Source organism: Arthrobacter sp. 05L44, assembly GCF_056397605.1.
Genome location: NZ_JBFTNS010000001.1, coordinates 1 through 114,284, shown reverse-complemented (window position 1 = coordinate 114,284; position 114,284 = coordinate 1). Strand labels below are relative to the sequence as shown.

The following is a 114,284-nucleotide window of genomic DNA, read 5'->3' as shown; positions in this document are numbered from 1 at the left end:
GCTGCCTGGGCGCCGGGCGGGAGGGATACGCCGGGCCCCTGGGCCTGGCCCTGGCTGTGGTGCCGGTGGTGCTGCTGCTGATCTGCGCCGACGGCATGCGGCAGGGCAGGCGGCTGGCGCTGCGGATCGCGGTCCTGGTCCAGCTGGGCGTGACTGCGCTGGCAGCGGTGTACCTGGCCCTGTTTGCCCGGATCCCGCACTACGCCGCGCGTCCGCCCTCAGCAGTCATGGGTTCTCCGGTGGTGCACATCCTGCCGCTGGCGGTGGTCCCGCTGGCCCTCGCGCTGCTGCTGGTCGCCAATCGGCGCCTTTTCCGCGTCGAAACCAGCACCCGGGCACGCCGTATCCTCGGCCTGACCGTGGCGGGAACGTTCGTGGTGCTCGCCGGCGGCTATTCGGCCATATGGTTTGCCGCCGGCGGCCTGGCCCGCGACGGCGGCTGGCTGGGGCTCGCGGCCGAGCTCGCCCGGCAGTACCTGCCGCTGCCCATCCCGGGGATCTACGGCCGGGTCTTCCAGCAGCGCAACCCGGTGGAGGCCTTCCTGTTCGCCGGCTCCGGCATCATCTTCTGGGCGGTGGCACTGACAGGGGTGTGGCTGGTGCTCCTTCGGCGGCACCACGGTACTGACGCGGGATCAGCGGACCGCGGGGTGGCGCGCGGCCTCATCCGGCTGGGCGGCGACTCGCTGTCCTGGATGGCCCTGTGGGAACCTAACAAGTACTGGTTCGCACCCGAATCCCGCGGCGGCGTGGCCTACCAGCGGCACGGCAACGTGGCACTGACCGTGGCCGGCCCCTTCGGACCGGCCCGGAACCGTGACAGCACCGCCGCCAGCTTCCTGGATTTCTGTGGCGAGCACGCGCTGATTCCGTGCTTCTACTCCTGCACCGACGGGCTCTGGCCCCTGCTGGAGGGCAAGGGCTTCCGCCGGGTGGCCGTGGCGGTGGAAACCCGGCTGGCGGTCCGCGACCTGGAGTTCAAGGGCAAGGAGTGGCAGAACGTCCGGACCGCGCTGAACCGCGCGGCCAAGACCGGCGTCGGCGCGGTGTGGGGCCGCTACCGTGACTTCACGCCCGCGCAGCGGGCCCAGCTCAACGAAGTCTCCGAGGAATGGGCAGCGGGCAAGCAGGTCCCCGAAATGGGATTCACGCTGGGCAGCCTGGACGAGCTCGAGGACGACGACGTGCTGTGCTGCCTCGCTGTGGACGGGGATGGCCGGGTGCACGGCGTCACGAGCTGGCTGCCGGTCTTCGACGGTGGCGAGCTGGTGAGCTGGACGCTGGACGTGATGCGCCGGCGCGGCGACGCCTTCCCCGGTGTGATGGAATTCCTGATCGCCTCTGCGGTGCGGGAGCTGCGGGAATCCGTGGCCGTCATTTCGCTCTCCGGTTCACCGCTCGCGGGTGAGGCCGGAACTGCGCCCGTCGGAACTGCGCCCGGCGGGACGGGATCCGGGACAAGTGAGGCGAGTCCCCGCGGGAGCGACGGGCTCGCCGGAATCCTCGACGTCGTGGGCAGGGCCCTTGAACCGGTTTACGGATTCCGGTCACTGGCCACGTTCAAATCACGATTCAAGCCGGAATACCGCACCCTGTACCTGTACTACCAGGACCCGCTGCAGCTGCCGGCGATAGGGCGCGCCCTGAGCCGGGCTTACCTCCCGGACCTCTCCGTCCGCCAAAGTGCACGACTGCTCCGGACGCTGGTGCGCTAATTCGATTGCCGCCGCCAAATACAGGCACGGGATAAAGGGATTCCTGCCGGCAAAGAATGCAGCCAGCCGGGCAATATAGCAAAAAAAATGATCCCCGGCCATAATGCCGGGGATCATTTTCGGGACCGGGCTGCCAATGGTTGCCCTGCCGGGGGAGACTAGACCAGCGTCACGCCGGTTGCCTGGGGGCCCTTGGCGCCCTGGCCGATCTCGAACTGAACGCGCTGGTTCTCGTCGAGGGTCTTGAATCCGCCGGTCTGGATCTCGGAGTAGTGAACGAAGACATCGCCATCGGAGTCATCCGGGGTGATGAAGCCGAAGCCCTTTTCAGCGTTGAACCACTTGACGGTTCCCTGTGCCATTTAATTCTCCTCATTTTGGATCTAGAAGCAGCCCGGCGCACTTTGCACCGGGCCGGGTCACTCTGCGAGAAGAACCTTGGCTTCGGTCCGGTTTGAGACCGGACCTGGCGGCAGGAGCTTCACGCTCGCAACACGTCTTGCGAGCATGAAAAACACCTACACAAAGACTTGTCTAAGAATTTCATGGCACCTCCGTGAGGTCAACGGGGCCGGGACATAATTCCAGAAATTTTATCTAAAGAGTTCGTGAACTACTTCCCGGCACTGGAAACAAACCCTGGAGAGCGCCGGCGCCGCAAAGACGGATTAGGAAAGCGGGGCCAGCCATTCCCCGCGGCGCATTACCCGGGAAAGGTGAAGTCCGGAATTTACGACGACGGCGTCCGCCCTCAGTCCGCGGCGTAATGAGCCGAGCTCGGCCGCCAGGCCGAGGACCGCGGCGGGAACCGCTGTGGCCGAGGTGACGGCATCTGCCAGGGGTACGCCGGCAGCCACGGTGCGCCGCACGACCTCGAGCAGTGTGGCGGTCCCGCCGGCGAGGGCGTCGCCCCGGTCCAGGCGGGCGCTTCCGCCGGTAACGGTAACTGCGGCCCTGCCCAGGCTGTAGTGGCCGTCGGGCAGGCCCGCGGCGGCCATGGAATCGGTCACCAGGGCGATGTTCGCCGCGCCGGCCAGCTGGAATACGGTGGCCACCACGGCGGGGTCCAGATGCACGCCGTCGGCAATCAGTTCGAGTACCGCCCCGCCCGAGGCCGCACTCCGCAGGCACGCCGCCACCGGCCCCGGCGCCCGGTGGTGCAGGGGCGGCATGCCGTTAAAGAGGTGGGTGACAGTGGGCCTCGTGCCGCGGGACCCTTCCCGCCTGCCCCGGGATTCCAGGGCGACACCTGCCGCGTGGAGGGCCGCCGTGGCTGTCGCGTCGTCGCAGTCCGTGTGCCCGAGAGAGGGAACCACGGCATGCGAGGCCAGCGTTGCCACCAGGTCCTCCGCCCCCGGGAGTTCCGGCGCAAAAGTCATCGAGGCTAGTGTGCCGCGGGCGGCCTGCAGCAGCCCGGCGAGGAGCTCCGGATCGGGCTCGCGGAGGTGGGCCGGATCCTGTGCCCCGCAGCGGGCCGCGGCGAGGAACGGGCCTTCAAGGTGGATTCCGGCCAGCAGGCCCCCTTCCGTCAGTGCGGCGTGCAGCGCCAGTCCCCGCAACAAGGAGCCGGGTGCGGCGGTGACCAGGCTTGCCAGGAGCGTGGTGGTCCCGGACCGGTGCAGGAAGTCGATGGCCTGCCGCGCCTGGTCCTCGGTGCCGGCCGGGAAGTCACCGCCGTGCGCGCCGTGGCAGTGCAGGTCAACCAGTCCGGGAAGAATGAAGTCTCCGGGACCGAGACGGAATTCAGGCGCGTCACCGAAGCCGGCGGCGGCGCCGTCGAACCCCGAAGCCGGTCCGGCGTAAGCGATCCTGTCGGCCTCCACGGCGACGGCGGCGTCGGAGAGCACGGCACCGTCGCTGACCATGGTGCCGAACAGGAGCTGCCGGCCGGCCGGAACATGGTTCATGGTCAGAGTCTAAGGTGCACCCGGCTGCAGGGTCAGCGGGCCTAGAAGAGCCGGGACTCGCTGTCGTCCACGCCGCGCATGGCGTCGTAGTCCAGGGTCACGCAGTCGATGCCCCGGTCATTGGCCAGCACTTTGGCCTGGGGCTTGATCTGCTGGGCGGCGAAAATGCCGCGCACGGGGGCCAGCAGGGGATCGCGGTTCAGCAGTTCGAGGTAGCGGGTGAGCTGCTCGACGCCGTCGATATCACCGCGGCGCTTGAGCTCGATGGCAACAGTGGCGCCGGTGGCGTCGCGGGCCAGGATGTCCACCGGGCCGATGGCCGTGAAGTACTCGCGGCGGATCAGCGAGAAGCCTGCGCCGAGGGTCTCGATCTGCTCGGCCAACAGCCGCTGCAGGTCTGCCTCAACGCCGTCCTTGATCAGGCCGGGATCCAGGCCAAGTTCATGGGACGTGTCGTGCAGCTGCTCGTGGATGTTGATGATGAGCCGGTCGTCGGTCTTCGCGGACTGCACAGTCCACTGCTCGACGACGCCGACCTCGACGTCCACCTCGTCCGGCGTGGACACCCGCAGGTTCGCCGGGGGACTCATCCAGTTCAGCGGCTTGTAGGAACCGCCGTCAGAGTGGACTAGGACCGAGCCGTCGGCCTTGACCACCAGGAGCCGGGTGGCCAGGGGGAGATGGGCTTTGAGCCGGCCGACATAATCAACGGAGCAACGGGCTATGACTAAACGCACCCGGTCAACACTACCGTCTGTTGCCCCGCATGCGGGTGCCTGCGGGCCCGTTGCCCGGCGGGCACGGCTCTGGGGCAGAATGGAGCTATGCCCCGTTCCAACCGACCCCGCCGAGCCGTGTCCGGGAAAGCTGCCTCCGGGAGGGGCGCCGCAAAGGCCGGCAAGCACGCCGCGGGTCCGGCGCCGGAACTGGATCTGGAACGCGCCCGCACCGGGATAGCCCGGCGGGAGAGCGCCCCGGACGGGGAATGGATGGTCCGCTCGATCTCGGCCGGGCGGGCGGAAAAGACCTATATCTGCCCGGGATGTTCCACGGCCGTGCTGCCGGGCATCGCGCACCTTGTGGTCTGGTCCGAGGACCATATCTTTGGTGCCGCGGCCGGCCTGGCCGAACGCCGGCACTGGCATTCGAACTGCTGGACCTCGCGCAGCTACAAGTACCGCTGAGCGGCTTCGCTAAGCTGGAGGGCATGACTTTCGACCCCGCGTCCTACGTGTTCAGCCAGCCTTCCGCGCCCACCGCAATCCGTGCCTCCACCGTGCTTCCGGCGCGCCGCGAGAATGTTGAACTCCGCACCGCGGACGGGCACCGGCTGGTCGGCGAACTCGCTGTGCCGGAGTCGGGGGAGATCAAGGCAACGCTGATCACCCTGCACCCGCTGCCCACGCATGGCGGATTCATGGATTCGCACGTCTACCGCAAGGCCTCCTACCGGCTCCCGGCGCTGGCCGGCATTGCAGTCCTCCGGTTCAACACCCGCGGAACCTCCTCGCCGCGCGGAACCAGCCAGGGGCAGTTCGAGGAAGGCATCGGCGAACGGCTGGACGTCGAGGCTGCGGTCCGTTTCGCCGTCGACCGCGGCCTGCCCAACCGCTGGCTGGTGGGGTGGTCGTTCGGGACCGAGCTCGCCCTGATGTACGGCGCCGCGGAACCAGTGGCCGCCGAAATTGAGGGCGCCATCCTGCTCTCGCCCCCGCTGCACCGGGCTACCGACGTCCACCTTAAGGAGTGGGCAGCCTTTGGCAAGCCGCTGAAGGTGCTGGTCCCCGAGCACGACGACTATCTGCAGCCGGATGCCGCGGCGCAGCGCTTCGCCCTGGTGCCGCATGCCGACGTCGTGGGCGTCGACGGCGCCAAACACCTCTGGGTAGGCGAGAAGTACGCCGGCCGGGTGCTCAACGAGATCGTGGACCGGGTGCTACCCGGGGGAGCGGCGACGGCGCTGCCCGAGGAATGGGACGGCCCGGTCGCCACCGCCCACGCCTGAGCGGGGTTAGTGCTTGTCCTGCCGGACGATGAAGATCTCCTTGACCAGCAGCATGATCGCTGCGGCCGTGGGAATGGCGATCAGGGCACCGAGCACGCCGAGCAGGCTGCCACCGGCGATGACCGAGATGACGGCGACTGCGCCGGGCACGGCAACGGCCTTCTGCATAATGCGCGGGGAGATGAAGTACGCCTCGAACTGCAGGTAGGCGAAGTAGCAGATCGCGTAGACCACGGCCGTCTGCCAGCCCGCCGTGAGGGCAATCAGGGTGACCAGGACACCGGCGATCATGCCGCCGACCAGCGGGATAAAGGCCAGTAGGGCCACAACGAAGGCCAGCAGGACCGCAAACGGAACGCCAACGATGGACATCACGATGAAAGCGAAGGTCGCATTCAGCAGGGCGACACAGACCTGGCCGATGACGTAGTTGCCGACCGAGCCGGTGATTTCCTCCGACAGCGCCTCCACCCTGGCCCGGCGGGACCGCGGAGCCAGCCGGTAGCCCCACTTCTTCATGGACGGCATGGCCGAAAGGAAGTAAAGGCTGAGGACCAGCACGATCAGGGCACCGAACAGGCCGTTGGCCACTGTGGAACCGAAGCCGACCACTCCGCCGAAGATCCCGCCCATGGCCTCCGGGTTGTTGACGAACTTTTCGAGCTCCTGCGAGATCCGGTCCCGGACGCCGAACTGGCTGTCGAGGGAGCGGAAGAAGTCCGAGTCGATGAAGTCCTGGATCCAGTGCGGCGCCTGCTGCACAATCTGGGTCACCTGCTGGACGATCGTGGGGATCAGCGTGGCAAAGAACCCGGCGACGGCCAGGGCCAGGACGGCGACGGAGATCAGGATTCCGACCGGCCGCGGGACCTTCTTGCTTTCCAGCCAGCGCACCACGGGGTCCAGGCCGAGCGAAATGAACAGCGCGGTGACAATCCAGAGGAGCAGTTGCGTGGTGTTGGAACCGATCCAGTAGACCAGCAGTGCCGCGCCGACGCCGACGGTGCCCATGAACCCGACGTACAGGGGGTGCTGGGCCGACAGTCGGGGCCCCGGATCACCAAAGCGGGCCGTAGATTCCATGTCCGACCCGGCCAGCACGTCTTCGTCCTGCTCCGGCGGCATCTCGAACCGCAGCCGGGGCTGTGCGCCGGGCAGCGGCTGGCGCAGGCGGCGGGCCATCGACATCAGGATGCCTGCAGCGGCCGCCCGGGGGCTGGAAAGCGTGGGAGTGGGCTCAAGCGGCGCCTGTGGCTGGCTGCCGGATTCCTGGCCTTCGGTGTGTCCGGCGGGGGACGACCCGGTGGATTCAGTCACTGCGTTGAATGCCCTTTTTGTCGGTAAATTCCCTGCAAAACCGCGGTTGCGGGCCGGGTGTGATGATCACCGCAAACACTATCAGCAGCCTTGCGAACTCGCGGGTTTCGGGCGCCCGGCGACGCGGGACCGGGGCTTGACAACGCCGCCGATCTGACTCGCAGGTAACAAAACGGTTACTCTTAAATCTACGTGTCCGCTGATGATAGGTAATATTTTGCGTTTCAAGACTGCAGTTGCACTTGTGCTGCTCGGCCTCCTGACACTGCTGGCCGGAATAGGCCAGAAGACGGTGTGGGCTCCGGCCGACACTTTCACCGCCACCGCGCCGACGGACGGCAAGGCCGCTCCGTTGACCGTCTTCGACCAGAAGCTGCGCACCCTGCACGGCGGCACGGTGAAGATCCATGTCAAGGGCGAAGGCAACTTTATGCTTGCCGCCGGCCGGCCGGATGACGTCGATGCGTGGGTCGGCAAGACCGCGCACAACACTGTCTCGGGAGTCTCCAGCGACGGCAAGTCGCTGCAGCTTGACCACACCGACGGCGACGCCGCCGCGCCCTCGCCGGCCGGCTCAGACCTGTGGGTGACCACGGAGAACGCCAGCGGCGACCTCGATTACACCTGGACGGCCCCGGCCGACGGTGACTGGTCCCTCCTGCTGGCCGCGGACGGCAAGAAGCCGGCTCCCGCCTCGGTCTCCATGACGTTCCCCAATGACACCTCCACACCGTGGGCCATCCCGCTGATGGTCCTCGGCGGGCTCCTGATCATCGCCGGCGGGGCGCTGCTGGTGCTCAAGCCGGGGCAGCGCAAGTCCGACGACGGCGGGTCCGCCACCGGCGGCCGCCGCAAGGAAAGCCTCTTCGCACGCCGGGCCCGGGCGCAGGCTGAGGCCCGTGCCGGGGCACGCGACGCCGGTGCGACCCCCGGTGAGACTTCCGCGCCCAAGGGCGCCGTGGAACGCGTAGCGGCCGGCGCCCCGGCCCGCCGCCGGTCAGCCGCGGCGGTAGCCCTGCTCACCGCCGCGGCCGTGGCGGGAACGGGCGTTGCCGCGCAGGCCAGCCAGACTCCGTCTCCGGCACCAAGCAGCTCCTCCTCCGCGTCCGCCGCGGCTCCCGATGCACCGGTCCTGCTGGACGCGCAGTTCCGCCGCATCCTGGAGCAGGTCTCCAGCGCCGTGGATGCCGGCGACGCCGCGAAGGACGCCGACAAGCTCGCCTCGCGGGTTGGGGCTACCGAACTTGAGGTGCGCAAACAGAACTACAAGATCCGCTCCAAGGTGGGCAGCTACGAATCGCGTATGCCGGTGCGGGCCACCAAGCTTCTCACCACCGTGGTCAGCAACAAGCGTGACTGGCCGCGTTCCGTCCTGGCTGTCACGCAGGGCGACGGCAACGTGGTCCCGCAGCTGCTGACCCTCGTGCAGGCCTCGCCACGGGAGAACTACAAGCTGGTCGGCGCGACCCCGCTGCAGCCCGGCACCACGTTCCCGGGCATCAACCGCGGGGGTACCGAAACGCTGGCCGCATCGGACAAGTCCGGCCTGCTGTACAGCGGTCAGGAAGCCCTGTCCGGCCTGGGCGACCGGCTGACCAAGGCCGACTCGGCGTTCAAGGACAAGCTCTCCGAGGGCCAGTCGTCGCCGTACATCGCGGACACGCTGGCGTACCAGAAGGACGTGGTGAAGTCCGGCGCCAACGGCAACTTCTCCTTCAGCCACAAGGTGGTGCCCGAGGACACCGTGGTGTTCCGGACGGCCGACGGCGGTGCCCTGGTCCTGGGGCGGTTGGACTTCGCCTTCGACGGCACGCCGAAGAACTCCGGTGACAAGCTGACGATCGGGAACGACGCGGCAGCCCTGGCCGGCGGCAAGGAAACCAGCACCGGAATGGTCCTGAACTTCGCCGAAGCCGTGGCCGTCTACGTGCCGCCGACCGGCTCGAAGGATTCGATGAAGCTGGTCGCCGCCACCCGCGGCCTGGTGGGCGCGAAATTCAAGTAGTCCCCACAGGGACCTGACTGCCCGGCACCACCAGCCGGCAAACCACCCAGCAACGACCGGGCCGCCTCCGCGGCCCGGTCGTTGCTGCATGGGGCGGAGTGGATAGAGTGGAGCCATGACTTCGCCAGCTTCCCGTCCGGTCCCGCCGGCGGCCGCCAGCCCGCTCAACCTGCGGGGCGCCGTCGACCTCTCCTCCCTCAAACAGCGCCCCGCGCCGCCCGCGGGTGGCCGCCCGCCGGCCACCGGAAGCGGGGCAACCGGTGCGGACACCGCGGAGGGCGGTGGTCCGGCCGGAGCGCCGCTTCGCGTGGACGTCACGGAGACCAACTTCCAGGAACTCGTGGACCTTTCCGCGCAGGTTCCCGTGGTGATTGCGCTGTGGGCTGCCTACTCGCCGGGCTCATCGCAGGTTGTGGACGTGCTGGAGCAGATCGTCGAAAGCTACGAGGGCCGGCTGGTCCTCGGCGCCGCAGACATCGAGGCGTTTCCCCAGCTTGCGCAGGCCTTCCAGGTGCAGGCCGTTCCGACCGCCGTCGCCGTGGTCAAGGGCCAGCCCGTGCCGTTGTTCCAGGGCGGTGCCGAGGAACAGCAGGTGCGCAGTCTCTTCGACGAACTGCTTAAGGTTGCGGCCGCCAACGGGGTGACCGGCAGGATCGGCGCCGGCGGCCCCGGGGCCGCCGAGGCGGAGGCGCCGCCGCTGCCCCCGCTGCACCAGAAAGCGTTTGATGCCATCGAGGCCGGTGACTACGACGGCGCCGCCGCCGCGTACCGGCAGGCGCTGACGGAGATGCCGGCCGACGCCGAGGCGAAGGCCGGGCTGGCCCAGGTGGAGCTGATGGGCCGCCTGCAGGCGCTCTCCGCGGACGAAACGGACGCGCTGCGCGGCCGCGCCGCCACGGAGCCGGACAACCTGCAGTCCCAGCTCGCCGTCGCGGACCTCGACATCGCCGGGGGTCACGTTGAGGACGGCCTCGGCAGGATTGTGGCGTTCATCGGCCGGAACTTCGGGCCGGAACGCGAGACTGCCCGGGTGCGCCTGCTGGAGCTCTTCGACGTCGTGGGAACCACCGACGAACGGGTCGCCAAGGCCCGGCAGAACCTCGCGCGGGTGCTGTTCTGATGGGGTCCGCACTCTTCACCCCGCTGGACCTGCGCTCCCTGCGCCTGGAACACCGCGGCTGGGTCTCGCCGATGTGCCAGTACAGCTGCGACCCGGACACCGGCGAGGGCGTGCCCAACGACTGGCACCTGATGCACCTGGGGTCCTTCGCCACCGGCGGGGCCGCCCTCATCTTGACGGAGGCGGCCGCCGTGAACGCCGCCGGCCGGATCAGTCCCCGCGACGCGGGACTCTACAACGATGCCCAGGCCGAGGGCTGGGAACGGATTGTGGCCTTTGTGCACAGGAACGGCTCCGCCAACGCCAAGATCGGCACGCAGCTGGCGCACGCAGGCCGCAAGGCGTCCAGCTACTGGCCGTTCTCGGGGAAGGCCGGCACGGTCCCGGCTTCTGAGGGCGGCTGGGACACCGTGGGGCCCGGCACCGGCGCCTTCGACGGCTACGCCCCGCCGTCGGCCATGACAACCGAAGAGATCGACGGCGTGATCGCCGACTTCACCGCCGCCGCGGTCCGCGCCGTAGACGCCGGCTTCGACACCATCGAACTGCACGGCGCCCACGGTTACCTGCTGCACCAGTTCCAAAGCCCGCTGGTCAACGACCGGACGGACCACTGGGGCGGCGACGAGGACGGCCGCAACCGCCTCACCCTCGCCGTGGTCGATGCCGTGCGGGCGGTCATCCCTGACTCCATGCCGTTGCTCCTCCGGATCTCCGCGTCCGACTGGGCGGAGGGCGGCATCGACGCCGAAGCGTCGGTGCGGCTGGCCCGCGCCGCCGGGGAACACGGCGTCGACCTTGTGGACGTCTCCAGCGGCGGCGCCGTCGCCCATCAGTCCATCCCGGTAGGCCCCGGCTACCAGACCGGATTCAGCGCCCGGATCCGGCGCGAAGCAGGGGTCCGCACAGGCACCGTGGGGCTCCTGACCTCCGCGGGCCAGGCCGAACACGCCGTCGCGACCGGGCAGGCGGACGGGGTGTTCATCGCCCGGGCCGCGCTGCGGGATCCGCACTGGTGGCTGCGCGCCGCGTTCGAACTGGGCCACGACCTTGCCTGGCCGCCGCAGTACGAGCGGGCCATCCCGCGGCACTCTTTCTAGGCCCGCCCGGACCCCGTCAGGCTGCCCGCGCCGCCCCAGCATTCCGGCGCGGGTAGTCCGAAGGGATGAGCCTGCGAAGTACTACTTCCGGAGGACCCGCGGCGGCGGCGCCGGCGGTTAGTCTAACGACATGACTTTCCAGACGCCGCCCGTCCCGGCGCTGGCCCTGCGCGGGCTGGCCAAACGCTTCGGCACGAAGATCGCCGTCGACGGCATCAGCCTCGACGTTCCGGCCGGCTCCTTCTACGGCATTGTGGGCCCCAACGGCGCCGGGAAAACCACCACACTGTCAATGGCCACCGGCCTGCTCCGCCCGGACTTCGGTACCGCGCTGGTGCACGGCACGGATGTCTGGCAGCACCCGCACGCGGCAAAGAAGCTGATGGGGGTGCTTCCGGACGGGGTCCGGCTCTTTGACCGCCTGACCGGCGAACAACTGGTGACCTATGCCGGACTGCTGCGCGGTATGCCGCGGGACGTGGTGGCTTCCCGTGTGGCGGACCTGCTGGCCGCGCTGGACCTGGAACAGGACGGGCGCACCCTCGTCGTGGACTATTCCGCCGGTATGACTAAAAAAATCGCCCTCGCCTCCGCCCTGGTCCACGCGCCGAGGCTCCTGGTGCTGGACGAGCCGTTCGAATCGGTGGACCCTGTTTCCGCCGCCAACATCCGTGACATCCTGGACCGCTATGTCGCATCCGGCGGCACGGTGATCGTCTCCAGCCACGTGATGGACCTTGTGCAGCGGATGTGCGACCACGTCGCCGTCGTGGCCGGCGGGCGGGTACTGGCCGCCGGCACCACCGAGGAGGTGCGGGCCGGGCAATCACTGGAGGACCGCTTCGTGCAGCTGGTCGGCGGCCGCAGCCGGACGGAGGGACTCGAGTGGTTGCGCACCTTCTAAGGCTCAAACTCACCCTGCTGCGCAACGGACTGCGGCGCAGCCCGTGGCAGCTGGTGGGGCTTGGTATCGGGGTGCTCTACGCCCTGGGCATCGTCGCGCTGGGCGTCACCGGCCTGCTGCTCCTGCGCGGGGCCGACGCCGGGACCGCCCAGACGGTGGTGGTGCTTGGCGGTGCCGCCGCGGTGCTGGGCTGGGGCATCATTCCCATCGTGGCGTCGGCGGCGGACATGACGCTGGACCCGGCCAGGTTCACCACGTTCGCTGTGCCAATGCCGCAATTGCTGGCCGGACTGGCAGTTGCGGGCCTGATCGGCATCCCGGGCGCGGCCACGACGCTGGTGGCCCTGGCCACCGTAGGCACCTGGTCCCGCAGCGTCCCGGCTGCCGCCGGTGCCCTTGCCGGTGCGGTCCTCGGTGTGCTGACGTGCGTGGTGCTCTCCAAGGTGGTCACCGCCGCCACGGCCGGCCTGGCCAGTTCGCGGCGCTTCAAGGATGTCAGCGCGATCGCTTTCCTCATCCCGCTGGTGCTGATGGGGCCGATCGTGGCCGGCATCGCCCGGGGGATCGCGGGCTCCGCCGGCTTTATGGCCGAGCTCGCGGCGTTCGTGGCGTGGACCCCGGCCGGGGCAGCCTGGGCCGTGGGCGGCGAGTTCGCCGCCGGAAACACCGGGGCGGCCGTCCTCAAGCTGCTGATCGCAGTGCTCTCCCTGGCCGTCCTGGCCCTGTGCTGGAAGGCGCTGCTGCAGCGGGCCCTTGTCACGCCGCCCTACGCTGGCACCGCCAAGAAGAAAGCGTCCGGGACCGGTCTCTTCGCCCTGGTGCCGGCTACCCCCACCGGGGCTATCGTGGCACGCTCGCTCAGTTACTGGCTGCGCGACCCCCGGTACGCCGGATCCATGGTGGTGGTGCCGCTCCTGCCGGTGCTGCTCTGGTTCCAGGCCAGCCAGACCGGGGTGTACGGCATGTTCCAGCTCGTGGGGCCGCTGACGGCATTCCTGCTGGCCTGGGCCATCTCCTCGGATGTTTCCTACGACAGCACCGCCTTTGCCCTCCACGTCTCCGCCGGAGTGCGCGGACTGCACGACAGGCTGGGCCGGGCTATGGCGTGCCTGGTGTTTGCCTTGCCCGTGGTGCTGGTGTTCAGTGTCCTGCCGATGTTTGTGACCGGCGCGTGGGCCCTGCTGCCCGGGATCCTCGGCCTCGCGCTGGGTGTGCTCTTCACCGGGCTGGGGCTCTCCTCGGTGGTCTCGGCACGGTACACCGTGCCCGTGCCACTTCCCGGGGACAGCCCCTTTAAGAAGCCGCCGGGCAACGTGGCGCAAACCCTCGCGGTGCAGTTTGGCGGCATGGCCGTCCTCCTGCTGCTGGTGAGCCCGGAGGTTGTGCTGGTGGTCCTGCAGTTCACCGCAGGAAGCACGCTCCCCGGCTGGATTTGCCTTGCCCTTGGGCCGGCCCTGGGCCTCGCGCTGTTCGCTGCCGGGGTGCGGCTGGGCGGCCGGTGGTTCGATTACCGGGCCCCGGAACTGCTTGCGCAAGTGTCCGTTGACCGCTGAGGGGAAGCTAAGATGGATGACATGACGAGCATGACGGATCCCATCAAGAGTGCCTTGGACGATGACCCGATGCGTGAGCTCTCCGGAGCCGGGACGTCGACGGCCACCATTGAGCGCGAGGAACTGCGCCAGGAAGTCGAGCCCGGCGACCGGGAACGCTTCTCGCACTACGTGCGCAAGGAAAAAATCATGGAGTCCGCTCTCTCGGGTGAACCCGTCATCGCGCTCTGCGGTAAAGTCTGGACCCCGGGCCGGGACCCGAAAAAGTTCCCGGTCTGCCCCGAGTGCAAAGAGGTCTACGAAGGCCTGCGCCCGGGCGGCGACGGCGGCGACTCCGGGAAGTAGGGCTACGACAGAAGGCCTCCGCGCGGCGGCTTCACAGCGCCGTGGGACGGGCCGCTGCCGCGTGCCCCCCGCGGCCGGATAGGCGTTCCGTTGCCGTCCTGATATCCGGTTCATCCGAAAAAAGATTGGTGTTTTTGTGCTTACTTGGGTTTCTCCGGAACCGGCTGCCGTGCGCGGACGGGAGGGCTCCTAAGTGACGGAGACACTCTTCGGCGGACCCGTGCTGCCGCCCGCGTATCCCGAGCGGGCCGCGTGGGGTACCGCCCCGAAACTGCGTGCCTGGCAGCAGGAGGCACTGGACAGCTACTTCGGCGCCAGCCCCAAGGACTTCCTGGCAGTCGCTACCCCCGGTGCCGGTAAGACAACTTTCGCCCTCCGTGTGGCCTCGATGCTCATCGAGGCCGGTGTGGTTAACCGGGTGACGATCGTGGCCCCGACGGACCACCTGAAACGCCAGTGGGCAGATGCCGCCGCGAAGGTTGGCATCGCCATTGACCCGAACTTCAAAAACGCCGACGGCCAGCACGGCCGCGGCTTCATCGGCGTCGCCGTCACCTATGCTCAGGTCGCCAGCAAGCCGATGCTGCACCGGGCCAAAACCGAGGCCGCGCGCACGCTGGTGATCCTCGACGAAATCCACCACGGCGGTGAGGCGCTCTCCTGGGGCGATGGCCTGCGCGAGGCCTTCGACCCGGCCGCCCGGCGCCTGTCCCTGACCGGTACCCCGTTCCGCTCCGACACGTCGCCCATCCCGTTTGTCGAGTACACCGAGGACCGCGACGGCATCCGCCGCTCCAAAGCCGATTACACCTACGGCTACGGCAAAGCCCTGCGGGACCACGTGGTCCGGCCGGTGATGTTTATGGCGTACTCCGGCCAGATGCGCTGGCGGACCAGCGCCGGCGACGAAATGGCCGCCTCGCTCGGTGAGTCGGCGGTGACCAAGGACATCACCTCCCAGGCCTGGCGGACGGCGCTCAACCCCGCCGGCGAATGGATCCCCGCGGTCCTCGCCGGAGCGGACAAACGCCTCAGCGAGGTGCGCCGCACCGTGCCCGACGCCGGCGGCCTGGTCATTGCCACCGATCACGACGACGCGCGTGCGTACGCCGGCCAGCTGAAGCGGATCACCGGGGAGTCGCCCACCGTCATCCTCTCCGACGACGCCAAGGCCTCGAACAAGATCGAGGAATTCTCCGCCGGCGACAAGCGCTGGATGGTCGCGGTCCGTATGGTTTCCGAAGGTGTTGACGTGCCGCGGCTGTCCGTAGGTGTCTATGCGACTTCGACGTCCACACCGCTGTTCTTCGCCCAGGCCGTGGGCCGTTTTGTGCGTGCGCGCAAGCGCGGCGAAACGGCGTCGGTCTTCCTGCCGTCCGTGCCGCAGCTGATGGCGCTGGCGAACTCCATGGAGGCCGAGCGCGACCACGCACTGGACCGGCCCGAGAAGGAAGACGGCGACGGGCTCTTCAACCCCGAAGATTCGCTGATGGACGAGGCCAACCGCGAGGAAAAGGCCTCGGACACGCTGATGAAGGGCAAATTCGAGGCCCTCGACTCGCAGGCGTCCTTTGACCGGGTGCTGTTCGACGGCGGCGAATTCGGGACCGGCGGCGAGGTGGGCTCCGAAGACGAGCTGGACTTCCTGGGCATCCCCGGCCTGCTCGATGCAGAGCAGGTGGGCACCCTGCTCCGCCAGCGCCAGCACGATCAACTCAACCGCAAGAACAAGCGCGCCCCGCAGCCGGAGGCGGCCCGCGAGGCACCAGCCCTCCCGGACCACAGGATGCTGATGGACCTGCGCACCGAGCTGGCCAAGAACGTCGCGGCCTGGTCCGCGCGGACCGGGACACCGCACGGGGTCATCCACACCAAACTGCGGACGGTGTGCGGCGGCCCGGCCGTGGCCCAGGCCAACGAGGAGCAGTTGCAGACCCGGCTCCGGAAGCTCCAGGACTGGTTCATCGGCCGCAAGTAGGTCCCCCCGGCGGGACTGTGCAGCCGGACGGTGGTGCGGGCACGAAAAAGGGACCGGGGGACCGGTCCCTTTTTCGTGCAGTGTTGGCGCTGGTGATGGCGCCGCGGCTCCGGCTACTGGCCCGCGCCGCAAACCTTGCTGTAGGCCTGGCCGGCGGCCGAGTAGTCGGCCTTCATGGTGTCCAGTTTGGCGGTGTCCGGCGTCGGCTTCGCCGCTTCGTCGAAGTATTCGATGATGGTCTGCAGCGGATCCCGCAGGTCATCGGAGGCCGCCGCCTCGATGGGCCGGAGCTGGTTCGCGACCTTGTTCATGCCGGCCTTGTCCGACGAGGCGGACTGGGCGGAGACGACGGTCTTGACCCGGGCGCAGGTTTCTTGGTTGGTCAGCTGCGGGGAGGCCGTGCAGGCGGCTGCGCCGAGCAGGGTCCCGGCAGCGATCAGGACGGTCAGGGTCTTCTTCATGGTGTACTCCGGGATTTTACGGTCCGACGTTACTGGCAAGGATTCCGAGTCTACTGTGCGGCCGGGGCCGCTGCGATCTCAGCTAAGGTCCACGCCGCCGAGCTCCATTTCGGCGAACGCGTCATCGAGGTCATCGGCGATCCCGACGGTGAGCCCGCGAAGGACGGTGACTGAGTAGCCGGCCTGCACGGCGTCCAGGGCGGTGGCCTTCACACAATGGTCGGTGGCGATCCCCACGACCACCACCTCCTCGACATCGTGGCTCTGCAGCCAGTCATCCAGGCCTATGGCGTCCTCATCCGCCGCGAAAGTGTCCGCATCAACGGCGCCGGCCACGGGCAGGGAGCCGGGGGTGCGGTCGCCGGTGGGGACGGCGTCGTCCGGCGCGAGGAGCCCCTCAAAGCCCGAGTAGGCCGCGGTGAACTGTCCCTTACGGAAATAGGCCTCGACGTACTCGGTGTCCAGGTCCGGATGCAGCTCGGCGCCACGGGTGCCCGCGACGCAATGCGGCGGCCAGCTGCCGAGGAAATCGGGCTGCTCGGAGAAATGGGCCCCCGGCTCGATGTGCCAGTCCTGGGTGGCGACGACGTGGTCGAACTGCCCGTGGTGGGCGTCAACGTATTCGCTGATCTCCGCGGCCAGGGCCGCCCCGCCGTCCACCGGCAGTGTCCCGCCCTCGCAGAAATCGTTCTGGACGTCAACGATGATCAGGGCGCGGGACATTCAGTCCTCCTCGTAGATGGTGGGGATGGCGGCGTCGCCGCGCTGCAGGCGGTTGACCACGGCCGGCAGCTCCTTCATGCTGTCGGCGTGCCGCTGACGGGCGCGGACCACCCCGTCGGGGCCCGTCCAGCCAGGCAGGAGCTCGCCGTTCTTGATGAACTGCTGCAGCAGTTGCCGGTCGTTGCCGTCGTCGTCCGGCCGGTGCCCGATGCCGACGATCTCCTGGGTGGCGGTGCCACGGTCGTTCAGGCGGCGCAGCGCATACTTGCGGCCGCCCTTGCTGGTTTTGTTCTTGGCGGCCTTCGCAACGGGCACAAACGTGCCGTCGTCGTCTGTGCGGCTGACCAGCTTGTAGACCATGCTCGCCGTCGGCGCACCGGAGCCGGTGACCAGCGAGGTGCCGACGCCGTAGGAGTCCACGGGGGCGGACTGGAGCGCGGCGATGGCGAACTCGTCGAGGTCCGAGGTGACGATGATCCTGGTGTTTTCGTTGCCGAGCCCGTCAAGCAGCTGCCGGACCCACTGGGCCTGCGCCACGAGGTCGCCGGAGTCCAGCCGGACAGCGCCGAGTTTGTCGCCTGCGAGTTCGACGGCGGTACGGACCGCGGTTTCGACGTCGTACGTATCCACCAGCAGCGCCGTCCCGGCGCCCATCGAGGCAAGCTGGGCTTCAAACGCCTCGCGTTCGGTGTCGTGCAGCAGGGTGAAGGAGTGCGCTGCGGTGCCCACCGTCTTGATCCCGTAGCGCCGCCCGGCCTCGAGGTTGGAGGTGCTGTCAAAGCCGGCGATCACTGCCGCGCGGGCGGCCGCGACGGCGGACTCCTCCTGGGTCCGCCGGGAGCCCATCTCGACGCAGGGGCGGGATCCCGCGGCCGTGATCATGCGGGAGGCTGCCGACGCGATCGCGCTGTCATGGTTGAGGATCGAGAGGATGTACGTCTCGAGGATGCAGGCCTCGGCGAAGGTGGACTCGACGATCAGGATGGGGGAGTTGGGGAAGTAGGCCTCACCTTCCGCGTAGCCCCAGATGTCGCCGGAAAAGGAGAAGTTTGCCAGGTACTCGAGGGTTTCCTCGTTGACCACCTTGGTGCGGCGCAGGTAGTCGATCTCGGCATCGCCGAAGCGGAATCCGGCGATCCCCTCCAGCAGCCGTCCGGTGCCGGCCACAATGCCGTAGCGCCGGCCGTCCGGCAGCCGCCGGGCAAACGCCTCGAACACGGACTTGCGGTGCGCGGCTCCCGAATGCAGTGCGGCCTGCAGCATGGTCAGCTCGTAGTGGTCGGTGTACAGAGACGTGCGGGGATGGTCCCAGCCAGCTGAGGTACTCACAAAATTACTCTAGTCCCCACCGGCTCCCTCGTCTCGCTCCGCTTCGCCGCGGGGCCCTCGCCGGTGTGGGCCCACCCACCGGCTCCCTCGTCTCGCTCCGCTTCGCCGTGGGGCCCTAGCCGGTGTGGGCCCACCCACCGGCTCCCTCGTCTCGCTCCGCTTCGCCGTGGGGCCCTAGCCGGTGTGGGCCCACCCACCGGCTCCCTCGTCTCGCTCCGCTTCGCCGCGGGGCCCTCGCCGGTGTGGGCCCACCAGTATGGTCCCCATAGAATGGACAGATGACCCTCAGCGTTGCGCTCGGCCCTGACACCAAGGAGAGCACCCAGACCGGAACAGCGACGTCGACAGACGTCCTGACCGCTCCGGACATCCCTTGGAACCTCGTGATCTGGAATGATCCGGTAAACCTGATGAGCTATGTGAGCTATGTCTTCCGCAGCTATTTCGGCTACTCCGAGGCCAAGGCCAACAAACTCATGCTGGAGGTCCACAAGAAGGGCCGCTCCATCGTGGCGCACGGCAGCAAGGAACAAGTCGAACAGCACGCGGTGGCCATGCACGGCTACGGCCTGTGGGCCACCGTGGAGAAGGCGGCCGGGCACGGCGGGGGCACCGGATCAGGCAAGGGCAAAGGAAAACGTGGCTAAGGCATTCAAGTACGGGCTCAAGGGCATCACCGGTTACCTCGAGCCGGCCGAACGCGACCTGCTGCGCAGCCTCTTTGACGACGTCATCTCCATGCTGGAACCGGAGGAACGGGCCAACCAGGATCCGCTCGCGGCCCTGGTCGGGCTGGACACGGAGGCCCGCGAGCCCTCCGACCGGGCTCTCCGCCGCCTCCTGCCCAACGTCACCAAGGACGACGACCAGGCCTCCCTGGAGTTCCGCCGCTACACCGAGCGTTCCCTGCGGGAGGCCAAGATCGGTGCCCTGAAGGCTGCCGCCCTGGGCCTGGACAAAGACGAACTGGTGCTGACCGGGGCCGACGCACGGCACTGGTCCACGGCCCTGAACGATGTCCGGCTGGTGCTTGCCGAGCGCCTCGATATCCGCGACGACGCCGACGCCGAGCACGTCCACCGGATGCAGGACTGGTCGCAGGCCGAGGACGTGGAGAGCTACCTGGCACTGGTTTACAACTTCACCACCTGGCTGCAGGAATCCCTGGTCCAGGCGATGCTGGCCTCGCTCGAGGCGTAGCCGCGGCCGGTACCCCTGCGCGGTGCGGGGTGTGACCTATCAGACACGAGTTGCTGGACACAATGTGATGGCCGCACTTGTAGCGAAGCCCTATCCTCGAATAATCATGACTTCAGCATCGAGCACGGATCAGGCGGCGGGCGCTGCGGCGCAGACCGCAGCGGGCAGCGCCGGGAAATCCCTGCCGGGGGAGCGCCCCATCGGCGTTTTCGACTCCGGCGTCGGCGGCCTTACCGTGGCGCGGTCCATCATTGACCAGCTGCCCAATGAGTCCATCCTCTACGTCGGCGACACCGCCAACGGCCCGTACGGCCCGTTGCCCATCGCCGAGGTGCGCGCCAACGCGTTGGGGGTCATGGACGAACTGGTCGATTCCGGCGTCAAGCTGCTCACCATCGCCTGCAACTCCGCGTCCGCTGCTGTGCTCCGCGACGCCCGGGAACGGTACACCGCGCGGTACGGCATCCCCGTCATCGAGGTGATCCAGCCGGCCGTGCGCCGCGCCGTCGCCGCCACCCGCAACGGCAGGGTCGGCGTCATCGGCACCTCCGCGACCGTCGGCTCCCGCGCCTACGAGGACACCTTCGCCGCCGCGCCGGACCTGGAAATCACCTCCGCCGCCTGCCCGGCCTTCGTCCCGTACGTCGAGGCAGGGATCACCACCGGCCCCGAGCTGCTCGCCGTCGCCCGTGAATACCTGGCCCCGCTCACGGCGGCCGGCGTGGACACCGTGGTCCTCGGCTGCACCCACTACCCGCTGCTGACCGGGGTGATCTCCTTCGTCCTGGGCGAGGACGTCACCCTCGTCTCCAGCGCCGAGGAAACGGCGAAGGACGTCTACCGGGCCCTCGCCTCGCGCGGACTTGAACGGACCGGAACCACCGCCCCGGAGCACAACTTCATCGCCACAGGTGATGCCGCCCAGTTCGAGCACCTCGCGCGCAGGTTCCTCGGCCCCGAGGTCCTCAGCGTCCGGCACGTGGACCACGTCGCCGCTCAGTACCCCACCGGCAGCCTGGCCCGGATCACGCCGGAAATGATCGCCGCCGCCCAGGCGGGCGCCGACCGGCCACGGATCTCCAACTTTGTTTCCGCCGATGCCCCGCAGCTGGCGGACCTGCGGAGGTCCGGCCGGTGAAACTGACCATCGTGGGCTGTACCGGATCTTTCCCGGGGCCCGGCTCACCGGCGTCGTGCTACCTGCTGACCGCGCACGACGGCGAGCGGAGCTGGAAGATCGTGCTCGACCTCGGCAGCGGCGCGCTGGGAGCGATCCAGCGCTACACCGACCTCGAGGATATCGACGCGATCTTCCTGACCCACCTGCACCCGGACCACTGCATGGACCTGTGCGGGCTCCACGTTGCCGTCCGCTGGAAGCCGGGCGGCTGGGGACGCGGCCGGATCCCGGTCTGGGGTCCCGCCGCCACGGCCGACCGGATGGCCACCGCCTATGGCCTGGACCTGGACCCGGGGATGCACGAGGAATTCGACTTCAGCAACTGGTCCGAGCGCAAGCCGGTGACGGTGGGCCCGTTCACGGTCACCCCCTTCGCGGTGAACCATCCCGTGGAGGAGGCCTACGCCCTGCGGGTGGAGGTCACGGAACCGGACAAGGACGGCACTCCGGTGACCCGGGTGCTGGGGTACTCGGGCGACACGGACTCCTGCGCCGGGCTCGAGGACGCGGCCCGGGACGCTGACCTGTTCCTGTGCGAAGCCGCGTTCGAGGAAGGCCGCGACGACGACATCAAGGACGTGCACCTGACCGGCAAACGTGCCGGCGAGGCGGCCGTGGCCGCCGGGGCGCGGCGGCTCCTGCTCACGCACATCCCCGTCTGGACTTCCCAGACCACCGTCACCGCCGAGGCCAAAGCGGTCTTCGGCCAGCACGTGGCCGTCGCCGTCGCGGGCGTGCACTACACCGTCTGAGCACACCGCCGGGCGGAGGGCCGGCGCCGAGTCGATATGCTGGAGGGCATGACTTCCGAAGCGCTCACCACCCCCGTCATCCGCGCCGATGGCCGCACCCCCGACCAGCTCCGCCCGATCAGCATCACCCGCGGCTGGTCCAAGCAGGCCGAGGGCTCGGCCCTGATCGAGTTCGGCAACACCCGGGTGCTGTGCACGGCGTCGCTGACCGAGGGCGTGCCGCGCTGGCTGAAGGGTGAAGGCCGCGGCTGGGTCACCGCCGAATACGCCATGCTGCCGCGGGCCACCAACACCCGCTCCGCCCGCGAGTCCGTCAAGGGCAAGATTGGCGGCCGTACCCACGAGATCTCCCGGCTGATCGGCCGTTCGCTGCGTTCGATCATCGACACCAAGGCCCTGGGCGAAAACACGATCGTGCTGGACTGCGATGTCCTGCAGGCCGACGGCGGCACCCGGACGGCTGCCATCACCGGCGCCTACGTCGCCCTTGCCGAGGCGATCCGGTTCGCGCGGGAAAACAAGCTGATCGCCCGCAACGCCCAGCCGCTGGTGGACACCATCGCCGCTGTTTCGGTCGGGATCATCGACGGCGTTCCGATGCTGGACCTGCCCTACGTCGAAGACGTCCGCGCCGAGACGGACATGAACGTTGTGGTGACCGGTTCGGGCAAGTTCGTCGAGGTCCAGGGCACCGCCGAGGGAGCGCCGTTCGACCGCGACGAACTCAACAAGCTGCTGGACCTGGCCCTGCTGGGCACCGAGCAGCTCGCCGCGATCCAGCGCGAAACCCTGGCCGAGGCTCCGTGAGCGGCGCTGTCCCCGAGTCCCCGGCCACTCCGGTCCTGGTGCTGGCGACCCACAACCAGGGCAAGCTGCGGGAACTGCGGGAGCTGCTGCGCGGGCAGCTGCCGGGAATCGACGTCGACACGCAGGTGGTGGACGCGGGCGCCGTCGGTGCCCCCGACGTCGCCGAAACCGGTGTGACCTTCGCGGAGAACTCGCTGCTCAAGGCCCGGGCCGTGGCGGAAGCCACGGGCTTGGTCGCCATCGCCGACGACTCCGGCCTGGCCGTGGACGTCCTGGGCGGGGCGCCGGGCATCTTCTCGGCGCGCTGGGCCGGGCGGCACGGGGACGACGCCGCCAACCTCCAGCTGCTGCTGAACCAGCTTTCCGACGTCCCGGACGGGCACCGCGGCGCGGCGTTTGTCTGCGCAGCGGCCCTGGCCGTACCGGAGGGGTCGTCCGGGGGTGCGCGAGAAGTGGTGGAGTACGGCCAGCTCGAAGGCACGCTGCTGCGGGAGCCGCGCGGGGCCGGGGGCTTTGGCTACGACCCGGTGCTGCAGCCGAGCGGCCTGGACCGCAGCTGCGCCGAACTCAGCGCGGAGGAGAAAAACGCCATAAGCCACCGCGGCCACGCCTTCCGGGCGCTGCTGCCGGCCATCGTCGAGGCGCTGGCGGGCAGGTAGCCGGGCTGGCGTGGCCGCTGGTCACTGCAGGGTTAGGGCTAGGGCGTCTTGCGCTCGTCTTCGGGCTCGTGCTCCTCGATGAATTCCTCGACCACGCCGGTGCCGTACTTCTCGGCCTGGCGCTTGGCGATGAGGCCGCGGATGACCTCGATGCCGATCGGGATGACGGAGAGCAGCACGATCACGATGAAGATGATGTCCAGGTTGTTCCGGACCCACGGCACCGTGTCGCCGAGCAGGAAGCCCAGCAGCGTGACGCCGCCGCCCCAGAGCACGGCGCCGATGACGTTGAAGATGAAGAATTTCCGCTTGCTCATCTGCGCCACGCCGACAATCACCGGGACAAAGGTCCGGATGATGGGGACGAAGCGGGCCAGGATGAGCGCCTTGCCGCCGTGCTTCTCGAAGAAGGCGTGCGCGCTTTCGACGTTTTCGCGTTTGAACAGCTTGGAGTCAGGCTTGTTGAAGATCGCCGGGCCGGCCTTGGACCCGATGAGGTAGCCGGTCTGGTTGCCGATGATCGCGGAGACGATGATCAGCGCCGCAAGGGCCCAGATGTTGAACTTGATCGTGTCAGTGGCGACCAGCAGCCCGGCGGTGAACAGCATGGAGTCGCCCGGCAGGAAGAAACCGACCAGCAACCCGGTTTCGGCGAAGATGATCCCGCAGACCAGCACCACTACCCACGGTGCGAGGGCCGGGTCGGCGAGGAAGATCTGGGGGTTCAACCAGTCGGGCAGGAACGAGGCCATCTGCGGCTGGACCGGTCCGGCGCCTCCGAGGGTGGTCACGGCGAAGTGCAGGGTATTTGGGTTCACCTATCTAGGGTACTTGACCGGGTAGGGCCGGATCCGGCGCTAAAGTTGGACCGTGGGTTTGGACTTTACGGCGATCGACTTCGAGACCGCGAACGGCTTCCGCGGCTCGCCGTGCGCCGTCGGCCTCACCAAGGTCCGTGGCGGCGTCGTCGTCGAGGAAGCGTCGTGGCTGATGCGGCCGCCGGCGAACCATGACGCCTTTGACCACAACAACGTCCGTATCCACGGCATCCGGCCCGAGCAGGTGGCCGGGCTGCCCCGCTTCGGTGACCTGTTTCCCGAGATCGGCGCCTTCATTGGCGGTGACGTGATCGCCGCCCACAACGCCGCCTTCGACCTCGGTGTGATCCGTTCCGGCCTGGAAGTCTCCGGGCTGCCCGGGCCCGCCTACGACTTCGTCTGCACGGTGATGCTTTCCCGGCGCTGCTACTCCCTGGTGTCCAACTCGCTGCCCTACGCCGCGGAGGAGGCCGGTGTCCCGCTGGTCAACCACCACGACGCGGCCGAGGACGCCCGGGCCTGCGCCGGCATCCTGATCGATATCGCGGCCCGCAACGGCGCCGCCAGCATCGCCGAACTGTACCTCTCACTGGGGCTGATGGTATCCCGCCAGCCCGCGTTCGACCCCCGGACCGACCCGTTGTCCAAGGCGACGAGGTCCGCGCTCGAAGCGCTGGCTGCCGGGGCAGGCGCGGCGTCGGCCGCGCGGGCGTTCCGGCCTGGTTGGCCGGAGGAGGGTGCCAACCCCGTGCCGAACGCCGGGGCAGAACCGGGCCACCCCCTTTTCGGCCAGACCGTGGTGTTCACCGGCGAACTCGCCATTCCGCGGCCCGAGGCCAAGCTGCGTTCCGCCGAGCTGGGTGCGCGGCCGGAAAGCCGGGTCACGGCCCGCACAACTGTCCTGGTGGTGGGGGACGGCTTCGTCGCGGCTGACCTTCGCTCAGGCCGCCTGACGGGCAAGGCGCGCCGCGTCCTGGAACTGCACGACCGCGGCCAACGGATCGAAGTTCTTTCCGAGGGCGAGTTCCTCCAGATGGTCGGCGGACACTACGCGCCCTGAGGCGTTCGGGCGGCTGCGCCCAGGTCATACGACGCAATAAACATTTCGCCCGGCCATGGCCCGCTCCTAGCCTTGAATGATGAGCAAACTCATCCAGCCACCTGTCCGGGCGGACCAGGCACCCGCGGCCGACGCACCGGGCGGCATCGATTGGGGCAAGGTTTTCGCGTTCCCCAACCCGGTCAACGAGTACTCCGCACGGATCACGGCGGCGCTGGTGGTGCTGCTTTCACTCGCGACGCTTGTGACGGGGTCGGGCTGGGGACTGGCGGTGATCGCCATCGGGTTCTGGCTCCGGGTGTTGTTCGGTCCGCGGATCTCGCCGTTCGGCGTCCTTTCAGTCAAGGTCCTGACACCGCTGCTGGGCAAAAAGCGGCTGGTCCCCGGGCCGCCGAAGCGCTTTGCGCAGGGGATCGGGGCGGCGCTGTCGACGACGGCGGCTATCCTCTTCGCCGCCGGCCTGGCGCCCGCTGCCTGGATCCTGCTCGCAGCGCTGATCGCCGCTGCCTCCCTTGAGGCCTTCGCCGGTTTCTGCCTCGGCTGCGCGGTCTTCGGATTGCTGCAGCGCCGCGGACTCATCCCGGAGGACGTCTGCGAAGCCTGCAACAACATCTCGCTCAGGCGCCCGTAACCGCCGCCAGCCGTTCGGCCATACCCCGGATAACCTCCGGCGCCTCGAGGGCGGCGAGCCAATCCGCCGGCAGGCAGTCGATGCCGTAGTGCGCGCCCAGGATGTTGCCTGCGATGGAGGCGGTTGAGTCGCTGTCCCCGCTGTGGTTGACGGCCACCGCAATGGCCGCGCGGAAGTGCCCGGCCGGGCCTGCCGAGTCCGCCGTCGACGATGGTTCGGTCGCCAGCACCGCGTAGAGCGCGACGGCGAGTGCCTCCTCGGCCACCCAGCCTTCGCCCAGTTCCTGCACCAGTTCCTCGGCCGCCAGGACGCTCCCGCCGCCGGCGGCCGCGGCGAGGCAGAGGGATGCCGTGAGCCGCTCAACGAGCGCGGGATCGGGTTCCTCGCCCTTCGGCAGCCTGCCTTCCTGCAGGTGCGCCAGCGCGAAACCCGCGGCCTCTTGCAGGCTTCGGCCGCCAATCAGTGCGTGGATCAGCAGGCTGAACACCCCGGCGCTCTGCCGGGCCGACGGGTGCCCGTGTGTCAGGGTGGCCGCGTCCGCGCTGAGTTTGTAGACAGCGTCGGCCTCGACGAAGGGGAGTAGCCCGAACGGCGCCGAGCGCATCACTGTCCCGCAGCCCTTCGAATCCGGGTTGACCGGCCGGTACACGGTTCCCATTTCGCCGGTGGCGAGGCCGCTGAGGCAGGCGTTGCCGGGCGCCCGGCGGTGCCGCAGGACCTCGTGGCTGTCGATCCAGCGCGGCGGCTGGAAAGGCGCGGACTCCGGCACTGCCACGCCCTGCGTCCCGAGCCAGCGCAGGTAGGCCAGCCAGATGCAGGCGTTGGTGTCCGCGGCAACACCGTCGTTGGCCCACTCCAGCGCCTCCAGCAGGCCGTCGGCGGTATAGAGGGTCATCTGCGTGTCGTCCGAGAAATGGCTGCCGGTGTGGAGGTCGGCGAAGTCCCGCAGGCCCGCGGGGCCGTATTCGGCACGGATCGCATCGATGGTGGCGAATTCCACCGCGTAGCCCAGCGAATCGCCCAGGGCGCCGCCGAGCAGGCAGCCGTGGATACGGGAGTTGTGGGACGGCGGGGACGCCGCCGCGGAGGCACTGCCGGGATCGATGCTCATGCCTTCAAATTTACCCCGGCCGGGGGACCCGCCGGGATCGGCCGCCCGGCCCCGGTAGGGTGCTGTTGGCGCCGAATTCGTCCTGGTGCCGCTGAAACTGACAGGGAGAATCATGCGCGAACCAGCGTGGCGGAAGACGGGCAGCACCCCGGACTACAGGTTTTCGCTGGCCAACGAACGGACCTTCCTGGCCTGGATCAGGACTTCGCTGGCGCTGATTGCCGGCGCCCTGGCCATCGACCAGCTTGCCCCCAACATTGCGCCGGGTCCCGTCCGCATCTCCCTGTGTGTGATCCTGGCGCTGATCGGCGCGGGGCTGGCGGTCCTGTCCTACCACCGGTGGGGCCGGATGGAGGCGGCCATGCGGAACAACCGTGAACTGCCGTTCTCCGGCGTGCTGCTGGTCATGACGGTGGGCGTGGCCGCCGCGGCCTTTGTCCTTGCCGGGCTGCTCCTGGTGGCACGGTGACTCCTGCGGTGCACCGGGACCCCGGGCTCCAGCCCGAGCGCACCTCGCTGGCCTGGCGGCGCACCTTGCTGGCCCTCGTCGTCGTCGATTTGCTGATCTGGCGCGGCTGGTTGCGCGCCGGAGCCTCCGGCGCCTCTGCCGCCGTCGACGCCCAGGGGCTCAGCGTCCTGATGGCCATGGCGGCCACCGTGGTCCTGGCCGGATGCGTGCTGATGCGCGGGCGGGAGTTGCGGCGCGGCCCGGGGGCTCCACCGGCGCCCCTGCTGCGGAACGCCGCGGCTGCCGTGATCGGCCTGGCGGCCTGCACCGTCGCCGCCCTGGCGCTCGGCCGCTAAGCTCGGACCCAGTTAACTTCCAGACTGCGCTGGCAGACTGCTCGCGGCACCGGACCCCAACCGAAGGAACCCCAGACCATGACGAACCCCGTCCCAGCAGGCTCAGCACCGGGCGCCGCATCCAACCCCGCGCCGGAAGCCGGGCAGCCGTCCGGGGCCGCCGGGGACGTCCAGCCCCGCCTCCTCGCCAGGCTCTCCGCCGAAGCCCTGGGAACCCTGTTCGTTGTGGTGGTGGGCCTCGGTGTGCCGTTATTCGCGGTGCCGCAGTACAACCCCATGTCTGCGTCGCTCGCAGCGGGGCTGGCCCTGACCGCGTCCATGCTGGCCTTCGGCTACCTGTCCGGCGGCCACTTCAACCCGACGGTCACGGTCGGGAACGCGATCGCGGGCCGGATCGGTCTGGTGGAGGCTGCCGCATACCTCGGGGCGCAGCTGGTGGGTGCCCTGCTGGGGGCGCTGACCCTCTTCGGCGTACTGCGGACAGTCCCGAAGCTGGAAGGCACGCGGACCGCCTTCGATACCGTCACGGCAGGCTACGACGCGCACTCCGTCATCCAGGCGCCCATGGCGGGCGTGCTGTTAGTTGAGGTGCTCGGCGCCGCCCTGCTGGTAGCCGTGTACCTGGGGACCACCGCCCGCCGCAACCCGGCCCGGGCCGCCGCACCGTTCGCCGTCGGCCTCAGCATGGCCGTTCTCCTGCAATTGGGCCAGAGCATCGGCAACGCCCCGTTCAACCCGGCCCGCGCCACCGCGTCCGCACTCTTCAGCAGCCCCGATGCCCTGGGCCAGCTGTGGCTCTTCTGGGTGGCCCCGTTGGTCGGCGCCGCCCTTGCGGGACTGGTGTTCCGTGGCTTTGCCTACACCTCGGTCAGGTCCGGCGCGCCGGATCGTCCAGTGGCCGGCGGATCCGACGACGTCGACGGGTACGACGCTGACGACGTGGACGGTGACCGTCGCGCTGGCACCGACGGTATTGGCCGCCCGGCCGCCGCACCGGCTCCGGCACCTGCACCCGCCGACGCGCGGAACCATGACGCGCGGACCGATGAAGCCCGCGACTTCTTCGACAAGCGCACCCAGTAGTTCCCGCTGCGGCCCTCGCCGGGGCCTTGCGCAATAGTGTCGGTGGCAGCCGATAGCGTAGTGGCATGCGGTTATTGCACACCTCGGACTGGCATTTGGGCCGGTCGTTCCACGGCGTCGGGATGCTCGACGCGCAGCGGGCCTTCATCGATCAGCTGGTCGGCGTCGTCCGCGACGAGTCGGTGGACGTCGTCCTGATCGCGGGCGATGTCTACGACCGTGCCCTGCCCGGCGTTGACGTCGTCGGCCTGCTGGACGACGCCCTGGTGCGGCTCAGCGGCGCGGGCGCGAAGGTGGTGCTGACCAGCGGGAACCACGATTCCGCTATCCGGCTCGGATTCGCGTCCCGGCTGCTTGAACGCGGCGGAGTGCATCTGCGCACCCGACTGGAGGAACTGGATACGCCCGTGCTGCTGCCGCTTGCGGACGGAGCAGGGGAGGAAGGCGACGCCGGGGACGCCGGGGACACGGGTCCCGTGCTCGCGATCTACGGCATCCCGTGGCTGGAGCCGCGGCTGGTGGCCGGCCAGCTCGGCGTTGAAACCGCCAGCCACTTCGAGGTCACCCGCGCCGCCACATGCCGCGTCCGGGCCGACCTCGCCGAACGGTCGGCCCGCCGGACGGTCCATTCCGTCGTCCTGGCCCACACCTTCGCCAGTGGCGGAATCAGCTCGGACAGCGAACGGGACCTGAGCATCGGCGGGGTCGGTGCTGTGCCGCTGGATCTCTTCGACGGCTTCAGCTACACGGCCCTCGGCCACCTGCACGGCCGGCAGTCGCTGTCACCGGCTGTCCGTTATTCCGGCTCCCCGCTGGCCTACTCCTTTTCCGAAGCCAAGCACCACAAGGGCGGCTGGCTGATCGACGTAGACACCAGCGGCATCACCGCCGTGACCGAGATACTCTGGGACGCCCCGCGCGCCCTCGCGGTGCTCCGGGGCACACTGGACGAACTGCTCGCCGGGGCCGACTTTGCGTGGGCCGAGGAGGCGTACTGCCAGATCACACTGACGGACGCACAACGGCCCACCCAGGCCATGGAACGGCTGCGCGCCCGCTTCCCCGACACCCTGGTCCTCGGTTTTGACCCCGAAGGTGCCGAAGCGGCCGCGAAAACCAGCTACAGCAGCCGGCTCGCGCAGTCAGGGGACGATCTCTCGATCTGCTGCGGCTTCCTGGAGCATGTCCGGGGCCGCAGCGTCGACGACGCCGAATCCGGCGTCCTCGCAGAGGCCCTCGAAGCCGTACGTCTGGAAGGGGTGTCCCGGTGAGGATCCATCGCCTGGAGATCTCCGCGTTCGGCCCGTTCGCCGGAACGGAGAGCATCGATTTCGACCGGCTCAGCGTCCACGGGCTTTTCCTGCTCAACGGCGCCACCGGGGCTGGAAAAACCAGCGTCCTGGATGCCATCTGCTTCGCCCTCTACGGCTCCGTGCCCGGGGCGCGGCAGGAAGGCAAACGGCTGCGCAGCGACCACGCCGCTCCGGCGGCCGAGCCCCGCGTCACCTGCGAGTTCTCGGCGCAGGGACGGCATTTTGAAGTGTCCAGGATGCCGGCCTGGAACAAGCCCAGTGCCCGGGGCAAGAACGGGTTCACCGAACAGAAGGCCAACACCCTGCTCCGTGAACGGGTCGACGGTGCCTGGGTCGAAAAGTCGGGCCGCAATGATGAAGCCGGCGCCGAGATCACTGCCCTGCTGGGTATGGACCGGGAACAGTTCACCCGGGTGGTGATGCTGCCGCAGGGCGACTTCGCGGCGTTCCTGCGCTCCAAGGCCGCTGACCGGCTGGTCCTGCTCCAGAGCCTCTTCGGCACCCAGCGTTTCGAGGCGGTGGAACAGGAACTGGGACGCCGCGCGGCCGCGGCCCGCACTGAGGTGGAAAGCCTCAACAACGCCCTTGCGCTGCTGCTGGCCCAGGCTGAGGCCGAATCCGCCGGACTAGGACTGGAACTGGACGAGGCGCCCGGCCGCGAGGACGCGGACCGGCTGCTCTCCTGGCTCCATGCCGGTGCCGCGGCCGCCGCCGGCGAACGGCAGGCAGCAGCCGCCGACGCCGAGAGCATCGTCGCCCACCTTGCCGAACGCCTTGAAGACGCCACTGCCCGGGCCGCGCGGCAGGCCAAACTGGCCGCCGCCGAACAGCGGAGGGCCGCGGCCGAGGCCGCCGCGCCGGAACTCCAGGAGACGGCCGAACGGCTCGCAAAACACCGGAAAGCCGAAGTGCTGGGTGGCCAGCTGCAGGCCATGGACAGTGCCTGGTTGGCGGAGGAACGCGCTGCGGCAGCGGCCGCGGCGGCGTCCGACGGGCTGCGGGCCGCGGCACCGTCCGACCCCGAACTAGCCGAACTTGGCGCCCGTCTCACCGGACCCGACGGCCCGGACGGCGGCGCAGTCGTGGAAAGCCAGGTGCTGCGCACAGAACTCAGCCGGCTCCGCTCCCTCCAGGCGGTACTGACGGAACGGCTGCCGGACGAGGACCGGCTGGCCGGCCTGCTGGCCCGCGCCGTGCACCTCCAAGGGACCCTCTCCGGGCTCGAGACCACACGCCTGTCCGCCGCAACAGCGCTGGAGGCCCTGCGCGCTGAGTCGGCCGAACTGACTGCGGGCCTGGCGTCGCTCGAGGAGCTGGCTGCGGACGTCCAGCTGCGCACCAAGGAGGCCGCGGCGGCAGACGAACTGGTTGCCATCGTTGGCCGCTACGGCACCGCGGAGGCACACTGCGCTCGCGTGGCCGAGCGGCACCGCGTGGCCCGCGACACTCACCAGGACTGCCGGCAACGCTGGCTGGACCTCCGCGAGGAGCGGCTCGCAAACGCCGCTGCGGAACTCGCGGCCCAGCTGGTCCCGGACCAGCCGTGCCCGGTGTGTGGCAGTGCCGAACATCCCGCGCCCGCCCCGGCAGCCGCGTCCGCCTTGGCCATCGCCGACGCCGAGAAATCCGCCCAGGAGGCCGCGGACGCCGCCGAAACTGTCCTTGCTGCCCTTCACCGCGAGCTGGGCGACGCGCGGCAGGACCTCGCGGTGCTGGCTGCCCAGGGCGGCGATACAGCGCCTGAACTGGCCCGCAGCGACGCCGAGCAGGCCAGGTTACTTGCGGCCGAGGCCACCCGCGCGGCCGCCGACCTCGCGGCCCGGCGGGCGCGCCGCACCGAGCTGGAAGACGGGATTTCCGCCGCTGAGCTCACCGTGGCCGACACCGTGGCCGGGATCGCGCAGGCCGAATCGGCGCTCAAGGAGGTCCGCGCGCAGGCTGGCGAACTCGAGGCCGCACTGGCGGACCTGCGCGCCGGGCACGCGACGCTGGGCGACCGGCTCGGCTCCGTCCGGCGCGCCACAGAGCTGCTGGAACGCGTTGATGCGGCCGCCGGCAGCCTCGAACAGGCCCGCGCCCGGACCGCGGAGGCCGTCGCCCGGCTCGACGAGGCCCTCCCTGCCGCCGGATTCGAGTCGGTGGCAGCCGCCCGCTCCGTCCTGCTGCCGGTGAGCGACGCCGCAGCCCTGGAAAGCGCCGTCCGGGCCGGCCAGGACGAGACTGCCCGGCTCGCGGAACTCTTCGCCGGGGAGGAACTGTCCCGGGCCGCCCGGGAATTGGCCACGGACGGCCCTGTCGACCCCGCAACGGTGGATGAGCTCCGGATCGAGTGCGCCGCGGCCGAACGCCGGGTCCGCGACGCCGTCCTGGCCTCCGGCCTGGCCACGAAATCCGTCCGGACCCTCGACAGGATCGCGGGGGAGTACGCCGGCCAGGCTGCCGCGGGCCGCGAGCCGCGGGAGCGTGCGGCGCTGTGGACCGCCGTCGCCGAGGCTGCCCGCGGCGGTGGCGACAACACTTACCGGATGAGCCTGAACAGCTACGTGCTCGCCGCCCGGCTGGAACAGGTTGCGGAGGCCGCCTCGGAGCGGCTGATCGGCATGAGCGACGGCCGCTACACCCTGCAGCACACCGATGCGAAGGCAGCGCGGGGGCAGAAATCCGGGCTTGGCCTGGAAGTGGTAGACCAGTGGACGGGCCAGCGGCGTGACACCGCCACGCTCTCCGGCGGCGAGTCCTTTATGGCTTCCCTGGCCCTGGCACTGGGGCTGGCCGACGTTGTGCAAATGGAGTCCGGCGGGGTGGACATCGAAACTCTCTTCGTGGACGAGGGCTTCGGCAGCCTGGACGAGCAGTCGCTGGAGCAGGTTATGGATGCGCTTGAGGGACTCCGGGACGGCGGCAGGGTGGTGGGGCTGGTGAGCCATGTGGCAGAGATGAAACAGCGCATCACCACGCAGCTTCAGGTGGTCAAGGGCCGCAACGGCTCCACCCTGCACGTCTCCGACGACGCCCTGGTCTAAACGCCCGGCAGGCGGCCATGTGAGGGCCGTGGCGCTCGGGTATCATTGAAGGGTTACCGGGTCGCGCGCATCGGGAGGAGGGACGATGCGCACCATTAAACGAACCCGGAATCATGAACCCTTCACCGTCTTCGACGACGACCCTTCCTGCCGACGTTCCCGCAGGTCCCGCCAGCGGCGGACGCTTCGCCAGGCTTCCCCTGCTCGCAGGACGCAGCTTTATCCCGCTGGGACTCTTCGCCCGGCTCCCACTGGCCATGCTGACCGTCGGCGCCCTGACCCTCGTCACAGCAGTCACCGACTCCTACGCAGTCGGCGGCGCCGCTGCCGGTGCCGTCGGCATCGGCTCCGCCCTGGGTGCCCCCGTCCTCGGCGCCCTCGCCGACCGGCTGGGCCAGCGCCCCGTCCTGCTCTTCTCAGCCGTCTTCAACACCGTGGCCGTCATCGCCCTGATTCTTGCCGCGTACCTGGTCCCGGGTGCCAGCGATCTCGCTGCCGCCGTCCCCGTGCTCGCCGCAGCCTTCGTGGCCGGCGCCAGCTGCCCGCAGGTCGGCCCGCTGGCCCGTGTCCGCTGGATGGCGCTGGGCTCCCGCAAGGGCGGCGCCGGCCAACCCGGCGATCTGGACACTGCGCTCTCCTACGAGAGCACCGCAGATGAACTGACGTTTGTGCTGGGCCCGGCCCTGGTGGGAATCCTCGCCAGCCTGCTTAACCCCTGGCTTCCGCTGGCCCTCGCCGCCGCACTAACCCTCACCTTGGTGCCCGCATTCGCCGTGCACCCCACGCACCGTGCGGTACCCCGAACTCCCGCGCGGAGCCGCGCCGCCGCCGCTGCCGCGCGGGAGCACCGGAAAACCCTTGCGCCGGGACAACGCGCCGCCAACACCGCGGCCGTGGCCCTGCCGGTCCTGGCCATGGTCTGCATGGGCACCTTCTTCGGAGCCACCCAGACCTCCCTGAGCTCGTTCTCCGCGAGCTTCGCGACATCCGAACTCGCCGGACTCCTGTACGCCGTCATGGGCCTGAGCTCGGCGGCCGCGGCATTGTCCGTGGCGTACTGGCCGCGGCGCTTCAGCGTCAACGCCCGCTGGCTGGCATGCGCGGCGCTGATGACGGGGCTGGCGGCGCTGCTGCTGGTGCCGACGACGGCGCTGCCGATGATCCTGGTGTTGCTGGTCCTTGGCCTTCCGGTGGGCCCGCTGATGGTCACGGTGTTCGCGATCGGCGGCGTCGTTGCCCCCGAGGGCAAACTGGGCACCGTGATGACAATGCTCGCAAGCGGCATCGTCGCCGGCACCGCCATTGGTTCGTCCATCGCCGGGCAGCTGGCCCAGACCTCCGGGTATTCGACGGCGTTCCTGGTTCCGGTCTGCGCCGCGGCGGCGCTGTTCCTGCTCGGTGCGGCTGCCGCCGTCGTGCTGCGCCGGCGCAACGCGACGGCGGCGGCCGCCTAGCTAGAGCTGCGAACCGAGCTTGAAGCCACGTTCCTCGCCGGGCTCACGGGTGTAGGCGAAGCCGTCGGCGCCGACCGTCACCGCCATCTCGCTGCTGTCGGTCCGGACAACCAGCGGCTGCGGGTTGCCGTCCAGGTCCAGGACCAGGGAGGCCTCGGTGTACCAGCTCGGGACCACGGGATTGCCCCACCAGTCGCGGCGCTGGTTGTCGTGCACGTCCCACGTCACCGTGGGGTTGTCCGGATCGCCCGTGTAGTAGTCCTGCGTGTAGATCTCTACCCGGTGGCCGTCCGGATCCAGGATGTACAGGTAGAACGCGTTGGACACGCCGTGCCGGCCGGGCCCGCGCTCGATCCGGTCCGAGATCCGCAAAGCGCCCATCTTGTCGCAGATCTGGATGATGTTGTGCTTCTCGTGGGTGGAGAACGCGATGTGGTGCAGCCGCGGGCCGTCCCCGCCGGTCAGGGCGGTGTCGTGCACGGTCTGCTTGCGGTGCATCCAGGCCGCGTACGTCACGCCGTCGGAGTCCTTGATGTCCTCGGAGACGCGGAAACCCAGGTCCTCCAGGTACTTCCGGCCCCGGGGGACATCCGGCGTGACCTGGTTGAAGTGATCCAGCCGGACCAGCTCGCCCGCGCTGTAGAGGTCGTAGCGCTGGGTGAGCCGCTCCACGTGCTCCACCTCGTAGAAGAACTCGTAGGGGAAGCCCAGCGGGTCCTCCACCCGGACCGCGTCGCCGATCCCTCGCGCGAAGCCGTCCTTGCGGCGCTCCGTGCGGCAGCCCATCTCCGCGAAGTAGGCCTCGGCTTTGTCAACGTCCCCGGGGGTGCGGACCCGGTAGGCAAATGCGGCGGCGGCGGCCACGGGGCCCTTGCGCAGGACCAGGTTGTGGTGGATGAATTCCTCGAAGGAGCGCAGGTAGATCGCGTCCTGGTCCTCGTAGGTGACGTGCAGGCCCAGCAGGTCCACGTAGAACGCGCGGGACTTCTCCAGGTCGGTGACCACCAGGTCCATGTAGGCGCAGCGGACAATATCCGGTGCGGGGGCCGTGGGGGTGATGATGTCGTTAGACATGGTGGGGACTCCTCTTTGAGTTCGCGGGTGAGTTCGCGGGTGAGTTCGCGGGTGGGGCGGCGGGGCGGGTCGGTGGAGGCGTCAGTGCGCCGCCGCGGCACCGAACTTCGGCGTGTGGACGTCGCCGAGGCTGATGTGGACGGCCTGCTGGTCGGTGTAGAAATCGATCGAGCGGTAGCCGCCCTCGTGGCCCAGTCCGGAGGCTTTGACCCCGCCGAACGGGGTCCGCAGGTCCCGGACGTTGTGGCTGTTGAGCCAGACCATCCCCGCCTCGAGGTTCTGCGAGAAGTTGTGCGCCCGCGTCAGGTCGTTGGTCCATACATAGCCGGCCAGACCGTAACGGGTGTTGTTCGCCAGGGCCAGCGCCTCGGCGTCGTCCTCGAACGGCGTAATCGCCACGACCGGTCCGAAGATCTCCTCCTGGAAGATCCGGGCATCCGGCTTCACGTCGGCGAAGACGGTGGGCGCAATGTAGTTGCCGGTGGGCAGGCCCTCCGGGCGGCCGCCGCCCGCCAGCAGGCGGCCCTCGGACTTGCCGATCTCCACGTACCGGGCGACCTTCTCGTAGTGCTCGGGATGGACCAGCGCACCCACCTCGGTCTTCGGATCGTGCGGGTCGCCCACCACGATGTTTTTGGCCCGCGCGGCGTATTTCTCGCAGAACTCCGCGTAGATGCCGCGCTGGACCAGGATCCTGGAGCCGGCGGTGCAGCGCTCGCCGTTGAGGGAGAACACCCCGAAGAGGGTGGAATCGATGGCCGCGTCGAGGTCCGCGTCGTCGAAGATGACAGCAGGGCTCTTGCCGCCGAGTTCCATCGAGAGGCCCTTGAGGTGTTCCGCGGCGTTGCGGAAGATCGTCTTGCCCGTGGTGGTTTCGCCGGTGAAGGAGATCAGGGGCACGTCCGGGTGTTTGACCAGGGCGTCGCCGGCTTCCTCGCCGAGCCCGTTGACCAGGTTGAACACCCCGTCGGGCAGGCCGGCGTCCTTGAAGATCTGCGCCCAGAGCGAGGCGGAGAGTGGCGTGAATTCGGCCGGTTTCAGCACCACGCAGTTGCCGGTGGCCAGCGCCGGGGCCAGCTTCCAGGACTCGAGCATAAACGGCGTGTTCCAGGGTGTGATCAGGCCTGCGACGCCGATCGGCTTGCGGTTGACGTAGTTGATCTGCGCGCCCGGGACCTTCATGGCGTCGTCGAACTGCGCCACGATGAGGTCCGCGAAGAAGCGGAAGTTCTCCGCTGCCCGGAGCGCCTGCCCCTTGGCCTGGGTGATCGGCAGTCCGGTGTCGAACGTCTCAAGCTGCGCGAGCCGGGTTTCCTGGGCCTCGACGGCGTCCGCGATCCTGTTCAGGACCCGGGCGCGCTCGCGCGGCTTCATCCGCGGCCACGGGCCCTCGGTGAAGGCCCTCCGTGCCGCGGCGACGGCGCGGTCAATGTCTTCCTTCTGCCCGGCAGCCGCGGTGGCGTAGGTCTCGTTGGAAACCGGGTCCAGGACGTCGAAGGTCTTGCCGCTGACGGAGTCGACGAATTCGCCGTTGATGTAGTGCTGGATGCGGGTGGGCAGCCCGTCCGGAATGTAGTGCTCGGCCATGGGGTTCAGTCCTTTGCTTCGGCGGTGAAGTGTACGGGCGGGTTACTGCGGGAGCCGGAAGCCGTCGACCGGCGTGAGGTACTCGCGGCCGGCTTCCATCAGTTCGTTGATCTTTTTCAGCCCGGCGTCGGTGGGCGTGATAAGCGGCGGGCGGACGTGGGCGGAGGAGATCAGCCCGGCCTCGGCCATCAGCCACTTGCTGGGGGCCGGGTTGGTCTCGACGAACAGGAGGTCCACCAGGGGGTGGACGCCGTAGTGGATTTTGCGGGCCGTCTCGAAGTCGCCCTCCACCCAGGCCCGGTACATGTCCGCGGAGGCCTTCGGCGCGATGTTCGCCAGCGCCGAGATGAAGCCGGCGCCGCCAATGGCCATAAGTGGCAGGCACAGCAGTTCGATGCCGGACCAGACCAGCAGGTCCTTGCCGGCGAGGTGCATCACGCGGGAGAAGTGCTCGAAGTCCTTGGTGGTTTCCTTGATTCCGACGATGTTCTCGAAATCGCGGAACAGCCGCGCCACGGTTTCGGGGGCCATGTCCACGGCGGTGCGGGAGGGCACGTTGTAGATCACGAACGGCATGTCGGGGAACTCGGTGGCGATGGTGGCGTACCAGCGGTACAGCGCCTCCTGCGTGGGCCGGGAGTAGTAGGGCGTGATGATCATCGACGCGTCCGCGCCGGCGTCGACGGCGGCCTGGGTCAGTTCCAGGGTTTCCTGCAGCTTGGCCGTGCCGGTGCCCGCCATAAAGGGGACGCGGTCGCCGATGGCCCCGGCGGTGGCGCGGATGGCGGCGGCACGTTCCTCGACGGACTGGGCGCTGGGTTCGCCGGTGGAACCGCCGATGGTGATGCCGGAGGAGCCGCTGGCGATCTGCCACTCCACCATGTTCCGCAGGCTGTCGTGGTCGACGTCTCCCGCCTCGGTGAAGGGGGTGAACATGGCGGCGAGGGAGCCTTTGAGGTGGAGCTGGGGATCGGAACGGAACTTCATTGTTTTTCCTTGTCGCTCGGGGCGGGGGCCGTAACGGCCCGCCGGGGTTCAGTGTGCGGTGGCCCGGTGGGCGAGATATGCGTCGAGGGTGGCGGCGCGGTGCGCCCTGGCGGCGCGTTCGACGTCGTCCGCCGGTGCGCCCGCTTCCAGCAGCCGCAGCAGTGCCTCATGTTCTTCCACCGACTGGCGGGCGCGGCCGGGCACGTAGCTGAAGGTGGAGGACCGCAGCGCCTGCAGCCGGTTCCAGCCGCGGTGCACCAGGTCCAGGATGTGCGGATTGGGGCAGTGTTCGAACAGCACCCCGTGGAAGTCACGGTTCAGGCTTGTGAAGCGGACGGGGTCGAAATCCGCCAGGCAGTCGCGCATGAGCTCGTTTACGGCACGGGCGCGGGCGATGTCGGCTGCGGATATCAGCGGTGCCGACAAGGCGGTTGCGGCGCCCTCCACAATCCCCAGCGTCTGCATGGTGTAGAGGTATTCGGTGGGATCGATACCGGCCACCGTGGCGCCGACGTTGCGTTCGAAGACCACCAGGTTTTCGGCTTCAAGCCGCCGGATGGCCTCCCGGACGGGCACCACGCTGAAGCCCAGGTCCTCGGCTATTTTGCCCAGCACCAGGCGGTAGCCGGGGGAGTACTCGCCGCTGAGGATGCCGGCCTTGACCGCGGCATAGGCCTGCTCGGACTTGCTGCCCGCGCCAGTTGGGGACGCTGCGCTGGCTGTGGAGGCGGCGCTGGTCATGGCGTCGGCTGCCCGTTGTCCGCGGACCACTCCCGGTACTTTTCCCGCCACTGGGCGTTCATCGGGTAGAGCCCGTCCACGCTGTGCCCGGCGGCAACCATGTGGGCGATGAAGGACTCCTCGGCCTCCTGGATGATGGCGTCGTCGGCCACTTCCCCGGCGATCGCCGGCGGGATCACGAGGATGCCGTCGGCGTCGCCCACGATGATGTCCCCGGGCTGCACGGTGGCCCCGCCGCAGGAGATGGTCAGGTCCACGTCCCACGGGATATGGCGCCGGCCCAGGACGGCCGGGTGGGCGTTTGCAAAGAAGGTGGGCATGTCCAGGGCGCCGACGGCGGTAACGTCGCGGACGCCGCCGTCGGTGATGACGGCCACGGCGCCGTTGACCTGGGCGCGCAGGGCCAGGATGTCCCCGACAGTGCCGGTGCCCTTCTCCCCGCGGGCCTCCATCACCAGGATCTCGCCCTCCCGGAGCGAATCAATGGCCCGCTTCTGGGCGTTGAAGCCCCCGCCGTGGGTCTTGAAGAGGTCCTCGCGGTTGGGCACATACCGGAGGGTCCTGGCCACCCCGACGACCGTGCGGTCCGGCCGGGTGGAGTGCAAACCATCGATGCTCACATTGTTCAGCCCGCGCTTACGGAGCTGCGAGCTCAGGGTGGCGGTCGCAACGGATTCCAGCTTGGCCTTCAGCTCGGGTGAGAGTGCCCCGGCGGGTGCGCTCTCGGCGGCGGGCGCGGATGCCTCGGCGGCGGGCGCGGGCTGGGCCGCCGGGGTGCCGTAAGCCTCGGCCCGCTGGGCTTCGTCGCTGCGCGGCTGGGCCCCGTAGCCGGCCAGCGGCACCGTCCCCTGGGCCGCCGTCGTGGTCAGCCGGCCCGTGCTGAGCCCGGACGCGGGGGCGTCCACCTCCACTTCCATCACGTCGCCGGGCTGCGCGACCGAGGCGCCGGCGGGTGTGCCGGTCAGGATGATGTCGCCCGGTTCCAGGGTGAGGAGCTGGGAGAGGTCCGCCACCAGCTGGCTGAAGGGGAACAGCAGGGTGCCGGTGGAGTCCTCCTGGACCAGCTCGCCGTTGAGCCAGGTGCGGATCCGCAGGCCGGCGGGGTCCAGGCCGGCCGCCGGGAGGAGTCCCGGGCCCACCGGGGTAAAGCCGTCGCCGCCCTTGGAGCGGAGGTTGGAGCCTTTGTCCGCGTAGCGGAGGTCGTAGACGCCGAGATCGTTCGACGCGGTCACGTGGCCAACGTACTGCCACGCCTCGTCGGGGGCGACACGGCGGGCCCGGGTGCCGATCACCAGGGCCACTTCACCCTCGAAGGCGAGCAATTCGCAGCCGGCGGGACGTTCGACGACGCCGCCGGTCAGGCTGAGCGAGGAAGAGGGCTTGAGAAAGTAGGACGGCTGGTCCGGGGTGCGGCCGCGCTGGGCGGCACGGCTGGGGTAGTTGATGTGCACCGCGATGACCTTGCCGGCGGCGGCCAGGCCGTCCTGCGACAGCTGCTCCATCGCATCCTCCTCATTGAGTATGAAATCGTATACGATACAAAGCTGCCTGAGCGGGAGCCGGTTGTCAAGGAAGCCACCTCTGCGGCCGGGGCGTTCAGCCCAGCTGGGCTTCGATGCGCGCGGCGCTCGCGGTCAGGGCGGCGGCCACCTCGTCGGGATCCTGCGCGGCGCGGATGTAGACAACCGCCAGCGCCGCGGGCCGGCCGCCGGGAACCTGGATCGGCACCGCTAGGGAGGAAACGCCGGGGATCACTTCATCGTGGCTGGCGGCATAGCCCCGCCGGCGGGCTTCGGTCGCCTCGGAGCGGTAGGGGACCCCCGGGGCGAGGCGGTGCCACTCGGGCTCGGTGAGGGCCGACTGGATCGCGATGCCGGGGGCCCCGGCGTTGATCGGGTGCCGGGATCCGGGGTGCTGCACGACGGCAGGACCCGTGTGGCGGGGGTCGACCGTCACGAGGGTGACGCAGTCCTCCCGGTCCCAGACGGCCACAAAGGCGCTCATGGTGAGGGCGTTGGCCAGCTGCGTAAGTTCTGGCAGGGCCGCGGTCTGCAGGCTGCGCGCCACCCCGCGGGCCAGGACTGCGAGTCCGGGGCCAGGCTGGACCCGGCCGCCGTCGTCGCGGACCAGCAGCGAGTGGTCCTCGAGGGTGCGCAGGATGCGGTACGCGACCGACCGGTGAACGCCAAGGGCATCGGCGAGTTCGGCAATGGTGAGCGGCTCCGCGGCATCAGCCAGGATTTCCAGGGCCCGGATGCCGCGGGAGAGCGTCTGGGACGGTGAGGCCTGGGCGCTGCCGGCGTTCGGGGTCATGCTGTCCATCCTAGGCGGGGAGCGGGCGGCCGGGCAGCAGCCCGGCGGTGGACCCTTGTGCTCGGGGTCACTCTCACGTAGCGTTCCATATAGGAACTGTCTGTTCAAATATAGAACGCGCAGGTAGCGCATGGGAAACGCGCCGCCGCCGCGGCGGGTGGTCGGGTCCCGACGCGGCGTCCGGTCATCCGGCTGGCGCGGGTCGGCGTCATTTTCGGCACAAAGCGGAGTGTTTCCGCCGGAGTGTGTGATTTATCACACGCTTCGGGGTAGTATCGCGGATACCAACTGACCGTTCGATCAGTAATTCAAGAGGCATTCACCAAGTCACAACGCACCCACCCGGGCAGTACCTCTGCCCCCAGCAACGGAGTTCCAATGACCGCAACTTCAACCGTCGATTCAGCGACGGGCCCCAGCAGCAAACATGAGGAGCGCAAGGTCCTCGCCGGGACGCTGGTCGGTACCACCATCGAGTGGTACGACTTCTTCATCTTCGCCCAACTGACAGCAACGCTGCTCTCACCGCTCTTCCTCGCTCCGCTGAACTCATCCAATCCCGGCCTGGCACAGATCCTGTCCTTCGCCCTGATCGGTATCAGTTTCCTGTTCCGGCCGCTCGGCGCCATCATCGCAGGCCACCTCGGCGACCGGCTGGGCCGCAAAGCGATGCTGGTCTTCACCCTGGTCATGATGGGTGCCGCCACTGCCCTGATCGGCATGCTGCCCACCTACGGCCAGATCGGCGTCTGGGCGCCGATCCTGCTGATCACCCTGCGCATCATCCAGGGCTTCTCCGCGGGCGGCGAATGGGGCGGAGCTGCCCTGATGGCCGTCGAACACGCCCCGCTGGGCAAGCGCGGCCTCTTCGGCGCGTACCCGCAGATCGGCGTCCCCGTCGGCATGATCCTCGCCACCGGCCTGCTGTACTTCCTCAACACCGGCATGTCCAAGGAAGACTTCGCCGCGTGGGGCTGGCGGGTGCCGTTCCTGCTCTCCATCGTGCTGATCGTCGTCGGCTACCTGATCCGCCGAGCCGTGGCCGAGAGCCCGGTCTTCAAGGAGATGCAGGACCGCAAGGAAGAAAGCAAGGCCCCGCTCGGCGAACTTATCCGCAAGCACAAGAAGGCCGTGCTGTACTCCACGATGATCTTCATCGGCAACAACGCCGCCGGTTACCTGCTGATCGCGTTCTTCATCTCTTACGCCACCAAGTCGCTGAAGATGCCCACCCCGCAGATCCTGCTGGCCACCACGCTGGCGTCGTTCGGCTGGCTCATCTTCACCCTGGTGGGCGGCTGGCTTTCGGACCGGATCGGCCGGGTCAAGACCTTCCTGATCGGCTACGGAATCGTCTTCGCCTGGATGATCCCGATGTTCGCCCTGATCGACACCAAGGACATTGTGCTCTATGGCGTCGCGCTGTTCGTACTGACCATCGGGCTCGGCCTGTCCTACGGCCCCATGTCCGCCATGTATGCCGAGATGTTCCCGGCGAACGTCCGTTACTCGGGCATCTCCATCGGCTACGCTTTCGGCGCCATCCTCGGCGGGGCCTTCGCGGCCACCATCGCCGAGGCCCTGCTGCAGGGCACGCACTGGACCGGTTCCATCGGCATCTACATCATGATCCTCTGCGTCATTTCGGCCGTCGGCGTCGTCCTGGCCAAGGAGACCCGCGGGCGCCCCTTGGGCGTCAGCAGCCACCACTAGCCCGGACAGCCCACAAACGCGGGGCCACGTGCCGCCCATCCGGAATTTCGGATGGGCCGCCCGTGGCCCCGCGGTGCTTTAACGCTGAAGAACTAGACGCCCAGGAAGCTGATGGCTCCTTGCTTGAAGGCCCGGCTGGTCACTGCGTTGGTGTGGTTCCGGCCGGGGAGGATGAGCTGTTCCACCATGGCTCCGGCTTTCGCGCCCAGGGCGGCCAGTTCCGGCATCGATGCGGCCCGCTCGTCCTTCTCGCCGGCCACCAGCAGCATCGGCATCGGCGGAACGGCCTCGGCCGGGTCGAACGGTTCGTCCTTGATCGCCTCGACCAGCGAGAGCAGCGCGAAGATGTTGTTGCTCGGCAGCAGCTGCGCCATCTTCAGGAGCCCGGCGGTGGATTCATCGGCGATCGGCGTTCCGTCGGCCAGGTAGTGCTGCGCCGCGACCAGGTCGAACTCGGCCAGCGGATCGGCGACGTTGGGGCCGCCCAGGACCAGCCGGTGGACCAGCTCATGCTGAGTGGCGCCGAATTCCCACGCCAGCCGCGATCCCAGGGAGTAGCCGATGACGTCCAGGCCGCTGGCGGGGTCCCCGTCACGCAGCGGGCGGGCGCCGGCGTCGAACGCAATCTGCAGGAGGTCCGCGCGGATTCGGCTGGGGGAGTAGGAATCGCGGTCCTCAGGGGCGCCGCTGCGGCCGTGGCCGGGCAGGTCCACCGTGATGACACGCCGGCCGGCCTCGGTCAGTGCGCCGATCCAGCCTGTGTCCTCCCAGTTGAGCTTGGCGGAGGAGGAGAAGCCGTGCAGCAGCAGGACCGGCCGGAGCCCGGCGTCGTCCTTGGGGTCGTGCACCGCCACAAACAGCTGCGGGTCGGTGCCCTCAACGGTGTGCGAATGCTGTTCGCCGGTGTGCCTGCCGCTCATGGTGTCAGTCCTCATCAAGTACGGCGCTCAGGCGGACCCGGCGCTTCGGTGCCTCTTCCTTCGGTACCCTGCCCACGATGCCGGCCGTATTGTCCGGCACCTCGAACACGATCAGCGGCTCGCCAACGTTGATTTTCTCACCCGGTTCGCCGTGAATACGCACTACCTTACCCGCCTGCGGGCTCGGCAATTCGACGGCGGACTTGGTGGTCTCAACCTCCACCAGCGGCTGGTTCCGCTCCACCTGGTCCCCGGGCGAGACGAGCCATTCGAGCACGGTCGCCTCGATCAGGCCCTCGCCGAGGTCAGGCAACGGAAAGGAAATTTCAGCCACGTTTGTACTCCAATACTCGCTGGATGCCGAAGAGGATCCGGTCTATGTTCGGGATGTATTCGTCCTCGAGGTCACCCGAGGGGTAGGGCACGTCGAAGCCGGTCACACGCTCCACGGGCGCCTTAAGGGTGTTAAAGCAGCTTTGGGTGATCAGCTGCGCCACCTCGGCGCCCAGGCCGGAGGTCAGTGGCGCCTCATGGACGACGACGGCGCGGCGCGTCTTGCCCACGGAGGCGGCCAGGGCCGCGGCGTCGATCGGCTTGAGCCAGCGCAGGTCCAGGACCTCGACGTCGATGCCGTCCTCCGCGGCCAGCTCCGCCACCTGCAGGCAGCGGGCCACCATGGCGCCCCAGGCCACCAGGGTCAGGTGCCGGCCCTCCCGCATGAGCTTGGCGCCGGTCGGAGCTCCGCCGTCGGCGTCGCCCTGGGCCAGGTCCACCTCGCCTTTTTGCCAGTAGCGGGACTTCGGTTCCATAAAGATCACCGGGTCCGGGCGCGTGGCGGCGTACTTGAGCAGGTGGTAGGCCTCGTGCGGGTTCGACGGCGAGACCACCTTGAGCCCGGGTACGTGGGCGAAGAGCGCCTCGAGGCTCTCGCCGTGGTGTTCGGGGGCGCGGATGCCGCCGAAGCTGGGGACCCGCAGGGTGATCGGCATCGGCATGGTCCCGCGGCTGCGGTAGTTCATTCTGGCAATCTGGCAGACAATCTGGTTGACGGCCGGATAGGCGAAGCCGTCGAACTGGACCTCGGGGATGGGGTGGAAGCCCGCCATGGCCAGGCCGACGGACATGCCGAGGATGCCGGACTCGGCCAGCGGTGTGTCGAAGACCCGCTCCGCACCGTGTTTGGCCTGCAGGCCGTCGGTGATCCGGAAGACGCCGCCCAGCTGGCCGCAGTCCTCGCCGAAGATGACGGCCTTCGGGTTCTCGGCCAGGACCTCGTCCAGGGCACGGTTCAGGGCCTGCTGCATGGACATCACAGTGCCGGGCGCCGGGGTGCCGGCGCTGGTGCCGCCGGCCGCGCGCGGGCTTTCAAGCATTGAGTTAGACATGTTCGGACTCCTCGCGCCAGTTGGCGGCCTGGGCCTGCAGGGCAGGGGTGGTTTCCTGGAAGACAAGGTCGAACATCTCGGCGCCGGGGCGGGAGCCCAGGGCCTGGATGCCGGCCCGGATCTGTTCCTCTTCGGCCTTGGCAGCGGCCAGGGCCTGCTCGAAAAACGCCTCATCGGCGAGGCCGTCTGCCAGCAGCCGACGCTTGAGGCGGGCCAGCGGGTCCTCGCCGGCGCCGGTCCGTTCCTCATCGAGGGACCGGTAGCGGCCGGGGTCATCGGACGTGGAGTGCGGGCCGCGGCGGTACGTCATCGCCTCGATCAGCACCGGGCCGTTCCCGGACCGGGCGTGCGCGAAGGCGCGGCGGGTGGCCTCGACGACGGCGACGACGTCGTTCCCGTCAATCTGCAGGGCCGGGATGCCATAGCCGGCGGCGCGTGCGGCGACCGAGCCGCCGGCCACCTGGCGCTCGGTGGGGACGGAGATGGCCCAGCCGTTGTTCTGGACGAAGAAGACCACCGGGGCCTTCATCACTGCGGCGAAGTTCATCGCCTCGTGGACATCACCCTGCGAGGATGCGCCGTCGCCGAAGTAGGTCAGCGCAACGCCGGTGGTGCCGTCGGCGGTAGCGGAAAGGGTCTGGCCGTGGGCCCAGCCGACGGCGTGCAGCACGGACCCGGCGACGACGGCCTGGATCGGGGCCAGCCGGGATTCCATCGGATCGTAGAGGCCCCCGTGCCAGGTGGCCTTATGGGTGGACATGTACCCCACCATGTCCACGCCCATGGTGCGGGCGACGCCCATCTCGCGGTAGGTCGGGAAGACGAAGTCGCGGGCGGTATCCACAACGTAGCCGCTGCCCACCTGGGCCGCCTCCTGGCCGAGTTCCGGGGCGTAGCCGGGGATGATGCCCTGCCGCTGCCAGGCGATGGCCGAGGTGTCGAGGTGCCGGACGGCGACCATCAGCGAATACAGCTCGCGGAGCTGGGCGGGGCTAAGCGGCCCGGCGTCGTCGCCGGGAACCGCGAGGGGGAGAGTGTCCATGCCTGTGACCCTAGTCACGGACGCCGGGCTGGGCAATCAGCTCAGGATGTATTGACCATTCTGCACAAACCTGCCCAGCCCGGCGGTATCGCGCATAGCAATTTGTTTACTACGGCGGATACCCGGGGACTAGTCGGAGGTGCGGGTCCTCGCGACGCGGGCGCCGATCCAGCAGGCGGCCGCGATCCCGGCGATCAGGGCGATGGTGCTGAAGAGCTGCCTGCTGCTCTCCGGGCTGCTGAAGCCGACGGCGAAGATCAGGGCGAGGAGGACCAGCCCGAAGATGGTCAGGCCGGGGAAGCCCTTCATCCGCAGGGGCAGTTCCGTGCCTTCCCGGTCCGCCCGGCGCCGCAGGATCAGCTGCGAAACCAGCGCAGAGCCCCAGACCACCAGGCAGGTGGAGCCCACCAGCTGGAAGAGGGCGGGCAGGACCCGGTCCGGGAACAGCAGTTCCAGGACCGCGGCCAGGAACCCGAACGCCACGGAAATGCTGACGGCAATGACCGGCACGCGCGCCTTGTTCAGCCGGGACAGGAACCGCGGTGCCTCGCCGCGCTCGGAAAGCGAGTAGGCCATCCGGGAGGCACCGTAGAGGTTGGCGTTCAGCGCGGAGAGCAGCGCGACGACGGCTACCAGGGTGATGGCCGTTCCGGCGCCGGGGATGCGTGCCAGGTCCAGGACGCCGGCGAACGGCGACTTCAGGGCGGCCGAGGTGGTGGGCAGGACGGCCGCGATGACAAAGACGGAGCCGATGTAGAACACCAGGATCCGCCAGACCACCGTGCGGATTGCGTGGCCCACGCTGCGGGCCGGGTTCTCCGTCTCGGCCGCGGCCACACTGACGATTTCCGTGCCGCCGAAGGCGAAAATCACCACGAACAGGGCCGTCGCAATGCCGCCCAGGCCGGCGGGGGCGAAGTTGGTGGTGATGTTACCCAGTCCGGGGCTGGCCACGTCCGGCAGCCAGCCGAAGAGGAGGGCGGCGCCGATGGCCAGGAACACCAGGATGGCGGCCACCTTGAGGATGGCGAACCAGAATTCGAATTCGCCGAAGTTCTTCACGCCGGCGAGGTTGATGGCCGTGAACACCGCCATAAAGACCAGGGCGAGTCCCCAAACCGGAATGGCGGGCCATACAGTGAACAGGAGGCCGGCCGCACCGAGGGCCTCGGCGGCGATGACCACCACAAGCTGGAGCCACCAGAGCCAGCCCACGGTGGCACCGGCCGTTTTTCCCATGGCCTTTTCGGCGTAGACGGAAAACGCGCCGCTGTTGGGGTTGGCGGCGGCCATCTCGCCCAGGGCCCACATGACCAGGATGATCAGTGTTCCCGCGACGAGGTAGGAGATCAGGACGGCCGGACCGGCGGCCTGGATTCCGGCCCCGGATCCGAGGAACAGGCCGGCGCCGATGGCGCTGCCGAGTCCCATCATGGTGAGCTGGCGGGGCTTCATGCTGTGGCCGAGTGTGGGGGCCGGGCGCTCCGCGGTGGACTTCATTGTCATGCTTGCGAACCTTCTTACGGTGATGGAGTTGTCCTTTTGGGACCATTTGAATTTACCGTCCCCGGGGCGTGTTTCCGGACCGCGCGCGTGAGAGCATGGTTGCAGTTTGTTGATAAACCGGCCCGAATCGTGACGATTTGTGCTGTTGATTCCCGCAGGCAAGGACCCGGATATGAATGTTGACCCGCTGGACGCGAAAATTGTCCGGTTCTTCACGGACTCGCCCCGGGCCTCGGTCCTGGAGGCGTCCCGGGTGCTCAAGGTTGCCCGCGCCACCGTGCAGTCGCGCCTGGACAGGATGCAGGACAGCGGCGTCATTGGCGCCTGGGTCCCGCAGCCGGACCCGGCGCACTTCGGATATCCGGTGGTGGCCTTCTGCTCCCTGACCATCAACCAGGACCTTGGGCATGATGCCGTCGTGGAGGCCCTGGCGCGGATCCCCGAACTCATTGAAATCCACACCGTCTCCGGCAGCTCGGACCTGATGGCGCGGATCGCGGCGCGCTCCAACCCGGACCTGCAGCGGGTTCTGGACGCCATGATCGCGACCCGTACGGTGTTGCGCTCGTCCTCGGTGATCGTCCTCAATACCCATTTCGAGGGCCGGACGCTGCCGCTGCTCGAGGCCGCTGCCCGCGGTCAGTAGTTCCCGCCGGAACCGGCTCTCCGCAATATTTGGTGCCGCGCCGGCGCCGTCGTAGAATTAGTTCTAGTCAAAGTGACTATAACTACTCCGGCGGTCAGGCCGGAACCGTCCGGGCAGCCGTTCCCACCACGGCCCGGGCCCCGGAACGCGGGGGTCGATCTCCATCTACACCTCTCCAGCCAACGTCTCCGAGCGCCAGCTCGCGCCGCCGTCGCTGGCCATCTCCACGGTGATTTTCGCCCTGCGGCCCAGCGAGCGCTCCGGCCGCCCCACCCTGTGGATCCCCCTGGTGCGCAGAATCAGGGAACCGTTCAAAGGGCTCTGGGCGCTGCCCGGCGGACCGCTGACCCATTCGGAATCGTTGCAGGACGCCGCGTCCCGCAACCTGCGTGAGACCACCGGGCTTGCCCCCAATTACCTTGAGCAGCTCTATGCGTTTGGCGGCCTGCACCGCTCACCCTCGCAGCGGGTGGTGTCGATCGTCTACTGGGCGCTCGTCCAGCCCACGGAGGCCGCCCTCGCCGACGAATCCGAAAACGTCCGCTGGTTCCGGGCAGACCGCCTCGGCGAGCTGGCGTTCGACCACAACACCATCGTCGACTACGCCCTGTGGCGGCTCCGCAACAAGATGGCCTACGGCTCCATCGCCTACCACCTGCTCGGCGAATACTTCACCCTCGGTCAGGTCCGCGAAGTCTACGAAGCCGTCCTGGACCGCGAACTGGATCCGGCCAACTTCCGCCGCCAGATCAAGGCCACACCGGAGATCGAAGAAACCGACGAATACCTGCAGGGCGGCAAACACCGGCCTCCCCGTCTTTACCGCTTTACCGGCCGCCCCGGCCTTGACCCAGACAACAGGAGCACACCATGAGCAGCGTCAACACGGCGATCCAGCTGATCACCCGCGACCAGGCCGAACGCAGCACGCCGGGCTCCACCTGCAGCCCGGCCCTGGCCCGCGGCCCCTGGGACTTCGACCTGGCTGAAGCCCTGGCCGGCGTGCCCGCCTACGGCCCGGGCGCCTCCGTGGCCGACGTCGCTCCGCCCTCGACCCCCCGGCAGGGCCAGCTCCCGGAGGAATACCGGCTTGCCGGCGACGCCGAACTCGACGCCCGGATCCGGGCCGCCAAGGCTGAGCTGGGGGACCGCGCCGTCATCCTGGGCCACTTCTACCAGCGCGACGAAGTGGTCGAATACGCCGACTTCGTGGGCGACTCCTTCCAGCTTGCCAACGCCGCCCTGACCCGGCCGGACGCGGAGGCCATCATCTTCTGCGGCGTGCACTTTATGGCCGAAACGGCGGACATCCTCTCGGCCCCGGACCAGGCCGTCATCCTGCCCAATCTCGCCGCCGGCTGCTCCATGGCCGACATGGCTGACATCGACTCGGTCACCGAATGCTGGGAACAGCTCGAGGAACTGTTCGGCACCGAGCCCGACGCCGACGGCCGGGTTCCGGTCATCCCGGTCACCTACATGAACTCATCGGCCGCGCTGAAGGGTTTCTGCGGCGAGCACGGCGGGATTGTCTGCACCTCGTCCAACGCGGCCACGGTGCTGGAATGGGCGTTCGAACGGGGCCAGCGGGTGCTGTTCTTCCCCGACCAGCACCTGGGCCGCAATACCGCCAAGGCCATGGGCGTGCCGCTGGAACAGATGCCCATGTGGAATCCGCGCGAAGACCTCGGCGGCAATACCGTGCAGGACCTTGAAGACTCCCGGGTCATCCTCTGGCACGGCTTCTGCTCGGTGCACAAGCGCTTCAACGTGGCCCAGATCGAGAAGGCCCGCGCCGACTTCCCGGGCGTGCAGGTCATCGTCCACCCGGAGTGCCCCATGGAGGTGGTCGACGCAGCCGACTCCGCAGGTTCCACCGACTTCATCCGCAAGGCCATCGCCGCCGCCACCGAGCCCACCGTGTTCGCCGTGGGCACGGAGATCAACCTGGTCAACAGGCTGGCCGCCGAGTATCCGCAGCACACCATCTTCTGCCTGGACCCGGTGATCTGCCCCTGCTCCACCATGTACCGGATCCACCCCGGCTACCTCGCCTGGGTCCTGGAAGCCCTGGTGCGCGGTGAGGTGGTCAACCGCATCACGGTGGCGGACGGCGTCGCCGCCCCCGCCCGGGTTGCCCTCGAGCGGATGCTGGCGGCGCGGCCGTGACCAGGCGGCTGGTGGTTGTCGGTTCCGGAATCGCCGGACTGTACGCCGCGCTCCTGGCCTCCGAGCCGGCCGGGGGTCCCGGCGGGGCTCCGGCCGCCGAGGTGGTACTCCTGACCAAGGGCACGCTTGAGGAAAGCAACACCTTCTACGCCCAGGGCGGCGTGGCCGCCGTGCTGTCACCGGGGGAGGCCGCGCCGGGAGACGCCGTGGCGGCGCACATCGCCGACACACTCGCCGCAGGGGCCGGGCACAACGATCCCGAGGCCGTCCGGATCCTGTGCACGGAAGCCGTGCGGGACATCGCCGGGCTGCGCCGTTTTGGCGTGGACTTCGACGTCCGGGACGACGGCGGACCGGCGCTGGGCCTTGAGGCGGCACATTCGGCCGCCCGTATCCTGCACGCCGGCGGTGACGCCACGGGAGCCCGGATAGCCCGCGGGCTGGTGGCTGCGGTCCTCGACCGCGCTGTCCAAGGCCTGCTCCGCGTCGAGACCGGTGCCTTCGTCACCGGGCTGCTGACCGGTGACCCGGGAACCGGGGACCAGGCCGGATCAGTCACCGGCGTCGCCTACCTCGCCGGCGGGCGGCCGAAACAGCTCGACGCCGACGCCGTCCTGCTCGCCACCGGCGGCGCGGGCCGGCTCTTCGCCAGGACCAGCAACCCCGCCGTTGCCACCGCCGACGGCCTGGCCCTGGCCTGGCGCGCGGGTGCGGCCGTCCGGGACCTTGAGTTCTTCCAGTTCCACCCCACCACCCTCGCCGCGGCAGAAGTCCCCGGCGGCCCGCCCGCACTGCTGATCTCCGAAGCGGTGCGGGGAGAGGGTGCCGTCCTGCTGGATCCGGCAGGCTACCGCTTTATGCCGGATTACCACCCCGACGCTGAACTGGCACCGCGCGACGTCGTCTCCCGCAGCATCGCGCTGCACCTGGCCGCCGCAGGACTGCCGGCCGACACCCCGGTGTACCTGGACGCCCGGGGCGTCGAAGCCAGCCGCGGCACCGGGTTCCTGGCCGGGCGCTTTCCCACCATCACCGCAGCCACCCGCGCCACCGGTTACGACTGGACCACCGAGCCGTTGCCCGTCTCTCCGGCGGCACACTACTGGATGGGCGGCGTGGCCACGGACCTGCACGGGCGCACCACCGTGCCCGGGCTCTACGCCGCCGGCGAGGCCGCCTGCACCGGTGCGCAGGGCGCCAACCGGCTGGCCAGCAACTCGCTGCTCGAGGGGTTGGTATTCGGGCGGCGGGCCGTGGAGGATTTCCTCAGAGTTGCAGCCCCGCGCGACGGCACTGCTCCGCGTGCTCCCCACGATCGCCCTAACCTCGCAAGCTCGGCCAGGGAACCCGGATCGTGTGGGCCCACGGCCGCTGGCGGCCTCCACTTGACGCACGCTTCCGCAGCACCGTCGCGCGACTCCTCCCGGGCAGGACCCTCCCCGGCGGTTTCCGAAGCTGGAGTGAAGTCGGTGCCTCGTCCGGGGGAGTTTTCGCGGGCGGCACTTCGGCAGCTGATGACCACCCACGCCGGGGTGCTCCGCCGTGGCGACGGGCTCACTGCCGCCGCGGAGCAGCTGGACCGGTGGGCCGCCGTCGTGCAGCCGGAGGCCCTGACCGACGCCGTCGACCCGCGGGAGCACGAGGACCGCAACCTGCTCCTGGCCGCCCGGCTCCTGGTAGGCGCGGCCGGGGCCCGGACTGTTTCCCTGGGCGCCCACTATCGCGCCGACACGGACCCGGCACCCGCCCCGACCCACTTCATGCAAAGGATCTCGCTATGATCACCCTTCAGGAATCGCCGGCGCAGACCCGCCCGGATCTCGCCGGAAGCCTTCCCGCGGCCGCCGTCGATGCTGTGTTGCGCGCCGCCCTGCTGGAAGACGCCCCGCACGGGGACATCACCTCGCAGACGCTGCTCCCGGCCGACGCCCGTGCCACCGCGGTGCTGGCTGCCCGGGTGCCCGGCGTCTTCAGCGGCGGGGACGTCTTCGCCGCGGCCATGACGCTGGCTGACCCCTCCGCCGTCGTTGATTTACTCGTGCCGGACGGCACCGTCTTCGACGCCGGCACGGCCCTGGCACGGGTGACCGGCAACGCCCGCGGGGTGCTCCTGGCCGAACGGGTGGCGCTGAACCTGGTGCAGCGGATGAGCGCTATCGCCACCCGGACAGCCGAATTTGTGGCGCTGGCGGCAGGCACCGGGGCCCGCATCACCGACACCCGGAAGACCACCCCGGGGCTGCGTGTACTGGAACGCTACGCCGTGCGCTGCGGTGGCGGCGCGAACCACCGGTTCAGCCTCTCCGACGCCGTCCTGGCCAAGGACAACCACTTGGCCGTACTCACCGGCGGCGACCCCGCGAAGCTCACCGCCGTCCTGCGCAGTGCCAGGGAACAGCTGGGGCACACCACGCACTTCGAAGTGGAAGTGGACACCATGGCCCAGATCGAGCCGGTGCTGGCCGCCGGCGTGGACACCATCATGCTGGACAACTTCTCGCTGGCCGAACTCGCCGACGGGGTCAAGCTCGTGGCCGGCCGGGCCCGGGTGGAGGCCAGCGGCAACGTCAACCTGGCCACCGTGGCCGGCATCGCAGCCACCGGCGTGGACGTCATCTCCGTCGGGGCGCTCACCCACAGCGTCACCGCCCTGGACCTTGGCCTCGACGTGGAACTCGAACCGGCCGGCTGAGGCAAGCCGTGATCTTCCTGGACGCCGCGGCCACCACACCGGTCCGCCGCGAGGTGCTCGAGGCCATGTGGCCCTATCTCAGCGGCGACTTCGGCAACCCCTCGAGCCACCATTCCCTGGGTGACACGGCGGCCGCGGCGCTGGCCGCGGCCCGGGCCACCACAGCTGAAGCGCTCGGTTGCCGCCCCGGCGAGGTTATCTTCACCTCCGGCGGGACCGAGGCGGACAACCTCGCCGTGAAGGGCATCGCACTGGCCCGGCACAGCGCGGATCCGCGACTTGACCGGGTGGCGATCAGCGCCGTCGAGCATCCCGCGGTGGAAGAGTCAGCACGCTACCTCGAACGCGTCCACGGTTTCGCGGTGGACGTGATCCCCGTTGACAGCTACGGGCAGGTCACCGACGAGGCGCTCGCGGCAACGCTCCGGCCCGAAACGGCGCTGGTCAGCGTGATGTACGCCAATAACGAGGTGGGGACGGTCCAGCCCGTGGCCCGGCTCGCGGCGATGGCCCGCGAACGTGGCATTCCCTTCCACACCGACGCCGTGCAGGGAGCGGGCTGGCTGTCCCTCGACACACGGGCACTCGGCGTTGATGCCCTGAGTATTTCCGGCCACAAGATCGGCGCCCCCAAGGGCTGCGGCGCGTTGTATGTCCGCGGCCGGACCCGGCTGGAGCCGCTGGTCCACGGCGGCGGGCAGGAACGCGGACGCCGCTCCGGGACCGAAAACGTCGCCGGAGCGGTGGCCCTGGCGACCGCATTGCGCCTCGCCGGGGCGTCCCGCCCGGAGGCCGCAGCGCGGGTCGCGGGCCTGCGGGACGGCTTTATCCGTTCGATCCTGGCGGAGGTGCCAGGGGCGGTGCTCACCGGGCATCCGGGGGAGCGGCTGCCCTCGGTCGCGTCCTTCTGTTTCCCCGGGACCAGCGGGGAATCGGTGCTGCTGGAACTTGAGCGGCAGGGTGTCATTTGTTCCAGCGGTTCGGCCTGCGCCGCGGGCGCCGACGAGCCCTCGCCGGTGCTGCTGGCGATGGGCGTCAGCGCCGAGGTGGCCCAGACCGCCGTTCGCTTCAGCTTCGACTCCAGCATTACGGAAGCCGAACTGTCCGATGCCGCGGCCGCGGTGCGCACCGCCGTCGGCAGCATCCGCTCCCTCGGCTAGCGGTGCCTGGCCCGGCGGAAGATCCAGTGCCGCAGCATGGTGAACCGTACCGCCGTGGCCAGGAAACCGGACAGCGTGGTGGTCCAGAGCTCGTCGGCCACGCTGGCGTCCGGGTTGATCCAATGCAGGATGCCGAGGCTTCCGCCGGTGATCAGCAGGGCCACCAGGATGACAATCAGCCCGTTGAGGTGATCGCGCTTCATCCGGTGGCGCTCGGTGATCTTGAAGGTCAGGCGCCGGTTCAGGGCCGTGTTCAGCAGCGAGGTGATGATCAGCGCGGCGGCGTTGGCCGGCTGCGGCCCGATCCACGGCCGCAGGAACGCATACAGCGCCAGTGAACAGAGCGTGCAGATAACTCCGACGCCGGTGAACCTCAGGAGCTGGCGGACCAGGGGATACCGAAGCAGGCCCCGGTACCGCCGGCGCGTGGCAACCCCCGACGCCGGGACACCTGGCGCGGACACACCGGGCGGGGACTGCGGGGGCGGATCTGCCTGTTGAAGCTGCGACTCCATCCGGTTAGTACAGCTCGCCGGCCGGCAGCTCCACGGCGAGGCGGTTGGAGGGCCCGGCCAGCGGGCACGCCCACGCCTCGTTGTAGGCGCAGGAAGGGTTGTACGCAAAGTTGAAGTCGAGCACGAACTCGGCACCGGATCCCGTGCCGGAGACGCCGTGGAAGGAGCCCTTGATGGTGTCCAGCAGGTAGCGGCCCGCCCCGTAGCTGCCGCCGGGCCGGCCCGCGGTGGCATCGCGGAACGGCACGAAGATTCCGCCGCCGTAACCGTTGAGCTTCCACACCGCCAGCTGCCCCATCTCCGGCAGGTCGAAGGTGCCGAGCCGGACAAACCGGACCACCCCGTCGGTTCCGGTCTCGACGTTCATCTCCCGGCCGGCGCCCTCCGGGGTGATGGGGACGTGGAAGCGGTAGATCGGATCGTAGTCCGCGGTCTTCAGGCCGCCGAAGCTGGCCTTTGCGGCGTCGGTGAGCGGCGAAGCGGGGTGCGTGCCGAACATCCGGTCCCGTTCCTGCCGCCAGTAGGAGTGGGCTTCCGCGGGATTGTCCGCCGCGATCTTCCGGACGGTTGCGTAGAGCGCAAAGGTCCGGAGCCGCCAGTCCGCGATGTCGACGGCGGACATTCGGGTGACGCTGTCCTGTTCGTCGAGGTCCGCTCCGTCAAAGTGCTCATCAGCCATCCCCCAAGCCTAGCCCCGATCCCGTGCCGGAAACGCAGCCGCTGCTGCGGACCTCCCCGGGCTGCCGGCCCGTAGACTTTCGCGCATGCACAACACCGCCGCCGCCGGGGCCGCCGCCCGCGCCGCTGTCCCCGCGGACCGCGCCCGCCGCGCCGCCGCATCCCTGGCTGAACTGGTCAGGTACCGTACCGTCTCCTCCCGGGTTTCCGCCGAGGTGGACGCCGACCAGTTCGAGGCCTTCCTGGCCGCACTCCCGGTTCTGTACCCCGCAGTCCACGCAGCGCTGGAGGTGGAACGCGTCAACGGCCATGCCCTGCTCTTCCGCTGGCCGGGGACCCGCGGAACGGACAGCACTGACAACGGAAACGGCCCGGCGGTACTGATGGCCCACTACGACGTGGTCCCCGCAGGGGACGAGCAGGCGTGGACCCACCCGCCCTTCGCCGGCCACAACGACGGTACCCATCTGTGGGGCCGCGGTACCCTCGACGACAAGGGCCAGCTGGTTGCCATCCTGGAAGCCGCAGAGGCCCTGCTCCTCGATGGCTTCGCCCCGGCACAGGACGTCTACTTTTCCTTCGGGAACAACGAGGAGACCGCCGGCGACAGTGCCGTGGCGGCGGCGGCCCTCCTCGAGGAGCGCGGGATCCGGCCCCGGCTGGTGCTCGACGAAGGCGGCGCCGTGGCCGGTGGCGCCTTTCCCGGCGTCAGCAGGCCGGCCGCCGTGGTGGGCGTTGCCGAAAAGGGGATCCTCGACGTCGAACTCCTCACTCGTGACCCCGGCGGCCACGCCTCGACGCCGCCGCGGATGGGAGCGACGGCCCGGCTGGCCAGGGCCATCACCCGGCTGGAGCGCAGCCCGTTCCCGCAGCGGCTCCCGGACGTGACCGTCGAGATGCTCCGGCGCTTCGGCCCCCATGCACCCGTCCCGCTGCGGATCGCCTTCGCCAAACTGTCCCTGCTCAGGGTCCCGATGACCTGGCTGTTCGGCCGGCTCGGCAACGAAACCAACGCCATGACCCGCACCACAGTGGCCGTCACCACCCTCGAGGGCAGCCCTGGCGCCAACGTGCTCGCGGCCACGGCACGGGCCAACGCAAACATCCGCGTCGCGGTGGGGGATACCGTAGCCGGCACCGTGGAGCGGCTGCGCAAGGTCATCCGCGATCCGAAAGTCGAGCTGCGCGTCGTGGAGGGCAACGAACCCACCCCGGTGTCCGCTTCCACCGGCCCGCAATGGGAGCTGCTGGAAGGCTGCATCGCTGCGACCTTCCCGGAGGCGATCATCACCCCGTACATCATGATGGGGGGAACGGATTCACGCAGGTTCACCGCGATCTGCGATGCCGTGTACCGCTTCGCCCCCTTCGCCATGGATGCGGCGGACCGCGGGTCCATTCACGCCGTTGACGAAAAGATCTCGCTCGAAACGCTGGGCCGTGGCGTCAGCTTTTACGAAACGCTGCTCCGGAAGCTTTGATGCCTAATGGGCCCGGCTACGCTGGCAGCATGACTGGCACGGCACCCTCCCGCGGACTCCGGATCACTGTTGCGCTGGCGCTCGCTGCGGCAGCGCTCGCCGGCTGCAGCAGCGAAAGCAAGGGTGCGCCCACCTGGACGGCGGGCACCCCCGGCGGGAGTACGACGGCGGAGTCTTCCGGCGGCGCTTCGACGCCTGCCGCAGCCGGATCGGCCGGCGGGACGGCGCCGGGGACGGCGACTGCCGGCGCGAGCTCTTCTGCCGGAGCCACCGCCGGAGCGACCGCCGCGGTATGGAAGACCTTCTACGACCCCGGCAAGACTGTCAGCTTCGACCTCCCGCAGGAGTGGATAGCACAGTCGGTCACACCGGCGCAGGGCACCCTCCCTGGCGCCCTCAGGATCGAGGTCAAGGATGCGGAGGGCCGGTACCTGGCCACCCTGCAGACCGGACTTCCGCCGCAGGCACCGGCCGCTTGCAAGTCCGGGGCCGCCAAGCCGTACGTGGTGGTCAGCAGTGTTCCCGTGGAGCTGCCACACCATGCCGGGGAAGGAACCATCGACCCGCACGTGGTGTTCCGGGTCATCCAGGGCTACAAGTACTTCGGCTCCTACGGCATCACGAACGTGGTCGGCGGTGCGGCCGGAAAGTCCTGCTCCCTGCGGAACATCGTGCGCGGCCCCGGCGGCAAGGGGGACTACGCCTTCGGCGACCTGGCCGAGCTCAAGGCGTTCGCCCCGGACCAGAAGGTGGCACCCGCCAAATCCTTTGACACCCTGGCGCAGGCCGACAAATACGTGAACGACGGCTCGGAATTCGCCAACGTCCAGCGGATGCTACTGTCGCTGAAGATCAATAACTAGCACCCTCCGGAGATTCATGGAACGCATTGTGTCCGCACGCCTGGCATTCAAAACCGTGGCTAATACCAAGGTTGCGATGGCGGTGGCCGCGGCTCTCAACCCCGGCTACAGCGGGTTCGAGGAGTCGCTGTCCGTGACCGCCGGCGGGGAGGACGTGGCGCTGACCGAACTCTCGGACCACCACGGCGGGCGCTTCCACTACATGGAGTTTGCCGAACCCACTGAAGTCCTGGTCGAATACGGTGCCACCGTCACGGGGTTCGCCGCCCCGGAGGAGCCCTCCCTCATGGAGCTGATCCGCTACGTCCGGCCGAGCCGGTATGCGGAGTCGGACCGGCTGCTTCCGACCGCCTACGCCGAATTCGGCGGGCTCGACGGTCCCGAACTGCTGTATGCCGTGCGGGACTGGGTCTTTAGCGAACTCCGGTACGTCAGCGGGTCCTCGCGCGGGACCGACGGCGCCGTCGAAACACTCCTGCACCGCCGCGGGGTGTGCCGGGACTTCGCCCACCTGGCCATCTCGCTGCTGCGGTCCAAGAACGTGCCCGCGCGGCTGGCAGCCGTGTACGCTCCGGGACTGACCCCCATGGACTTCCATGCGGTGGCGGAGGCCCACATCAACGGGGCCTGGCACGTCATCGACCCGACAGGACTGGCACCGCGGGAAAGTATGCTCAGGATTACCGCCGGCCGGGATTCTTCGGATACGGCGTTCCTGTCGACGGTGGGCGGCAGCCTCTCGCTCAGGGAGCTCAAGGTTACCGCCACCGTCACCGGCGAGCTGCCGGCCGAGGACCCCGCGGAACTGGTCGCTCTGCGCTAGTCCCGCCGCCGGTGCCGGCGCGGTCAGCGCGCCTGGACCGAAGCCCTGAGCTTGTCCGTCAGCCGGAGCAGCTCGCGTTGTTCCTCGGCGGTCAGGGCGGGTGCCACCAGCGAGGCGATGTCGCGGACGTGTTCGCGGCCAATTTCCTTTTGCAGTTCCCGCCCCGCGTCGGTCAGCCGGACCAGCACGCCGCGGCCGTCGTCGGGGGCGGGTTTGCGCTCCACGAAGCCCCGCTTCTCCAGCCGCTCCACCAACCGGCTGAGGCTGGACTGGCTCAGCAGCACGTGGTCGTTGAGCTCGTTCTGGCGCAGCCAGCCGGACGGGCAGCCGGAGAGCGTGAACAGGACGTCGTACTCGTTCACGGCCAGGGACTTGAACGCCGGTCCGGTTTGCAGCCGGCGCATCACGGCAACCTGCGCCCGGAACAGCGACTCCCAGGTCTGCGCTGCCAGCCGCACCGGCGATTCAATCCTGGCGGACATCAGGCCTCCTGCGGGGCGGCTTCACGGGCTGCCAGCGACGCGGCCACCCGGCCGGCGTGCGTCGGCGGTTCCGGAACGTGCGCCGGGGTCTTCTCGGCGTACTCCTTGCGCAGCACCGGCAGAACTTCCTCGCCGAACAGGTCCAGCTGCTCCAGGACGGTCTTCAACGGCAGCCCTGCGTGGTCGATCAGGAACAGCTGGCGCTGGTAGTCGCCAAAGTACTCGCGGAAGGTGAGGGTCTTCTCGATGACTTCCTGCGGGCTGCCGACGGTCAGCGGGGTCTGGGAGGTGAAGTCCTCCAGCGACGGGCCGTGGCCGTAGACGGGGGCGTTGTCGAAGTACGGGCGGAACTCCTTGACGGCGTCCTGAGAGTTCTTCCGCATAAAGAACTGGCCGCCGAGGCCCACAATGGCCTGGTCCGCCTTGCCGTGGCCGTAGTGCTCGTAGCGTTCGCGGTACAGGCCGATCAGCTGCTGGTAGTGCTCCTTGGGCCAGAAGATGTTGTTCGCGAAGAAGCCGTCGCCGTAGTAGGCGGCCACTTCGGCGATCTGTGGCGTGCGGATCGAGCCGTGCCAGACGAAGGGGGCCACGCCGTCGAGCGGGCGGGGGGTGGAGGTGAAGTTCTGCAGCGGCGTGCGGTGCTTGCCGGACCAGTTCACCGTGTCCTCGTCCCACAGCCGCCGCAGCAGGCTGTAGTTCTCGATCGCGAGCTCAATCCCGTCCTGGATGTTCTTGCCGAACCAGGGGTACACCGGTGCGGTATTTCCGCGGCCCAGGACCAGGTCAACGCGGCCGTCGGCCAGGTGCTGGAGCATCGCGAAGTCCTCGGCGATCTTCACGGGATCGTTGGTGGTGATCAGCGTCGTGGCCGTGGAGAGGATGATCCGCTCGGTCTGCGCCGCGATGTACGCGAGCGTTGTGGTGGGGGAGGAGGAGAAGAACGGCCGGTTGTGGTGCTCGCCGATGGCGTAGACGTCCATGCCGATTTCTTCGACCTTCTTGGCGATCGCCACGGAGGCCTTGATGCGCTCGTGCTCCGTGGGGGTACGGCCCGTGGTGGGGTCCGTGGTGATGTCGCTGACGCTGAATACGCCGATCTGCATGGTTTTCCTTTCCGGGGCCGGAGACTTCCGGTTGCTACTACTATAACCGATTTATATGCATTTGCATCTATCACCCTCTATAACGTGCGCCACGCCGGGATATTCCACGGTTCCTGCACTGGCCCGGCGGCGGCCGGACCTAGGATGCAATCAGTCGGCTGGCCGCCCGGAGCCCAGCCCGCCCGGAAGGTCGACATGCGCCGCGTTATCGCTTTTCTGTGCCTGGTGGAACTCACCAGCGGAATCCTCCAGGGGTACTACACACCCATCCTCACGGACATCGCCCGGCACCTGGGGATCCACGATGCCGACGTGAACTGGTTTGAGGCGGCCCAGCTGACCGTGAGCGCCCTGGCGGTGCCGGTGCTCGCAAAGCTTGGCGACATGTACGGCCACCGCCGGATCCTCCTCGTCTCCACGGCCCTCACCGCAGCCGCGTCGTGGGGTGTGGCGCTGGCACCGGATTTCTGGACGTTCCTCGCGGCGTGGTCGCTGCAGGGTTTCTACGTGGTCTGGCTCCCGCTGGAAATCGCCCTGGTCTTTAGCCGGGTGCACGCACTGCCCGACGGCGCTGCCCGCACCCGCCGCGCCGCCGGCGCCCTGGTAGGGGCGCTCGAGTTCGGCGTCATCGCCGGCGCCCTCGCCGCCGGTGCCCTGGTGGAAGTCTTCGCCGGAGCGCTGCAGCTGGTCCTGATGCTTCCGGCCGTGGCCGTCACCGCGTGCTGGTTCGTGGTCCGCTTCGGGGTGCCGGAGTCCACCGAACGGAGCGGTGGCCGGGTGGACACCCGCGGCTTTGCACTGCTCGCCGTCGGGCTGCTCCTGATCACCTCCGGGCTGACCTTTATGCGGCTCAACGGTCCCGGCGCCTGGTGGCCGTGGGCACTGGCAGCGGCCGGGCTGCTGGTCTTTATCCCCTTCACCCGGGTGGAGCTGGGCCGGAAGGATCCATTGGTCGACATCCGGATGCTGCGCGCGCCATCCATGTGGCCGGTGCAGCTGACGGCAGGGCTGTTCGGCGTCTCGGTGCTGGGCGCCCAGGCCCCGCTGTCCACCTTTGCCCGGACGGATCCGGCTCTGCACGGTTACGGGCTGGGCCTGCGCGCGGGGCATGTCTCCATCATTATCGGCGTCTACGTCCTTGCCCTGCTGGTGGGAGCCCTGCTCTATCCGGTGGTCACGCGAAGACTCACCCCGCGGTGGACACTGGTGGGCGCGGCGGTCTGCGTCGGACTGGGCTATCTCCTCTTCCTGCCGTTCCACGCCAGCCTGGCGGAGGCCCTGGTGAACATGGCGGTGGCCGGCCTGGGCTCCGGCGCGCTGGTGGCAGCCCTGCCCTCGGCAGCTGCTGCCGCGGCACCCCTTGACCGCACCGCCATGGCGACCGGCCTGACCAACACCACCAAGACGATCGGCGGCGCCTTCGCCTCGGCCGTGTTCGGCATCGCGCTGCTCAGCCATGTCCTGGGCGACGGCGGTGCTGCCGCCACCGCGGGATCGACGGCGGCCCCCCTGGCCGGCTACCTCACTGTGTGGAGCATCTGCGGGATCACCGGCCTGGCAGCGGCAGCGGCGCTGGTCCTCGTCCCCAAACTGGCCTTCTCTGACCCGGCCCCGGCCCGCGCCGCCGAGGCCACCGCCGTCGCTCCCCACTAGCCGTAGCAGCGCGGCAGGGCGACGCGGTCGCGGACGTCAGTTACGGAGGGCTGGGGCCTCGTCCGGCTCATCCGCCCCGGAGTCACGGTACGCCGGTGCGCTGGCCGCAGCAGGCTGGGCCAGCCGCCCGTGGGAGGCTTCGCTGCCGCCGGCCCGCTGGAGTGCTTTCCGTTCCCGACGGCCCTCCACCACCCGGTAGAGCACGGGCACCAGGATCAGCGTCAGCGCGGTCGAGGAGATGAGGCCGCCAATCACCACAATGGCCAGGGGCTGCGAGATGAACCCGCCGCCTCCGGTCAGGCCCAGCGCCATGGGTGTCAGCGCGAAAACGGTGGCCAGCGCGGTCATCAGGATCGGGCGGAGGCGCTGCCGTGCGCCGTGGGTGATTGCCTCGGCGACGCTCATCCCAGGTTCGCCGTTGCGGGGCTGGCGGTACTGGTTGATCAGGTCAATGAGCACGATCGCGTTGGTCACCACAATGCCCACCAGCATAAGCATGCCGATCAGTGACGGCAGGCCCAGCGGGACGCCGGTCAGGACCAGCAGGGCAATGGCGCCGGTGGCCGCGAAGGGAATCGACACCAGCAGGATCAGCGGCTGCACGAGCGACTTGAACGCGGCCACCATGATGACGTAGACGATCGCGATGGCGGCGAGCAGCGCCAGACCCAACTGGGCGAAGGAGTCGGCCTGCTGCGTGGTGGCGCCGCCGATTTCCGCCGTAACGCCCGGCGGGAGCTGGACCGACTTCAGCCGGGCCTGCACCTCGGTGCTCACGGCACCAAGGTTGGCGCCCGACGGCGTGACCGAAACCCGCGCGGTGCGCTGGCCGTTGCTGGCCGTGATGGAAACCGGAACATCAACCTGGGCCACCGAGGCGATCGAGGACAGCGGAACCGGACCCCGCGCCGTCGGCAGCGGGAGGTCGCGGACGGCGGCGATGCTGGTGAACCTGGTGCCCTCGCCGATCCGGACCGGGAAGTCGTTGGTGCCGATGCGGACAGTGCCGGCCGGGATCGGGCTGACGGTGGACGCCAGGATGCCTCCGACCTGCTCTTCGTTGAGGCCGGCCGCAACGGCCTTGGCGCGGTCCACCTTGACCTGTACGACCGGCTGGTTCGCGGCCAGGTTGGTGCTGACCTCGGAGGAGCCCGGGACGCCGTCCATGGCCTTGACCATGGCATCGCTGGCCGTTTTCAAATCGCTGGAGCTGGCAGCCTTCAGGGTGATGTCCACCGTCGAGGTGGTCCCGAAGCCGCCCTGTTGCGAGCCTACGGTGATCTTTCCGGCGCCGGAGATCTTGGCGAGCTCGGTGCGGACGGTGTCCTGCAGCGTGCCCTGGTTGGCTTTCTCCTCGGTCACCACCGTGAAGGTGGAGTTCGCCGCGCCGGTGGACTGCAGGGCGGAGAAGCCGGTCTGCGCGTTACCGGTGGTGACCTGGACGTCCTTGATCCCGTCGATGCCGCGCAGTGCCTTCTCGACCTTGACGGCGGCCGGGCTGCCCTCGGACAGGCTGGTGCCGGCCGGAAGGGCCTGCTTCACAGTCATACTGTTCTCGCCGGAGCGGCCCAGCAGGTCGGTCGCGAGCAGCGGCGACATAGCGGCGGTACCGCCAAGGACCAAGACTGCGGCCACCAGGGTGATCACGGGGTGCCGCTGGGTCTTGGTGAGGATCGGCAGGTAGCCGCGCTGCAGGAAGCTGCGCTGCTCCGCCTCGTGTGCCTTCGCGGCCGCTTCCCTGGCGGAGGCCGCGGTGGCCTCAACCTTGTCCGCCGGGGTCCGCAGGAACCAGTACGCCAGTACGGGGACGATGGTCAGGGACACCAGGAGCGAGGAAATCAGCGCGATAGTCACGGTCAGGGCGAAGGGCCGGAATAGCTCTCCGGCCAGACCGGCGACGAACGCGATCGGCAGGAAGACCGCCACCGTGGTGAGGGTGGAGGCCGTGATGGCGCCGGCGACTTCGCGGATAGAGGTCAGGATGGCGGTGATCTTCTGCTCGCCGTAGCTCAGGTGCCGCTTGATGTTCTCGATCACCACAATCGAGTCGTCCACGACGCGGCCGATCGCGATGGTCAGTGCGCCGAGGGTCAGGATGTTCAGCGAGTAGCCCGTCGCCGAGAGCCCGATGAAGGTGATCAGCAGGGACAGCGGGATGGACACGGCCGTGACCAGGGTCGAGCGGATGGAGAGCAGGAAGACCAGGATGACGGCGACGGCAAAGCCGAGGCCGAGGAGCCCCTCGGTGGTGAGGTCCTTAATGGACTTTTCGATGAACGGGGCCTGGTCGAATACCGGTGTGAACTTGGCGTTGGAGCCGAGCTCGGCCTCGAGTTCCGGGATGGCGTCCTTGACGGCGTGGGAGATACCGACGGTATCGCCCTCGGGTTTTTTGGTGACCGAGACGGCCAGGGTTTCCTTGCCGTTGGTCCGGGTGATCGAGGTCCGGGCGTCCTCGGCGATGCTGACGTCCGCCACGCTGCCGATCGTCGCGGCGTTGCGGGCGCCTCCCAGCGGCAGGGCCTTGATGGCGCTGACCGAGTCCACCGGGCTGCCGATCTGCAGCGAGAGCGTCTTGCCCTTGTCCTCGATGCTGCCAGCCGGCACCAGGGACCCGTTGTTCTTCAGGGCATCAGAAATGGTCCGGATGCTGGTGCCGGCAACGGCCATGTCCTTTTGCCGCGGCAGGATCTGGATGTGCTGGGTGGCCCCGCCGGTCACCTCGGCGCCGCGTACGCCGTCGAGCTTCTGCAGCCGCGGCACGCTGAGGCGGGCCAGGTCCGCGTTGAGTTCGCCCAGCGGCTTGTCCGAGGACACCGCGAGGTAGACGATCGGGAAGTCGCTGATGCTGCCGGCGATGGCCTGCGGCTGGACATCCTTGGGCAGCGACTGCTTGGCGTTGGAGATGGCCCGGTCGATCTGGTTCCGCGCACGGTCCAGGTTGGAGCCGTAGGTGAATGCCAGCGTGATCTGGGAGACCCCGTTCCGGGAGGTCGACGACGTCGACTCCAGACCCTCGACGCCGTTCAATGCCGTCTCCAGCGGCCCGCTGATCTGTTTGTCCACCACCTCGGGGGAGGCGCCAGGCATGGAGGTGATGACCGTGATCTGCGGGAACTCGATGGACGGAATGAGTTCCTGTTTGAGCGAGGACATCGTGATCACGCCGAAGACCGACGCGAAGACGGTGATCAGCGCGATCAGCGCCCGGTTTGCTAGCGAAAGCCTGGCCAGCCGGAACATCTCATGGTCTCCTGGTGGGTCGACGGACGTGCGTCAACGGCGTGACGTCACAGGGATGGAACGTGCCGCCCCCCGGATTGGTTTCAGCCGCGGGTTGCGGACACCGGTTCCAGCTCGAGTGCAGCGGCCGTGTCGGCCTCGAGGCGGGCGGCCAGTTCCGGGTTGTCATTGAGCTTGACGCCGTAGCCCGGCATCATTTCCTTGAGCTTGGCCTGCCAGCCCTTGAAGCTCTTGGGGAACGACTTCTGCAGCAGTTCAATCATGATCGGCACGGCGGTGGAGGCTCCGGGGGAGGCGCCCAGCAGCGCGCCGATGGTGCCGTCGCGGCCGGCAATGACCTCGGTGCCGAACTGCAGCACGCCGCCCTTCTTGGGGTCCTTCTTGATGATCTGGACCCGCTGGCCTGCGGTGATGAGTTCCCAGTCGCCGTCCTTGGCTTCGGGGTAGTACTCCCGCAGCGCCTCGACCTTGGCTCCGTGCCGCTTGGCTACTTCCTTTACCAGGTAGGCCGTGAGGTCCATGTTGTCCTTCGCCACGGCCAGCATCGGGATGATGTTGGAAGGGCGGATGGACAGCGGAAGGTCCAGGTAGGAGCCGTTCTTGAGGAAGTTCGTGGAGAAGCCGGCGTACGGGCCGAAGAGCAAAGAGCGCTTGCCGTTGACGTACCGGGTGTCCAGGTGGGGCACGGACATGGGCGGGGCGCCAACCGAGGCCTGGCCGTAGACTTTGGCGCTGTGCTGGGCTGCGAGGGTTTCATCCGTGCAACGGAAGAACTGGCCGGAGACTGGGAAGCCGCCGAAGCCCTTGCTTTCCGGGATGCCCGATGCCTGGAGCAGGTGCAGGGCGCCGCCGCCCGCGCCGACAAAAACGAACTTGGCGTGGATGGAGCCGTGCTCGCCGGAGCGGGGGTGCTTGAGGGCCAGGTTCCAGCCGCCGTCGGAGGCGCGCTCGATGCCGGTGACATCGTGGCCGTAGTTGATCTCCACACCGTTATTGCCCAGGTATCCGGTCAGCTCGCGGGTCAGTGCGCCGAAGTCGACGTCGGTTCCCTCTGCTGCGCGGGTTGCGGCAACACGCTGCTTGGGATCGCGGCCCTTGACGATCAGCGGCGCCCACTTGGCGATCTGGGCGTGGTCTTCGGAGAACTCCATGGACCGGAACAGCGGGTTCGGCTTCAGCGCCTCATAGCGGGTGCGCAGGAATTTGGCGTTGGCGTCGCCGACCACAAAGCTCATGTGCGGGACGGTGTTGATGAAGCCCTTGGGGGAGCCGATCAGGGAGTTGGTCACCAAATGGGACCAGAACTGGCGGGAGAGCTGGAACTGCTCGTTGATGTGGAGGGCCTTCGCGGGGTCCACCGAGCCGTCCTTGGCCGCGGGGGAGTAGTTAAGCTCACACAGGGCGGCGTGGCCGGTACCGGCGTTGTTCCACGGTCCGGAGCTTTCCAGGCCCGGCTGGTCCAGCCGTTCGAAGAGCGAAATAGTCCAGTTCGGCTCAAGCTGCTTGAGGAAGGCGCCCAGCGTGGCGCTCATGATGCCGCCGCCGATCAGGACGACGTCGGCGTGTTGGGTCTTGGAAATGAAAGTCACAATCAGTCTCCGATAGCAGCGGCTCTGGCTGTCACAGAATATCCCTGCACGGTCCTCTAACTGAAATTGGACCGTTCCGTCAAGGTTTTAATTCGACCTTGGTGAAAACTTCGTTCAGGACCGGTGACGCCGGGTACTTGATCACGCGGTCGGACAAGGCCAGCGCCGAGATCGGGAACGCGATCGGAACCGCCGGGACGGTCGCTGCGATCTGGGCATTGATGGTCTGGTACTGCTCGGTGCGCTCCTTGCCGTCCGGCAGGCCGCGGGCGCGGGAGATCTTGGAGAACACCTGGGGATCCTGGTAATCGAACTCGCCGGTGTTCTCGCCAAAGAGGGGGCCCACGAAGTTGTCCGGATCGGAGTAGGAACCGTTCCAGCCCAGCAGGTGCAGCGCATGGTCGCCGGGGGAGGTGACCTTCTGCAGGTAGCCGTCCGACCAGTCCACCGGGACGGGCTTGATGTTGAGGCCGACGGCGGTGAGCTGGCGGCTGATCTCCGCGTAGACCTTCTCCGGCGTCGGCAGGTAGGGACGGGTGACGTTGAGCGGGTAGTAGAACTTCAGTTCCTCGCCCTTGTACCCGGCCGCGGCCAGCAGTTCCTTGGCCTTGTTCTGGTCATAGCCCAGCGAGGGGGCGTTGTTGTTGAAGCCGCTGAGCTTCGGCGGAACGAACTGCGAGGCCGAGGTGGTGTTGTCGATGAAGAATTTCCGGATCAGCGTGTCCTTGTCCAGGGCCATCTCGATGGCCTGCCGGACCTTGAGGTTCCGCAGGACCGGCACCTGCTGGTTCATGCCCAGGTACATCACGGAGAAGGGGTCGCGCTGGACAATCTGCTTGCCGCGCTTGACCAGCTGATCGAAGTTGCCCACAGTGACGGAGTCGTAGGCATCGATCTTGCCGTCGAGCAGGGCCTGCATCCGGGTCTGCGGGTGGTCGTAGCTGACGAAGTGGATGGTCGCGATCTGGCCCCGGTCGCCCCAGTAGCCCTTATTGCTGCTCAGGGTCACGGTGTTGTTGTCCCACGAATCAAAAACGTACGGTCCGGTGCCCACCGGGTGCAGGGCGTAGGCCGAGACGGGCTGGCCCTCGCGGGTCTGGGTGAGCTGGTCGGCGGACTTCGCGGCGAGGGCACGCGGGGAGGAGATGGCAAACGCCGGCAGGGTCAGGGCCTGGATGAAGCCCGTGAACGGCTGGGTGAGATCGATCCGGACACTGGTGGCCGCCACCGGGGCGCAGTCCTTGTAGATGGACAGGGAGGCCTGGTCCTCATGGGCCATGAATACACCCTTGAATGTACTGCCCGGCGCCTTCTTGCGGAGGGCCGGGGAGAAGTTGAACCAGCGTTTGAAGTTGGTGCACACGGCGGCCGCGTTGAACGGAGTGCCGTCCTGGAACTTGACGTTCTCGCGCAGCTTGAAGGTGTAGGAGCGGCCGTCATCGCTGGCGGACCACTCTGTGGCCAGCAGCGGTGTGGGCTTGCCGCTGGTCTGGTCAACGCCCACCAGGCCCTCCAGGACCTGTCGGGTGATGCGGTAGGAGTCGACGTCGGAGACGAGGGCCGGGTCCAGGCCGAGCGGACGCGAAGCGGTCCCGAAAGTGAACGTGGCGGTGGGAGCGGCGTCGGACGTCTTGGCAGAGGAAGACAGCGACGGTGCGGGGCCCGGGGCTCCCGTGCAGGCAGCCAGGGGGAGCAGGAGCAGGGCCGCGCTGAAACCTGCCGCCAAGCGGCGCAATGTCCGGCCGTGGCCGGTCCTGATGGGCGCGGTACTGCTGGGCACTCGGGAATCACCTCTGGGAAAGTCGTAGGCCGCCGGCTGCGGAACAGCCCCAGTCTAGTTGACCGGGGCGGCGGCCCGGCCCCCGAAACAGGCGAAGGCCCGCACCAGCAGGTGCGGGCCTTCGTTTCTCCAGGTGGATCCGGGGAGTCACGCCGGATCCGAATCAGGAGGGTTTAGCGGTGCCTACTTCGGCATCAGCACGGAGTCGACCATGTAGACCGTGGCGTTGGCGGTCTTGACGCCGCCGCAGACAACGTTGGCGCCGTCAACCTTCAGGGCATCCTTGCTGCCGGTGACCGTCACGGAGCCGCCTTCGACCGTCTTGTGGGTACCGACGATCTCGGACGGGCTGATCTTGCCCGGGACAACGTGGTAGGTCAGGATCTTGCTCAGCAGGGCGTCGTCCGTCTTGAGCTTGTTGATGGTGGCGGCGTCAATCTTCTTGAACGCGTCATCCGTCGGGGCGAAGACAGTGAACTCGCTGCCGTTCAGGGTGTCGACCAGGTTGACCTTGGGGTTGAGCTTGCCCGAGACGGCCGCCGTGAGGGTGGTCAGGATCGGGTTATTCGAGGCCGCGACGGCGACCGGGTCAAGGGCCATACCGGCGACGGAGCCCTTGCCGCTGGGGACCTTGGAGGCGTAGCCGGCGCAGCCGGAGCCAACGAGGTCTGCAGCGGGATCCATGGCTGCAGCGGAGGAGCTCATGGACGGCGACGGCGCCATGCTGGATTCGCTCGGGGTGGAGGCCGGAGCCGAGGAGCTGGGGGCCGTGCTGGAACCGCCGCAGGCAGTGAGGCTGAGCATGGCTGCAGCAGCGATACCTGCAACGGCGAAAGTCGTGCGCTTGATGGTCTGCATTTCGATTCTCCTTTGTTGTGCCGATTTCATTGCTGCAGTGAACGTCTTTGCCACTGCGGCTTTCCTCCGACTGGTGGGCACCGACCCTTGGTTGGTGTCTCACTGGGTATTCGGGTGCTCGGCGGAAAGGGATGGGTGGGAATCGAAAAACTTTTTGGCGTTGGCCCGCCAGCCGCCTTCATCGCCGCCAATCCGGGCTTAAACCAGCAAAACCCCGGTCCGAAGACCGGGGTTTTGCTGGTTACTGTGCGCAAGGGGGGACTTGAACCCCCACGCCCGAAGGCACAGGAACCTAAATCCTGCGTGTCTGCCAATTTCACCACTCGCGCGCGGCTCCGTCGTTGCCGTTCCGTGAGGACCCGGCGATGGATGCCAGCCATCATTCTACAGTTCGCGTCTCCAGTCCGTGGCAGGCGCCGGCCGCGGCGGAGGTCAGGCCGCCAGCTTCAGGTCGCGCAGCAACTTGGCGACGTGGCCTGTGGCGCGCACGTTGTACTGTGCCAGGGCGACCTTGCCGTCCGGATCGACCACCACGGTGGAGCGGATCAGCCCGTCGTAGGTGCGGCCATAGTTCTTCTTCTCGCCCCACGCGGCGTATGCCTCGGCTACTGCGTGGTCCGGGTCCGAAAGCAACGGGAATGTCAGCCCCTCGTCGGCCGCAAAAGCAGCGAGCTTGGCGACGGGATCGGGGGAGATGCCGACCACCTCATAGCCGGCACGCTGGAGTGCTGTCAGGGAATCGCGGAAGTCGCACGCCTGCTTGGTGCACCCCGGGGTGGCGGCAGCCGGATAGAAGTAGACCACGGTGTTCCGGCCGCGGAAATCCTGCAGGCCCACCTCCCGCCCCGCCGAGTCGGACAGCCGGAAATCCGGTGCGTCGGCGCCGGGAATGAGTCGTTCAGGCATGGTTTTCTCCTTGGCAGAATTCACGGAATTCCAGCTTAGTGAGTGCCGGTGGGACCGCCGAATCGGACAATCGTTATACTCTTTGGTATGCCTGATATGGATCGCTGGCCTACTGGCCGCCTACTGTCCACGGCAGCACGGCTTGTTGAACACTCGTGGAACGAGAAGCTGGGCGCCATCGGACTGACCCACGCCGGGGTCATTGCGATGGAAGTTCTCTCCGCCCAGGGACCGATGACCCAGGCGCAGCTGGCGCAGCTGGTGCGGGTCCAGGCCCAGACCATGGGCAAGACGCTGAGCCGCCTTGAACTCCACGGACACATCTCGCGGGAGCGCAGTGTCTCTGACCGGCGCAGCCACGTTGTCACCCTCACCGAACGCGGCCGGGAGGCGGTCGCCGAAGCCGCCGACATGGAACGCTCCGTCCTTGCGGCTGCCTCGATTGACCCCGACTCGCTGCGGCACGAACTCCAGTCAGTGGTCCGGGAGCTGGCCAACCGGATGTCTACTACCGAAGCGAAAGCCATTGTGGCGACCTCCGATCCCGCCATCTCCGCGGACGCCAACTAGGACTTTGTTCCGCCCCTCGGGCTGAGAGTATCCTCCGTGTCCTGCACCCGCGCGGGAGTGGCCTCGGTTAATGTTTTGGATATGGAAACGGTGCCACCACCCGAGCTCGAAGGGCAGACCTCGATCAACGAGCTGCTCGACGAACCCCTGGGCACCCTCCCGATCCAGCTGGCACTGCCCATCCACTTCCAGCTCGCCGCAGCAGCGCGGGCGTAGCGCCCCTGCCGCAGCAGTCCCGAACCGCCACCGGAAATCCCCAGAACCCCTGCCTCCGGAACATAGGATGTCTGGGATGAGAACGCCTAGGAGTACCCTCGGGGCCGCTGTGGCCTCGGCCGTCCTTATCCTGGCCGCCCTCTCAGTGCTGGCCGCTCCGGCTCCTGCCCATGCCGAAACTTGTGGCCCCGTGGTGGTGGTTCCCTTGGGCCGCTGCGATCCATCGCCGCCACCGACGGCGAAGCCCTCCAGCACTCCCAAGCCCGCTCCCTCCGCACCTCCAGCACCGCCGGCACCCCCGGTCCAGCCGCCGCCGGCGCCCACTGCGCCTGCCGCGCCATCGACGGCACCCAAACCGCCGAAATCGGCAGCCCCTACGACCTCCGCGCCGCGTCCCGGAGGGTCGACGACCAGCCACGACAGCGGCCGTCCAACGCCGCCACCCGCGACCGCCGCGGCGACGCCGTCGTCAGTCCCGGCTGCGGCCCAGCAACCGCCTCCACCTGCTGCGCGGGCACCCGAAGACGGCGACGCCGGGATCAGTGCCGGGGGAGCGCTACTGGCCGTCGGCGGGCTGCTGCTCTCCGCCTGGGCCTTGCTGGCCCTCAGGCGCCGGGGCGAGCCGGCAGTCTAGGGGCAGAACGGTACGGCTTCTTCTGGGGCTCGTGTTACTGAAGTAACCAGTTGTGGTTTAGAATGTGCGTCGGGAGCCCGGGCTGCGGGATGAGCATAGAGTTTCCCGCCACGTAACTGCCCGCCTTGCGGCGCCCGCCACCAGCCCGCGCCCCGCGTTACCGAGGACGCCCATGCCAGCTCTCCCCAAAATCCGACTCTCTCGCACCGTCGCATGCGCCGCCGCCGCCGCGGTGCTGGCCGGCTCTGCCGTTGCCCTTCCGGCCGCCGCGGACTCGTCCCCCGCGCGGAACATGCCCTCCGGAGCAGCCAGTCAACACGCCACCGCACCAACGGACCGGATCATCATCAAGTTCAAGGCCTCCGTCCGGGGAAAATCGGCGGAGCGGGCCAAGGCCTACGGCCGCGCTGCCCAGGCCGCCGGCGTCCCCGTCAAGGAACTCCGGGCGACCGCCGGCGGAGCGAACATCCTGACGGCTCCGGCCGGGACAGGCGCCGACAAGGTCGACGAACTCGCTGCCGCCCTCGCTGCGCAGCCCAATGTTGAGCTGGCTGAAAAGGATGCCTTCGTACACACGGCGGCGGCACCGGACGATCCCGGCTATCCGCAGCAATGGAACCTGCACGGCGCCGCCGGGCTGAACCTTCCCGGAGCCTGGGACACGTCCACGGGGGCCGGAGTCACTGTGGCCGTGGTCGATACCGGCATCACCGCGCACCCGGACCTGGCGCCGAACCTGGTCCCCGGGTACGACTTCATCTCCGAAGACCCCGACAACACGTTCAGCACCGCTGGCGACGGCGACGGCAGGGACGCCGATCCGTCCGATCCCGGCGACGCCTGCGGCACTGAGCCCTCGTCGTGGCACGGCACCCACGTGGCTGGCATCATCGGCGCGGTGGCCGGAAACCACGAAGGCATCGCGGGCGTGGCCTACGGCGCCAAGGTCCAGCCAGTACGGGCCCTGGGCGCGTGCGGCGGCTACATCAGCGACATCGCCGATGCCATCGCGTGGGCGGCCGGAGCCACGTTGACCGGCATCCCGGTCAACAGCACGCCGGCCCGGGTGATCAATCTGTCCCTCGGCGGGGACGGCAGCTGCAGCAGCTACCTCCAGGGGGCGGTGGACATGGCGACGTCGCTTGGCTCGGTGGTGGTCGCCGCGGCCGGAAACAGCGGCGGTCCGGCTTCCAACTCGAACCCGGCGAACTGCAACAACGTGGTGGCCGTCGGCGCCACCGGGCCTAGTGGATCCCGGGCCGGCTACTCAAACTTCGGACCCGAAGTGGACGTCAGCGCCCCCGGCGGAGACATGTCCTCCGCAGGCTCCAACGGCATCCTGTCGACCTACAACAATGGCACGGTCACGCCCGGCCAGGCCGAGTATGCGTACCTGCAGGGCACCTCGATGGCTTCCCCGCACGTGGCGGGCGTGGCCGCTCTCATGCTTTCGGCCAACCCCGGCCTCACCCCGGCCCAGGTCGAGGAGAAGCTCAAAGCGTCGGCCCGGCCCTTGCCAGGCATCTGCGATCAGGGCGGATGCGGAACCGGGCTGGTGGACGCGGCAGCGGCCGTCGCCTCGGTCCTGCCCGGAGCCGTCCCGTACGTTGCCTCGGGGACACCGACGATGAGCGGGCTTGCCGCCGTCGGACAGCATATGACGGCTGTAGCCGGCACCTGGTCCCCGTCCGGGGCCGCGCTCACCTACCAGTGGCGGCGCGCCGGTGCACCCATAACCGGTGCAACGGCGTCGTCCTACGCTCCGGCGGCCGCCGACGCCGGAACACTCCTGAGCGTCACGGTCACGGGAACAGCCGCCGGCTACAAACCGGCCGCAGCCACCTCGGAGCCGGCTCGGGTGGCGCGCGGTACGCTGACGGGGCCGACGCCCATGATCAGCGGCACGCGCAAAGTGGGCTACACGCTGACCGCGGTCCCCGGCGCCTGGACTCCCGGAGCGGTCCTGAAGTACCAGTGGTACCGTGCCGGGGTTGCCATCAGCGGCGCCAGCGCCTCCAAATACACACTGGTGGCCGCCGACCAGGGCAAGCTCATGCGGCTTCGCGTCGGGGCCATCAAGGCCGGCTACACCACCACCGTCAAGGACTCGCCGACCACCAGCGCCATCGCCGTGGGCACCCTGGTCTCTTCGCGGCCGTGGATCTCCGGCACTGCCCGGTATGGGTACACACTGACGGCGAATCCGGGCACCTGGACGGCGGGGACGGCCTTTCGCTACCAGTGGTACAGGTCCGGCGCGGCGATCAGCGGCGCCACTGGCCGGTACTACCGCTTGGCATGGGTTGACCGCTACGACGTTATGAGCGTGCGCGTCGTCGGCTCCAAAGCCGGTTACGCCAGCGTGGCAAAGTACTCCGGCTACACCGCCCGGGTTCCCTAGCCGGCCTCGGGGCGGACCCGCACGGGAGCCAGCCAGGCGGTCAGCCCGACGGCCACCAGGCTGCCGGCGGCGATGATCGCGGCCAGCACAACAATCTGGAACCTGCCCGCCTCAAGGGGAGACACACCACCGAAGATCGCGCCGACGAAGGCGCCGGGAAGCGTGACGAGTCCGGTGGTCTTGGTTTGGTCAACTGTGGGGACCAGCGCGGCCGACACGGCCCGCCGGACGAGTTCTGAGGTGGCCTGCCGGGGGCGGGCGCCGAGGGCCAGCCACCCCTCCACTTCATCCCAGCGGTCGTTCACCAGTTCCACGAACCGGCGGCCGGACAGGGTGGCGATCGTCATCGCGTTTCCGATTACAATCCCGCCGACGGCGAGGACGTACCGCGGCGTGAAAGCAATGGCTCCGGTGGCGAAAACCACCGTGCCTGCAACCAGGATGCCTCCCCCCATGCAGGCCGCGACGGGCAGGAGCCGTGTTCGCAGGGTTCCGAGCCGGCGCGCCGATGTTGCGGCGGCCACCGCGAACATAACGGACAGGGCGGCCGCGATCAGCCACGGCGACTGGATGATGCCGGACAACACGAAACTGATGGCGGCCAGCTGCAGCATCCCGCGGAGCACGGCCAGCGCCGGTGACCAGGGAGCATGCACCCGCGCGGCCAGCAGGACAGTGGTCGCCACCCCGATCAGGACAACGACGCCGAGGATGGTCCGGGGGAGTTCGTCGACCATTAGGAGGGTTTCCGCAGCTGTAGGAACTCGGTCATCCTGCAAGTTTTACACGGCGTCCCGATGCAGTGATTGTGGATCTTCCGGATCGGTGTTCTCTGCAGTGGGGCAGCTCGTTGCGGGGCCGTGGATTGACAGAATAACTGAGCGCGCTCATTATTGATAGCACTCGGTAATTTGCCGTGGGGAGTCTTGTTGACTCGAGGAGCGTTAGGAAGATCATGAAGGCTTTTGCCGTCACCTCATACAAGGGTCCGCTGCAGGAGGTCGACGCGCCCGAGCCCGTCCTCGGCGAGCGGGATGTCCTCATCAGGGTCCAGGCTGCGGGCGTCAACGTATTGGACGAAAAGATTCGGGCGGGCGAGTTCAAACAGATCCTGCCCTACAAGTTGCCCCTCATTTTGGGGAACGACGTCGCCGGAACGGTGATCCGTGCCGGCGCGGCCGTGCGTCGATTCAGGGAGGGCGACGTGGTGTACGGGCGCCCAAGCAAGGACCGCATCGGCACTTTCGCCCACCGAATCGCCGTAGCTGAAAGGGACTTGGCCCTGGCGCCCTCCTCGATCAGCATTGAAGAGGCCGGTTCACTCCCGCTTGTGGCTCTCACTGCCTGGCAGGCCCTGGTCGAGAAGGGGCACGTCCAGCCGGGCCAGAAGGTCCTTATCCACGCCGGCGCCGGCGGGGTGGGAACCATGGCGATCCAACTCGCAAAGCACCTCGGCGCGACCGTTGCGACCACGGCGAGCCGAAAAAAYGCGGACCTCGTGCGCGAGCTGGGAGCGGACATGGTCATCGACTACAGGTCGGAAGACTTCGAGGATCAGATGAGTGGCTTCGATCTGGTGCTGGACAGCCTGGGGGGCGAAAACCTCGAGAAGTCATTGCGCGTCCTGAGGCCAGGTGGCAAGGCTATCGGCATCTCCGGCCCGCCCGACCCCGCGTTCGCCCGTGAAATCGGACTAAACCCGGTCCTGCGCCTCGCGATCACGGCTCTCAGCCGAAAAATCCGGAAACAGGCGAAGAAGCTCGGCGTCAGCTATGAGTTCCTCTTCATGCGGGCCGACGGCGACCAGCTCGGCCGCATCACTGACCTCGTCGACGCGGGGGTGCTGAAACCCGTCGTCGGCCGCGTGTTCCCCTTCGAGGCAACCATCGAAGCGCTGCGCAGCGTGGAGCAGGGCGGCACCCGCGGCAAAACTGTCATCTGCATCCCCTGACCCACACCACTTCCCGACGGCCGACTGTCCTACCGAAAGATGATCATGACAATTCCAAACGGCGAACCCGCCGTTATTTCTTATGCCAACGTGCCCACGCAGTCCATCACCGCCGGCGGGATCAGCTTTGCCTACCGTGAACTGGGGCCCAAAGGCGGCATCCCAGTCGTGTTCTTCGTGCATCTGGCCGCTACCCTGGACAACTGGGACCCGGCCATCATTGACCCGATCGCCCAAAACCGTCACGTCATCGCCTTCGACCAGGCCGGCGTGGGTGGCTCCTCTGGCGGGGTACCTGAGACCATCGAGGAAGCAGCGGACGACGCCTACACCTTTATCACCGCCCTGGGGTTCGAGAGGATCGACATCTTCGCGTTCTCCATGGGCGGCATGATCGCGCAGGACCTGGTCGTCAAACACCCGGAACTCGTCCGCAAGCTTGTCCTCACCGGCACGGGTCCGCGCGGAGGCAAGGATATGGACAGGGTTACCCGCACCACCTACTACGACATCCTGCGAGCAACGCTCTCCCGGTCGGATCCAAAGGAGTTCCTCTTCTTCGACCGCAATACCACTGGTAAACGCGCCGCGAAAGAGTTTATTGCGCGTCTGGGAGAACGCACGGCCAACCGTGACAAGAAGATCACCACCAAGGCTTTCCGCACGCAGCTCAAGGCGATCCAGAGATACGGCCGCTCCCGGCCATCGGATCTGTCGATCATCACGCAGCCGACCCTGATCGCCAACGGCGACAACGACCGTATGGTCCCCTCAATCCTCTCCGAGGACCTTCACCAGCGCATAGCCGGCTCGGAGCTGATCATTTATCCGGACTCCGGACACGGGGGGATCTTCCAGTTCCACTCCGTGTTCGTGCCGGTTGTCCTTAAGTTCCTTGGCTACGCGTGAGGTGCCTTCAGCTCCGGGTACAGCGCCTCTAGGGGTGAACTGAGCGCGGCCTTCACGCCGGCGGTGGTTGCGTCCGCGATGACCTCGTAAGCGTCTTCCTCGACCCCCGCGTATACGGCCTGAACAAGGTCAGCGGGGGTCATTTTGGGACCGTGGGCGTTGGCGGCCATGGGGGTGTCGACATAGCCCATATGTACGCCGAGCACATGGACGCCCTGCGGTGCCAGCTCGAGCCGGAAAGAGTTCGTCGCGGACCAAAGTGCAGCCTTTGAAGCGCTGTAGACCCCGCCGAACGCGTACCAGCTCGCCACGGAGTGCACATTCACCAGTACCGAGTCCGGCGCCGCAGCGAGTATCGGGGCAAAGGCGCGCGCGACGAAGACTGGGCCAAAAAAGTTCGTCTCCATGTTTCGGCGGAGGTCCGACTCCGGGATCTCCAACAGGCTGGCAGTTGGCGGATTCGCGCCGGCATTGTTGATCAGGACTGTCACATCCGCTGCCGCGTCGGCTGCGGCGCGGATGGAGGCCGGGTCCGTGACGTCTAGGGCCAGTGGCACGACGCGGGCATCTTCCCAGGTCCTGGGGGTGCGGGCGGTGGCGTAGACCTTGGAGGCTCCGCGAGCGAGGGCGTCCTGCACGAAGTGCTCCCCGAGGCCCCCGTTCGCTCCGGTGACGAGGACAACGGCATTAGTGATCGATGGCATGAATTGTCGCTTTCTCTCCTGCGGTGCACCCGTTCAGGCGCAGTCCTTTACGGGATGTCACTGCGGTTGTCCCCACCGGGGGTGCCCGGACGTCTCCATGGAAGAATAATCAGGGTATCGCCGAGCATAATCGACAGTGACTATACTCATAATTGAGCTTGGTCAATCTTTATTCCCGAAGGAAGCATCATGCCCACCGCTCCAGCGGCGCCCGGCCGGCGCGAACGCAACAAGCAGGACAAACTTGAGCGCATCACCCTCGCTGCTCGCGAACTCTTTTCGATGTACGGCGTGGACGACGTAACGACACAGCAGATCGCCGACAAGGCGGATATCGGGACCGGAACCCTTTTCCTCTACGCCAGGACGAAGGGCGAACTGCTCCTGCTGGTGCAGAATTCGGCGTATGCCGATGCCCTCGTCCAGGGCATTGCCGCCGCCGACGATACCGCTGACATGCTTGATGCCGTGATGGCCATCGTGCGTCCGGTGGTGGAGTGCAACCGCACCCAGGTGGACAACGGGCGGACGTACCTGCGGGAGATTGTCTTCGGCGACCCCGAAGAGCCGCACCACCGTGACGCCCTCGGGCACACGCTGGAGACTGAGAGGGCTATCTCCGCAGTGCTCCAGCGGGAAGGCCGGGTAGAGTCGGCGGACGCGGCAACCCTGGCGCACGTCATCTCTGCGATCGTGTTCACCACCCTGGCAGTCACGAGCAATGTCGCAAGCAGTGTTCCCGATCTTCTTGTCGAGATCCGGACCCAGGTCCGCGCGATTCTTCCCGGCTGACGGCTACGCGGCGTGGGACGCCGGGAGCTTCACAGGCCGGCGGGGAACGTAAATGTTGCAGGCAACGGTGCGGGCGCTGTTCCCCGGAACAGGACGATCTCATCGTGGGCCTTGAGCGCGAGGGCCCGGATCGGGCCGGTCCGCTGTTTGCCGTTGACCATGACAGACCAGCCGGTTGTGTCCGAGTGGGCGGTACCCGGCTGTCCGGTGCCGTCGAGGACGCCCCACTCGGTGAGGAGCTGGCCAAGGGTGTAGGTGTCCCCGGCTACGGGCGCCTCAATGTGGATGATGCCCGAATCGTCGTGGGTATGCAGCGCCGAGATGCCATTCGGCTGGCCGCCCGGATTAAAGCTGAAGCCGATGTCCGCCGGAACAGCGACGCGCTTTCCGTCCTCGAACACGTCCAGGTGCGCGTGGAAATGCTCTGCCGCCCCTTCCATGTCGAGGATCGGCAGGCCTGCGGCCTTGATCCTGTCCGCGCCGCGTTGAGGATCCAGTTCCCAGCCGCTGGCGGGAGACTGTGTGGCGGAGGGGCTGGCTGCGGGCGTTGAGGCGGCGGCGCCCGGGCCCGGGGTGGCCGTGGAGCACGCGGCGAGGGTGAGTGCGGCAGCTCCCAGCACCAGGGAGAGGGGGATCAGCTTCGTCACGGTGCGTCCTTCGTTTGAGGAGTGATTGCGCGGTTGGAGTGGTACACAAAAAACCCCGCCTTTACGGCGCTTGGCCAATAAAGACGGGGTTTTTCCTTGGTGCACCCCCCGGGACTCGAACCCGGAACCCATTGATTAAGAGTCAATTGCTCTGCCAGTTGAGCTAGAGGTGCAGCTGTTGTTTTTGTTTCCCTCGGGCTTTTTATTTCCCGCGGTGTTCTCCGCAACGACATGAAACTCTACACGAGTTTTGGTGGAGTGTGAAATCGGGCGTTCGACGTCGGCCCCCGACTAATCGGACAGGGTCAAAACCAGCACAAAGTCGGGGTTTTGGCCGTTGCTGAGAACCCAAAGACGCCCGTCCGGCGCAAGCGAAACGTCGCGGATCCGGCCGTACTGTCGTGTGAAATAGCCCACAGGTTCACCGGCGTTGGTTCCACGCAGCGGCACACTCCACACACGCTGTCCACGGAGCGCGCCCAGATAGGCCGTACCGCGGACGATCGTGAGCCCGCTCGGGGAGGATTCCGCCGTCGACGGCCACACCACTTTCGCGTCCTCGAAGCCCCCGCGGTGCGGTGCCCCAGTCACCTGCGGCCAGCCGTAGTTGCCGCCGGGGACAATCAGGTTGAGTTCATCGTCCACGTCGGGGCCGAACTCGCTCGCCCACAACCGTCCGGCGCTGTCCCAGTCGAGGCCCTGCACGTTGCGGTGGCCCAGGCTGTAGACCGGGTTGTCGCCGAACGGGTTGCCTGGCGCCGGCTTCCCGTCCGGGGTCAGCCGCAGGATTTTCCCGCCGAGGGCGTTGCGGTCCTGCGGCTGTTCACGGCGCTGGGAGTCGCCGGTCCCCACGTAGAGGAATCCGTCGGGGCCGAACCGGATCCTTCCGCCGTTATGGGTGGAAGCCTTGGGTATGCCCGTGAAGATCACCTCGGGCGCGTCGAGGGCAGGCAGCCCATCGGCGCCAAGCCGGAAGCGGGCGATCCGGTTGTCCGATTCCGACGTGTAGTAGGCGTACAGGTACCGCCCGACGGCGGGGCCGGCACCGGGGGAGCGGGTGGGGGAGATGGCCGGGGACAACGCAAGGCCCAAGAGGCCCCCTTCGCCGTTGGGGACGACGCCGGGCACCTTGCCGACGGTCGCTGCCGCGCCGGTGGCCCCGGGGGCCAGGAACTTCACCACGGCGCTGTCACGCTCCGAGATCAGGGCCGTCCCGTCCGGCAGGAAGACCGTCGACCACGGCTGCTGAAGGCCGGCGTCGATCCGGGCCGTCAGCCTTGGGGCCGCCGGGCCGGTTGGGCTGGCTGCGGGCTGGCTGGCCGCGGGCGTGCCGGTTTGGGGCGCAGCACTGGCGGTTGGCCCGCCAGTCGCGGAAGCGCCGGCCTGACTGCCCGTCGGACCACCCGCGGGGCTGCCGGTGCAGCCGGCTGCGGCCAGAACCAGGACCGCCGTCGCCGCTGCGGTTGCCACGGCAGTGCGCCGGGGCGACCGCAGCGGTATCGCTACAGCCGTGACCGGCGCGGCGGCCGGAAGCCCGCCGCTTCGGCGTGGGCGGCCGACAGGAACCAGACCTCGGCACGGGTCTCTTCAAAGGACGGGCTGGTGTCCTCGTGGTAGATCATCGACGACGCGTTCCCCTTGACGGTGAAACCCTCCGGGCCGCTGCCGTCGGGGGCGGGCGCGGCCGATCCCTCGCCGTAGGGCTGCTCGACTGCCAGGTGTCCGGCGGGAGCGGTGGAGTGGCTGGCCGACCCCTCCGAGGCAGCGGCCGAGCTGGCGACCTGGGCGGTTTCAGCATCCGCAGCCTCAGCCGCCGCGGACTCTGCTCCTGGAAGTGTGGGGGCATGCGGCTCGGTGTATTCGGCGTGGTGCACGGGAGCCGGCGCAGCGGCTCCCGCGGTTCCCTCTACCGTTCGGGACGTCGGCGCCTCCGTGGTCCGGGTGTCCGCCATGGATTCGGCCCGTACGTCGGCAACGGGTTCGGCCGGGGTAATGGCGTCGGGCTGGGCAGAGGGCGCAGGCATTGCTTCGTGGTCGCCATGCGCGGCCTGGTCGTCGGGGACCGGAGCCTGCTCGCCGTGGTCCGCCGGGCCCTGGGCTCCCTGCGCTCCGTGCGGCAGGTCGTGGCGCGGGGCCGGGTGCGCGTCGGCCGCGGGCGTCTCCGACCACTGCGTTTCCCATTCTGCGGCGCTCGCGGTTTCTGGCGAAGCGGCAGCCGTGGGTGGGGTCGCTGCCGGGGAGGCGGCCGCGTCCCCGGATCGGACGGCCTCTTCGGACTGGCCCGCGACGGCATCGACGTCGTCGTCAGCCGTGGTCGGCGGCTCCGGCTCCGCATTGCTGAATCCGGCGGCGGTCGGTATGCCCGTGGTGGCAGCAGCGACGGCCGATGCCGCCGTCGTTCCGCCGGACAGGGCGCCGTCGTGGCCGGACGAGGTCCGCGGAGCCTGGCGGGCGGTAGCGGTTTCAGACCCGGCGGCCGTCGAGGTCCCGGCGCCGCTGCGGGCATTGTTGCGGTTCAGCAGCCACCACACAACGCCGACAATCAGCACGATGACGATGAGCCAGATAATCCAATCCATAGCCGAAACCTTCCGTCCAGGCGGCAGGGTTGCCGTTGCTTGACGTTACGTCCGGCCCAACACGGCTGTCCACCCTCGTGGAGCCGCCCGTGTAGCCTCGCCTGATGGACTTTAAGCGACTGCGGATTCTTCGCGAACTGGCGGACCGCGGCACGGTGGGGGCGACGGCCGAGGCCATGCGGGTCACGCCGTCGGCGGTCTCGCAGCAGCTCCGGACCCTGCAGGATGAACTCGGCGTGACGCTGGTGGAGAAAGCAGGCAGGGGAGTCCGGCTGACCGAGGCGGGGCTGGCCATGGCCGGTGCCGCGACAGACGTGTCCACGGCCATGGCGCGCGCCGAGGCCACCATCGACACCTACCGGCTGGGCCGGCAAACCCACATCAAGGCGGCATTTTTCCCCAGCGCCGCGGAAATGTTCCTACCCGGGCTGCTGCACCGGGTGAAGCACATTGAGGGCCTCCGCTTCGAAGCGCATTTCGAGGACCCGGGAGTCGCCGGATTCGCTGCCCTCGCAGCTGACTACGACATCGTGCTGGCGCACAGCGTCGACGGGCCGGACGTCTTTGCCCGCCAAGGCCTCCAGGTCATCCCGCTCATCGACGAGCCCCTTGATGTGGCGGTCCCGGCCGACCACGCCCTGGGGGGAAAACAGACGCTCAGCGCGGACGACGTCGTCGGGTTCCCCTGGATGGGCGTGCCGGATGGCTTTCCGTTCGACACGGTCCTGCGCCAGATCGAGCTCCAGGCCGATTCCCGGGCCGTGCGGGCCCAGCTCTTCCCGGACCTCCGGGTCCTCGAAGCCCTGGTCAGTGCCGGCCACGGGCTTAGCCTGCTGCCGCGCTACACCGCCCTGAAAAACCAGGGACGGGGATTCGTGCTCCGTCCACTCCGCGGCGTCAAGGCCAGCCGCAGCATCGTGGCCCTGGCCCGCCCCGAAGCCGCGGCCCGGACCACCATCCAGCAGGTACTCTCGATGCTCAAAGCGGAGGCGCAGACGGTGGCGGCGGCGCCCGAACTGCGTGACGGAGCCGGCCTGGCCTAGGCCCCATTAGCGGGTCTCTACATCGAATCCCAAAGTGTGAGACGGATGTCCACCATTTGGTCGAAATATTCCCGCATTTGGGCTTAATGAGCCAATCCGGCTCGTTCCGGCCAACGGCGGAGCCCTAGACTTTGAGCCATGAGTCAGGACACCCACACCCCAGCAGAGACCAAGCCGGACATCAAACCCCGTAGCAGGGTCGTCACCGACGGCATCCACGCAGCGCCCGCGCGCGGTATGTTCCGCGCGGTCGGCATGGGCGACGACGACTTCGCCAAGCCCCAGGTGGGCGTGGCCAGCTCGTGGAATGAAATCACTCCCTGCAACCTGTCCCTGAACCGGCTGGCCCAGGGCGCCAAGGAAGGCGTCCACGCCGGCGGCGGGTTCCCGATGCAGTTCGGCACCATCTCCGTCTCCGACGGCATCTCCATGGGCCACGAGGGCATGCACTTCTCCCTGGTCTCCCGCGAGGTCATCGCCGACTCAGTGGAGACCGTAATGCAGGCCGAGCGGATCGACGGTTCCGTGCTCCTGGCCGGCTGCGACAAGTCCCTGCCGGGCATGCTCATGGCAGCGGCCCGCCTGGACCTCTCCAGCGTCTTCCTCTACGCCGGCTCCATCATGCCCGGCTGGGTCAAGCTCGAGGACGGCTCCGAGAAGGAAGTCACCCTCATTGACGCCTTCGAAGCCGTGGGGGCCTGCGCCGCAGGCAAGATGAGCATGGAGGACCTCACCCGCATCGAGAAGGCCATCTGCCCGGGCGAAGGCGCCTGCGGCGGTATGTACACCGCCAACACCATGGCCTGCATCGGCGAAGCCCTCGGCATGTCGCTCCCCGGCTCCGCCGCCCCGCCCTCGGCCGACCGCCGTCGTGATGACTTCGCGCGCAAGTCCGGCGAGGCCGTCGTGAACCTGCTGCGACTGGGCATCACGGCCCGCGACATTATGACCAAAAAGGCCTTCGAGAACGCCATCGCCGTGACCATGGCGTTCGGCGGCTCCACCAACGCAGTCCTGCACCTGCTGGCCATCGCCCGCGAGGCCGAGGTGGAACTGACTCTGGAAGACTTCAACCGCATCGGCGACCGGATCCCGCATCTGGGCGACCTCAAGCCGTTCGGCCGTTACGTTATGACCGACGTCGACAAGATCGGCGGCGTCCCGGTCATTATGAAGGCACTGCTCGACGCCGGCCTGCTGCACGGCGACTGCCTCACCGTCACCGGCAAGACCGTGGCCGAGAACCTCGCCTCGATCAACCCGCCGGATCCGGACGGCAAGGTGCTCCGCGCCATGGACAACCCGATCCACAAGACCGGCGGCATCACCATCCTGCACGGCTCGATGGCTCCCGAGGGTGCCGTCGTCAAGAGTGCAGGCTTCGACGCCGATGTCTTTGAGGGCTCCGCCCGCGTCTTCGAACGCGAGCAGGGCGCCCTCGACGCGCTCGACAAGGGCGAGATCAAGGCCGGCGACGTGGTGGTCATCCGCTACGAAGGGCCCAAGGGCGGCCCGGGCATGCGCGAAATGCTCGCCATTACCGGCGCCATCAAGGGCGCCGGCCTGGGCAAGGATGTCCTGCTGCTCACGGACGGCCGCTTCTCCGGTGGTACCACCGGACTGTGCATTGGCCACGTCGCGCCGGAAGCGGTCGACGGCGGCCCGATCGCCTTCGTCAAGGACGGCGACCGCATCCGGGTAGACATCGCCTCGCGGACGTTTGACCTGCTGGTCGAAGACGCCGAGCTCGAAGCCCGCAAGGTGGGCTGGGAGCCGCTGCCGGCCAAGTTCACGAAGGGTGTTCTGGCCAAGTACGCCAAGCTGGTGCACAGCGCCTCCACGGGCGCCTACTGCGGGTAGCTCCCTCAGCGCGGGCGACCACGCTTAATAAGGGAGGCTCCGAGGGGCCCCAAGCGAACGGCGTCCGCGCCGTCCGCTTGGGGTAGGAGACTCCCGCCTGCCGCCTGGACGGGCCTGGTACGAGGGGGAGTGGGGAGTTCAGTAGGTGGACGATGAAGTCCACATGGTGAGACAGGAGTCGGGCTCGTTGACACCTGTCTCGCCCAGAGGGAACACTGAACGCATGATCGAGATCGTTTCCGGCGGCGCTTGCGCAGCTGCAGTCGTCGTACTTACCAAGCGCGTGGCTCCATAGCCCGACTGGTAACGACCCGCCACGCGCAACCCCTCGAAGAGCCGCCAGGCTGAGGGGTTTTTTTATTTCCGCAACACCAGCACCACCCGCATCACCAGATCGCCGAAGATCCACCCGTAGATCCACCGAAGGAAGAGTCCGATGAGCAAAGGATTGCCGATCAGCCCCTCGCTGATGGCCACAAAGTCCGCTGGAGCCCACAAGGCTCCGGAACGCGTCGAACGCCCGGCCGATGCCGGCGTCGAGCATGCTGCTGCCTCTCCCGTCCTTGGGCCGAACAACGTCGTACCCCCGACGATGATGACCGGCTCGCAAGCAATCGTCCGCTCGCTCGAAGAACTCGGCGTCGAGGACATTTTCGGTTTGCCCGGTGGCGCAATCCTGCCCACCTATGACCCCTTGATGGCCTCCAGCATGAACCACGTGCTGGTCCGTCACGAACAGGGAGCCGGCCACGCCGCGCAAGGCTATGCCATGGTCACCGGGCGGGTTGGCGTCTGCATCGCCACCTCGGGCCCCGGTGCCACCAACCTCGTTACCGCCATCATGGATGCCCACATGGACTCCGTGCCGATGGTGGCCATCACCGGCCAGGTTTCCAGCGGAGTCATTGGAACGGACGCCTTCCAGGAGGCGGACATCGTCGGCATCACCATGCCGATCACCAAGCACTCCTTCCTGGTCACCGACCCCAACGACATCCCGCACGTGATGGCGGAGGCTTTCCACCTGGCCTCCACCGGCCGGCCGGGTCCCGTCCTGGTGGACGTGGCTAAGGATGCCCAGCAAGGGCAGATGACGTTCTCCTGGCCCCCCAGGATCGACCTCCCCGGGTACCGCCCCGTGGTCCGCGGTCACAACAAGCAGGTCCGCGAGGCCGCCCGGCTGATCGCCGCCGCCACCAAGCCGGTGCTGTACGTCGGCGGCGGTGTGGTCAAGGCCCACGCCTCCGCGGAACTGCGGGAACTGGCCGAACTCTCCGGCGCACCGGTGGTCACCACCCTGATGGCCCGGGGCGTGTTCCCGGACTCCCATCCGCAGCACGTCGGTATGCCCGGCATGCACGGGACGGTGTCCGCTGTGACCGCACTGCAGCAGTCCGACCTGCTGATCACCCTGGGGGCCCGTTTTGATGACCGGGTCACCGGCATCCTGAAGTCCTTTGCCCCGCACGCCAAGGTCATCCACGCCGACATCGACCCGGCCGAGATCTCCAAGAACCGCACCGCCGACGTGCCGATCGTCGGCTCCGTCAAAGAGATCATTCCGGAGCTCAGCGAGGCCCTGCGCCAGCAGTTCGAGGCCTCGGGCACCCCGGACCTGACCAACTGGTGGGCCTTCCTGAACAACCTCAAGGAGACCTACCCGCTGGGCTGGACCGAACCCGAGGACGGTCTCAGCGCACCCCAGCGGGTCATCGAGCGGATCGGTGCCCTGACCGGACCCGAAGGCGTCTACGTCGCCGGCGTCGGCCAGCACCAGATGTGGGCGTCCCAGTTCATCAAGTACGAACGCCCCCACGCCTGGCTGAACTCCGGCGGGGCCGGCACCATGGGCTACGCCGTGCCTGCGGCCATGGGCGCCAAGGTGGGGGAGCCGGACCGCGTGGTCTGGGCCATCGACGGCGACGGCTGCTTCCAGATGACCAACCAGGAGCTCGCCACTTGCGCAATCAACAAGATCCCCATCAAGGTCGCTGTCATCAACAACTCCTCGCTGGGTATGGTCCGCCAGTGGCAGACCCTCTTCTACGAGGGCCGCTACTCCAACACCGACCTCAACACCGGCCATGACACCGTCCGGATCCCGGACTTCGTCAAGCTGGCGGACGCCTACGGCTGTGCGGCGTTCCGCTGCGAACGCGACGAGGACATCGACGCGACCATCCAGCAGGCCCTGGCGATCAACGACCGCCCCGTCGTGATCGACTTCGTCGTCAGCCCGAACTCCATGGTGTGGCCGATGGTGCCCGCCGGAGTCAGCAACGACCAGATCCAGGTTGCCCGCAACATGACCCCGGACTGGGAAGAAGAGGACTGAACATGACCCGCCATACACTTTCGGTTCTGGTCGAGGACAAGCCCGGTGTGCTGACCCGCGTGGCCAGCCTCTTTGCCCGGCGCGCCTTCAACATCAATTCCCTGGCCGTCGGCCCCACTGAGGTCCCGGGCATCTCCCGGATGACGGTCGTGGTCGACGCCGACGGCGAGCTGATCGAGCAGGTCACCAAACAGCTGAACAAGCTGGTCAACGTGATCAAGATCGTCGAGCTCACCCCCGAATCTTCCGTACAGCGCGACCACATCCTGGTCAAGGTACGTGCGGATGCCGCAACCCGGCTGCAGGTAACCCAGGCAGCCGACCTGTTCCGCGCTTCAGTGGTCGACGTCTCCACAGAGTCGGTGGTCATCGAGGCCACGGGCCACCCCGACAAGCTCACGGCACTGCTTTCGGTGCTGGAGCCCTTCGGCGTCCGCGAAATCGTGCAGTCCGGCACCCTGGCCGTCGGCCGAGGGTCCCGCTCCATGAGTGACAGGGCTTTGCGGTCCGCCTAACAGGCAGGCCCCAGCCCCCGCATCAAATCCCCACCCCGTTTTTCACAGACAACACCAAAGAATCCATTCAAAGGAGACACCCCAGTGACTGAAATGTTCTACGACGACGACGCCGACCTGTCGATCATCCAGGGCCGCACCGTCGCCGTCATCGGTTACGGCTCCCAGGGCCACGCCCACGCCCTGAGCCTGCGCGATTCCGGTGTTGACGTCCGCGTCGGCCTGAAGGAAGACTCCAAGTCCCGCGCCAAGGCCGAGGCAGAGGGCCTGCGCGTGCTCAATGTTGCCGACGCCGTCGCCGAGGCCGACCTCATCATGATCCTCACCCCGGACCAGGTCCAGCGCCACGTCTACGCCGAGGACATCGCCCCGAACCTGCAGGCCGGCGACGCCCTGTTCTTCGGCCACGGCTTCAACATCCGCTACGGCTACATCAAACCGCCGGCCGACGTCGACGTCGCCCTCGTCGCCCCCAAGGGCCCGGGCCACATTGTGCGCCGCGAGTTCGAAGCCGGCCGCGGCGTGCCCGACCTGATCGCCGTCGAGCAGAACCCGTCCGGCAAGGCCAAGGAACTGGCTCTGTCCTACGCCAAGGCAATCGGCGGCACCCGCGCCGGCGTCATCGAGACCACCTTCACCGAAGAGACCGAAACTGACCTCTTCGGCGAGCAGGCAGTCCTCTGCGGCGGCGCCTCGCAGCTGATCATGTACGGCTTCGAGACCCTCACCGAGGCCGGCTACAAGCCCGAGGTCGCCTACTTCGAGGTGCTCCACGAGCTCAAGCTGATCGTCGACCTGATGGTCGAAGGCGGCATCGCCAAGCAGCGCTGGAGCGTTTCCGACACCGCGGAGTACGGCGACTACGTCTCCGGCCCGCGCGTCATCACCCCCGAGGTGAAGGAAAACATGAAGGCTGTCCTGAAGGACATCCAGGACGGCGCCTTTGCCAAGCGCTTCATTGACGACCAGGACGCCGGAGCCCCGGAGTTCAAGGCCCTGCGCAAGAAGGGCGAGGACCACCCGATCGAGGCCACCGGCCGCGAACTGCGCAAGCTCTTCTCCTGGATCAAGAACGAAGACGACTACACCGAAGGCTCAGTAGCCCGCTAAGGCGATTGACCGGCAGGGAAGCCGGACACCATTACTTGGGGTCCGGCTTCCCTGCGTTGAGCACCACACGTACCACCCGTTTCACCAAAATCCCCACCTGATACACAAGAGAGCTAAAGAGGTCACCGGTGACAAGCACCAAACCTGTTGTACTCCTCGCTGAGGAACTTTCGCCCGCCACAGTCGAGGCCCTCGGCCCGGACTTTGAAATCCGCCAGACCGACGGCGCCGACCGTTCCCAGCTGCTCTCCGCGATCGCCGACGTCGACGCGATCCTGATCCGCTCCGCCACCCAGGTGGACGCCGAAGCCATTGCCGCCGCGAAAAACCTCAAGGTCATCGCCCGCGCCGGCGTCGGACTGGACAACGTCGATATCAAAGCCGCCACCCAGGCCGGCGTGATGGTGGTCAACGCGCCGACGTCGAACATCGTCTCCGCCGCCGAACTGACGGTCGGCCACATCCTCAGCCTCGCCCGCCATATTCCGCAGGCCTCCGCCGCGCTAAAGGACGGCGAGTGGAAGCGCTCCAAGTACACCGGCACGGAGCTGTTCGAGAAGAAGGTCGGCATCATCGGCCTCGGCCGGATCGGCGCGCTCGTCGCGGCCCGCCTGAAGGGCTTCGACACCAAAATCCTCGCGTACGATCCCTACATCACCTCCGCCCGCGCCGCCCAGCTGGGTGTGCAGCTGGTGACCCTGGACGAGCTCCTGGCCCAGTCGGACTTCATCACCATCCACATGCCGAAGACCCCGGAAACCGTTGGCATGCTCGGTGCGGACGCTTTCAAGAAGATGAAGAGCACGGCGTACGTCGTCAACGTCGCCCGTGGCGGCCTGGTGGACGAGGAGGCGCTCTACGCCGCCCTTGAAGCCGGCGAGATCGGCGGCGCCGGCGTCGACGTCTTCGTCAAGGAGCCCAGCACTGACCTGCCGTTCTTCAAGCTCGATAACGTGGTGGTGACTCCGCACCTGGGCGCCTCCACCGACGAAGCCCAAGAAAAGGCCGGCGTCTCGGTCGCCAAGTCCGTCCGCCAGGCCCTCGCCGGCGAACTGGTGCCCGACGCCGTGAACGTCGCCGGCGGCGTCATCGCTCCGGACGTCCGCCCCGGCATTCCCCTCATCGAGAAGCTGGGCCGGATCTTCACAGCCATGACCCACGCCTCGCTGACGCAGTTCGACGTCGAAGTGGCGGGCGAGATCTCCGAACTCGACGTCAAGGTGCTCGAACTCGCAGCCCTCAAGGGCATCTTCGCCGACGTCGTCACCGAACAGGTTTCCTACGTCAACGCCCCTGTCATCGCCGAGCAGCGCGGCATCAACGTCCGGCTCATCACCACCCCGGATACGGAGTCGTACCGCAATGTCCTGACCCTGCGGGGCGCCCTCAGCGACGGCAGCCAGATCTCGGTGGCCGGCACGCTGACCGGACCCAAGCAGATCCAGAAGCTCGTTGGCATCAACGGCTTTGAGGTGGAAATCCCGATCAGCGAACACCTGGTGGTTGTGGCCTACTCCGACCGGCCCGGCGTGATCGGAACCATCGGCCACATCCTGGGCATGAACAACATCAACATCGCCGGAATGCAGGTGGCCCGGCAGACCGAGGGCGGCCAGGTCCTGGCTCTGCTGACCATCGACAGCTCCGTCCCGCAGCAGGTCCTGGAAGCCATCAAGGCCGGAATCGGCGCTGACATGGTCCGCGAGGTCGACCTGGAGGACTGAGTCCCCGCCGCGGACGCCGGCGGCGGCAACACCGCCGCCGGCGGCCACGAATGAGCGGCCGGTCTGCGTACAATGGCTAGGTCCGAATTTCGGATTAGGCCGGCAGACCGGCCTTTACTTTTGCACACCGGGCCTTGGGACGCCTTCAGCTCCACACGGAGTGAACTGCGGTGTGCGCACGCAATCCAGCTTTCAGGAGCCCAATGAACGCCGTCCAGAGGTTCATCAGAAGCAGAGTGCTTTTGCTGACCGCGTCCATTTTGATCGTGGCCATGTGCCTGTCCGTCCTCGTGCAAGGCCAATCTCAGGCCGCGCTGAACCGCACCGTGGACCAGAACTCACGGGGCCTCTACGACGTCCTCGTCCAGGCCAAGGCGAAGGACAGCGGCGGCCTGATGCAGCCGGAAATCGCCACCGGCCAGGGCGGCATCAGCTTCGACCAGTTGGAATCGATCCGCAAGCTGTCCGGCACCTCGGTGGCGGCCCCCATCAGCCTGGTCTCCCGCGTCTCGCAGAACCTCGAAACGCCGCGGCTCGACGCCACCGACTACCTCGGCTACAACGCGGGCCTGGCCGGTACCGCGGGTGACCCCAGCGCCACCGATCCGTCCAAGTGGCCGGCTGCCGAGTCCGTCCTGAGCGATACGGCCAAGAAGTACCGCCTGACCGCCAGCGCCGTGAGCTCGGACGGCAAATCCGAGCAGACCCTGTTCAAGACCACTGCCGAGGGCTCCCTGGGCAAAGCCAAACTCGTCGAAGAGCAAGTGGCCGGCGGCAAGAGCGTCCGTATCGCGGGCCCGGAGGGGGAGACCGGCATCAAGTTCCCGGCCCCGGCCGGCGGCTCCGAACACAATCTCTTCAACCTCTCCGTCGGGCTGCCCCTCGCTCCCCAGGTCACCGAATCCGTCGTCGCCGTCGACCCCGTCTCAGAGCGCGCCCTCCTGGGCGGGTCCGGCGACTTCCTGGCCCCGCTGGAGAAGGCACCGCCGGCCGATGCCCGCAACGCCGGCGCAATCGGCCGCCACTTCGAAAGCCTCTTCACCAGCGGCATCAGCATGGAGCAGCTCAAAGAAGGCCCCGACTTCCTTGGCGTCAAGCTCAAGTACTGGGCGCCCCTGATGACGCAGTACCAGCAGGCCAAACGCTCCGGCCAGCTCACCGCCGATTCGCAGGCCATTCCCCTGATCGTCCGCTCCGGCACGTCCCTGGACCTGAAGTACTCGGTCAAGATCGAGGAAATCGACGACGCCGGCAACGTCACCAAAGACGTCGGCACCGCTACCCGCTCGCTGGACAAGGACTACCTCCCGTTCGTGTCCAAATCGCCGTTCGCCCTGTCCTGGCCCGGTTCCAAGGACCTGTCCAAGCTGATGGGGGACACCGGCAGCTTCGGCCAGGGCCTGTACAACCCCGCAACGTGGAGCACCGATTTCGCCGCCGCGCCCAAGTACAAGGACGGGAACACGGCCGGAAACGGTGCCGTTGACAAGTCCGCTGTCCCCGGCGACTGGGTCACGGTCAACCGGCTTCCCGAAAAGGGCGCCAATGATGCCCCGGTCGACCAGACACAGCGCACCCCGGTGGATGAGCGGGCGTACCGCGAGAACCTCGCGACCGGCAAGAAGCCTGCCACCCCGCTCGCCATGGTCTACGGAACCTTTGACCCGGCCAAGGTCCAGGAAGCAGCCGGCGACGTCAACCGCCTGCCCCTCGGCGGCTACGATCCGACGCCGATGACCCTGACCAAGGACGCCGACGGCAAGGACGTCGCGCACACCGCGCTCAAGCCCTCGCTGAGCGCCACCGGACTGGTCAGCCAGTCGGCCGGCGCCATCACCGACTACTACGGCCTGGCCGCCGCCCGCGGCTACGAGAAGAACGCCTCCGTCATCGACGCCGTGCGTGTCCGCGCCAATGTGGACGGCAGCTGGAAGCAGGCCCAGCCCGAGGTCGAAAAACTTGCCCAGCAGATCCGTGACATGGGCCTGGAAGCGACCGTCGTGGCCGGCTCCGCCCGTGAGGACGCCAGCATCTTCGTCCCGGGCTACTCCAAGGACGACGCCGGCAAGGAATCACCGCTGGGCACCGTCCAGCAGTCGTGGGTGCGGCAGAACGCCGCCGACGCCGTCTCCGGCTCGCTGACCGGCACCAACCTCACCCTGCTGTTCCTGACCCTGTGCGGTGCCGCTCTCCTGACCGGAGCGTCCACCGTCAGCTATGTCCGCAAGCGCCGGCGCGAAGCCGGAACCCTCCGGGCGATGGGCTGGACGCAGCGGAAGATCCGGTCCTGGGTCCTAGCCGAGTTCGGCGTCGGCGCGGCCCTGCTGGCCGTGGCCGGAATTGCCTTGAGCCTGATCAGCTGGAACCCCGCCACCGCGGTGGTGTCGGCCTCGGTCCTGGTCCTGTACTGCGGCGCAGCCTTCTTCGCCGCACAGCAGCTCCGCCACCGCGAGGTCATCGACCAGGAACCGCAGCACGACGAACGGCTCATCCCTGTGGACTCGCCGCTGACCTTCGCCAGCCGGCAGTTGAGCACCAACAAGTTCAACACCGGCTCGCTGGCGGTCGCCGTCGGCGTCTTCGGTGCCGCCGTGGGCGGCCTGGCCGCACTCCTGATCGACATCCCGCGCGCCGCCGGCGCCAGCGCACTGAGTGGGCTGGCCGCGGCCAGCATCGCCATGCCGAGCATCATCCTGGGTGTCTCCGGGGTGGCCGTCGGGCTCCTGCTGACCATGGTCACCGGCCGGTTCGAGCTCGGTGCCAAGCGGGAGTACCTCGGCATCCTGCAGGCCATGGGCTGGAACCCGGACATGCTGGGCCAGGTCCGCTTCTTCGAAAACGCCATGGTGGGAGCCATCGCCGTGCCCCTGGGTGTCCTCGGCGCCCTCGCTATCGGCTTGCTCCTCGCCCCCTATGCCGCACTCTGGGCCGGAATCGCCGGACTCGTGGCTGTACTTTGCTGGATTCCGATTGCAACGAAAGTGGTCCAATGACTAACGAGCTGAACCTGACCAGGGCGGCCCGGAACCGGATGCCGGAGAGCACCGGGAACGGCAGCCACCAGACCCGCGCCAACACGATCGTGAAAGCCACAGACCACGCCACTCCGCTGGAACTGAGCAACATCACCATCCACTACGGCGGCGGCAAGGGCGGCGCTGAAGCCGTCAACGTCGTTGACGACTTCAACATGACCCTGCACGCCGGCGAAATGCACTGCGTCGCCGGCCGCTCCGGCTCGGGCAAGACCAGCATCCTGACCGTCGGCGCGGGCCTGACCCTGCCGACGTCGGGCCGGGTGTTCTGGGAGGGCGACTCGCTCGAAACCATGGGCGACGACGAGATCGCCGACCGCCGTCGCGCGCTGATCGGCTACGTCGACCAGGGCGGCGCCCTGATTGACGGCATGAGCGCGTTGGAGAACGTCCTGCTGCCCGCCGTGCCCGACGGCGAGGTCGAACAGCGGCGCGACCAGGCCAAGGACCTTCTTGACCTGGTTGGCCTGGGCCGGCGCATGCGCCACCGTCCCGCCCAGCTCTCCGGTGGTGAACGCCAGCGCGTCGCGATCGCCCGCGCCCTGATCCTCGGCACCCGCGTGCTGGTGGTCGACGAGCCCACGGCGAGCCTGGACCGCACCTCGGCCAACCGCATTATCAGCATCCTCAAGGACACGACGTCGGACGGTATCGCTGTGCTCGTGGCGTCACACGACCACGAACTCGTCCGCCAGAGCGATACCCTGACCGAACTGATCTAGGTTTATAACGTGACGCCTTCCGAAAAAACCCCGTTCTACATCACCACGGCCATCAGCTACCCCAACGGGGTGCCTCACATCGGCCACGCCTATGAGGTCATCGCCACGGACGCGATGGCCCGGTTCAAGCGGCTGGACGGCTACGACGTCTTCTTTATGACCGGCACTGACGAGCACGGCCTGAAGATGCAGCAGACCGCGGAAAAGGAAGGCATCCCGGTCAAGGAACTGGCCGACCGTAACTCCACGGCATTCCGCCGGATGAGCGACGACCTTGGAATTTCGCTGAACCGCTTTATCCGCACCACTGACCCGGACCACTACGAGGCGGCCAAGGCCCTGTGGCAGCGGATGGAAGCCAACGGCGACATCTACCTGTCCAAGTACGCCGGCTGGTACTCCGTCCGTGACGAGCGGTACTTCGTGGAGGACGAGACCGAGGTCCGCGAGGATGGCCTCCGCTACGCCTCCGAAACAGGCACCGAGGTGACCTGGACCGAAGAGGAAAGCTACTTCTTCAAGCTCTCCGCCTACCAGGACCGGCTGCTGGCCCTCTACGGGGACCAGCCGGACTTCGGTGCACCGCACGGCCGCTTCAACGAGGTCGTTAGCTTCGTCAAGGGCGGCCTGGAGGACCTCTCCATTAGCCGTACCTCCTTCAACTGGGGTGTTCCGGTACCGGGCAACCCTGATCACGTGATGTACGTCTGGGTTGACGCGCTGACCAACTATTTGACCGGCGTCGGGTTCCCGGATACCGAATCGGACAGCTTCCAGAAGTATTGGCCGGCTGATGTCCACGTGATCGGCAAGGACATTTCGCGGTTCCACGCGGTGTACTGGCCGGCATTCCTGATGTCCGCCGGGCTGGAACTGCCCAAGCGGGTCATGATCCACGGACACCTGCACAACCAGGGCGTCAAGATGTCCAAGTCGCTGGGCAACGTCGTGGCGCCAGCAGACTGGGTGGCACAGTACGGGCTGGACCAGGTCCGCTTCTTCCTGCTCCGCGAGGTGCCCTTCGGTGCCGACGGCAACTACAGCCACGACGCCATTGTTGGCCGGATGAATTCGGACCTGGCGAACAACTTCGGCAACCTCGCCCAGCGCTCTTTGTCCATGGTGGCGAAGAACTGCGAGGGCCGCGTTCCGGTTCCCGCCGGCTTTAGCGCGGAGGACGCAGCGTTGCTGGGCCAGGCCAAAGGCCTCCTTGGCATCGCCCGCACCGCTTTCGAGAAGCAGGAATTCAGCCGCGCGCTGGAGGCCATCTGGAACGTTCTGGGTGACACCAACGCCTACTTCGCCGAGCAGGCCCCGTGGGTGTTGCGGAAGACCGACGTCGAACGGATGAACACCGTCCTGTACGTCACCCTCGAAGTACTGCGGATTGTGGCGATCCTCGCCCAGCCGGTCATGCCGACGTCGGCCGGGGCCATCCTGGTTAGCCTGGGCCAGCCGGAGGGCGACGCCCGGGACTTCGCGGCGCTCGACACACCGATCGCGGCCGGCGCAGAGTTGCCCGCACCGGCGCCGGTGTTCCCCAAGTATGAGGAGCCTGCAGAGGCCTAAGGCGCCCCGCCTACTCCGCCGAGGCGGTACCGGGTGGCAATACTCCGTGAGGAGACGATTGCCACCCGGTACCGCCTCGCGGCGCTTAACGCACAGGTAGTTCCGGCCCAAGAACGGGTAATTTCCCGCCCGAAAGGGGCAGCGAATACTCGGGACGCGGCTCTTTCCCCCGCCCTAGCCTGACAGCGTTAGCGGGCTGACAAAGCTGCTGGGGAGTATCTGTCATCACTCATTCTCGCTCTACAAGGCCTCGAACAAACCGTTCATTGGTCTCAGGTGGTTACTCCGCGTAGTTCAGTCAGGTCGGAAACTGACTCTGAACGGAGCGACGTACGGTGAAACGACTAATCGCAACTATGGGGATCTTTGGCCTCGCCCTGCTGGGGAGCGCGGCCACTGCAAATGCAGCACCTCCGAGCAATCCTGCCGGGGTGCACACGGGCGGCTCGTCTGCCGATTCACACCCGGGCAAGCCGGCCGCACCGGACAATTCGAACAAGCCTGATAACGCGAATAAGCCGGACAACTCGAACAAGCCGGATAACCCGAATAAGCCGGACAACTCGAACAAGCCGGACAACTCGAACAAGCCGGACAACTCGAACAAGCCGGACAACTCGAACAAGCCGGACAACTCGAACAAGCCGGACAACTCGAACAAACCGGAAGTTCCGTCCGTGCCCGACAATTCGAACAAGCCGGACAAGGGCGACAAGCCTGGCAACGGCAATGGTGGCCAGTCGGGTGATCACAACGGTAATGGCAACGGCAATGGTGGCCAGTCGGGTGATCACAACGGTAATGGCAACGGCAATGGTGGCCAGTCGGGTGATCACAACGGTAATGGCAACGGAAACGGCAACGGAAACGGGAACGGTGGCGATCACAACGGTGACGGAAACGGCAACGGAAACGGGAACGGGAACGGTGACGGCGATGGACATGGCCACGGCGGAGACCACAACGGTGACGGCGATGGACATGGCCACGGCGGGGACCACAACGGTGACGGCGATCATTGCGGTTGCGATGAGCCGGCCAAGCCCGCGACTCCGCCGGCAGTGAAGCCGGTCAAGCCCGCGACGCCGCCAACCGGCGCAGCCACGGGAGCACCGGCTCCGGTGGTGGCCAACGTTGGGTTCAACGTCCAGACGGCGGTCGCCAGCACTCCTGCTGCGGGCATTCCGCTGTGGCTCTCGCTTCTCACTGGAGTACTCACCGCGGGGGCTGCCACGGCCCTCCTGCGGGGCATGCTCCGAAGCGGCAAAGCCACCAGTTAGGTAAGGTGCGGGCCGGCTGCCAGTGTGCAACCGGCCCGCACAGCCATTGCAACCCCGCACAGTCATTGCAACCAAAGGTACAGCTCACCAGGAGCACTCATGGCCCTCAGCAGCAAAGCCGACAGTTCCGCCACTGCGGCACCCCGCGTCCTGCTGATGCGCGGCCGCGACAAAGTGCTTCTGGCGGCCTGCCTCATTGGACTCCTTACAGCGTGGATCCTCTACGCAGCTTTCGGCGTCAACGGCGTTGGGAACGCCTCGTCCGAGCCCGTAGCGGCATCCCTGCCAACGGCCGCAGCCGCGGCAACTAATCCTGGAGCAGTCGCCCTGCGGCCGAGTCCGGGTCCGTCCGCCGCGCGGCCTCCCGCCTCCCCGAAAGCGGCGCCCCAGCACACGGCACCGCCCAGGGCGCAGGGGCCCGTGGCCTCCGTTCCGCAGCGGATTTCCTACCCGGCGGCGCAGATGGACGTCGCCATTCATCCGCTGCAGCCGACACCGGGTGAGGCTGCAAGCCAGAGCATCGTGCCCCCGGAGACAATGGACGGCTACTGGCTGGCGCCGTTCGGTACGCCGGGGGCCGGATCGACGAATACCACGTACGTCGTCGGACACAGCTGGCAGGGCGTCGAGGCGCCGTTCAATCGGCTAAGCACCTTGGCCAGGCCAGGGGACACGCTGACGGTGCAGACGGCGACCGGAGCCATTGCGTACAAAGTGGACTCCGTCACGACCTACGTGAAAGCGGGTTTGAAAGACAGCCCGATCTGGGCCGTGGTTCCGAACAGGCTGGTCCTGATCTCCTGTTACACCGGTGATCTGTGGGGCCAGAACGTCGCCGTTGTGGCGTCGCCGGTCACAGGGAGCTAGGCCCCTTTCCGCATAATGAGACAATTTGACCAGCATGTGGATTGCGCAGCTACGCTGAATCCATGAGCGCATCCACGATTGACCTGGCAGTTATCCCCGGCGACGGCATTGGCCCGGAAGTAACCGCCGAGGCGCTGAAAGTCCTCGAGAAGGCCGCCGCCGCAGAAGGCATCGTCCTGCAGCAAACCCATTATGAGCTGGGCGCCCAGCACTGGCTCGAGACGGGGGAGACCCTGCCGGCGGAAACCCTGGCGGACCTCCGCACCCGGGATGCGATCCTCTTCGGTGCCGTGGGCGCCGCTCCCGGCGACACCCGCATTCCCTCCGGGATCATTGAACGTGAACTGCTGCTCAAACTCCGGTTCAGCCTCGACCACTTTGTGAACCTGCGCCCCTCCCGGCTGTACGCCGGTGTCGGCAGCCCGCTGGCCAACCCCGGAGAGATCGACTTCATCGTGGTCCGGGAGGGAACCGAAGGGCCCTACGTCGGCAACGGCGGCACCCTGCGCGAGGGGACACCCCACGAGGTAGCCACGGAAGTCTCGCTCAACACCGCTCACGGCGTCGAACGGGTGGTCCGTGATGCGTTCCGCCGGGCCAACGCGCGCCCGCGCAAGAGGCTGACGCTGGTTCACAAACACAACGTGCTGGTCTTCGCCGGGCACCTGTGGAAGCGGACCGTCGAGGCCGTCGCGCAGGAGTTCCCGGAGGTTACCCATGACTACCTCCACGTTGATGCCGCAACGATCTTTATGGTCACCGATCCGGCGCGCTTTGATGTGATCGTCACGGACAACCTCTTTGGTGACATCCTCACCGACCTCGCCGCCGCCGTGACCGGCGGCATCGGCCTGGCCGCGTCCGGAAACATCAATATGGACCGCACAGCACCGTCGATGTTTGAGCCGGTGCACGGCTCGGCTCCGGACATCGCCGGCCAGCAGAAGGCCGACCCGAGCGCCGCCATCCTGTCCGCGGCCCTGTTGCTGGACCACCTGGGCTACACCGCAGCGGCCCGGAAGATCGAGGCGGCAGTGGCAGCCGACGTCGAAAGCCGCGACGGGAGCTTCCGCAGCACCGCCGCGATCGGCGACGCGATTGCCGCCTCTCTCTGACACCCGGCCCGCTCGCCGTCCGGGACGGGGACGACGACGCCCCGGAGGGCCGCTGCAACGGGCGTAAGCTTGTTTCGAATCACCAATATGCTGCCGTGGTCCGAGGATGAACCGCGTTCACACACCAGGCAGCCGACCGTGGAGGAACCATGACCCAGACTGCCCATGGCGTCGAATTCACCCAGCGGCTCTCGGCGACCCCGAAGTCCGCACAAGAACGCGCAGCTATCCTGGCCAACCCGGGGTTCGGCGACTACTTCACTGACCACACCGCAGTGGTCGACTACAGCGTCGATGCCGAGGGCAAGGGCGGCTGGCACGATGCCCGGATCGAACCCTACGGCCCCATCTCGCTTGATCCTTCTGCCGCCGTGCTGCACTACGGCCAGGAGATCTTCGAAGGACTCAAGGCTTACCGCCACGCCGACGGCTCGGTCTGGACGTTCCGGCCCGAGGCCAACGCCGCACGCCTGAACAAGTCCGCGCGCCGGCTCGCCCTGCCGGAACTGCCCGAAGAATACTTCCTGGCCGCCATCCGCGAACTTGTCTCGGCAGACCGCGAGTGGGTTCCTTCCGGCGACGGTGAAGCCCTGTACCTGCGCCCCTTTATGATCGCCACCGAAGCATTCCTCGGGGTCCGCGCCGCCCGCGAGGTCTCCTTCCGCGTCATCGCCTCGCCCGCCGGCAACTACTTCGGCGGGGAGCTGAAGCCGGTATCCATCTGGATCTCCCGCGAATACGCCCGCGCCGGCCGCGGCGGCACCGGGGCCGCCAAGTGCGGCGGCAACTACGCCGCCTCACTGATCGCCCAGCAGGAGGCCGAGGCCCACGGCTGCAAGCAGGTCCTGTTCCTCGACCAGTTCAACGACAACGCCGTTGAGGAACTCGGCGGCATGAACGTCTTCTTCGTGATGAAAGACGGTTCGCTGGTCACCCCCGCCCTCTCCGGCACCATCCTCGAGGGTGTCACCCGCTCCTCCGTTATCCAGGTGGCCCGTGACATGGGCCGCGACGTCACGGAGCGCAAGATCACCCTTGATGAGTGGCGCGAGGGCGTTGCGTCCGGCGAAATCGCCGAGGTCTTCGCCTGCGGTACCGCCGCCGTCATCACCCCGATCGGCGTCCTGAAGGACGACACCGAATTCATCGGCTCCGAGGACGCGACCGCGGGGGAGACCACCATGGCCATCCGCGCCCAGCTGCTCGGCATCCAGACCGGCACGGTCGAGGACACCCACGGCTGGCTGACCCGCCTGGCATAGCCTGTCCGGATAAGTACGACGGCGGCCCGCMCCATTTGGTGCGGGCCGCCGTCGTGATTCTCCTGCTGCTGCTCGTTTGAACGCCGCGGTGGGAAGATGGAATGGTGATCCCCGATGATGACCGCGCCCTGGTCCGCAGCACCGAACTGACGAGGTTCCGGCTGGCCCCCAACCCCGGCCCCATGAGCCTGCACGGCACCAACTCCTACGTCGTGGCGGCGCCCGGTTCGAGCCGCGTGGTGGTGGTTGACCCGGGGCCGCTTGATGAGGACCACCTGCGGGAACTGATGCGCTACGGCGCCGTCGAACTCGTCCTGATCACGCACCGCCACGCCGACCACACCGCCGCCTCCGCGCGCTTTGCCGAACTCACCGGGGCGCCGGTCCGCGCCGCCGACCCGGCTCACTGCCACGGCGGGGAGCCGCTGCGGGCCGGGGAAGTCCTGCACGCCGCCGGGGTCGAAATACGGGTCCTCGCGACGCCGGGCCACACTTCCGATTCCGTCTGCTTCCACCTGCCCGCCGACGGGCCCCACGGTGCGGTCCTTACGGGCGACACCATCCTCGGCGTCGGCACCACGGTCCTGGACTACCCGGACGGGAAGCTGGGGGACTACCTCGACTCCCTGGACCGGCTTGAAGATCTGGGCCCTGCCACCGTCCTGCCGGCTCACGGACCCCTGCTTCCGGCGCTCGACAGCATCGTCCGGGCCTACCGCGACCACCGGCAGGACCGGCTCGGCCAGATCCGGGCCGCGCTGGAGGAACTGGGTGCCGAGGCCGGGGTGCAGGAAGTGGCTGACGCGGTGTACGCCGCCGTCGACCCGGCAGTCCGTCCGGCGGCGGAACTCTCCGTCGCCGCACAGTTGGACTATCTGCGCTCCGTTCCGCCGAGACGGTAGGGTTGGAACCATGCGTATCGCCCGGTTTGTAGTCGATTCTGATCCCATGTACGGCATTGTTGAAGGCCAGCCCGGCAGTGAGGAAATCACTGTCATCAACGGTGACCCCTTCTTCCACGGTGTGGAGCGGACTGCCGTCAAGCATAAGTTGGAGGACGTCCGCCTCCTGGCCCCCATCATCCCGCGCAGTAAGGTGATCGGCGTCGGACGCAACTTCGTGGAACACGCCCACGAGCTGGGCAACGAGGTGCCGGCGCAGCCGCTGCTGTTTCTCAAGCCCAACACCTCAGTGATCGGGCCCAACGATCCGATTATCCTTCCCGAGTTTTCCGAGGAGATTTCCTTCGAAGCAGAGCTGTGCGTCGTGATCGGCCGCATCTGCAAGGACGTACCGGAGGAACGGGTCGACGACGTCGTCTTCGGCTACACGTGCGGCAACGACCTCACGGCGCGCGACGTCCAGAAAACGGATCTGCAGTGGGCCCGTGCGAAGGGCTTTGACACCTCGGCGCCGCTCGGCCCGTGGATCGAGACGGAACTGGACACCGAGGACCTGAAGATCCAGGGCCGGCTCAACGGCGACCTCCGGCAGGACGGCAGCACCAGCCAGATGATCCGCGGCGTCCGCGAACTGGTTTCCGTCGTCTCGCAGGCGTTCACCCTGCTCCCCGGCGACGTCATTATGACCGGCACCCCGGCCGGCGTCGGCCTGGTCGAAGCCGGCGACCGCTTCGAGGTCGAGATCGAAGGTATCGGCCGCCTCTCCAACCCGGTGGTCCGCCGCTAGCCGGTACCGCAACAGGGAAAGCCGCCAGGACGGCCGCACCGTGGATCCCGCACTGTGGATCCACGGTGCGGCCGTCCTTTTTCGAGCCGAAAGCGGCTCGGTGCACGCGGTAAAGTTGGTATCACTATGACTACTCCCACCGCACCCGACGCCGTCTCCAGCACTGCCACCACGGAACTGACCCGTGAAGCCACCCGCGAAGTCACTGCCGAAACCCCTGTCCGGGTCCGGTTCTGCCCCTCGCCGACCGGCACCCCCCACGTCGGCTTGATCCGCACGGCCCTCTTCAACTGGGCCCACGCCAAGCACACCAAGGGCACGTTCGTGTTCCGCATCGAGGACACTGACGCCGCACGTGACTCGGAGGAGAGCTACCAGCAGCTGCTGGAGGCACTCAAGTGGCTGGGCATCAGCTGGGAGGAAGGCGTCGAGGTGGGCGGCCCGCACGAGCCGTACCGCCAGTCGCAGCGCCTGGACCTCTACAAGGACGTCGTCGCCAAGCTGATGGAGGCCGGCTACGCCTACGAGTGCTACTCGTCGCCGGAGGAAGTCGAAGCCCGCCACCGGGCTGCCGGCCGCGACCCCAAGCTGGGGTACGACAACTTCGACCGCGACCTTTCCGAGGACCAGCTGGCGGCCTTCAAGGCCGAAGGCCGCAAGCCGGTGCTGCGCGTTCGGATGCCCGACGAGGACGTCACGTTCACCGACATGGTGCGCGGCGACATCACCTTCAAAGCCGGCAGCATCCCCGACTACGTGATCGTCCGGGCCGACGGCTCGCCGCTCTACACACTGGTCAACCCGGTCGATGACGCCCTTATGGGCATCACCCACGTGCTGCGCGGCGAGGACCTGCTGTCCTCTACGCCCCGCCAGGTGGTGCTCTTCCGTGCCCTGATGGAGATCGGGGTGGCCAGCTACCTGCCCGTGTTCGGCCACCTGCCGTACGTGATGGGCGAGGGCAACAAGAAGCTGTCCAAGCGCGACCCGCAGTCCAACCTCTTCCTGCTCCGCGACCGCGGCTTCATCCCCGAGGGCCTGCTGAACTACCTGTCGCTGCTGGGCTGGAGCCTGTCCGCCGACGAGGACATCTTCACCGTCGAGCAGCTGATCGAGCACTTTGATGTCAACGACGTGCTGGCCAACCCGGCCCGCTTCGACATCAAGAAGGCCGAAGCGATCAACGGCACCCACATCCGGATGCTCGCTCCCGAGGATTTCCGCGGCCGCCTGGTGCCGTACCTGCAGGCCGCAGGGCTGGTGGGCGAGACCCTGACCCCCCGCGAGGACGCCATCCTGGCCGAAGCCGCACCGCTCATCCAAGAACGCATCTCCCTGCTCGGCGAAGCCCCGGAGATGCTGGCCTTCCTCTTCAAGGCCGATGACGCGATCGACGTCGCCGACGACGCCCGCAAGGGCCTGCCTGCGAACCTCACCGAGGTCCTTGACGCCGCCCTCGCCGCCCTGGAACCGGTGACGGACTGGACGGCGGAGAACATCCAGGCAGCGCTGAAGGAGGCCCTCGTGGAGGGGCTCGGCGTCAAACCGCGTCTCGCGTTCGGCCCCGTCCGCACGGCAGTCTCCGGCCGGCGGATTTCCCCGCCGCTGTTCGAGTCCATGGTGATCCTCGGCAAGGACTCGTCCCTGGCGCGCCTGCGCGCCTTCCGCGGCTGATGAACGGCGGGGCCGGGACCGGCGTGCTTGCGGCCGGACTCGAGGGCATCCGCGGGGTGCTGTTCGACATCGACGACACCCTGGTGGACCTCGAGTTCGCCATGACAACGGCCCTGCGCGATGTCAGCGGCCACCTCCTGCCGGGCCTGGACGAGGCCGGCTGGGAGCGGTTCGGGCGGATCTTCACCCGGGAGACAACCCACTTCTACGACCGCTACCTGGCCGGGGAGCTGACGTTCAATGAACAACGCCTGCTCCGCGGCCGGGCGGCCCTGGGGCACTTCGGCGTCGAACTCGAAGACGGCGAACAGGCCCACCACTGGGTGAGCTCCTACGCCAGCCTCCAGCACAGCTACATCCGCGCGTTCGAGGACGTGGGACCGCTGCTGGACGCGCTCGACGCCGCCGAGGTTCCCTACGGCGCCGTGAGCAACAACGTGCATGATTACCAGCGGGTGAAGCTGGACGCCGCCGGGCTCGAGCGCATTGGGGTCCTTGTGGGGACGGACACTGTGGGTGTGCCGAAGCCCGATCCCGCGATCTACCTCGAGGGAGTCCGCAGGCTCGGCACGGGCGCCGGGGACACTTTGTACGTCGGCGACAACCGCCTCCTTGACGCGGAGGGCTCGACGGCGGCCGGCCTGGTGGGCGTATGGCTGAACCGCACCGGGGAGCCTGCACCGGGCTTCGCCGGGCGCGAGGTCGCATCCCTGACGGATCTGCTGGCCTGACCGGCAACAAAAACGGCCCGCCCGGAGGATCCATTCCTCCGGGCGGGCCGTTCTGCGTGCGGTCTAGGCCGTTTCCTGCGTAAGCCTCCGGTTGCGCAGTGCAAGGAAGACTCCGACGGCGGCCAGGCCCAGGAGAACCACCAGGCCCAGGGCCACGGCGACGTCAGCCTTGATCATGTTCGACGGCGACACTGCGGCCGCACTCGAGTAGAGCGTGCCCGTGCCCTCGGCGATCCGGGAGTTACCGTCGGCCAGCTTGCCGGCCCCGGTGGAGAGCAGGTTGGAGCCCGACGCCAGCTTCGTGTTGCCGTCCGAGAGCTGCGAAGCGCCGTTGGCGAGGGCCGTGGAGCCCTTGAGCAGGCCCGGGTTGGCCGGATCGGCGGGGTCTCCGGTGATGCCGGTGTTCAGCGACTGCGTACCGTCGGCCAGCCGTGATGTGCCGTCGGTCATCCGGGCAGTGGCCTTGAGCAGGCCGGGGTGTTCGGGGTCGCCGGGGACGCCGTCCATCCCAACGCGGATCTTTGCCGTTCCGGCTGCGAGGAGCTGGGTGCCGAGGACAACGCCGGGGGCGTTGGGGTCCTGGCTGTTGAGCTTCTGCGCGAGGGTGGCGAAACCTGCGGTCAGCTTTCCGGTCCCGGCGTGGAGCTGGCCCGCGCCGGCGTTGAGCTGGGACGCGCCGCCATTGAGCTGGGCTGCGCCGGCCTGGAGCTGGGAGGCCCCCGCATCCAGCCGCTGGGCTCCCGCGAGGATCTTGGCAATCTTGTCTTTGACCACGGCCAGCGGAGCAAGGCCCTGGATGGGGTCGTCTGCGGCGGCCTTGAGCAGTTCCAGCGCCTGGGCCAGTGCGGCGGTGCCGGTGCCGGCTTCGGGATTGTTGTTGGCGCCCCGGTAGCCCTTGAGCTGGTCGGTGCCGGCCTTCAGCTGGGTGGTGCCCGCGGCAAGGCGTCCGGTTCCGTCGGCCAGTTTGGCAGCCCCGGCGTCGAGCTGGGTGGCGCCGTCACCAAGGTTGTTCGGCGCGGTCCCGGAGGCCGTAGGGGTCAGGGCGGCGGAGAGCTGCACGGCGCCGGCGGCAAGTTTCTGCGCGCCGTCGTCCACCTTGTAGACGCCCGGGGCCAGCTTGTTGTTGACGTCCGCCTGGATTTTGACGGCTCCCGTCGCGAGGCTTTGCGCCCCGGCGTCGAGCTTTTGCGCGCCAGGGGCCAGCTTGCCCGCAATCCCTTCCTGGATCTTCGAGGCGCCGTCGGAGAGTTTCCCGGCACCGACGTCGGCCTGGCCTGCGCCGGTGGCCAGTTTTCCGGCACCGTCCTTCAGCTGTTGCGCCCCGGCGGCGGCCTGGCCCGCGCCGTCGTTGAGCCGGGCCGATCCATCCGTGATGCGGCCGGTGACCAGAGTGTAGAAGGCCAGCAGGGCGATCAGCAGCAGGGCCAGAATGGCGATGGCGATCTGTTGCGCCCGGGTGCGGGGCGGGGCGGTGGCGACACGGCTTTGTGGCACGGGTTGTTCCTCTCGACGATCTCGCCGGCAGCGGCTCTGCTGCCGACCCCCCGGAACTGTGATGCAGCTAACATCCAAAAATGGTCGTTGTTCTGCCCGCAGCCAGGTGGGGGAGGGGTTGTTACTCATTGGTAACTTACCGAGCGTAAACTTGCTGGCGTCGAATTGGCAAGGGTTTTCGGCGGATGGATCCCAAAAAGGCGCCGCTGGGGGCGTCCCCAGGCCCTGCGGTGAGGAGTCGGTGCGCCGATTTGTGCAGGGCAAAACTCTCGGGTAAAGTAATTACTCGTGCTGAGGCGCTGGGAGCGCGGGTTTGGACCCGCAGGACCGGCCCGAAAGTTCCATTGGGATATGGTGTAATTGGCAACACTACGGTTTCTGGTACCGTCATTCTAGGTTCGAGTCCTGGTATCCCAGCTCTGAAAATTCCGCGGAATCACGCGGAAATCAGGGGTTCCACACCGGCCTCGCCGATTTGGAACGAAAGCCGAGTTTATGAAATACTAGCTTGGCTCGAACAGCAGAAATGCTGTTTGGAGAGTACACGGCCCCATCGTATAGCGGCCTAGTACGCTGCCCTCTCACGGCGGTAACGCGGGTTCGAATCCCGCTGGGGTCACCATCAGAACGGTCCCGGGCTTAGCGCCCGGGGCCGTTTTTGTTTGTCGGCACCATTGTTCCGACGCCCGAAACGCCCGGGCCGCCTCCAGCCAACTGGCATGATGTTGCTGTGAGCGCCAACGAAAGTACCGGGACGTCCGGGCAGCCGACCGCCGCAGCACGCCAGGCGGCCGCCGTCGAGCTGCTTGAAGCGGTGCGCCAGGAGCTGTCCGCGGCGTCCCTGCCGCTGGCCCTGGCCGGCGCCGAGGCTGCCCGTCTGGACATCCGCCAGGCCTTGTCGCAGCTGGACGACTACATCCTGCCCCGTTACCGCAGTCTGGACGCGCCCCTGCTCGCCGTCGTCGGCGGTTCCACCGGCGCCGGCAAGTCCACCCTGGTCAACGGACTCGTAGGCCACGCGGTCACCCGGGCCGGCGCGATCCGTCCCACCACCCGGCAGCCCATCCTGCTCCACCACCCCGACGACGCCGCCTGGTTCGAGGATCAGCGCGTGCTCCCGAGCCTGAGCCGGATCCGCGGCACCGTCGTCGCCACGCCGCTGCCCGCCAACCAGGACGGGCCCACGCCAGACCCTGCCGCCATCACCTCGCTGGTCCTCGCTGCCGATCCGGCCGTACCGGAGGGCATTGCCCTGCTGGACGCCCCCGACGTCGATTCCATCTCGGATGAGAACCGCAGGCTCGCCGGACAACTGCTCGCCGCTGCCGACCTGTGGGTTTTTGTCACCACTGCCAATCGGTACGCCGACGCCGTCCCGTGGCGCCTCCTGCTGGACGCCGCCTCACGCGACATCATGGTGGCCGTGGTGCTGGACCGGGTACCGCAAGCCGCCGAGGAGGAAGTCGCCTCGGATCTCCGGTCCATGCTCAACCGCGAAGGACTCGGCTCTGCACGGCTCTTCGTTGTGCCCGAAGTGGCCCTTGACGGCATGGGAATGTTGCCGGCCGACGCCGTAGCGCCGCTGCGGTCCTGGCTCCAGGAGCTCGCCGCCGATGCCGCCGGCCGCTCAGCAATTGCCCGCCGGACCCTCAACGGCACCGTCAGGGCACTGGCCGGGCGGGTTGAGGCCGTAGCCGGCGCGGTGGCGGCCCAGCGCTGTGCGGCCGGTGTACTGGCCAGCGATGCCACGAGCGCCTACACGGACGCCGTCCGCAGGATCATGGAAGCCACCCGCGACGGTGCCCTGCTGCGCGGCGAGGTCCTGGCCCGCTGGCAGGACTTTGTCGGTACGGGAGAGTTCTTCCGGGTGATGGAGCAGAACATCGGACGGCTGCGGGACCGTATGGGGGCATTTTTTCGGGGTGAACCCACCCCGGCCGTGCGGGTGGAGACAGCGATCGAAACCGGCCTTCAGGCCGTAATCCTCGACGAGGCCGCCAACGCCGCCGAAGAGGCCGACCAGCGCTGGCGCTCGGATCCCGCCGGACGGCAACTGCTGGGCACCGATGACCTGTCCGGCACCAGTGCGGGGTTCGCCGACGCCGTGGCTGCCGAGATCCGGGGGTGGCAGGGGAGCCTGATGGAACTCATCCGGACCGAGGGCCAAGGCAAACGCAGCCAGGCCCGCTGGCTGTCGTTCGGCATCAACGGCCTGGGTGCGGCGCTGATGATCGTCGTCTTTTCCATGACGGCGGGCCTGACGGGACTGGAGATCGGCGTAGCCGGCGGCACCGCCGTCGTTGGCCAGCGAGTCCTCGAAGCCATCTTCGGCGAGGACGCCGTGCGCCGGCTCGCCAAAACGGCCCGCGAGGATCTGCAGGCCAGGTGCGAGCGTCTGCTGGAGGCCGAGCAGGAACGCTTCCTGGTCCGGCTCGAGCTGCCCGACGCGGCGCCACCTGCTGTACTCTCTGACCACGCCGCGGCGCTCGGCCGGCTGGCGGCGGCATGATCCGCCACGCCGCCGCTAAAGAGGCGTCAACATTGGACCGGCGGCTCGATGCCCTCAACGAAGCTCGGGAACTCGCCGACGGCGCCCTCCCGGACGAAACCCTGGATGAGGTGCTCGACATCCTGGAGCGGGCGAGCTCCCGCCGGTCGCTATCGGCGGACCACACCGTCGTCGGGTTCTTCGGCGCGACCGGCAGCGGAAAGTCCTCCTTGTTCAACGCCGTGAGCGGCGCGGAGATTGCGACGGCGGCCGCGCGGCGTCCCACCACGTCCGAGCCGCTCGCCGGTATCTGGGGCGCCGAAGGCAGCGACGGGCTCCTTGACTGGCTGGAGGTCAGCAACCGGCACCACGCCGCCCCGGTGATCGGTTTTGCCGACGACTCCACCGGACTCATCCTGCTGGACCTGCCGGACTTTGACTCGACCCGGGCGGCGAACCGCGAGATTGTGCAGCGCATGGTGGGGCTGGTGGACGTCCTGGTGTGGGTGCTGGACCCGCAGAAATACGCCGACGCCGCCGTCCACAATGATTTCCTTGCGCCCCTCGCCTCGCATGCCGCCGTCACCCTGGTGGTCCTCAACCAGATCGACAGGCTACCCGAGCACGAAATCCGCCCCGTACTGGAGTCCCTGAAGGGCATCCTGGCGCGCGACGGACTGGGCAAAGTCCAGGTCCTCGGCGCCTCTGCCGTGGTCGGGACCGGTGTCGACAAAGTCCGGGCCGCCATCCGGCACGTCGTGATGCAACGGCTGGCCCTCTCACAGCGCCTGGCCGCAGATGTTGACCGGGCTGCAGTCCGGCTGGCCGAGGCTTCCGGGACGGGCGACGCAGCCGGGGTCCGGTCCGGTAGCCGCGACCGGCTGGCCGGCGAACTGGCGGTGGCCGCGAATGTCCCGTTGGTGGTGGATGCAGTGGCCCGCTCCTACCGGCAGGAGGCCACCCGCCGGACCGGCTGGCCGGTAACCCGCTGGCTGGTCCGGTTCCGGCCGGACCCGCTGCGCCGGCTGAACCTGCGCCGGACCGGGGAGCGGCCCGAGTTGAACCGGACCTCGTTGCCCCCTGCCGGGGCACCGGAGCGGGCGCGCACCGACGCGGCCGTGCGGGAATTTGCCGACGCGGCGTCCGACGGCGCGCCCGGCCCCTGGCGCGCCGTTATCCGTGGTGCCGCCAGGGAGGGCCGTGAGCGGCTCCCGGACGCGCTGGACCAGGCAGTCGCGGGAACGGACCTCAAGGCGGGGCGTAGCTCGTGGTGGTGGACGGCTTTCAACGTGGTCCAGTGGCTGGGCTTGCTCGTGGCGCTCGGCGGCCTGGGCTGGCTTGGAGTGCTGGCGGCCTTGGGGTACTTCCAACTTCCCGTGCCGGAGGTGCCCCGGGTGGAGGGCTGGCCGGTTCCTACGGTGATGGTGGCCGGGGGAGTGCTGCTGGGATTGGTCCTGGCCCTGGCCGCGAAGTTCATTGCAGGTGCGGCAGCCCGTGGACGCGCCAGGCTGGCCAGGAAACGGCTGCAGGCGGCGGTCGCCGTCGTCGCGGAAGAGTACGTGGTGGAGCCGGTGGAGCTCGAGGTCAGCCGCCTCAAGTCCTTCAACGCCGCGCTGAAAGCCGCGGCCGGGCCGTCGGGGCTGCCTGGCCGCTGACCGGTTTGACTGCTGCGGGAGCTGCCCGGCGGCTAACCCGAGGCCTGTTCTGCGGCGTCTCGAACCTTAATCATGGTGCGCAGGTTCCGGGTGGTGGTGCTGGCCTTGTATTTTGCCTTGGCGGAGAGCTTACTGAACGGGCTCTCCAGGGTGCCGCCCGTTGGGGCCAGCCACGCGACGGCTTCGGGGCCCAGCCGCGTCAGCTCGACGCCCTCGAGCGCACATCCCGCATCGAAGAGTTCCGTCAGGATTCCGGTATCGGAGGAGAGGGTCACGTAGCTGTGGGTTGCGGCGTCGTCGGCGGGGTAGGGGCAGGCGTCCACCAGGGCGGCGACCCGGTCGGCGGTCAACACCACCACCCAGGCGTCGTAGCCGAAGGTCTCCCGCAGGCATGCCTCAAACTCGGCCTTCACCCGGCTGGCCGAGAGCTTGCTGGCAAGGACAACGTTTCCGCTGGCCAGGAGGGTCTTTACCGCCTCGAAGGGCCGTGATTTGAGGGCCTCTTTGAGCTCGGCCATCTTGATGTTGATGCCGCCCACGTTGACCCCGCGCAGGAAGACCGCATAGCTGTTCATGGCCACAGCCTAGCGGTGCCCGCCGGTTGGGGTCCTAGTCGTTGGTCTTGCGCAGGGCTTCGGTCAGGACGCGGGCCGCGTTGCAGACCACCTCGGCGTGCAGGCGGCCGGGCTGGCGGGTCAGGCGTTCGATGGGTCCGGAGATGGACACAGCGGCAATCACGCGTCCGGAAGGCCCGCGGACCGGCGCCGAAACGGAGGCGACGCCCGGCTCACGTTCCCCGAGGCTCTGCGCCCAGCCCCGGCGTCGTACTCCCGCCAGAACAGTAGGCGTGAAGCGGGCGGCCTGGAGGCCCTCCAGGAGCCGGTCGTGATCTTCCCAGGCCAGCAGCACCTGGGCGGCGGAGCCGGCCTTCATGGACAGCTGGGTGCCCACCGGGATGGTGTCGCGGAGACCGATGGGCCGTTCCGCCGAGGCCACACAAACGCGCCAGTCGCCCTGGCGCCGGAAGATCTGGGCACTTTCACCGGTGGCGTCACGAAGCTGCATTAAGACCGGACCGGCGGAGGCGATCAGCCGGTCTTCACCGGCGGCCGATGCAAGTTCAACCAGACGGCTGCCGAGTACAAACCGGCCCTGGATGTCCCGGCTCACCAGGCGGTGATGGACCAGCGCGAGGGCCAGGCGGTGCACCGTGGGGCGCGCGAGTCCGGTAGCCGCAACGAGCTGCGCCAGGGTGGTGGGGCCGGCCTCAAGTGCATCGAGCACATGGGCCGCTTTATCGATGACGCCGACGCCACTAGAATTGTCCATGTAATGATATTGCCGTCTCAATATCTGAGATGCAAATCATTGCGCTGGCGTATTCGGTAACAGTCCTGCTTCAGTGGAACTCATCAACCCGCCGAAACGGGATCTGTCGCGGAGCAACGCAGGCAATCCCGAGGTGAAAACAGCAGTGAAGGGAGCAGGCCGTGGCAAAGACATTGGCCGAGAAAGTCTGGGACGCGCACGTGGTGCGCAAGGGGGACGGCGAAGGCGCCGGTGCCCAGCCGGACCTCCTCTTCATCGATCTTCACCTCGTGCACGAAGTGACCTCCCCGCAGGCTTTCGAGGGGCTGCGGCTCGCTGGCCGCAAGCTTCGCCGGCCGGACCTCACCATCGCTACTGAGGACCACAACACTCCCACGCTGGCCATCGACAAGCCAATCGCGGACCTGACCAGCCGGACCCAGATCGAGACCCTGCGCAACAACTGCAAGGAGTTCGGCGTCCGCCTGCACTCCCTCGGCGACGCCGAACAGGGAATCGTGCACGTGGTGGGACCGCAGCTGGGTCTCACTCAGCCGGGCATGACGGTGGTCTGCGGCGACTCCCACACCTCCACCCACGGCGCTTTTGGGGCCCTCGCGATGGGCATCGGCACCTCCGAAGTGGAGCACGTTATGGCCACGCAGACCCTCTCCCTGAAGCCGTTCAAAACCATGGCGATCAACGTCGAGGGGACCCTGCGCCCCGGCGTCAGCGCCAAGGACATCATCCTGGCCGTGATTGCCAAGATCGGGACCGGCGGCGGGCAGGGCTATGTCCTGGAATACCGCGGATCTGCCATCCGGGCGCTGTCCATGGAAGCCCGCATGACCATCTGCAACATGTCCATCGAGGCCGGTGCCCGGGCCGGTTTGGTTGCCCCGGACCAGACGACGTATGACTACATGCACGGCCGCCCGCACGCACCCGAGGGTGCGGACTGGGACTCTGCCGTCGAATACTGGAACACGCTGCGCACCGACGATGACGCGGCGTTCGACGTCGAGGTGGACCTCGACGCCGACACCCTGGAACCGTTCGTGACGTGGGGGACCAACCCCGGCCAGGGCGTTTCGCTGTCCGCCAAGGTCCCGGCGCCCGCGGACTTCGGCGACGAGAACGCCAAGGCCGCCGCCGAACGGGCACTGCAGTACATGGGCCTCGAGGCGGGCACGCCCATGAAGGACATCCGCGTGGACACCGTCTTCCTCGGCTCCTGCACCAACTCCCGGATGGAAGACCTCCGGGCCGCTGCGGACATCATCCGCGGCCGCACCAAGGACCCGGATGTCCGCATGCTGGTGGTCCCGGGGTCTGCCCGCGTGCGGCTAGAGGCCGAGGCCGAGGGCCTGGACAAGGTCTTCACCGACTTCGGCGCGGAGTGGCGCTTCGCCGGCTGCTCCATGTGCCTGGGAATGAACCCGGACCAGCTGGAGGTGGGAGAGCGCTGCGCCTCCACCTCCAACCGCAACTTCGAAGGACGCCAGGGCAAGGGCGGCCGCACCCACCTGGTCTCGCCTGTCGTGGCGGCCGCGACGGCGGTGCGCGGCACGCTGAGCTCACCATCGGACCTTGATCCGGCGCCCGAAGCCTCCGCCCGCCACGCCGCAGCGGTCTAGCCTCCCGTCAGGCCCGCCCCGGTCCCCACAGCCCCGAAGGATCCGCCATGGAAAAGTTCACCACCCACACCGGCATCGGTGTCCCGCTGCGTCAGAGCAACGTCGACACCGACCAGATCATCCCCGCCGTCTACCTCAAGCGCATCACACGGACCGGCTTCGAAGACGCCCTGTTCTCGGCCTGGCGCAAGGATCCGGCCTTCATTTTGAATCAGGAGCCGTTCAGCGCCGGCTCGGTCCTGGTGGCCGGTCCGGACTTCGGCACAGGATCATCACGCGAGCACGCCGTCTGGGCACTGAAGGATTACGGGTTCAAAGCCGTCCTGTCCTCCCGGTTCGCCGACATCTTCCGCGGCAATTCCGGCAAACAGGGACTTCTTGCTGCCGAGGTTGCCCAGGACGACATCGAGCTGATCTGGAAGGTACTGGAGAATGCGCCGGGTACCGAGGTTCGGGTTGACCTCGTGTCCAAGACGGTGGAGTGCGGCAACGTCGTGGCACCGTTCGAAATTGACGATTACACCCGCTGGCGCCTCTTGGAGGGTCTGGACGACATTGGCCTGACCCTGCAGCATGAAGAGGACATCACCGCATACGAGGCCACGAGGCCAGCGTTCAAGCCGACTACGCTGCCAGCCAAGCTTTCCTAGGGCTTTCCTCGGCGAGGGATGCCGAAGTGCCGCCTTTGGGTCAGGGACCCGACGGCGGCACTTTCGTTTAAGCGCTCATTACTCGGCCAAGTGCCTGCTACTCGGCGAGATCCTGGACAGTCCGGGACAGCAGGCAGAACTCGTTGCCCTCCGGGTCGGCCAGGACTACCCAACTCACCTCCGGTCCCTGTCCCACGTCTGTACGCCGGGCACCGAGGGCCAGCAGGCGCTCCAGCTCGGCGTCGGTCGAGACCCCGTCGGCCCGCAAATCCAAATGCAGCCGGTTCTTGCCCGCTTTTACCTCGGGGACGGCGATCACGTCGATTGACGGCCAGGAGTTGTCCTTGGGAGCGATGCTGACGATGCCGGTGTCCTCGTCAACTACTTGCCAGTCGAGGACGGCGCACCAGAAGTCGGCTACAACGCGTGGCTGGACGGCATCGATGGCTATGGTCGCAATTTTGCTTGGCATGGCCCCACGATAGCCCACCAATCGATGCCCGGAACCTGTTTCTTCCCGTTCCAACCCGATCCCAGCGTGGACTGGCGCGTCTGGCGTAGCGGACCCGATTTTTAGGGTCGGAAGTGGTGGTTGCGTCGGGGTTGTTGGGTGGGGTCGAGGTGTGGTGGTGGGGTGTACCAGGGTGTGCCGTTGTGGTTGTGGATGGTCCATTGTTCTTTGTGGATGAGGTGGTGGTGGTGKGAGCAGAGGAGGGTTCCGTTGTCGGTGCTGGTGGTGCCGCCGTGGGACCAGTAGGTGATGTGGTGGGCTTCGCACCAGGGGGCGGGGATGGTGCAGCCGGGGAAGGTGCAGCCTTGGTCGCGGGCGGTGATGGCTTTGCGGATGTGGGG

101 protein-coding genes and 4 tRNA genes (1 of these 105 running past the window's edge) are annotated in these 114,284 nt (G+C 68.0%); 64 read left to right on the top strand and 41 right to left on the bottom strand.

Going from position 1 to position 114,284, the window contains the following annotated elements; translation table 11 throughout:
- A protein-coding gene (locus tag AC1DHY_RS00525) for a bifunctional lysylphosphatidylglycerol flippase/synthetase MprF (RefSeq protein WP_476903013.1) crosses the window boundary here: on the top strand, positions 1-1,715 show its 3' portion. It extends 814 nt beyond the left edge of the window; 1,715 of the gene's 2,529 nt are visible here — the last part of the coding sequence; its start codon lies off the left edge, out of view; its stop codon occupies positions 1,713-1,715.
- Positions 1,716-1,873: 158 nt separating this feature from the next.
- On the opposite strand, the gene AC1DHY_RS00520 is transcribed toward AC1DHY_RS00525, so the two are convergent.
- The 3 genes from AC1DHY_RS00520 to nucS form a co-directional block, all read right to left on the bottom strand.
- The gene (locus AC1DHY_RS00520) at positions 1,874-2,077 is read right to left on the bottom strand and encodes a cold-shock protein (RefSeq protein ID WP_011692441.1); all 204 of its coding nucleotides are present in this window, start codon (positions 2,075-2,077) and stop codon (positions 1,874-1,876) included.
- Between the two features lie 306 nt (positions 2,078-2,383).
- Positions 2,384-3,622, bottom strand: a complete 1,239-nt coding sequence (locus AC1DHY_RS00515; protein WP_476903012.1) for an N-acetylglucosamine-6-phosphate deacetylase — start codon at positions 3,620-3,622, stop codon at positions 2,384-2,386.
- Positions 3,623-3,663: 41 nt separating this feature from the next.
- Positions 3,664-4,359 (bottom strand): endonuclease NucS, encoded by a 696-nt coding sequence (gene nucS, locus AC1DHY_RS00510; RefSeq protein WP_476903011.1) that lies wholly within the window; start codon positions 4,357-4,359, stop codon positions 3,664-3,666.
- Positions 4,360-4,446: 87 nt separating this feature from the next.
- Here nucS and AC1DHY_RS00505 point away from each other — a divergent pair, with 87 nt between their 5' ends.
- Complete coding sequence (locus AC1DHY_RS00505; protein WP_476879205.1) at positions 4,447-4,806, top strand: ATP/GTP-binding protein; 360 nt, start codon at positions 4,447-4,449, stop codon at positions 4,804-4,806.
- A gap of 23 nt (positions 4,807-4,829) precedes the next feature.
- Complete coding sequence (locus AC1DHY_RS00500; protein ID WP_476879206.1) at positions 4,830-5,627, top strand: alpha/beta hydrolase; 798 nt, start codon at positions 4,830-4,832, stop codon at positions 5,625-5,627.
- Between the two features lie 6 nt (positions 5,628-5,633).
- Here the strand turns inward: AC1DHY_RS00500 and AC1DHY_RS00495 are convergent, their stop codons facing one another.
- Complete coding sequence (locus tag AC1DHY_RS00495) at positions 5,634-6,815, bottom strand: AI-2E family transporter (protein WP_476879211.1); 1,182 nt, start codon at positions 6,813-6,815, stop codon at positions 5,634-5,636.
- A 331-nt stretch (positions 6,816-7,146) separates the two neighbouring features.
- Between AC1DHY_RS00495 and AC1DHY_RS00490 the strand changes: the two genes are divergently transcribed.
- The 7 genes from AC1DHY_RS00490 to AC1DHY_RS00460 all read left to right on the top strand — a co-directional run bounded on the left by AC1DHY_RS00490 (position 7,147) and on the right by AC1DHY_RS00460 (position 15,949).
- A complete protein-coding gene (locus tag AC1DHY_RS00490) occupies positions 7,147-8,949 on the top strand; it encodes a hypothetical protein (protein ID WP_476879207.1) in 1,803 nt (600 codons plus the stop codon).
- Between the two features lie 115 nt (positions 8,950-9,064).
- A complete protein-coding gene (locus AC1DHY_RS00485; RefSeq protein ID WP_476903010.1) occupies positions 9,065-10,069 on the top strand; it encodes a co-chaperone YbbN in 1,005 nt (334 codons plus the stop codon).
- The gene (locus AC1DHY_RS00480; RefSeq protein WP_476903009.1) at positions 10,069-11,169 is read left to right on the top strand and encodes an NADH:flavin oxidoreductase/NADH oxidase; all 1,101 of its coding nucleotides are present in this window, start codon (positions 10,069-10,071) and stop codon (positions 11,167-11,169) included. The genes AC1DHY_RS00485 and AC1DHY_RS00480 overlap by 1 nt, the downstream gene beginning before the upstream one ends.
- Positions 11,170-11,299: 130 nt before the next feature.
- Complete coding sequence (locus AC1DHY_RS00475; RefSeq protein ID WP_476879210.1) at positions 11,300-12,073, top strand: ABC transporter ATP-binding protein; 774 nt, start codon at positions 11,300-11,302, stop codon at positions 12,071-12,073.
- Positions 12,055-13,626 carry a transporter gene (locus tag AC1DHY_RS00470; protein WP_476903008.1) on the top strand — a complete coding sequence of 524 codons (1,572 nt, stop codon included), beginning with the start codon at positions 12,055-12,057 and terminating at the stop codon, positions 13,624-13,626. The genes AC1DHY_RS00475 and AC1DHY_RS00470 overlap by 19 nt, the downstream gene beginning before the upstream one ends.
- Positions 13,627-13,656: 30 nt before the next feature.
- The gene (locus AC1DHY_RS00465; RefSeq protein WP_476880576.1) at positions 13,657-13,971 is read left to right on the top strand and encodes a DUF3039 domain-containing protein; all 315 of its coding nucleotides are present in this window, start codon (positions 13,657-13,659) and stop codon (positions 13,969-13,971) included.
- Positions 13,972-14,164: 193 nt separating this feature from the next.
- Entirely contained in the window at positions 14,165-15,949 is a 1,785-nt protein-coding gene (locus tag AC1DHY_RS00460; RefSeq protein ID WP_476903007.1) for a DEAD/DEAH box helicase, read from the top strand.
- A 113-nt stretch (positions 15,950-16,062) separates the two neighbouring features.
- Here the strand turns inward: AC1DHY_RS00460 and AC1DHY_RS00455 are convergent, their stop codons facing one another.
- The 3 genes from AC1DHY_RS00455 to AC1DHY_RS00445 are packed head-to-tail and all read right to left on the bottom strand — an operon-like array spanning position 16,063 to position 18,462.
- Positions 16,063-16,449 (bottom strand): hypothetical protein, encoded by a 387-nt coding sequence (locus tag AC1DHY_RS00455; RefSeq protein WP_476903006.1) that lies wholly within the window; start codon positions 16,447-16,449, stop codon positions 16,063-16,065.
- A 39-nt stretch (positions 16,450-16,488) separates the two neighbouring features.
- Complete coding sequence (locus AC1DHY_RS00450) at positions 16,489-17,133, bottom strand: isochorismatase family protein (protein ID WP_476880578.1); 645 nt, start codon at positions 17,131-17,133, stop codon at positions 16,489-16,491.
- Positions 17,134-18,462: a nicotinate phosphoribosyltransferase gene (locus AC1DHY_RS00445; RefSeq protein WP_476903005.1), complete on the bottom strand. Its 1,329-nt coding sequence runs from the start codon at positions 18,460-18,462 to the stop codon at positions 17,134-17,136.
- Between the two features lie 278 nt (positions 18,463-18,740).
- On the opposite strand from AC1DHY_RS00445, the gene clpS reads away from it, so the two are divergent.
- The 6 genes from clpS to rdgB all read left to right on the top strand — a co-directional run bounded on the left by clpS (position 18,741) and on the right by rdgB (position 23,060).
- The gene (gene clpS / locus AC1DHY_RS00440) at positions 18,741-19,109 is read left to right on the top strand and encodes an ATP-dependent Clp protease adapter ClpS (RefSeq protein WP_476903004.1); all 369 of its coding nucleotides are present in this window, start codon (positions 18,741-18,743) and stop codon (positions 19,107-19,109) included.
- A complete protein-coding gene (locus AC1DHY_RS00435; protein ID WP_476903003.1) occupies positions 19,102-19,662 on the top strand; it encodes a DUF2017 domain-containing protein in 561 nt (186 codons plus the stop codon). Before clpS ends, AC1DHY_RS00435 begins: the two co-directional genes overlap by 8 nt.
- Positions 19,663-19,729: 67 nt before the next feature.
- Positions 19,730-20,800, top strand: coding sequence for a glutamate racemase (murI, locus tag AC1DHY_RS00430; RefSeq protein WP_476880251.1), 1,071 nt, complete (start codon positions 19,730-19,732; stop codon positions 20,798-20,800).
- Positions 20,797-21,594, top strand: a complete 798-nt coding sequence (locus AC1DHY_RS00425) for an MBL fold metallo-hydrolase (RefSeq protein WP_476880250.1) — start codon at positions 20,797-20,799, stop codon at positions 21,592-21,594. The genes murI and AC1DHY_RS00425 overlap by 4 nt, the downstream gene beginning before the upstream one ends.
- A gap of 48 nt (positions 21,595-21,642) precedes the next feature.
- Positions 21,643-22,401 (top strand): ribonuclease PH, encoded by a 759-nt coding sequence (gene rph / locus AC1DHY_RS00420; RefSeq protein WP_476880249.1) that lies wholly within the window; start codon positions 21,643-21,645, stop codon positions 22,399-22,401.
- Positions 22,398-23,060, top strand: coding sequence for an RdgB/HAM1 family non-canonical purine NTP pyrophosphatase (gene rdgB, locus AC1DHY_RS00415; RefSeq protein ID WP_476880248.1), 663 nt, complete (start codon positions 22,398-22,400; stop codon positions 23,058-23,060). Before rph ends, rdgB begins: the two co-directional genes overlap by 4 nt.
- Before the next feature lie 38 nt (positions 23,061-23,098).
- Here rdgB and AC1DHY_RS00410 read toward each other — a convergent pair whose 3' ends face one another.
- A complete protein-coding gene (locus AC1DHY_RS00410; protein WP_476903255.1) occupies positions 23,099-23,812 on the bottom strand; it encodes a VTT domain-containing protein in 714 nt (237 codons plus the stop codon).
- A 118-nt stretch (positions 23,813-23,930) separates the two neighbouring features.
- Here AC1DHY_RS00410 and AC1DHY_RS00405 point away from each other — a divergent pair, with 118 nt between their 5' ends.
- Positions 23,931-24,938, top strand: a complete 1,008-nt coding sequence (locus tag AC1DHY_RS00405) for a 3'-5' exonuclease (protein WP_476880247.1) — start codon at positions 23,931-23,933, stop codon at positions 24,936-24,938.
- Positions 24,939-25,017: 79 nt separating this feature from the next.
- Complete coding sequence (locus AC1DHY_RS00400; protein WP_476903002.1) at positions 25,018-25,569, top strand: DUF4395 domain-containing protein; 552 nt, start codon at positions 25,018-25,020, stop codon at positions 25,567-25,569.
- Here AC1DHY_RS00400 and AC1DHY_RS00395 read toward each other — a convergent pair.
- Entirely contained in the window at positions 25,556-26,680 is a 1,125-nt protein-coding gene (locus AC1DHY_RS00395; protein ID WP_476903001.1) for an ADP-ribosylglycohydrolase family protein, read from the bottom strand. The two genes, AC1DHY_RS00400 and AC1DHY_RS00395, sit on opposite strands and share 14 nt — an antisense overlap.
- Before the next feature lie 112 nt (positions 26,681-26,792).
- Here AC1DHY_RS00395 and AC1DHY_RS00390 point away from each other — a divergent pair, with 112 nt between their 5' ends.
- From AC1DHY_RS00390 to AC1DHY_RS00365, 6 genes are all read left to right on the top strand, one after another.
- Positions 26,793-27,149 (top strand): YidH family protein, encoded by a 357-nt coding sequence (locus tag AC1DHY_RS00390; protein WP_476880594.1) that lies wholly within the window; start codon positions 26,793-26,795, stop codon positions 27,147-27,149.
- Positions 27,146-27,484 (top strand): DUF202 domain-containing protein, encoded by a 339-nt coding sequence (locus tag AC1DHY_RS00385; protein WP_476880593.1) that lies wholly within the window; start codon positions 27,146-27,148, stop codon positions 27,482-27,484. Before AC1DHY_RS00390 ends, AC1DHY_RS00385 begins: the two co-directional genes overlap by 4 nt.
- A 78-nt stretch (positions 27,485-27,562) precedes the next feature.
- Positions 27,563-28,567: an MIP/aquaporin family protein gene (locus AC1DHY_RS00380; RefSeq protein ID WP_476903000.1), complete on the top strand. Its 1,005-nt coding sequence runs from the start codon at positions 27,563-27,565 to the stop codon at positions 28,565-28,567.
- 65 nt (positions 28,568-28,632) lie between these two features.
- The gene (locus AC1DHY_RS00375) at positions 28,633-29,838 is read left to right on the top strand and encodes an exonuclease SbcCD subunit D (RefSeq protein ID WP_476902999.1); all 1,206 of its coding nucleotides are present in this window, start codon (positions 28,633-28,635) and stop codon (positions 29,836-29,838) included.
- Entirely contained in the window at positions 29,835-32,903 is a 3,069-nt protein-coding gene (locus AC1DHY_RS00370) for an AAA family ATPase (RefSeq protein WP_476902998.1), read from the top strand. The genes AC1DHY_RS00375 and AC1DHY_RS00370 overlap by 4 nt, the downstream gene beginning before the upstream one ends.
- Positions 32,904-33,016: 113 nt before the next feature.
- The gene (locus AC1DHY_RS00365; protein WP_476878007.1) at positions 33,017-34,357 is read left to right on the top strand and encodes an MFS transporter; all 1,341 of its coding nucleotides are present in this window, start codon (positions 33,017-33,019) and stop codon (positions 34,355-34,357) included.
- Here the strand turns inward: AC1DHY_RS00365 and hpaD are convergent, their stop codons facing one another.
- The 6 genes from hpaD to AC1DHY_RS00335 form a co-directional block, all read right to left on the bottom strand.
- A complete protein-coding gene (hpaD, locus tag AC1DHY_RS00360) occupies positions 34,358-35,431 on the bottom strand; it encodes a 3,4-dihydroxyphenylacetate 2,3-dioxygenase (protein WP_476878008.1) in 1,074 nt (357 codons plus the stop codon).
- Positions 35,432-35,512: 81 nt separating this feature from the next.
- On the bottom strand, positions 35,513-37,018 hold the full coding sequence (gene hpaE, locus AC1DHY_RS00355) for a 5-carboxymethyl-2-hydroxymuconate semialdehyde dehydrogenase (protein WP_476878009.1): 1,506 nt from the start codon (positions 37,016-37,018) through the stop codon (positions 35,513-35,515).
- Between the two features lie 42 nt (positions 37,019-37,060).
- The gene (gene dapA, locus AC1DHY_RS00350) at positions 37,061-38,005 is read right to left on the bottom strand and encodes a 4-hydroxy-tetrahydrodipicolinate synthase (protein WP_476878010.1); all 945 of its coding nucleotides are present in this window, start codon (positions 38,003-38,005) and stop codon (positions 37,061-37,063) included.
- Between the two features lie 48 nt (positions 38,006-38,053).
- The gene (locus tag AC1DHY_RS00345) at positions 38,054-38,746 is read right to left on the bottom strand and encodes a GntR family transcriptional regulator (protein ID WP_476878033.1); all 693 of its coding nucleotides are present in this window, start codon (positions 38,744-38,746) and stop codon (positions 38,054-38,056) included.
- The gene (locus AC1DHY_RS00340) at positions 38,743-40,248 is read right to left on the bottom strand and encodes a fumarylacetoacetate hydrolase family protein (protein WP_476878011.1); all 1,506 of its coding nucleotides are present in this window, start codon (positions 40,246-40,248) and stop codon (positions 38,743-38,745) included. Before AC1DHY_RS00340 ends, AC1DHY_RS00345 begins: the two co-directional genes overlap by 4 nt.
- Before the next feature lie 94 nt (positions 40,249-40,342).
- Positions 40,343-41,059 (bottom strand): IclR family transcriptional regulator, encoded by a 717-nt coding sequence (locus tag AC1DHY_RS00335; RefSeq protein ID WP_476878012.1) that lies wholly within the window; start codon positions 41,057-41,059, stop codon positions 40,343-40,345.
- 378 nt (positions 41,060-41,437) lie between these two features.
- On the opposite strand from AC1DHY_RS00335, the gene AC1DHY_RS00330 reads away from it, so the two are divergent.
- Positions 41,438-42,772, top strand: a complete 1,335-nt coding sequence (locus AC1DHY_RS00330) for an MFS transporter (RefSeq protein WP_476878013.1) — start codon at positions 41,438-41,440, stop codon at positions 42,770-42,772.
- A 92-nt stretch (positions 42,773-42,864) separates the two neighbouring features.
- Here the strand turns inward: AC1DHY_RS00330 and AC1DHY_RS00325 are convergent, their stop codons facing one another.
- The 5 genes from AC1DHY_RS00325 to AC1DHY_RS00305 all read right to left on the bottom strand — a co-directional run bounded on the left by AC1DHY_RS00325 (position 42,865) and on the right by AC1DHY_RS00305 (position 47,625).
- Positions 42,865-43,692, bottom strand: coding sequence for an alpha/beta fold hydrolase (locus AC1DHY_RS00325; protein ID WP_476878014.1), 828 nt, complete (start codon positions 43,690-43,692; stop codon positions 42,865-42,867).
- 4 nt (positions 43,693-43,696) lie between these two features.
- On the bottom strand, positions 43,697-44,026 hold the full coding sequence (locus tag AC1DHY_RS00320) for a biotin/lipoyl-containing protein (RefSeq protein WP_476878015.1): 330 nt from the start codon (positions 44,024-44,026) through the stop codon (positions 43,697-43,699).
- Positions 44,019-45,077 carry an alpha-ketoacid dehydrogenase subunit beta gene (locus AC1DHY_RS00315; RefSeq protein ID WP_476878016.1) on the bottom strand — a complete coding sequence of 353 codons (1,059 nt, stop codon included), beginning with the start codon at positions 45,075-45,077 and terminating at the stop codon, positions 44,019-44,021. Before AC1DHY_RS00315 ends, AC1DHY_RS00320 begins: the two co-directional genes overlap by 8 nt.
- Entirely contained in the window at positions 45,070-46,119 is a 1,050-nt protein-coding gene (locus AC1DHY_RS00310) for a thiamine pyrophosphate-dependent enzyme (protein ID WP_476902997.1), read from the bottom strand. Before AC1DHY_RS00310 ends, AC1DHY_RS00315 begins: the two co-directional genes overlap by 8 nt.
- Positions 46,120-46,248: 129 nt before the next feature.
- The gene (locus tag AC1DHY_RS00305) at positions 46,249-47,625 is read right to left on the bottom strand and encodes an amino acid permease (RefSeq protein ID WP_476878018.1); all 1,377 of its coding nucleotides are present in this window, start codon (positions 47,623-47,625) and stop codon (positions 46,249-46,251) included.
- A 172-nt stretch (positions 47,626-47,797) separates the two neighbouring features.
- Between AC1DHY_RS00305 and AC1DHY_RS00300 the strand changes: the two genes are divergently transcribed.
- The 6 genes from AC1DHY_RS00300 (at position 47,798) to AC1DHY_RS00275 (ending at position 54,292) form a co-directional block, all read left to right on the top strand.
- A complete protein-coding gene (locus tag AC1DHY_RS00300) occupies positions 47,798-48,271 on the top strand; it encodes an Lrp/AsnC family transcriptional regulator (RefSeq protein WP_476878019.1) in 474 nt (157 codons plus the stop codon).
- A gap of 163 nt (positions 48,272-48,434) precedes the next feature.
- Positions 48,435-49,145 (top strand): NUDIX hydrolase, encoded by a 711-nt coding sequence (locus tag AC1DHY_RS00295; RefSeq protein WP_476878034.1) that lies wholly within the window; start codon positions 48,435-48,437, stop codon positions 49,143-49,145.
- Positions 49,142-50,440, top strand: a complete 1,299-nt coding sequence (nadA, locus tag AC1DHY_RS00290; protein WP_476878020.1) for a quinolinate synthase NadA — start codon at positions 49,142-49,144, stop codon at positions 50,438-50,440. The genes AC1DHY_RS00295 and nadA overlap by 4 nt, the downstream gene beginning before the upstream one ends.
- A complete protein-coding gene (locus tag AC1DHY_RS00285; RefSeq protein ID WP_476878021.1) occupies positions 50,437-52,221 on the top strand; it encodes an L-aspartate oxidase in 1,785 nt (594 codons plus the stop codon). The genes nadA and AC1DHY_RS00285 overlap by 4 nt, the downstream gene beginning before the upstream one ends.
- Complete coding sequence (gene nadC / locus AC1DHY_RS00280) at positions 52,218-53,132, top strand: carboxylating nicotinate-nucleotide diphosphorylase (RefSeq protein ID WP_476878022.1); 915 nt, start codon at positions 52,218-52,220, stop codon at positions 53,130-53,132. The genes AC1DHY_RS00285 and nadC overlap by 4 nt, the downstream gene beginning before the upstream one ends.
- An 8-nt stretch (positions 53,133-53,140) precedes the next feature.
- On the top strand, positions 53,141-54,292 hold the full coding sequence (locus AC1DHY_RS00275; RefSeq protein WP_476878023.1) for a cysteine desulfurase family protein: 1,152 nt from the start codon (positions 53,141-53,143) through the stop codon (positions 54,290-54,292).
- Here the strand turns inward: AC1DHY_RS00275 and AC1DHY_RS00270 are convergent.
- Both AC1DHY_RS00270 and AC1DHY_RS00265 read right to left on the bottom strand, forming a co-directional pair.
- On the bottom strand, positions 54,289-54,807 hold the full coding sequence (locus AC1DHY_RS00270; protein ID WP_476878024.1) for a GtrA family protein: 519 nt from the start codon (positions 54,805-54,807) through the stop codon (positions 54,289-54,291). The genes AC1DHY_RS00275 and AC1DHY_RS00270 overlap by 4 nt on opposite strands.
- A gap of 4 nt (positions 54,808-54,811) precedes the next feature.
- Positions 54,812-55,486 carry a DUF1684 domain-containing protein gene (locus AC1DHY_RS00265; protein WP_476878025.1) on the bottom strand — a complete coding sequence of 225 codons (675 nt, stop codon included), beginning with the start codon at positions 55,484-55,486 and terminating at the stop codon, positions 54,812-54,814.
- An 85-nt stretch (positions 55,487-55,571) separates the two neighbouring features.
- On the opposite strand from AC1DHY_RS00265, the gene AC1DHY_RS00260 reads away from it, so the two are divergent.
- Genes AC1DHY_RS00260 through AC1DHY_RS00250 form a run of 3 tightly spaced genes read left to right on the top strand, consistent with a single transcriptional unit; the run spans position 55,572 to position 58,652 of the window.
- Positions 55,572-56,966, top strand: a complete 1,395-nt coding sequence (locus AC1DHY_RS00260; protein WP_476878026.1) for a M20/M25/M40 family metallo-hydrolase — start codon at positions 55,572-55,574, stop codon at positions 56,964-56,966.
- 29 nt (positions 56,967-56,995) lie between these two features.
- A complete protein-coding gene (locus AC1DHY_RS00255; RefSeq protein WP_476902996.1) occupies positions 56,996-57,829 on the top strand; it encodes a hypothetical protein in 834 nt (277 codons plus the stop codon).
- A gap of 16 nt (positions 57,830-57,845) precedes the next feature.
- On the top strand, positions 57,846-58,652 hold the full coding sequence (locus AC1DHY_RS00250) for a transglutaminase-like domain-containing protein (protein WP_476878028.1): 807 nt from the start codon (positions 57,846-57,848) through the stop codon (positions 58,650-58,652).
- Between the two features lie 23 nt (positions 58,653-58,675).
- On the opposite strand, the gene AC1DHY_RS00245 is transcribed toward AC1DHY_RS00250, so the two are convergent.
- Both AC1DHY_RS00245 and AC1DHY_RS00240 read right to left on the bottom strand, forming a co-directional pair.
- Positions 58,676-59,134, bottom strand: a complete 459-nt coding sequence (locus AC1DHY_RS00245) for a MarR family winged helix-turn-helix transcriptional regulator (RefSeq protein WP_476878029.1) — start codon at positions 59,132-59,134, stop codon at positions 58,676-58,678.
- Positions 59,134-60,237 (bottom strand): LLM class flavin-dependent oxidoreductase, encoded by a 1,104-nt coding sequence (locus tag AC1DHY_RS00240; RefSeq protein WP_476902995.1) that lies wholly within the window; start codon positions 60,235-60,237, stop codon positions 59,134-59,136. Before AC1DHY_RS00240 ends, AC1DHY_RS00245 begins: the two co-directional genes overlap by 1 nt.
- Before the next feature lie 195 nt (positions 60,238-60,432).
- Here AC1DHY_RS00240 and AC1DHY_RS00235 point away from each other — a divergent pair, with 195 nt between their 5' ends.
- Entirely contained in the window at positions 60,433-61,890 is a 1,458-nt protein-coding gene (locus AC1DHY_RS00235) for an MFS transporter (RefSeq protein ID WP_476902994.1), read from the top strand.
- Between the two features lie 36 nt (positions 61,891-61,926).
- On the opposite strand, the gene AC1DHY_RS00230 is transcribed toward AC1DHY_RS00235, so the two are convergent.
- The 6 genes from AC1DHY_RS00230 to bcp all read right to left on the bottom strand — a co-directional run bounded on the left by AC1DHY_RS00230 (position 61,927) and on the right by bcp (position 70,266).
- A complete protein-coding gene (locus tag AC1DHY_RS00230; RefSeq protein ID WP_476902993.1) occupies positions 61,927-65,133 on the bottom strand; it encodes an efflux RND transporter permease subunit in 3,207 nt (1,068 codons plus the stop codon).
- Positions 65,134-65,216: 83 nt separating this feature from the next.
- Positions 65,217-66,722: a malate:quinone oxidoreductase gene (locus AC1DHY_RS00225; RefSeq protein WP_476877948.1), complete on the bottom strand. Its 1,506-nt coding sequence runs from the start codon at positions 66,720-66,722 to the stop codon at positions 65,217-65,219.
- A gap of 79 nt (positions 66,723-66,801) precedes the next feature.
- A complete protein-coding gene (locus AC1DHY_RS00220) occupies positions 66,802-68,457 on the bottom strand; it encodes an ABC transporter substrate-binding protein (RefSeq protein WP_476877974.1) in 1,656 nt (551 codons plus the stop codon).
- A gap of 228 nt (positions 68,458-68,685) precedes the next feature.
- Positions 68,686-69,360, bottom strand: coding sequence for a fasciclin domain-containing protein (locus tag AC1DHY_RS00215; RefSeq protein ID WP_476877949.1), 675 nt, complete (start codon positions 69,358-69,360; stop codon positions 68,686-68,688).
- A gap of 247 nt (positions 69,361-69,607) precedes the next feature.
- Positions 69,608-69,689, bottom strand: a tRNA-Leu gene (locus AC1DHY_RS00210).
- Between the two features lie 103 nt (positions 69,690-69,792).
- Positions 69,793-70,266 carry a thioredoxin-dependent thiol peroxidase gene (gene bcp, locus AC1DHY_RS00205; RefSeq protein ID WP_476877950.1) on the bottom strand — a complete coding sequence of 158 codons (474 nt, stop codon included), beginning with the start codon at positions 70,264-70,266 and terminating at the stop codon, positions 69,793-69,795.
- Between the two features lie 96 nt (positions 70,267-70,362).
- Between bcp and AC1DHY_RS00200 the strand changes: the two genes are divergently transcribed.
- From AC1DHY_RS00200 to AC1DHY_RS00190, 3 genes are all read left to right on the top strand, one after another.
- Entirely contained in the window at positions 70,363-70,836 is a 474-nt protein-coding gene (locus AC1DHY_RS00200; RefSeq protein ID WP_476877975.1) for a MarR family winged helix-turn-helix transcriptional regulator, read from the top strand.
- A gap of 90 nt (positions 70,837-70,926) precedes the next feature.
- Positions 70,927-71,052: a hypothetical protein gene (locus AC1DHY_RS00195; protein WP_476877951.1), complete on the top strand. Its 126-nt coding sequence runs from the start codon at positions 70,927-70,929 to the stop codon at positions 71,050-71,052.
- A gap of 806 nt (positions 71,053-71,858) precedes the next feature.
- Complete coding sequence (locus tag AC1DHY_RS00190) at positions 71,859-74,087, top strand: S8 family serine peptidase (RefSeq protein WP_476902992.1); 2,229 nt, start codon at positions 71,859-71,861, stop codon at positions 74,085-74,087.
- Here the strand turns inward: AC1DHY_RS00190 and AC1DHY_RS00185 are convergent.
- On the bottom strand, positions 74,084-74,824 hold the full coding sequence (locus tag AC1DHY_RS00185; protein WP_476877953.1) for an ABC transporter permease: 741 nt from the start codon (positions 74,822-74,824) through the stop codon (positions 74,084-74,086). The genes AC1DHY_RS00190 and AC1DHY_RS00185 overlap by 4 nt on opposite strands.
- Before the next feature lie 218 nt (positions 74,825-75,042).
- On the opposite strand from AC1DHY_RS00185, the gene AC1DHY_RS00180 reads away from it, so the two are divergent.
- Positions 75,043-76,038, top strand: coding sequence for an NADP-dependent oxidoreductase (locus AC1DHY_RS00180; RefSeq protein ID WP_476877954.1), 996 nt, complete (start codon positions 75,043-75,045; stop codon positions 76,036-76,038).
- Positions 76,039-76,083: 45 nt separating this feature from the next.
- Positions 76,084-76,947 carry an alpha/beta fold hydrolase gene (locus tag AC1DHY_RS00175; protein WP_476877955.1) on the top strand — a complete coding sequence of 288 codons (864 nt, stop codon included), beginning with the start codon at positions 76,084-76,086 and terminating at the stop codon, positions 76,945-76,947.
- Here AC1DHY_RS00175 and AC1DHY_RS00170 read toward each other — a convergent pair.
- A complete protein-coding gene (locus AC1DHY_RS00170; RefSeq protein WP_476877956.1) occupies positions 76,938-77,651 on the bottom strand; it encodes an SDR family oxidoreductase in 714 nt (237 codons plus the stop codon). The two genes, AC1DHY_RS00175 and AC1DHY_RS00170, sit on opposite strands and share 10 nt — an antisense overlap.
- Positions 77,652-77,840: 189 nt before the next feature.
- Between AC1DHY_RS00170 and AC1DHY_RS00165 the strand changes: the two genes are divergently transcribed.
- On the top strand, positions 77,841-78,443 hold the full coding sequence (locus AC1DHY_RS00165; protein ID WP_476877957.1) for a TetR/AcrR family transcriptional regulator: 603 nt from the start codon (positions 77,841-77,843) through the stop codon (positions 78,441-78,443).
- A 29-nt stretch (positions 78,444-78,472) separates the two neighbouring features.
- Here the strand turns inward: AC1DHY_RS00165 and AC1DHY_RS00160 are convergent, their stop codons facing one another.
- The 4 genes from AC1DHY_RS00160 to AC1DHY_RS00145 all read right to left on the bottom strand — a co-directional run bounded on the left by AC1DHY_RS00160 (position 78,473) and on the right by AC1DHY_RS00145 (position 81,669).
- On the bottom strand, positions 78,473-79,090 hold the full coding sequence (locus AC1DHY_RS00160) for a hypothetical protein (RefSeq protein WP_476877958.1): 618 nt from the start codon (positions 79,088-79,090) through the stop codon (positions 78,473-78,475).
- A gap of 97 nt (positions 79,091-79,187) precedes the next feature.
- Positions 79,188-79,263, bottom strand: a tRNA-Lys gene (locus tag AC1DHY_RS00155).
- 118 nt (positions 79,264-79,381) lie between these two features.
- Entirely contained in the window at positions 79,382-80,560 is a 1,179-nt protein-coding gene (locus AC1DHY_RS00150; RefSeq protein ID WP_476877959.1) for a PQQ-dependent sugar dehydrogenase, read from the bottom strand.
- A 32-nt stretch (positions 80,561-80,592) separates the two neighbouring features.
- Entirely contained in the window at positions 80,593-81,669 is a 1,077-nt protein-coding gene (locus AC1DHY_RS00145; protein ID WP_476877960.1) for a sunset domain-containing protein, read from the bottom strand.
- A 104-nt stretch (positions 81,670-81,773) separates the two neighbouring features.
- Here AC1DHY_RS00145 and AC1DHY_RS00140 point away from each other — a divergent pair, with 104 nt between their 5' ends.
- The 17 genes from AC1DHY_RS00140 to AC1DHY_RS00060 all read left to right on the top strand — a co-directional run bounded on the left by AC1DHY_RS00140 (position 81,774) and on the right by AC1DHY_RS00060 (position 104,200).
- Entirely contained in the window at positions 81,774-82,712 is a 939-nt protein-coding gene (locus AC1DHY_RS00140; protein WP_476902991.1) for a LysR family transcriptional regulator, read from the top strand.
- Positions 82,713-82,850: 138 nt separating this feature from the next.
- On the top strand, positions 82,851-84,572 hold the full coding sequence (ilvD, locus tag AC1DHY_RS00135) for a dihydroxy-acid dehydratase (RefSeq protein ID WP_476902990.1): 1,722 nt from the start codon (positions 82,851-82,853) through the stop codon (positions 84,570-84,572).
- 436 nt (positions 84,573-85,008) lie between these two features.
- Positions 85,009-86,907 carry an acetolactate synthase large subunit gene (locus tag AC1DHY_RS00130; protein ID WP_476877963.1) on the top strand — a complete coding sequence of 633 codons (1,899 nt, stop codon included), beginning with the start codon at positions 85,009-85,011 and terminating at the stop codon, positions 86,905-86,907.
- A 2-nt stretch (positions 86,908-86,909) separates the two neighbouring features.
- On the top strand, positions 86,910-87,422 hold the full coding sequence (gene ilvN / locus AC1DHY_RS00125; RefSeq protein WP_476877964.1) for an acetolactate synthase small subunit: 513 nt from the start codon (positions 86,910-86,912) through the stop codon (positions 87,420-87,422).
- Between the two features lie 84 nt (positions 87,423-87,506).
- Positions 87,507-88,532, top strand: coding sequence for a ketol-acid reductoisomerase (gene ilvC, locus AC1DHY_RS00120; RefSeq protein ID WP_476877965.1), 1,026 nt, complete (start codon positions 87,507-87,509; stop codon positions 88,530-88,532).
- 128 nt (positions 88,533-88,660) lie between these two features.
- Positions 88,661-90,256: a phosphoglycerate dehydrogenase gene (gene serA, locus AC1DHY_RS00115; RefSeq protein ID WP_476902989.1), complete on the top strand. Its 1,596-nt coding sequence runs from the start codon at positions 88,661-88,663 to the stop codon at positions 90,254-90,256.
- 203 nt (positions 90,257-90,459) lie between these two features.
- The gene (locus AC1DHY_RS00110) at positions 90,460-93,249 is read left to right on the top strand and encodes an ABC transporter permease (protein WP_476902988.1); all 2,790 of its coding nucleotides are present in this window, start codon (positions 90,460-90,462) and stop codon (positions 93,247-93,249) included.
- Positions 93,246-94,013: an ABC transporter ATP-binding protein gene (locus AC1DHY_RS00105; protein WP_476877968.1), complete on the top strand. Its 768-nt coding sequence runs from the start codon at positions 93,246-93,248 to the stop codon at positions 94,011-94,013. Before AC1DHY_RS00110 ends, AC1DHY_RS00105 begins: the two co-directional genes overlap by 4 nt.
- 9 nt (positions 94,014-94,022) lie before the next feature.
- A complete protein-coding gene (metG, locus tag AC1DHY_RS00100; RefSeq protein ID WP_476877969.1) occupies positions 94,023-95,582 on the top strand; it encodes a methionine--tRNA ligase in 1,560 nt (519 codons plus the stop codon).
- A 356-nt stretch (positions 95,583-95,938) separates the two neighbouring features.
- Complete coding sequence (locus AC1DHY_RS00095; protein WP_476877970.1) at positions 95,939-96,862, top strand: hypothetical protein; 924 nt, start codon at positions 95,939-95,941, stop codon at positions 96,860-96,862.
- Between the two features lie 99 nt (positions 96,863-96,961).
- A complete protein-coding gene (locus AC1DHY_RS00090) occupies positions 96,962-97,729 on the top strand; it encodes a class F sortase (protein ID WP_476902987.1) in 768 nt (255 codons plus the stop codon).
- 62 nt (positions 97,730-97,791) lie between these two features.
- Entirely contained in the window at positions 97,792-98,844 is a 1,053-nt protein-coding gene (locus tag AC1DHY_RS00085; RefSeq protein WP_476877972.1) for a 3-isopropylmalate dehydrogenase, read from the top strand.
- Positions 98,845-98,993: 149 nt separating this feature from the next.
- Positions 98,994-100,106, top strand: coding sequence for a branched-chain amino acid aminotransferase (locus AC1DHY_RS00080; protein WP_476902986.1), 1,113 nt, complete (start codon positions 98,994-98,996; stop codon positions 100,104-100,106).
- Between the two features lie 101 nt (positions 100,107-100,207).
- Complete coding sequence (locus AC1DHY_RS00075; RefSeq protein WP_476880439.1) at positions 100,208-101,008, top strand: MBL fold metallo-hydrolase; 801 nt, start codon at positions 100,208-100,210, stop codon at positions 101,006-101,008.
- Between the two features lie 10 nt (positions 101,009-101,018).
- Positions 101,019-101,795: a fumarylacetoacetate hydrolase family protein gene (locus AC1DHY_RS00070; protein WP_476880440.1), complete on the top strand. Its 777-nt coding sequence runs from the start codon at positions 101,019-101,021 to the stop codon at positions 101,793-101,795.
- A gap of 126 nt (positions 101,796-101,921) precedes the next feature.
- The gene (gene gltX, locus AC1DHY_RS00065; RefSeq protein ID WP_476902985.1) at positions 101,922-103,469 is read left to right on the top strand and encodes a glutamate--tRNA ligase; all 1,548 of its coding nucleotides are present in this window, start codon (positions 101,922-101,924) and stop codon (positions 103,467-103,469) included.
- Positions 103,469-104,200 (top strand): HAD family hydrolase, encoded by a 732-nt coding sequence (locus AC1DHY_RS00060; RefSeq protein ID WP_476902984.1) that lies wholly within the window; start codon positions 103,469-103,471, stop codon positions 104,198-104,200. Before gltX ends, AC1DHY_RS00060 begins: the two co-directional genes overlap by 1 nt.
- A gap of 63 nt (positions 104,201-104,263) precedes the next feature.
- Here the strand turns inward: AC1DHY_RS00060 and AC1DHY_RS00055 are convergent, their stop codons facing one another.
- Positions 104,264-105,694: a hypothetical protein gene (locus AC1DHY_RS00055; RefSeq protein WP_476879613.1), complete on the bottom strand. Its 1,431-nt coding sequence runs from the start codon at positions 105,692-105,694 to the stop codon at positions 104,264-104,266.
- Positions 105,695-106,039: 345 nt separating this feature from the next.
- On the opposite strand from AC1DHY_RS00055, the gene AC1DHY_RS00050 reads away from it, so the two are divergent.
- The 4 genes from AC1DHY_RS00050 (at position 106,040) to AC1DHY_RS00035 (ending at position 109,837) form a co-directional block, all read left to right on the top strand.
- Positions 106,040-106,111: transfer RNA gene (locus tag AC1DHY_RS00050), tRNA-Gln, on the top strand.
- A gap of 129 nt (positions 106,112-106,240) precedes the next feature.
- Positions 106,241-106,316, top strand: a tRNA-Glu gene (locus AC1DHY_RS00045).
- 108 nt (positions 106,317-106,424) lie between these two features.
- The gene (locus AC1DHY_RS00040) at positions 106,425-108,203 is read left to right on the top strand and encodes a dynamin family protein (RefSeq protein ID WP_476902983.1); all 1,779 of its coding nucleotides are present in this window, start codon (positions 106,425-106,427) and stop codon (positions 108,201-108,203) included.
- Positions 108,200-109,837, top strand: coding sequence for a GTPase (locus AC1DHY_RS00035; RefSeq protein WP_476879615.1), 1,638 nt, complete (start codon positions 108,200-108,202; stop codon positions 109,835-109,837). The genes AC1DHY_RS00040 and AC1DHY_RS00035 overlap by 4 nt, the downstream gene beginning before the upstream one ends.
- A 32-nt stretch (positions 109,838-109,869) precedes the next feature.
- Here AC1DHY_RS00035 and AC1DHY_RS00030 read toward each other — a convergent pair whose 3' ends face one another.
- Positions 109,870-110,412, bottom strand: coding sequence for a DUF1697 domain-containing protein (locus AC1DHY_RS00030; protein ID WP_476879616.1), 543 nt, complete (start codon positions 110,410-110,412; stop codon positions 109,870-109,872).
- Positions 110,413-110,446: 34 nt separating this feature from the next.
- Entirely contained in the window at positions 110,447-111,166 is a 720-nt protein-coding gene (locus tag AC1DHY_RS00025; RefSeq protein ID WP_175322958.1) for an IclR family transcriptional regulator, read from the bottom strand.
- Between the two features lie 161 nt (positions 111,167-111,327).
- Between AC1DHY_RS00025 and leuC the strand changes: the two genes are divergently transcribed.
- Positions 111,328-112,782, top strand: a complete 1,455-nt coding sequence (gene leuC / locus AC1DHY_RS00020) for a 3-isopropylmalate dehydratase large subunit (RefSeq protein WP_476879617.1) — start codon at positions 111,328-111,330, stop codon at positions 112,780-112,782.
- 47 nt (positions 112,783-112,829) lie between these two features.
- On the top strand, positions 112,830-113,432 hold the full coding sequence (gene leuD / locus AC1DHY_RS00015) for a 3-isopropylmalate dehydratase small subunit (protein WP_476879618.1): 603 nt from the start codon (positions 112,830-112,832) through the stop codon (positions 113,430-113,432).
- A gap of 97 nt (positions 113,433-113,529) precedes the next feature.
- Here leuD and AC1DHY_RS00010 read toward each other — a convergent pair whose 3' ends face one another.
- Both AC1DHY_RS00010 and AC1DHY_RS00005 read right to left on the bottom strand, forming a co-directional pair.
- Entirely contained in the window at positions 113,530-113,904 is a 375-nt protein-coding gene (locus AC1DHY_RS00010) for a VOC family protein (protein ID WP_476902982.1), read from the bottom strand.
- A 101-nt stretch (positions 113,905-114,005) separates the two neighbouring features.
- The coding region (locus AC1DHY_RS00005) for an HNH endonuclease signature motif containing protein (protein WP_476902981.1) at positions 114,006-114,284 on the bottom strand (279 nt) is incomplete at its 5' end.

Excerpts from the sequence above, each read along its gene's own strand:
- AC1DHY_RS00390 (WP_476880594.1), top strand. The coding sequence starts at position 26,793 with ATGCGCGAACCAGCGTGGCGGAAGACGGGCAGCACCCCGGACTACAGG.
- AC1DHY_RS00200 (WP_476877975.1), top strand. The coding sequence starts at position 70,363 with ATGGATCGCTGGCCTACTGGCCGCCTACTGTCCACGGCAGCACGGCTT.
- hpaE (WP_476878009.1), bottom strand. The coding sequence starts at position 37,018 with ATGGCCGAGCACTACATTCCGGACGGGCTGCCCACCCGCATCCAGCAC.
- clpS (WP_476903004.1), top strand. The coding sequence starts at position 18,741 with ATGACCCTCAGCGTTGCGCTCGGCCCTGACACCAAGGAGAGCACCCAG.
- AC1DHY_RS00335 (WP_476878012.1), bottom strand. The coding sequence starts at position 41,059 with ATGACCCCGAACGCCGGCAGCGCCCAGGCCTCACCGTCCCAGACGCTC.
- AC1DHY_RS00245 (WP_476878029.1), bottom strand. The coding sequence starts at position 59,134 with ATGTCCGCCAGGATTGAATCGCCGGTGCGGCTGGCAGCGCAGACCTGG.
- AC1DHY_RS00030 (WP_476879616.1), bottom strand. The coding sequence starts at position 110,412 with ATGAACAGCTATGCGGTCTTCCTGCGCGGGGTCAACGTGGGCGGCATC.
- AC1DHY_RS00325 (WP_476878014.1), bottom strand. The coding sequence starts at position 43,692 with ATGAGCGGCAGGCACACCGGCGAACAGCATTCGCACACCGTTGAGGGC.
- AC1DHY_RS00165 (WP_476877957.1), top strand. The coding sequence starts at position 77,841 with ATGCCCACCGCTCCAGCGGCGCCCGGCCGGCGCGAACGCAACAAGCAG.
- AC1DHY_RS00400 (WP_476903002.1), top strand. The coding sequence starts at position 25,018 with ATGAGCAAACTCATCCAGCCACCTGTCCGGGCGGACCAGGCACCCGCG.
- AC1DHY_RS00375 (WP_476902999.1), top strand. The coding sequence starts at position 28,633 with ATGCGGTTATTGCACACCTCGGACTGGCATTTGGGCCGGTCGTTCCAC.
- AC1DHY_RS00230 (WP_476902993.1), bottom strand. The coding sequence starts at position 65,133 with ATGTTCCGGCTGGCCAGGCTTTCGCTAGCAAACCGGGCGCTGATCGCG.
- AC1DHY_RS00365 (WP_476878007.1), top strand. The coding sequence starts at position 33,017 with ATGAACCCTTCACCGTCTTCGACGACGACCCTTCCTGCCGACGTTCCC.
- AC1DHY_RS00085 (WP_476877972.1), top strand. The coding sequence starts at position 97,792 with ATGAGCGCATCCACGATTGACCTGGCAGTTATCCCCGGCGACGGCATT.
- AC1DHY_RS00260 (WP_476878026.1), top strand. The coding sequence starts at position 55,572 with ATGCACAACACCGCCGCCGCCGGGGCCGCCGCCCGCGCCGCTGTCCCC.
- AC1DHY_RS00250 (WP_476878028.1), top strand. The coding sequence starts at position 57,846 with ATGGAACGCATTGTGTCCGCACGCCTGGCATTCAAAACCGTGGCTAAT.
- AC1DHY_RS00265 (WP_476878025.1), bottom strand. The coding sequence starts at position 55,486 with ATGGCTGATGAGCACTTTGACGGAGCGGACCTCGACGAACAGGACAGC.
- AC1DHY_RS00190 (WP_476902992.1), top strand. The coding sequence starts at position 71,859 with ATGCCAGCTCTCCCCAAAATCCGACTCTCTCGCACCGTCGCATGCGCC.
- dapA (WP_476878010.1), bottom strand. The coding sequence starts at position 38,005 with ATGAAGTTCCGTTCCGATCCCCAGCTCCACCTCAAAGGCTCCCTCGCC.
- AC1DHY_RS00110 (WP_476902988.1), top strand. The coding sequence starts at position 90,460 with ATGAACGCCGTCCAGAGGTTCATCAGAAGCAGAGTGCTTTTGCTGACC.
- AC1DHY_RS00315 (WP_476878016.1), bottom strand. The coding sequence starts at position 45,077 with ATGTCTAACTCAATGCTTGAAAGCCCGCGCGCGGCCGGCGGCACCAGC.
- AC1DHY_RS00380 (WP_476903000.1), top strand. The coding sequence starts at position 27,563 with ATGACGAACCCCGTCCCAGCAGGCTCAGCACCGGGCGCCGCATCCAAC.
- AC1DHY_RS00300 (WP_476878019.1), top strand. The coding sequence starts at position 47,798 with ATGAATGTTGACCCGCTGGACGCGAAAATTGTCCGGTTCTTCACGGAC.
- AC1DHY_RS00410 (WP_476903255.1), bottom strand. The coding sequence starts at position 23,812 with ATGGCCTCGTTCCTGCCCGACTGGTTGAACCCCCAGATCTTCCTCGCC.
- AC1DHY_RS00480 (WP_476903009.1), top strand. The coding sequence starts at position 10,069 with ATGGGGTCCGCACTCTTCACCCCGCTGGACCTGCGCTCCCTGCGCCTG.
- AC1DHY_RS00505 (WP_476879205.1), top strand. The coding sequence starts at position 4,447 with ATGCCCCGTTCCAACCGACCCCGCCGAGCCGTGTCCGGGAAAGCTGCC.
- AC1DHY_RS00075 (WP_476880439.1), top strand. The coding sequence starts at position 100,208 with ATGGTGATCCCCGATGATGACCGCGCCCTGGTCCGCAGCACCGAACTG.
- AC1DHY_RS00270 (WP_476878024.1), bottom strand. The coding sequence starts at position 54,807 with ATGGAGTCGCAGCTTCAACAGGCAGATCCGCCCCCGCAGTCCCCGCCC.
- AC1DHY_RS00465 (WP_476880576.1), top strand. The coding sequence starts at position 13,657 with ATGACGGATCCCATCAAGAGTGCCTTGGACGATGACCCGATGCGTGAG.
- AC1DHY_RS00450 (WP_476880578.1), bottom strand. The coding sequence starts at position 17,133 with ATGTCCCGCGCCCTGATCATCGTTGACGTCCAGAACGATTTCTGCGAG.
- AC1DHY_RS00330 (WP_476878013.1), top strand. The coding sequence starts at position 41,438 with ATGACCGCAACTTCAACCGTCGATTCAGCGACGGGCCCCAGCAGCAAA.
- hpaD (WP_476878008.1), bottom strand. The coding sequence starts at position 35,431 with ATGTCTAACGACATCATCACCCCCACGGCCCCCGCACCGGATATTGTC.
- ilvN (WP_476877964.1), top strand. The coding sequence starts at position 86,910 with ATGACCCGCCATACACTTTCGGTTCTGGTCGAGGACAAGCCCGGTGTG.
- AC1DHY_RS00080 (WP_476902986.1), top strand. The coding sequence starts at position 98,994 with ATGACCCAGACTGCCCATGGCGTCGAATTCACCCAGCGGCTCTCGGCG.
- AC1DHY_RS00025 (WP_175322958.1), bottom strand. The coding sequence starts at position 111,166 with ATGGACAATTCTAGTGGCGTCGGCGTCATCGATAAAGCGGCCCATGTG.
- AC1DHY_RS00255 (WP_476902996.1), top strand. The coding sequence starts at position 56,996 with ATGACTGGCACGGCACCCTCCCGCGGACTCCGGATCACTGTTGCGCTG.
- AC1DHY_RS00105 (WP_476877968.1), top strand. The coding sequence starts at position 93,246 with ATGACTAACGAGCTGAACCTGACCAGGGCGGCCCGGAACCGGATGCCG.
- leuD (WP_476879618.1), top strand. The coding sequence starts at position 112,830 with ATGGAAAAGTTCACCACCCACACCGGCATCGGTGTCCCGCTGCGTCAG.
- AC1DHY_RS00490 (WP_476879207.1), top strand. The coding sequence starts at position 7,147 with ATGATAGGTAATATTTTGCGTTTCAAGACTGCAGTTGCACTTGTGCTG.
- AC1DHY_RS00130 (WP_476877963.1), top strand. The coding sequence starts at position 85,009 with ATGAGCAAAGGATTGCCGATCAGCCCCTCGCTGATGGCCACAAAGTCC.
- AC1DHY_RS00475 (WP_476879210.1), top strand. The coding sequence starts at position 11,300 with ATGACTTTCCAGACGCCGCCCGTCCCGGCGCTGGCCCTGCGCGGGCTG.
- AC1DHY_RS00520 (WP_011692441.1), bottom strand. The coding sequence starts at position 2,077 with ATGGCACAGGGAACCGTCAAGTGGTTCAACGCTGAAAAGGGCTTCGGC.
- nadA (WP_476878020.1), top strand. The coding sequence starts at position 49,142 with ATGAGCAGCGTCAACACGGCGATCCAGCTGATCACCCGCGACCAGGCC.
- gltX (WP_476902985.1), top strand. The coding sequence starts at position 101,922 with ATGACTACTCCCACCGCACCCGACGCCGTCTCCAGCACTGCCACCACG.
- AC1DHY_RS00095 (WP_476877970.1), top strand. The coding sequence starts at position 95,939 with ATGGGGATCTTTGGCCTCGCCCTGCTGGGGAGCGCGGCCACTGCAAAT.
- AC1DHY_RS00305 (WP_476878018.1), bottom strand. The coding sequence starts at position 47,625 with ATGACAATGAAGTCCACCGCGGAGCGCCCGGCCCCCACACTCGGCCAC.
- AC1DHY_RS00240 (WP_476902995.1), bottom strand. The coding sequence starts at position 60,237 with ATGCAGATCGGCGTATTCAGCGTCAGCGACATCACCACGGACCCCACC.
- AC1DHY_RS00185 (WP_476877953.1), bottom strand. The coding sequence starts at position 74,824 with ATGGTCGACGAACTCCCCCGGACCATCCTCGGCGTCGTTGTCCTGATC.
- rph (WP_476880249.1), top strand. The coding sequence starts at position 21,643 with ATGACTTCCGAAGCGCTCACCACCCCCGTCATCCGCGCCGATGGCCGC.
- murI (WP_476880251.1), top strand. The coding sequence starts at position 19,730 with ATGGCCGCACTTGTAGCGAAGCCCTATCCTCGAATAATCATGACTTCA.
- AC1DHY_RS00175 (WP_476877955.1), top strand. The coding sequence starts at position 76,084 with ATGACAATTCCAAACGGCGAACCCGCCGTTATTTCTTATGCCAACGTG.
- AC1DHY_RS00495 (WP_476879211.1), bottom strand. The coding sequence starts at position 6,815 with ATGTCGATGGCCCGCCGCCTGCGCCAGCCGCTGCCCGGCGCACAGCCC.
- AC1DHY_RS00060 (WP_476902984.1), top strand. The coding sequence starts at position 103,469 with ATGAACGGCGGGGCCGGGACCGGCGTGCTTGCGGCCGGACTCGAGGGC.
- AC1DHY_RS00170 (WP_476877956.1), bottom strand. The coding sequence starts at position 77,651 with ATGCCATCGATCACTAATGCCGTTGTCCTCGTCACCGGAGCGAACGGG.
- AC1DHY_RS00310 (WP_476902997.1), bottom strand. The coding sequence starts at position 46,119 with ATGGACACTCTCCCCCTCGCGGTTCCCGGCGACGACGCCGGGCCGCTT.
- bcp (WP_476877950.1), bottom strand. The coding sequence starts at position 70,266 with ATGCCTGAACGACTCATTCCCGGCGCCGACGCACCGGATTTCCGGCTG.
- nadC (WP_476878022.1), top strand. The coding sequence starts at position 52,218 with ATGATCACCCTTCAGGAATCGCCGGCGCAGACCCGCCCGGATCTCGCC.
- AC1DHY_RS00235 (WP_476902994.1), top strand. The coding sequence starts at position 60,433 with ATGCGCCGCGTTATCGCTTTTCTGTGCCTGGTGGAACTCACCAGCGGA.
- AC1DHY_RS00345 (WP_476878033.1), bottom strand. The coding sequence starts at position 38,746 with ATGACCAGCGCCGCCTCCACAGCCAGCGCAGCGTCCCCAACTGGCGCG.
- AC1DHY_RS00340 (WP_476878011.1), bottom strand. The coding sequence starts at position 40,248 with ATGGAGCAGCTGTCGCAGGACGGCCTGGCCGCCGCCGGCAAGGTCATC.
- AC1DHY_RS00090 (WP_476902987.1), top strand. The coding sequence starts at position 96,962 with ATGGCCCTCAGCAGCAAAGCCGACAGTTCCGCCACTGCGGCACCCCGC.
- AC1DHY_RS00515 (WP_476903012.1), bottom strand. The coding sequence starts at position 3,622 with ATGAACCATGTTCCGGCCGGCCGGCAGCTCCTGTTCGGCACCATGGTC.
- AC1DHY_RS00035 (WP_476879615.1), top strand. The coding sequence starts at position 108,200 with ATGATCCGCCACGCCGCCGCTAAAGAGGCGTCAACATTGGACCGGCGG.
- AC1DHY_RS00215 (WP_476877949.1), bottom strand. The coding sequence starts at position 69,360 with ATGCAGACCATCAAGCGCACGACTTTCGCCGTTGCAGGTATCGCTGCT.
- AC1DHY_RS00140 (WP_476902991.1), top strand. The coding sequence starts at position 81,774 with ATGGACTTTAAGCGACTGCGGATTCTTCGCGAACTGGCGGACCGCGGC.
- AC1DHY_RS00395 (WP_476903001.1), bottom strand. The coding sequence starts at position 26,680 with ATGAGCATCGATCCCGGCAGTGCCTCCGCGGCGGCGTCCCCGCCGTCC.
- AC1DHY_RS00145 (WP_476877960.1), bottom strand. The coding sequence starts at position 81,669 with ATGGATTGGATTATCTGGCTCATCGTCATCGTGCTGATTGTCGGCGTT.
- ilvD (WP_476902990.1), top strand. The coding sequence starts at position 82,851 with ATGAGTCAGGACACCCACACCCCAGCAGAGACCAAGCCGGACATCAAA.
- AC1DHY_RS00070 (WP_476880440.1), top strand. The coding sequence starts at position 101,019 with ATGCGTATCGCCCGGTTTGTAGTCGATTCTGATCCCATGTACGGCATT.
- AC1DHY_RS00500 (WP_476879206.1), top strand. The coding sequence starts at position 4,830 with ATGACTTTCGACCCCGCGTCCTACGTGTTCAGCCAGCCTTCCGCGCCC.
- AC1DHY_RS00010 (WP_476902982.1), bottom strand. The coding sequence starts at position 113,904 with ATGCCAAGCAAAATTGCGACCATAGCCATCGATGCCGTCCAGCCACGC.
- AC1DHY_RS00485 (WP_476903010.1), top strand. The coding sequence starts at position 9,065 with ATGACTTCGCCAGCTTCCCGTCCGGTCCCGCCGGCGGCCGCCAGCCCG.